Here is a 113,118-nt window from a genome sequence, read left to right as displayed (position 1 = left end):
ATGGAATCGCACGGCGAGCCGGGGCGGGTGCAGATCAGCGCCGAGACCAAGGCGCGGGTGGAGGACGATTTTGTCTGCCTGCCGCGCGGGTCGATCTATGTGAAGGGCAAGGGCGAGATGGAAACCTGGTGGCTGGCGGAGCGGCGTCAGGCTGCCGCCTAAAATATTTTCGCGGGCTTAACCCCTTTTCCCGCCCCCCGCGTTTACCCCTGTATCTTCCACCCCTCAGGATACAGACCATGACCGGAAAATCCCTCAAGCGCGCCGCTGTTGTCACTTTTTCGCTCAGCGCCCTCAGCCTGGCCGTCGCCCAGACCCGCCCCGATATTTCCGTGCTGCCAACCCCGACCGCGCCCGACGCGGCGCTGGTGAAATTCGCGCCGGAAACGCAGATCCTGCCGTCCAACCAGCCGCAACTGGTGGTGGCCGGGGCGCGCGAGCCGATTGTGCTGGAAAAGGTGCAGGTGCGCGGCGAAGTGGCCGGACACGCCGCCCGCACCCGCATCGAGATGACCTTCCGCAATCCCAATCCGCAGGTGCTGGAAGGCGAGTTGCAGTTCCCGCTGTACGATGGCCAGTCGGTGGCGGGCTTCGCACTGGACATCAACGGCGAACTGCGTGAGGCGGTGCCGGTGGACAAGGCCAAGGGCCGTCAGGTGTTCGAGGACACCATCCGCCGGCGCGTCGACCCGGCGCTGCTGGAAGTGACGCAAGGCAACAATTACAAGCTGCGGGTCTATCCCTTGCCCGCCAACGGCACGCGGCGGGTAGTGCTGGAGGTGGTCGAAACGCTGCCGGTGCAGGGCGGTCAGGCCTTGTACCGCCTGCCGTTGCAGTTCAGCGGCGTGTTGCCGGAACTGGACTTCATGCTGACCGTGGCGGGACGGACGGCGGCGCAGGTGCATGGCCGTGACGCGGCAGAAGGGCTGCGGTTCGGCACCTCCGACGGTTTGCTGAAGGCGGTGCTAATCCCCGGTAAGACCGTCGCGGACCGGGAGTTCATCGTCGCGCTGGATGAACCGGCGGAACGGCGGCCGGTGGTGGCGATGCAGGAGTTCAACCGCCAGACCTATTTCTATGCGGAAGTGCCGGTGGCGGACGGCGAGGCGCTGCTGCCGCGACCCGCGCCGCGCCGTATCGGGCTGGTCTGGGATGCCTCCGCTTCCGGTGAACGGCGTGATCACGCCAAGGAGCTGGCCTTGCTGGACCAGCTGTTCCGGCGCTGGGGCGATACCGAGGTGCAACTGGTGCTGGCTCGCGATACCGCGGAACCGGGCGGGGTGTTCACGGTGCGGGAGGGCGACTGGCGCGCGCTTCGCCAGGCTTTGGAGCGCGTGGTCTATGATGGCGCCACGGCGGCCTCGGCGTTTTCGGCGCCCTCCGGCACGGCGCTGAACCTGCTGGTGGGCGACGGGCTGGTGAATTACGGCGCGGGTGTCATGGCGGAGTCGCGCGCGCCGCTGTTTGCGGTCAGCGCAGCGCTCAGCAACAACAACGCCGCGCTGCGGCTGGCGGCGGAAAAGAGCGGCGGGGCGCTGCTCGACCTGACGCGCCTGCCGGTGGAGGAAGCGGTCTCGCAAATCGTCAACCGCCGCCTGCAACTGGCGGGCTGGTCGGGGGACGGGGTAGCGCAGGTCACGGCCCTGTCGCGGCAGCCGGAGAACGGCATGCTGACGCTGGCGGGCGTGCTGACCGGCGACACCGGCCGCCTGCAACTGCAATTGACGCAAGCCGACGGCCGCCTACGCACGGTGGATGTTCCCCTGAACCGGCAAGCGGCGGGCGCGCTGGCCGCGACCCGTTGGGCGTCGCTGCAACTGGCCGAACTGCAAGCCGATCCCGAAGGCAACCGGCAGGCGATCCGCGCATTGGGCCGCCGTTTCAACATGGTGACGCCGGAAACCTCGTTGATCGTGCTCGATCAGGTGCAGGATTATGTGAACAACGAGATCGAGCCGCCGGGACCGTTGCTGGCTGAATACCGGCAACTGATGGCGAACCGTATCAAGGGACAGCAGCAGGAACGCTTTGCCCATCTGGAAGCCGTGGCGGCGCGCTTCCAGGAAAAAGTGCGGTGGTGGGAGCAGGAGTTCTCCACCAAGCCCAAGCCCCTGTCGAAGCGCAAGGCGGAAATGGCGGTGGGTCTGGCTGCGCCCGCGATGGCGCGGATGGATGCGCCGATGGCCGAACGCGCGCAGGGCGGTTCCGCCGATCGGCGGATGCGGGCCGAGGGCAATATCGCGGCATCCCCGGCGGCGATGGCCGCCCCGGCAGAGGCGGATGAACTGAAATCCTTGCGCGACAACGGTGACACGTCCGCCGTGGCCGGTACCATCCGCCTGACGCCGTGGCAACCCGATGCCCCCTACACCCACACCCTGCGCGCCGCCCCGGCCGCCGAGGTCTACAGCCTCTACCTGCAAGCCCGTCCGCAATGGCGCGACAGCACCGCGTTCTATCTGGATGCGGCCGATATCCTGTTCGAGAAAAAGCAACCGCAATTGGCGCTGCGCGTGCTGTCGAACCTGGCGGAAATGAATCTGGAGAATCGCGCCATCCTGCGCGTGCTGGCCTACCGCCTGCAACAGGCCGGACAGCCGCTGCTGGCCATTCCGGTGCTGCAAAAAGTGCTGGCGCTGGCCCCGGACGAACCGCAGTCCTGGCGCGACCTGGGGCTGGCGCAGGCTGCCGCCGGACAGCCGCAGGCGGCGGTGGACAACCTGTGGCAGGTGGTGTCGCGGCCCTGGAACGGTCGCTTCCCGGATGTGGAGCAGATTGCGCTGGACGAGTTGAACGCCATTGTCGCCACCAGCCCGAAGCGCCTGAACACCGGCGGCATCGACCCGCGCCTGCTGCGCAACCTGCCGGTGGGCCTGCGCGTGACGCTGGCCTGGGACGCCGACAATACCGACATCGACCTGCACGTGACCGATGCGCTGGGCGAGGAGGCCTATTACGGCAATCCGCTGACCGGGCAGGGCGGGCGCATGTCGGCGGACTTCACCGGCGGCTACGGTCCGGAAGAGTTCATGCTGCGCAAACCTGCCGCAGGCAAGTACCGCGTGCATACCCGCTATTTCGGCGACCGCAGCCAGACCGTCAGCAACGGCACCACGCTGCAAGTGCGGCTCAGCACCAACTTCGGCACGCGGCAGCAAAAGGATGAATACCTGACCGTGCGTCTGACCCAACCCAGTGACCAGATAGAAATCGGGGAGATTACGATGGGAAAGTGATCAGGACATGGCGGCCGGGCCGGGATCGGGCTAAAATGCGCCCCGTTTGATTCCGGCCCGGGACGGCCCTACGCGCTGCCGCGCCAGTACACGATGGCCCCAGCCGGGCATCGTGTCGCGAGATCCTTGATTGATGAGCAAATCCTCTTACGTCCCGGCGCTGACCTGGCTTCGCGGCCTGGCCGCTTTCGTGGTGGTGGTATCGCACGCCATCCGCACGGTCGAAGGCCCGTGGTCGGTCAGCACCGAAGGCCTGCCTGCCTTTTTCACCCAGAAGTTGTGGTTTGCCCGCCTGTTCGATCTGGGCTCGTTCGGCGTCTGCCTGTTTTTCGCCCTCAGCGGCTTCACGCTGTATCTCAGCAACCGCAGCGCCCTGCAACGCTGGGCCGATGTCCCGGCCTTCTACCTTAAACGCGTGGCGCGCATCTGGCCCGCCTTCATGGTGTCGCTGCTGGTCTACACGGTGTTCGCCAAGGTGTTGTGGCCCTATTACTGGGTGGAGCCGGAAGGGTGGATGCAGGGCAATTTCCGCTTGCCGGAAACGGCGGGCGGGGTGATGAACTACGTGCTGCTGATGTTCGACATCAGCGGCCCGGCGGGCTACTTCGTCGGGCCTTACTGGAGCCTGCCGATCGAATTCCACTATTACCTGCTGATGGCCCCCGTGGTCATCCTGATGGCCCGCTGCGGTTCCTGGCGGTGGTTGTGCCCGGTGGCGGCGGGTTCGGCGTTGCTCTACGCCGGGATGACCTTGCCGGTGCCGATCGCCGATACCTCGCTGCTCACCATGTCGCTGTCGTTCTTTCTGGGCGTGGCGCTGGCCGACCTGCACCAGCGGCAATGGCTGCCGGTCCTGAAGAACCAGTTCGCCGTCTGGGGGCTGGTGCTGGCGGCGTTCGGGATGGTGACCGGCATCTGGCAGGGACTGCTGCCTTGGGAATGGATGACGCCGGCCTTTACCGGCTGCGCCATCGTGATGATCTACGCCTTCCTCAACATCCGCCAGAAGACCGAGTCGGGACCGCTGACGCGCCTGCTCGGCCGTTACGGCACTTATTCCTACAGCATCTACCTCTACCACATGCTGTCCTTCGGCGCGATTGCGCTGGGCGCCAGCCTGCTGGAAATCCAGCTGGATGAAAGCCTGTTCTGGCCGGTGTTCCTGCTGGGCGTCACCAGCAGCTATGGCCTGGCGTACCTGTCCTACCGCTGGGTGGAAGTGCCGTCGATCGACTTCGGCCGACGACTGGCGCAACGGGTGGCGCGCTGAGCCCTTACATCAATTCGTAGACCACCACGAAGCCCGAGAACACGATCAGCGTCAGTGACACCAGGAAGACCACGTCGATCAGCTTCATCATCCGCGCGGTGACGCTGGTGCGCGTCTGGCGCAGGGCAAAGAAAATCAGGTAACAGGCGAACAGGAAGCCGAGGGCGGACACCAGCAGGATGTCATCGGCCACCGTCGTTGTGCCGCCGCCCGCGCCGGACTTGATCATCCCGGCCAGACCGACGCCGATACCCGCCAGCGTGCCGCAGGTGGGCATCAGCGCCAGCAGGGTGTCCCGGGCTTCCTTGGGGTCTTTCACGTGTTTCAGCATGATCGGCTCATTCCGCCCGCAAGTGTTCCTTCAGCGCCGCCTTCAGCGGTTCCGGCAACGGCCCCGACTTCTGCTGCGAGAAATCAAAGTAGACGTGCACCACCGAGCCCTTCGCCACCAGTTGTCCGCGCTGGAACGCTTCGTGCCACACCACGAACGAGGAATTGCCGATCCGGGCGATGCCGGTATGGACGGTGACTTCGTGACCGTAATGTATCTGCGCGACATAGTCGACTTCAATGCGCGCAATGATGATATTCAGCGCCTTCAGGTCCATTTCCGGGGTGAAAATGCGGAAGATGGGTTCGCGCGCCGCCTCGAACCAGCAGGGGACCACGGTATTGTTGATGTGGCCGAAGGCGTCAGTCTCGTAGACGCGGGGAGAAAATCGGGCGGTAAACATGGGAGTCCGGCATGCAGGCTGGGGAGGCGTATTCTAGCAAGTCGGACCGTGGCGGTGGCGGCCGGTTTCAACCCTCCTGTCAGGATGGCCGGCAGCGTGTATGATCAATGGTTAGAGTTGTAGGGATCCGGGAGCAAACCAGTGGACGAAAGTGCTGACGACAGCCGTGGAACGATGGCGCAGGCGCTGCAGGCGGCGACCGGATTCATCACCGACCTGTTGAACTCCATGCAGGACGGCTTTGTCCTGCTGGACGAGCACGGCCGTTTCGCCCGCACCAACCCCGCCTTTTGCCGCATGGTCGACCTGACCGAGGCGGAGCTGATCGGCCAGACCGTGCCGTTTTCCTTCTGGCCGCCGGAAGAGCACGCCAATATTACCGCCGCCTTCCAGATGATGCTGGACGGCAAGAAGGCCACCTTTGACCTGATCTTCATGCGCCGCAACGGTGAGCGCTTCCCGGCGCTGATCGGCCCGTCCGAAGTGCGCGACGCTGCGGGCAATATCACCGGCTATGTCACCACGGTGAAAGACATTACCGAGCGCAAGCGCGCCGAGCGCTACGAACAGTTCCGCAGCCATACGCTGGAGTTGCTGGCGGGCGGCAGGCCGTTGCAAACCATTCTGGACGCCATCGTGCGCGGCATGGAAGCGCTGAACCCCACGGCCATCTGCAGCATCCTGCTGCTGGATGACACCGGTCGCCATTTCCGTCCGGGCGCGGGTCCCAGTCTGCCCGGCTTTTACACCGAAGCGCTGTACGCCCTGGAAATCGCCGCCGGGGCCGGTTCCTGCGGCACGGCCGCCGTGACCGGCAAACGCGTCGTGGTCAGCGATATCGCCCATCACCCCGATTGGGCGCCCTATGCCGATCTGGCCGGTCGCGCCGGTCTGGCGGCTTGCTGGTCGCAGCCGATCCTGTCATCCGCAGGGCAGGTGCTGGGTACCTTCGCCATCTATCATGCCCGGCCGCATGCGCCCACTGACGCCGATATCGCCGTGATCGAGCAGACCGCGCATCTGGCCAGCATCGCCATCGAGCGCACGCAGGCCGAACAGGCCATGCGCGCGCTGAATGAAACCCTGGAGCAGCGGGTGGCGCAGCGCACCGCCGAACTGCAGGAGCGCGAAGTCTGGCTGCGCGAGGCGCAACGGGTCGCCGGTCTGGGCAACTGGCGCTGGAACGCCGTCACCGACGCCATCTGGTGGTCCGATGAGCTGTTCCGCATTTATGACCGGCAGCCCGGCGGCAAGCCGCCCACGTACGAGGAAGACCAGCAAAACTATACGCCGGAAAGCGCCGCGCGGCTGACCGCCATCGCGCAGCAATGCCTGAAAACCGGCGAGCCTTATGAAATCGAGCTGGAGCTGAGCCTGGAAGCAACGCCCCGGCGCTGGGTGCGGGCCCGGGGTGAAGTCCTGCGCAATGCGGCGGGAGACATCATCGGCCTGCAGGGCACGTCACAGGACATTACCGTCCAGAAGCAGGCCGAACTGAAAATCCTCAGCCTCAACGCCTCGCTGGAGCAGCGTATCCGCGAGCGCACGGCCGATCTGGAAACCATCAACCAGTTGCTGGTGGAAGCCAAGCAGCATGCCGCCCTGGCCGAGTCCGCCACGCTGGCGAAGAGCGATTTCCTGGCGAACATGAGCCACGAAATCCGCACCCCGATGAACAGCGTCATCGGTATGGCCTATCTGGTGCTGGGCACGTCCCTCGACCGCCAGCAGCGTGACTATGTCGAGAAAATCCACCTCTCCGGACAGCACCTGCTGGCGTTGATCGATAACATCCTCGATTTTTCCAAGATCGAATCCGGCAAGCTGCTGCTGGAACATATCGATTTTTCGTTGGAGACCGTGATCCGGACCCTGGTCAGCCTGTCGGCGGACAATGCGGCGGAGCGCGGTCTGCGCCTGCAAGCGGAAATCGCGCCCGATGTGCCGCCGCAGTTGCGCGGCGACCCTTTGCGGCTGAACCAGATACTGCTGAATTTCCTCAATAACGCCATCAAGTTTTCCCGCGACGGCGTCATCGTCGTCCGGGTATCCCTCGCCGAGGAGCGGGCCGACGACTGCCTGCTCCGTTTTGAAGTCCAGGACCAGGGCATCGGCATGACCGCCGAGCAGCAGGCGAAAATCTTCCAGCCCTTCCAGCAGGCGGACAGTTCCACCACCCGCAAGTACGGCGGCACCGGACTGGGCCTCACCATCAGCCGCCAGCTGGTGCAGATGATGGGGGGCGAGGTCGGCCTTACCAGCGTGCCGGGCGAGGGCAGCACTTTCCGTTTTACCGCCCGCTTCGGCAAGGCCGTCGCGGCAGGCGGGCCGGGCCGCGATGCCCCGCCGGTCGGCAACGACTACAACCGGTTGCTGGGCGCACGCGTACTGCTGGTGGAAGACAACCTGATCAACCAGCAAGTCGCCGAAGCGCTGTTGCGGCGCATGGGCGTCAAGGTGCTGATTGCTGCCGACGGTCTGGAGGCGCTGGCCCTGCTTGAACAGCATCGGGTGGACGTGGTGCTGATGGACTTGCAGATGCCGGTCATGGACGGGCAGGAAACCGCCCGCCGCATGCGCGCTTCCCCGGCCATGCGGCACATCCCGATCATCGTCTTCTCCGCGAATGCGTGGGCGGATGTCCGCGAGCAGTGTTTTGCCGCCGGGATGAACGACTTTGTCAGCAAGCCGGTCAAGCCGACATTGCTCTATGAAACGCTGGTGCGTTGGCTGCGGACCGGTCAGGCGCGTCCGGCGGTATTGCCGGAGGCGGTTCCCGTCGCGGTTATCCCGGAAATGGCAGCCGGCCCGGTACAATCCGGCGCGGACGGCCTGTTCGATCCGGCGCTGTTGGCCGAATTGTTCGACGGCGACATGGCGAAGGCCGAGCAACTGGCCGCCCTGTTTTTCAGCGACACCCGCGCCGGGGTGGACGAGATGTCCCTGGCGCTGGCACGGGATGACCGGCAGACCCTGCGCCAGCTGGCCCACAAGTTCAAATCCTCGTCCCGATCGATGGGGGCCGCCGAGGTGGCCGACCTGCTGGTGGAGGTGGAGCGCTTGTCCGGCGACGGCGGTGTCGAGGCCATCCTGCCGCTGCTGGAACGGTTACGGGTCTTGCTGGGAAGGCGGTGACGCGGCGCCGGGACGGTCGGCAACAAATCTGCCTTGGCGCGGCAGCGCCGCCTCGCTTACAGTCGAGGCCATTTTTCCCGCACCCTTGTCTGCACCATGAACCGATTTCCGGCTGCTTTGCTACTGATGTTGTTCCTGTTGCCGCTGCCCGCGCTGGCCGCCGTTTACGGTATGAACGACTGGCAGAATCCCGCGCCGCACGGGCTGGACCCGTTCAAGGGCAACCCCGCCGCGCTGGCCGACCTGGCCGCCGACACCGTGATTCTTTACCCGCATCCGGCCCGTGACTTCACGCTGGAGGTCAAGGGCAAGCTGAAAAGCTATCGCAACCAGCAATTTGTCTCCGCCGCCGTGGTGTTGCCGGTTCCCGCCGCCGCCGTGGCGCAGACCGTGCGCAGCTACACCGGCTACGCCGCCTTCTTTCCCAAAACCACGCTGTCGCAACTGAAGCAGCAGTCCGGCCCGCACACCCTGATGCACTACCATGTGCGCATCGACCTGCCGATGCCGTTCCCCAACGTCTCGGAAGACATCCTGGCGCAGCACACCGTCGAGGCGGACGGCTCGGTCTCGGCGCGGCTGATTGAAGCGCCCGTGGATGTGGGCCTGGCCCGCTACGAATGGTTTCCGCTGGACGCCCGCCGCACGCTGCTGGTATTCACCACCTGGACCGACCTGAACAGCGCTTCCTTTCTGCTGAGGACCATCCTGCATGCCTTCCCGGACATCCGCATCGCCGTGCCCTACGTCGGCAACGGATTTCTGGCCGAAGCCTTCCGCAACCGGCTTGCCCCGTCGGCCGCGCCGGTGGCCGCCGCCATGCCGGCCATTCCGCCCTTGCAGGACTTGGCCTGGACGCCGGACCGCAAGCAACTGCTGTCCGGGTTGCTGGACCAGGGCGAAGTGGCGTTCATCCACCCGCCGGTATGGATTCGCGGCACGGCCGACAAGCCTACCGATTTGCGTTTCATCACCGCCATCGGCCGGGTGGCCGCGCCGGTGGACGTGACCCGGCAAATGACCACCGACTTCGCGCGCTACCCGAAGATTTTCCCGCAGGTGCGCAAGGTGAAAATCCATCCGACGCAGAATTCGGGGTTCGACATGGACATGAAGCTGGGCATCGGGCTGGGCTTCCTGTCGCTGCCGGTGAATATTTCGATTTCGCATAACTGGAGCAAGGACCGGTCGCTGCTCTTCAAGTCCTTTGGCGGCGATCTGGAACAGATCCAGGGCTATTGGCGTTGGGAAGAAGCCACGGTGAACAGCACCACCATGCTGCTGCACTCGGCGGGGAAGGTGGGCGAGCATCCGCCGCACTTCCTGAAGCTGGCCAAGTATCTGCCGTATAACGACTTTCTGCCGACGATGGGCGCACAGCTGATCAGCCTGCGCAAACTGGAACGCTGGGTGGCGGCCAAGCAACCGGGCGCGGTGCAGCCGGAAGAACCGTTGCCGGAATAACCCGCCTCAGCTCAATCCGCTCCACGCCAGCCGCAGGGCGAAGGCGATGAAGAGTATCCCCACCCCTGCCAGCCCGCAGGCCGACAGGCGGGGCCGCTGCCGGAATGTCCCGGCCAGGCGGCTGCCGCCGTAAATCAGCGCCAGCAGATAGACCATGCTGCAAACCTGCACTACCGTTCCCAGGATCAGGAAGGACAGCCACGGCCGGGGGTAATCCGGCGCCACGAACTGGATGAAGAAAGCGATGTAGAAAAAGATCGCCTTCGGGTTCATCAGGCTGATGGTCAGCGCGGTGCGGAACGGGCGGGGCGAGGCCTCCCCGGAAACGGCGGCGGGAATGGCTTCGCTGTGCCAGCGCTGCCGGGCGTTGCGCAGCAGATCCGCGCCCAGCCAGGCCAGATAGGCCGCCCCCACCACTTGCAGCACGGTAAACACCGCAGGCCAGCGGTGCAGCAGCGAGGCCGCGCCGGTGGCGGCCAGCGTCATCAGGATCAGGTCGCCGGTAAAGATGCCGGCGGCGGCGCGAAACCCGGCGCGGACGCCCGACCGGGAGGAAACCGTAGCCAGATACAGCGAGTTGGGGCCGGGCAGCAACACGATGAGGATGGTGCCCAGGATGAAGGCGGGCAGGTCGGTGATGCCGTAAAACATGGGGATCGAAAATTCCGGCGCGGGCGGATCAGAACGCGGTATCCGGAGCATGGCGATAGCGGATAGCCAGCCCTTTCAGGAAGTTGCGCAGGAACTGGTCGCCGCACTCCCGGTAATTGTGATGGCCTTGCTTGCGGAACAGCGCCGCCAGTTCCTGCTTGGTCACGTTCATGCCCGCCAGCTGGAACGTGTCCAGCATGTCTTCTTCGTGCAGTTCAAAGGCAATGCGGATCTTCTTGAGGGTGTCGTTGTTGGTGAGCCGTGTGCGGCCTTTGGGGGCTTCGTAGGGCTTGCCGTTCTGCTGGCCCCGGCGCTGAATGATCAGGCCGTCCAGAAAATGGGTCAGCACGGCGTGGTTGCACGCCAGGTAGCCATCCTCGTCTTCGGCTTTCAGCAAGGCTTCCAGTTCGTCCGTGGCAATCTCATAGCCGGTCAGGCGGAAGATGTCGGTCAGGTGGCGGTTGCTGAGGTCGAGGGTGTAGCGGAGGCTGCGCAGAACGTCGTTCGCGGTCATTGTCTGGTTTTCCGGGGGGTGAGGGTTTGGCGCGGGGGCAGGCCGGTATTGTACGGCGGGAGAGGGGGATTAGACAGGGGGGAGTTAGCCGCCACGACATGATACAGGCATATGCTTCTTGGGATATCCCTCACAAACCCATGTAACCGCGTTGTTTTTAACGATGGGTGAAAAATAAATAATAGCCCCCGGGTTCTCTGTCACCATTATTAATTTACCGGTTTTTGAAATATCAATCACGGCTATATTTTCATTGTCTGACGGCAGTATTTTTCGCTCCTCCGGAGTGCTTCCAGATATCAGTTGGCTAGCAATTTCCTCTTTGATTCCATCGGTGTGACCAATAGCTTCCATGACTCTGTATCGTGGCGTGAAAGGTTCAGCGTGCGGCACGAGAATGACCGTCACGACCGCTACCGGAAGCAAAGCAAACAAGTCATAGAAGATATGAATCGGGTAATACCACCAAACGCTCCTGGTTTGACATTTCAGGATGCTTGATTGTGTCCCCATTACGGAAAGTATTGAAATTGAAATAAAATAAAATGCAAAGGCGGTCATGCCCTTTGTCGGTTCAGAGGAAATATAGTAAGCAGAAATGCCGCTGGCAACCAAATAGCCATACCAACTCTTAAAGGGTGTCATAAAGATATTTGATATTTTAATGGTTGGCATGGGAGTCCGTGACCTGAATGTTGGAACGCCACGATTGCGTGACCTTCAAGAGCGTTATATCAGTAGCAGCCTTGACGGGCTTAAGTGACTGATCTGTGCCGAAGCCAAAAAAGTAACCGTTCACTGCCCAGAAAGCTACATTTATCGGAGGGCTGATTCCATCAATGGCTACTTTGAGGGATAGCAGCTTGATCTCGCCAGCCTTGCAGGGCAGTGGTGCAACTCCAACCCGTGAAGGACGGCCTTTAATCAGGCAATAGAAATTGATGCCGCGCCACTCCGCCACGCGCTGTGCCAAATTCAGTGCATTAATTTGTGCCGCTAAAGGCTGCTGAAAATCGGTTGGCATGTGATCAATGAAAGTCTGAAGCAGTTGCTGCTCAACTGGACTTAGCTTCACGCCACCTTTCAGTACGCGCAACCACCATGAGCCGAAGTTTGATTTCATGTGATGAGCCCTGATTTTAATTCAACCTGTAATTTCGTACATTGCTGTTTCCCGGAAGGGCATGCTTCCACGCCTGTATATGGGTTACGAGTCCTGTCGTACTTGAAGCCCGGATTTAATTTTACACAAGGCCAAGTTACCAAAGCTTATACCATGGCTTTTTTTCTGGATTGGGAGGCCGCCTCTCCGATTTTTCGCCAATTGGGTAAGGAACTGTTTTTGTTCCTTCCACCAGCCCATAAATGGCAACTCCCGCACCTTTACGAATATCTAGAACTTCCCGGCAGTCATGAATGAGCAAAGCCGTGGCAATTGCAGCCGCAAATGCGGCATCATGGTGAGACAGTTTCGCGGCTTCGCAATATTTCAAATAAAATGGAGCAAGACGGGCATGTGACTCTTTGAAACTTATCGGGATATATTTGGTTGAAGCATATTCGGTGTTAATGTTTGCCTCACCAATTTGATGTCCACATTGCTGTAATGTGCCAAACATCAAATTCATCAGTTTTGGTCCATAAAAATCAGCCTTATCCGAAAGTACGGCTTTTCCCGGCTCTAAAGAAGCAGGGTGACCAAAGCTTCTATACATCAAGGAACCAGACATTCTGGAAACAGAAGCAATCAGCGTTTCGGCATGAAGTCCTCGCTCGGTAACAAGCAACTTTCTTGCTGTCTGATCGAAGAAGTCAGCTGTTTCTAACAACGATTTGAACTTTTCATTATCCATATGCAGGCCACGTTTAATGCTAAACAAGGGTTTTCCCTATCAGCGATCAGCTCGACTGGTGCTTCGGTATCAGGCCATCAAGACGGTAGATCCATCAATCATATCCAAAGACCAGTATGGCGCATAGGGAGATTCTGGATACTTTCATTCCGCATCATGATTCTGTCCACGGATTGAATAAAGGCACATCTGTGGATACGAATTAGGCGACTTTGAGCGTGGCCACAGTCATGCCATGAGCCAGAGTCGTGGCGGCTATGAGGGCGTCTCGCTCCGAGCGCGGGTCCATGATGTGCAGGTTGGCGCAGTGTCGGGTTAATCGAGTCTGACCGCATTTTCACGCGGTTTTCGGGGGGGGATGGTTTGGCGCTGGGCGGGCCTTATTGTACGGCGGGAGGGGGAAAGGGCGGTGTTATCGCAGTTCCCCGCAAAGCCCAAAGCCGGTCTCTCCGCCGAAGGGAGTACACACGCCCGAAGCGCAATCCCCATCCTTCTTGCAACTGCCGGGTGATTTGCTTTCCGGCGTGCAGTACTCCATGGCGCGGATACTGTGTGACGCACGGTTGCCCGATGGCGAAATTTCCGTGATGTGTAAGGTGCGCGGACTAACCCAGTGGCGTCTCATGGGGACAATACAGCCGGATGGCGCGTCTTCAACCTGATAGGTGTAGCCGGGCAAGAGTTCGATTTCGAAACCGTAATTACGGTAATTACCGATGCCGGTCATGATGCCCGCACCCCAGGAATAATAGGCCTCAACCCAGTGACGGCCCGGCGAGGTAATGACCACCGGCGTGTTCTTTTGCAAACGGTCGTCCACCTGCAAGAACTGAAAGGTTGAATAGGCGGAAATGAAGCCCCTGCCACAACCAGCGTCCGTACAGTTCATCCAGCCGCGAAGCATGCTTTGGTCGTTCCGGGGCGAGGTGTTGCGGTCCCGTACAGGGGCGGATGAGCAGGCTGCGAGCAGGGTCGCGGCAACCAGCAGTAAGGCCGGGAGCATCCGGTATCCGGTTGGTGAGATTCGTATCATGGCAGCGTAATTTCCGCAGTGTGCCGAATCACGGCTGACGTTTCTGCATCGCGCAGTTGAATCCCTAATTTGTGATGGCGCAGACGGCCAGCCCCGCTCCCCGCTCCTCACGACTCAACGCGCCGCGCTCGCGCCCTGGCTGGATGCCTGGCATTTTCGCCACTGAAACCCGGCACCCAAGGTTCCTTCCGGATTGCCACAGATCACGCAGCCCTGACTCGATACGGGGGAAAAACCGCTTTCCAGGCATTGCCCGGTGTAGTAACCCATAAAATCCGCCGGAGGAAGTTCGGCAGGGTTGAAGCCCGGTGGCGTGTTATCGACGGCGGCGCGTGCGCCAGTTTTGGACTGTTGCTTGACAGCGTCAGCATCCCGCCGGGCCTTGTCATCACCGGCCATCAGTTGTTCAGGGGCGACAGGCTCACAGATTTCCGGACGGGACTGGAGTTGACGACAGGCCTGTTGCGCCGCCAGGAACGAAGACTCCAGACTCTCGGCGCGCTCCTTGTAACCCGCAGACCCTGAGCAATATCGCTGGATGATCCTGGCTTGCTGGAGCGTCGCCCACATCACGACCTGCAAGGACGGTGTTGGAGAGCCCTGAGCCTGCCCGGCGTTCGATGCCATGAAAGCGCCCACCCGGGTATCAATGTCCTGCAAGCTCTTGTTGACCAGCGTGCTCGCATCCTGAGAGCAATCCTTCACCGGGGCCGGAGTCGGCTTCGGCCCGGCGCTTCTTTCAGCAGCCACGTAATAGGGGCATGCCTTCATCCGGGCTACCCGCATAATGCGGGCCAGTGACTCCGCCGGATAGGAGTTGCGATACCGATCAACGTTAGCTTGCCCCTCTTGGATGAGTTGGTCACCGAACGCCTTCAAGTCCTCCGGGGTCATCAATTCGCCGTTTCCCCGGCGGGAGAAGGAAAAACGATAAATCCAGGGAAACTCGATCGATTGAGTGATCAGTTCCTCTGTGCTACCCCCCTCATAATCTCCGTTCGCCCTGATAGCGGCCTGCTCCGCCTGGCAGTCCGTGGGCAGCACCCAGGTCTGTTTGGCGGCGAGAGCTTTTCCGGAGAGCCCGGAGGCCAGTACGACGCCCGCGATGACTACGCCCACCCGTGTCCTCATGATTTTCCACCCTTCAAAAGCTGCTTGATCAGCGCATCGACATTCGGGCTTGCCACCGGCCGTTTGGACTGGTTGGCCTGGGTTAGCGCCTGTGTTCGTAGCGTCGCCGCTTCCGCCTCGCGCTTTGCTTTGGCCTCTGCCTGTTGGCGTTCGCGCTGCCTGGCGTCCTGGACACGCTTGGCCTGAAGTTTCTTCAGGAGGGGTTCCACGGATTTTTTGGCAGCCTCGACAGCCGGGGTGTCACGTTTTTCTGCGGCAGCGAACTCCGCCAAGAGGGGCGCTACCTTCTCGGCCCACACCGCCCCGCAATTGCCTTGGCAGGGAATATTGTGTGTATCGCCGCCGCCCAATACTTGTTCTTCCAGACAGCTATCGCCCGCGCCCTTGCAATGATCGTGATCCTGATCGGCCTGCAACAGGGTATAGATCACCTCGCGCTTGGCGGAACTCACCATAACCTTAGGCGGGTCGTAGAGCCAGTTGCGCGGCGTGGGCGCACCCAGCGCTGTGCGGCTGCGGGTGTAGGAGGCTCCGCCCCAGTCGAAGCCCTCCGTCACGCTTCCGGGTAAATTTCCCGATGATGAAGGGAGTCTTGTTTCGATACTTCTTCCGATCGGCCGGCCGTAGAGACGCCACCCGCTGACAATAGCCACCAAGGCGTTGTCCACCGTACTCCTGATCAGCAGCTTTCCCGGCCCCAGGGCCAGTCCGTTCACGCACTCGCCCAACCAGCTATGCCGCAGGTAGTCATCGATCAGAATATGCCGGTTACCGGCATGGCTGGCATAGGGGATGATCAAGCCGCAACCATCCCGGGTATGCACTAGCAATTCCTCGGGGCCGATTTTAAGATCCGGCGGATCTGCGGGAAACAAGGCCTTGCTTTCAACCAGGTGTTCGATCGCCAGAGCGGGATTATCTCGCGGAAGGTGATCCAGATACAGGCGCATTGCGGCGGGACCAACCGAGGGAACACGCTGGTCGGTCAGGCTCGAACCGGATTGAAGCAGTAATTCGGATGTTGTGATGATCTGTTCAGCTTTACCGTCGACCTGCCGATTTTCCAGCTTGAAGCCGGCGGCATCCGAGTCAGCATCCAAAAACCAGTAGGCATCATTGTCCCAGGCGATGCCTATGCTTCTAGAGAAGTGCCAGACCCATTTGCCTTCGCTGTCGAAGAACCACAAATTAATGCCGTTGCTCAGTACCTGCATCAGCTGGCCTGATGCGCGGCCATGGTCAAACCAGCCATAGACCTTATAGATCAAAGGGCCATCCTGCGTGCTATTGATACCTCGCATGATGAGTTCGGCCGGGCCCTCGATAAGACCATCCCTGCACGTCCCTTGGTAAGCGACTACATCTCCCTGGAGTGAAGTCACTTTGCAGGGGGGCTGAGGGGGCGGAGATTGTGACCATGCCAACAGCGGCAGCAACGCCAATCCCGCCAATATGAGACGCCATCCTCTAGTCATCGGTTTTTACTCTCCATGGTCTTCATCCGCCTGACGGGAAACAACACTTGCTGGAACAGTCGCAAATGATATGAATCTCACGCTAGCACACCCTCGATAGCGCCAACAATTCGGCGTGCGGAGGTCCATCAATTTAACTGTTACATCCCATGTCACTATGCCTCGCGGTTCAACGGTTTTTCATCTGTAGAGCCACACGTCTTTCATGCCAGCGGAACCATGCCATTGTTGAAAACGGGTGCGATGACTCTTACGGGCATTCACAATGAACCATGCGGCTATTGGCACAACTACCAGTAAGAGAAAGAACAGGCGTTTTGCGGATGGCATTACGATATCCCTTGAAAAGAGTTTTGGTTGAAAACCAAACTGGTTATGTCTCACAAAAGTTGGAATATGCAAGCTTGTCAAAATCATCAAAAACAGACCCATAATTGGCAGAGGTATTGTCGATGTTGATGCCGGGTTTAGGCCTTATTAACCGGTGCGGCATTAAAGAATTCATATGATTATATTTGATTGATAATTAATCATGCTCAGCCCTCCGACTAATTTTCTTGTGTACAGAACAGCGGGGGCATTCATTCCGCATCATGATTCTGTCCACGGATTGAATACCGGCACGCCGGTGGGGGTGAAATCGGCGATATTGCGCGTGGCCACGGTCATGCCATGCACCAGCGCCGTGGCGGCGATGAGGGCGTCGCGCTCCGAGCGCGGGTCCGGAATGTGCAGGGCGACGCAGCGTTGGGCCACGGCGGTATCCACCGGCAGGATGCGGCCTTCGAAGCGGGGCAGCACCAGCTGGTCCATCCATTGGCGCAACACGGCTCCTTGTCCGGCATCCTTGCGCGTGACGGACAGGATGCCCAGTTCCAGCTCCATGATGGTGATGGCGGACAGGTAGAAGCGGTTCAGGGGTTGGGCGGCTGCCCAGGCCTGTACGCGGTGGTCGGCCTTGTCGGGGCGTCTCAGTTCCGAGAGGACGTTGGTGTCGAGGATAAACATCAGCCCAGGTCCGCCGGGCGGGTGAGGCCTTCCACGCGCGGGGCTTCAAAGTCGAAGTCGGGGACGTGGTATTGGGCGACGGCTTCGCCCAGCGACATTTGTTCGCCGGTGAGTTTGCGGTAGTCGTCAATGCTCAGCAGGACGTGGGCGGGTTTGCCGCGGTCGGTGATGAAGACGGGGCCGTGGTTGGCGGCTTTTTTGGCTTCGCTGGCGTGCTGGTTGAATTCGCGGCTGGTGTAGGTGGTGATGGGCATGGCATGGCCCCGGAGTGGATTTATTGTAGGGATGTTACTACTTTTGGTGGGGTGGGGCAATTGGAGGATGGGTGTGAAGGATGGAGCGGGGGGATGGGAATATGGCTCCGTTCCTATTTTCCGATGGTTAGTTTTTTAGATTTGACTCAAGGCCCGGAAGGTAATCCCCGTGTGGAATAACTACTTCCTTCTCTCCCTCTTCTATCCCGGCCCGGCTAAGACTCATGCCGATCTTTCCTGGGTGTAGGCATGTGACTGCGTTAAGGATTTTATTTTCTTTAATGATATAAACCCCGGCCATTTCTTCAGTATTATTTTGGCCATAGGGTGGTAACTTGGCGATATCGTCATAAATCACATATTTGTAGCTGTTGTTCTGGAAACTTAAATGGGACATGATGCTCCCTGGTTGAACGATTGAGTTATAAAGGAATGAGTCTGTTGGATGAACTTTTTTGGTGGGGTAAAAAAGCTCAATCCTGTTCTTGTTGCCGAAGCGGTATTGAATATAACCGGCACTGGCGGATACTTTAATTGATGAGCAAACTGATATGATTTTTTGGGTTTTAGTATGGCACGAAAAAATCACGACCTCATTGTTTTGGCAAAGCGCGGCGCAGTATGATAACTCAGGGGTTGTTATTAATAAAAGCAGGGCCAGTGTTTTCATAGTAATTTTTCTCATTGGGGTGCGAAGGCTGGGGCGTGTGAAGAGTTAATTAATCACGCCCTGCCCCCGAGCTCTTCATCATTAAAAACTACCAAAATTTGTACCATGGTTTTTTAATAGGAGTTTCCGATATTGTATCGTATTCAGGGTAATATTTTCGCCATGCATCAAGTGCGATAGGCATTTGGAGGATATGCTTTATTATGGATTTTGATATGATTTCTATATCTGTGTCAGACCAATGATTTTTTATTAGTAGCGGCTTGGAGAAGTAAAATTGTTTGCTTGTTTCATCGTGGCTATATGGTAAGTAGAGATGTATTTTTGTCTTCGGGTCTTTTTGGTAGTTTATAGCCTCAAAAATGAGCGCATCCGTTTTCCCTTCATAGGGGTAAACATAGCCATCACAAACGCCACAAAGCCATTCCTTTTGCCGGGGGTTATTATCTAGGTGGTTTCGAAACTCTGAAGTGTCGTCGCTCATGAATTTGACTAATTTCATTCCGGGTCGCCCTTCTTCCGTTGATGGTGCGAGCAAAGTAATGCCAAAGTTAGTAGACGGAGCATGAGCGATGGTCGCAGCCAACAAAAGCCCCATACACTCAGATAAATTAACTAATGACTCGTTTTTTGAAACTAATTCATCTGATAGTGTTTCTTTCTCATTTTGAAAATTCAATTCAATATGCTCGGGCGGCTCATTCAAAAATTGCTCGGCATAATTAGCAAGACCTAAACCGGCGGGGTTTTTAAATAAAATGTCATTGACGGCAAATAATGGGAGTCTTATTGCGCTTTGAGCTATACAGACGAAATTTGTCTCGAAGCAATGTTCTGGAGCGGCGTTTGCAGGAACAATGGCTTTAAACTCTTCATAATCAAACCACTTAACGCTACATTGGCTAACTTTGGCCATGACAGACATGAAATAAAAAGCCAAAACCATTAGAAAGAGCTGGCCGGCTTGGGTTTGAATAAGGTTGTCATAGCTTGGCTTATATCGATTCCGGATATTTAACAATAGTGCATCAATATGGTTTAGGCTGTCCAACGAGAAATCCAGATCAATTTCCCTGAGTTGGTCGTTATACATACACGGAAAAGAAAAATCTTCCCCATTTTTAATGGCTTTAAGTACATGTGCAGCAAAGTCATTTACACTAAATTGCATGTTGGTGTTCCTTTATAAAAATAAATATTCGCTGTAAAACTTTAAAAATCAAAGCATTGAAAAATTTCTGTCCGTATATGTGAGATCCGAATCCTTAAAGAGTAACGCTCTCAGCCTACCATTCCCCGAAAACCCCGGCAATTTCGCCCTATAAATCCAATCGTTTGGATTGTAACCAACCATGACCAATCACCCCAACCGCTTCCTAAACCGATTCGGCGACACCCCCGCCCACCCCCGGAACGCCCGCGTAAACGCACTCTGCTCCGAATACCCCAGTAGAAACGCAATCTGATTCAAATCCAGCCTCACATCCCCCAGATAATGCTTCGCCAACCGAAACCGCGTCTCCCGCAACATCCCGTTAAAGTTCAACCCCCGATCCTCCAGCCGCCGATGCAGCGTCCGCGTCGACAGATTCAACCGCCGCGCCACTCCCTCCAGCGTCGGCACACCGCTATTCAGCATCTCCACGCAAATCGCCTGCACCGACTCCAGAAAACTGTCGCCCTTCGCCGATTCATCCAGCAACGCCTCGGCCTGCTTCTCCAGCAACTCCAGCAAAAAGGGATTCTGCCCGTTCACCGGCAAGGCCAGCAGCGGCAAGGCAATCTCGATCGCCACGCGCGGCTGGCCGAACAGCACCCGGCAGCCCATCAACGCCTCGAACATCGCCACCGGGTAGGGCGCGTCATGCGTGAAGTGGATCGCTTCCGGCCCGAAGGTCGCGTTCGCTTCCATCGACACGATCGAGCGCACGAAGGTGATCAACCCGCCCATGAACACTTCGTTCGACAGCTGCGTGGAAATGCCCTGATCCGCATCCCAGCTGATCTTCAATACCCGGCCGTCGCTGTCCAGATGCACGTCAGACATGTTGTGCAGCAGCTTCTGGTAACGCTGGAAACGCAGCAGCGCCTCGCCCAGCGTACCGCAATGCATGATCAGGTAGGCCATCACGCCGGTATGTTCCGGCTGCACGCAGGCGCCGATCTTCAGCCCCAGCGCCGGTTCGTGCAGCAGGGCTTGCAGGCTTTCCAGCAGGTCCCACCACATGGTCATCGGCATCTGTGCGTGCGCGGGCCAGGCCGACAGCCGGTGGCGGATCGACGGTGCGGCAATGCCGTGTTGGTCCAGATAGGCCAGCACCAGCCCGCCCAGGTCGCTGGCGACGTAAATGCCTTGCATCAAGCAATCCTCAGAATGGCGAAAACCGTCAAAAACACGGCGAACTATGTCAATACGGTATGCAAAGCATACGGCAGAATGACCTCATCGAACAACGACAAAGTGACGAGGGTTTCCACCATGAATGACATCCTGCACGCGCTGCTCTTCATCGGCTTGGCCGGGGCGGTATTCCTGGGCGTGATCGCCGCCGAGGCGTACTACTGGCATCGCAAGGGCCGTCCGGAGATGTATTCCTTCAAGGAAACGCTGACCAACCTGACGATGGGCGCGAACTACAAGATCGTCGACGGTATCGCTGTGGCGCTGTTCATCCGCGTGTTCTTCGACTGGGTCTACCAGTTCGGTTTCCAGTACCAGCCGGTGCACGGCATCTGGAGCATCCTGCTCATCTTCCTGGTGGTGGACGCCAGCTTTTACCTCTGCCACTTCATGATGCACAAGGTGCGCTGGTTCTGGACTTCGCATGTGACGCACCATTCCGCCGAGCGCATGAACTATTCCACGGCGCTGCGCCAGAACTTCACCATGGTGTTCAACGGGGCGTGGCTGTTCTGGTGGGTGCCGGTGGCGCTGGTCGGTTTCGACAAGAACTGGGTGACGCTGGCCATCGAGCTGAACCTGGCTTACCAGTTCTTCCTGCACACCGAAACCTACAGCCCGCTGGACAAGTTCGGCGCGGTGCTGAATACCCCGTCGCACCATCGCGTCCACCACGGCAGCAATCCGGCGCAGATCGACACCAACTTCGGCGGCGTGCTGATCATCTGGGACAAGATTTTCGGAACCTTCGTGCCGGAAGAAAAGGCGGGTGTGATCAAGTACGGCCTGGTGGACCGCCAACCGCATTCGCTGAACCCGATCTACCTGCAAGTGCATGAATGGGGCGAGATGTTCCGTGACTTCCGCAACAGCGGCTACGATTTCCGGGTGTTCTGGAAAGCGCCGGGCTGGAAGAGCGACAAGATGCAGCAGCTGGAAGCGCGGCAGGTTCGTCAGGCCGGTTGAGGCGGGGAAGGGGATTCGCGGAAGGGCGCACGGGTTGCGCCCTTTGCTATTGGTGATTCCGTGAGCATCGTTTGCCCGAACTGTTAGCTGTTTCCTTGACTTCAAGCTTTGTTGGGGGGAAGGTGTAGCCTCCTGATTTTGCATTGATGCATGGTATGACCATCCAGATCCAATTGACGTTGCCGGACTGGCTTTCCGCCTTTATGGAACAAGGCCCCCGACACTATGAAACCCCGGCCGCGCGTATGTCGCTGGCCATTGAACTGGCCGCCCGCAACGTACTGGGCAAGACTGGCGGTCCCTTTGGCGCGGCGGTTTTCGACAAGCAGTCCGGGTTGCTGCTGGGGGTTGGGGTCAATCTGGTGATGAATTCGGGGCTGTCGATGGCGCACGCCGAGATGGTGGCGATTTCGGTGGCGCAAAAGCATCTGGGGCAACTCAGCCTGACCGGTCCTGGCGGGCGCTGGCAGCTGGCCACCAGTTGCGAGCCGTGCAGCATGTGCCTGGGCGGCATTCACTGGTCGGGGTTGAAGTCGGTGCTGATCGGCGCTCGCGATGAAGATGCCCGCGCCATCGGTTTCCACGAGGGCCACAAGCCGCACGACTGGGAAGCGGCCTGGCGCGTCGACGGCATTGAAGTCCAGCGCGACCTGCTGCGCGCCGAGTCCTGCGCGGTGCTGCAGGCCTATATCCGGCAGGGCGGGGTCATCTACTGACGGGCGGAAATGCGCCGTCCGCGTGTGTAGTGTTCTCGTTCGGGAAACAAGGTATCCGGGGTTTGCCGTATTGTCGGGGTCAGGGGCCGGGCGTATTGTCCGTCTCACACCCGGTTCCGTCATCCATTCAGGTTACACGGACCGTATTTGACCCTGACGGAGAAAAACCATGTCCCGCTTCCTCGCTACTTCCCTGATGGCCTTGTCCCTGCTGGCCGCCCCGATGGTCCACGCCGCGCCGGATATCGATCCCGCCAAGATGCCCGCCGGCAAGTACCTGGTCGACAAGACCCACGCCAGCATTACCGCTCGCGTGCTGCACCAGGGCTTTTCCTTCTACACCTTCCGCTTCGACAAGTTCGACGCCAGCTATACCTACGATCCGAAGAGCCCTGAAGCCGCCAAGGTGGAAGTGACCATCGACACCAACTCGCTGAATACCGGCTATGAAAAAGCCAACAAGGAATTCCCCGCCGAGTTCCTGATGGCCGACAAGTTCCCCAAGGCCACCTTTGTCTCTACCGGCATCAAGAACCTGGGTAACGGCAAGGGCACCATGACCGGCAACCTGACGCTGGCCGGTGTCACCAAGCCGGTGACGCTGGACGTGACCTTCATGGGCTTCGCCAAGGATATGTTCGGTCTGAACCGTTCCGGTTTCTCCGCCAAGACGGTGATTACCCGCTCGCAGTTCGGTTCCACCAAGTATGTGCCGGTAATTGGTGATAATGTTGAGCTGAACATTGAAGTCGAGTTCGTGAAGCAATAACCCGTCAAGGAGAACAACATGGCGGCTTCGCATAATCGCTACACCACGGTAGCCATCATCCTGCACTGGCTGATTGCAGCCGCCATTCTCTTCCAGCTGGCCTTGGGCTGGCGCATGGGCGACCTGCCGAAAGGGCCGGGCGCTTTTGCGCTGTTCCAGCTGCACAAATCCATCGGATTCACCATCCTGCTGCTGGTGGCGGCCCGCATCGCCTGGCGGCTGATGAATCCGCCTCCCGCCTTGCCCGCCACCATGGCGTCCTGGGAAAAAGCCCTGTCGAAACTGGTGCATCTGGCGTTCTACGGCATCATGATCGGTTTGCCGCTGACGGGATGGATTGCCGTGTCGACCAGCCGCACCCAGATTCCCACCCTGCTGTTCGGAACCGTTCCGTGGCCGCACCTGCCGTTCCTGCCGGAACTCACCCCGGCGGTAAAGGAGGTCTGGAACAACGGCAGCAAGGAAATTCATGAATTACTGGCCGCCGTGACGATGTTGTTGCTGGCGGCGCATGTCGGCGGTCTGCTGAAGCATCAGTTGATCGTCAAGGACAAGGTGCTGGCGCACATGGCCCCTGGCGCGCGCCCCGGTTGGGCGGAGCCGCGCCTGTGGCTGATTCTGGCGCTGGCCGCCGGTCTGATGGCGGCCGGGTTTGTCCTGCCGCGCCTGCCGGAGCCGAAGGGCGGGACTACCCCGAATCCGCAGGCCCAAGTGGTGGAAGCGGCGCCGGCAGCCTTGCCGCCCGAACCGGTGGCGGTGGAAACTCACGATGCCGTAACGGCGGCCAAGGACCAGCCGTCAGGCGTTCCGGCCGCGCCGGTCAAGTGGAAGGTGCAATCCGGCTCCACGCTGGAGTTCGGCACCAGCTGGTCGGGCGACCCGGTGACGGGCCGCTTCAAGACCTGGACGGCGGATATCGCCTTCAGTCCGGAGGCGCTGGCGGCCTCGTCGGTGACGGTGAAGGTGGATTTGTCGTCGGTGGCGTCCGGTGACGAGCAGCGTGACGGCGCCTTGCCGGGGGATGACTGGTTCGACGCCGGGCATTTCCCGCAGGCCGTGTTCAAGTCCACCGAGTTCCGTGAAACCGGCAAGCAGCGCTATGCCGCCAAGGGTACGCTGTCGCTGCGCGGCAAAACCCTGCCTGTGACGCTGGATTTCCGGCTCAGCGAACGTAACGGCCTGACGGTGGCGGAAGGCTCGACAACCCTGAACCGCACCCTGTTCGGCGTGGGGCAGGGCGAGTACGCCGCGACCGACTCCATTCCCGCCGAAGTCCGGGTCCGCTTCACGGTGCTGGCGAAAAAGTCCTGATATCCACGATCACGCCCGTACGGATGTTCAGGGCCTGCCCAGCGCCTTCTTGGCCTCAATGTGACCCGGCACCCGGTTCAACACACCCTGCCAACTGATCGCCGCTTCGTTTTTCCAGCCCAGCGCGTTTTGCGCCCGCGCCAGATAGACCAGGATGGTGGCGTCGGAGGGAAAGCGTTCGGCCATGTCTACGCCCACCTTCGCCAGCGCTTTCCAGTCCTTTTGCGCTTCCAGCGCCGCCATCAGCCGGATGGCGGCGGTGTAGTTCCACGGCGCCAGTTCCAACGCCTTGCGGGCTTGCGTTTCGGCCTCCTTCCAGCGGCGGGTGGCCAGCAAGGGCAGGGTTTCCCCCAGCAACGCCTCCACGGAGCGGGGGTAGCGCGCCGCCGCCGTGGTGTAAGCCTTCAGCGATTCATCATGCCGACCCAGCTGATAGTTCAGCCAGCCCTTACGCAGCCACTGCAGGTGGTCGTCATCGTCCTTGCCCAGGCTGTCCAGGGTGGTCAGGGCGTCCTGGATCTTGCCTTGCGATTCCAGTTGATAGGATTTGGCCCAGTCGGCTTCACCCGCCACGGCGGTAACGGCCATCAGGCCGCCAAGCAGGCAGGCGGGGAGGATGCGGGACAATTTCATAGTCAGGTACTCCGGGTTTACCAGTGGGTGGAAAGGTTGAGGTAGAGGAAACGGGAATCCAGGGTGTCGGCCAGCGACGGGCTGTGGCTGCGGGTGGCCCCGGCCAGCAGCAGGAAGTCCAGGTTCGGTTGCGGCCGCCAGCCGGCTCCGGCCCATGCGGCGGCGGTCTGGATATAGGGCTGCGTGTAAAGCTCCAGCGTGTCGGTGTCCACGCTGTAAAGCCGCTTTCCGCCCGAGACCATGGCTTGCAGGGTGCGGGGCTTCAGGACGGGGCCGGGTTGCAGCCATTGGGTCAGCTTCAGTTCGGCGGCGGCGGCCCGGTCCAGGTTTTCCGAGGTCTGGCTGAAGCGCTGCAGGTAGCCCCGCAGCTGCACCCAGGTATAGCGGTCATTGAAGCTGCCGCCGATCATCGGGGTCAGCTGGTCGACGGTTGTTCCGCTGTCCAGCCGGGTGCGGCAGAAGCCGGTGTCCAGCAGCAGGTCGGGGGTGCGCCACCAGCCCAGTCCGGCCAGCACGGTGCGGCTCGTCAGGTCCGGCGCGCCGGTTTGACGGTCTTCCACGCGAATTCCGCCTAACCGCCAGGCCCAGTCACGGTCGGGCGACAGACCTTCGGCGGCCAGCGCGAGCGTGCGTTCCTCCAGGACGCCGCCCTGACGGTAGTCGACCCGGCTTTCGCCAAGACCGGCGGTCAGTCCGAGGGCCGGGGAGGCCTGCAGGCCCAGATCCAGCTTGCGTTGGTTGAGGCGGTCCCGCAGCCCGGAGCCCTGATAGTCCAGCCGGGTCAGCTCCAGCGCCGCGCTGCCGGGCCAGTCTGCGGCGGCGGCGATACCGGCGGTGAGCAGCAGGGGCAACGTAATCCATCGGGTGTTCAAGGGCATGTGGGGTCTCCCCGGGTGTCAAATTCCAGTGAAAAGGCGGGAATGCCGGTGTCGCCCTGTTGGGCGGCGCGAATCAGGTGGTAATGCCAGCCGCGTTGTCCCATGCGCGCTTCCAGCCGCATCAGCCCCAGTTCCGGTGAAATCCAGGCGGTGGTTTCCAGCCGTGCGCGGCCGAAAAGACGGTGCTCGCCCGCTTGCCGCCATTGCCGGTTGACGGGCTCCCATTCGCGGCGATAGCGGCTGTCGAGGCTGACCAGGCCGGGGCAGATCCAGGCCAGGGCGCGCCACAGCGACGCGGGCAGCAGCCGGATGGGCGGGCGGTCATGCCAGTGCGTCACCCGTTCCGAGGCCGGGGTGAAACCGGCCGCCAGCAGCCACAGGTCCAGAAACCGGTCGGAACCGCCTTCGCGCTCATAGCAGGCCAGCACGGTGGGCGTGTTGTCGGTCAGGGCGGCGGCGGAGCCACGGCCGCTGATGCGGAACCGACCGTCGAGGGTGGCATCCACGGTCAGCTCGGTCTGATGTCCGCCGCCATCGCCGTAGCGTAGTTGTCGTCCCGGCAGCAAGGGCAGCGGCAGCACGGGCCCCGCCCAGACATTTTCCAGCCGGTCGCCGGTCTGCGGCACATGGTTCAGCCGGAAGGCCCGGCGGTCGCCTTCCAGGCGGTTCAGTCCGCACAGGTGAAAGGGCAGGGTCGGCGCGGCCGGATGGGCGTATTCGACGACGGACAGATGCAGGTGCGGTTGCGGGGAGCGCCCGGAGTTGCCGCAGCGCCCGACCGGATCGCCGGGTTTCAGCCAATCGCCGATCGCGACGCCAAGGCTGCCTTGTTGCAGGTGCGCCAGCAGCACGCACGCACCCCCGGCCAGCCTTATCAGCAGGTAGTTGCCCCAGTTCTGTTCCAGGTTCATGGCGCCGGGCTCGTTGTCGGGAATTTCCGCAACCAGACCGACGACCTGACCGTGACAGGGTGAAAGCACGGGAAGGCCGAAGGCGTAGTAGTGATCGATCCGGCTGCCGTCCTGATGAAAGCTCAATCCGCCTTCGGTGACGATCAGGTCGATGGCATAGCGCCACGGTCCCTGATGGGTGTGCTCGCCGTCAAAGCCCTGATAGACATCCCAGTCCCCGTTGACCGGCAGCATCAGCGGCAGGGTGCCGCTGCGGCCCACGCGCGCGGCTTCCAGGTTGCGGCTTTCCAGCGAGCGTTCGGGAATGCGCGGATGTTCGGGCTGCACGCGCGGTTGCCCGGCCTGACGGGCGGCGTGCAGCCCCAGCGCGGTGGTCAGCACGAAGGGCAGCGACAGCGGCAGCAACCCCGCCAGACCGGTCAGCCGGCTGAGGGCGGCATCCAGCAGCACGGTCAGCAGGCTGCCGGAGACGGCCAGCAGCAGGCTGCCGGGGCCGGGCGTGACAAACAGGCCGCCCAGCGCCATGGCGGTCAGCATAGCGTTGAAAGCGGCGGAATGGCTGAGGCCGGGGAAACCGGGCAGCAGGGCGGGCAACGCTGACACTAGATACCCCAGCAGCGCCATCAGCGCCAGCCAGCGGGAGACGACAGTGATGCACAGCAGGAACATCAGCCCCGCCAGCGGTTGCGGCTGCATCAGGATGGAGCCCAGCGTGGTCAGGAACCGGTCCATCGTTCCGCCGAACAAGGACGGCACCGCCGTGACGGTTGCCGCGGATTGAGCGTGCAGCGCCAGCATCATCAACCAGCCCGCCGCCACGAACGGCAGGCTCAGCACCGGCACCCGCAGCAGCGGCCAGGTTGCCGCGCCAATCAGCTGCGTCAGCAGCGAGGCCAACAGCCCGCCCATCACCGAACAGGCCGCCAGCGTGGCCCCGGCCAGCGACAGGCCGCCCAGCAGCAACCCGGTCAGCAGCCCGTTGAAGCCGTGCACCGGCAGCAGGCTGTCATCCTGCCGCTGCCAGCGGGCGCAACCCAGGGCGCTGAGACAGCCCAGCAGGCCCGCCAGTCCCTGCACCGGATTCAGCAGCGTCACCAGCAGGAACAGGCCGCCGGCTGCGGCGGACGGAGTCAGCAGCGTCCAGCCGTAGCTCATGCCCAGCGCGCGCAGCAACGGGGAAGGGAAGGGCATGGCGTCAGTCCCGGAAGTCGGGTTGCAGCCCGTCGGGCAGGCTTTCCAGATCGGTCATGTCCTGCAGCTTTTCCCGACGTCGCAACACATCGACGCTGCCGTTCTCGCGCACCATCACCACGGCAGGGCGATAGGCGATGAACTGCATCCACTGCGTGTTGTTGTAGGCGCCCACCGGCCAGAAGGCCAGCACCTCGCCCGGCGACAGCGGCGGCAGTTTCAGCGACTGGCGCAGCACGTCGATGTTCATGCACATCGGGCCGTAGATCACGGTTTCTTCCGGCAGGCCCTCGGCGGGCTTGGTCAGGCGCACGTCGTGGTTGTACCAGAAGGCGGTGAACAGCACGTTGACCCCGGCATCCACCACCAGTCCGCGCCGTCCGTCCGCCAGCCGCTTGTTGGCGACCACGGAACTGAGCAGCCAGGCCGATTCATCCACCACCGCGCGCCCGGATTCCAGGATCAGTTCCGGCAGCGGTTTGCCCTGCGCCTCGCGGTCGCGGAAGCACTCATGCAGCGTGTTGCAGAGCGCGTCGGCATACTGCTCGATCGACGGCACCACCTGTTCCGGCGGCAGGTAGACGCCTTGCAGGGAATTGCGAGAGGCAAAGCCGCCGCCGGTGTCGAGGAAACGGATGGTGCAGCCGGTCGCCGCTTCCACCGCCGTGACAAAGCCGGCCATGATCCGCACCTGTGCGCTATAGGCGCGCGGGTCGGTAATGTAGGTGCCGATGTGGTTGTGCAGTCCCACCAGTTGCAGCCACGGGCTGTTGGCGATGCGGCGGGCGGCGTCCATGGCCTGGCCGGTTTCCAGGTTGAAGCCGAAGCGGCTCCACGGTTCGCTGTAACCGGTATCGAAGTTGAGGCGGATGGCGACCGGGAAGTCGCGCAGCCCGGCGTCGCGCACCACCGCTTCCAGCAGGTAGAGCTCGTCGAGGTGATCGATGTGGATCTGGGCGCGTTCGCTGACCGCGCGTTCCAGATCCTCGCGGGTCTTCAGCGGGCCGTTGAAGATGATGCGGTGACCGGGAACCCCCAGCATCCGCGCCTTCTCGTATTCGAAGCCCGACACCACTTCCGCCTCGAAGCCTTCCTGATGCAGGAGGCCGCACACTGCGTTCAGGTAGTTGGTCTTGTACGACCAGCCGAAACGCACCTTCGGATAGCGCGAGGTGAAGGCGCGGCGCATGCGGCGGGCGGTCTCGCGCAGGCGGGCTTCCGACATCACGAACAGCGGCGAACCGAAGCGTTCGATCAGCTGGCTGACCGGCACCCCGTCGATGGCGTCCAGGTAAAGGGACTGGCGGACGCCGCCGAATTTGTTGAGTCCCGCGCCGCCGTGGCGGACGATGGTGGGGGTGATCCAGTGTTTCAGGGTAGTCATGACTGTCTCCGGGCGTGCATGGTGACGGCTTCGAATTGTGCGAGCGGCACCATGACTTCCATGGCGTAGCGGATGAACATCATGCCCGCCTCGGCGGGCGGCAGCGGCGGCGCTTTCTGGTCCAGCGCCAGTTTCACCAGTTGTTCCGGCAGGTTGCGGCCCACCCCGGCGGAGAAGTAGATCCACGCCGGAAAGCGCGGGTTGATCTCGATCAGGTGATGGCGGCCTTCCGCATCACACAGCATTTCCAGCTCGAAACCGCCTTGCCAGTGCGTGGCCTCGCAGAGCGTCCGGGCGGCGGCCAGCAGTTCCGGGTCATCAATGGACACCCCGGCCCAGGCCTTGCCCTTGTCGGTCAGGGCGCGTTTCTTCATCATCACCGCACCGGCCAGACCGCCCTTGCCGTCGCCCACCCCGGCCAGGTTCACTTCCTCGCCGGTCAGGAACTGCTGCACCAGCACCGGCATGCCCCAGTCGTGGGCGATATGGTGAAAGGCGGCAATGGCGTCCACGGCGTTGTGGACTACCTTGGCGTCGTAGAACAGGCCTTTCACCACCAGTGGGAAGCGGAATCCGGCGGATTCGGCCTGATAGAAGAAGTCGGGGCTGTAGATGGCCTTGGTGGCCGGCGCCATCAGGCCGGTACGTTCAGCCAGCGCCGGCAGCTGGTCCTTGCCGCGCAACAGCAGCTGGTCGCGGCCGGGCAGGAAGTGGCGGATGCCCAGGTCGGACAGCGCCGGGGCGATGCGCACGAATACCGGCAGTTCGGCATCCAGGCAGGGAATGATGACGTCGATCTGCTCTTCGGCATGAATGGCGGTCAGTCGCGCCAGAAAGGCTTCCTCGCCGTGCGAGGGATAGGGCAGCAGCCAGGCGGCGTCGACCAGGTCGTCCAGGTACAGGCCGGGGTCCAGCGCCTCGTAACCCAGACCGACAATGCGCACCTCGAATCCGGCGGCTTCCTTCAGGCAGCGTGCGACGGCGATGCCGGGACCGGGGTTGTCGGCGCGACCGTTCATGCCGGTGACGGCAATGGTCAGTTTCATTTGATCAGCTCCTTCAATCGGGCGGCAAAGTCCTGCAGGTCGCGTTCGATCTGGCCGCGCGGGGCGTCGTATTCCCCGGTCAGGCAGTCGATGACTTCATCCAGCCATGCCAGGTTCCGCGCCAGTTTCAGCACCGCCACGCCGGTTTCGCCGGTGGAAAAACTCTGGCCGCTGACCGGGTCGAAGATGAAACCGGTTTCGCTGACGGCCAACCGTTGCAGCACGGCGGGATCAGGGAACCAGTCGCGGGTGGCCAGACGTTCGCGGGCGGTCATGGCTGCGGCTCCGGGTTGGCGTCCGGCAGGGGGCGGTCGCCTCGCGAGGCGGGCGGCTCGCCGTGATCCGGGCGGGGCGGGCGATGACTGCGCTGCCACTCTTCCAGGGTTTTCAGCTGGGCGGGATTCAGGACGGTGGCCAGTTCCTGATGCTGGGCGGTGTCGATGGCTTCCATTTCCCGGCGGGCGGCGTCACGGGCCTGCTCATGCTTGCCGCGCAGGGCTTCGTGCCGGCTGCGGTATTTCTGAAGGATGGTGTCCAGCTTGGCGCTCTGGTCCGGATTCAGTTGCAGTTGCTTTTCCAGCTCGGGAGGGGCGCCGCAGGCCAGGACGGCGCTTGGCAGGAGGATGGCCAGACTCAGGCCCAGGGTGATGAGAGGCTTCTTCATGATGCGTGCTCCACGTGGCTCTTTCGATGAACCCAGTGTCGCGTGCAAAATGGCAGTAATTGAGGAAGAAATGAGGATTGTGGTACGGAGGGATAACCGCGCGTGTTTCGGGGATAAGCGGCGGCTCAGCTGCCTTTGCCATGGCGGATGTGACCCAGGAAGCGGCCGCTTTCCCGGAACAGCTGCCGCCCGATTTCCCCGCGCACGATGCCATGCCGGTGGAACGCCACCTCCCGGTATCGCTTGGTTGCCGAGCCCAGCCGCCGGTAAATTTCGCGTCCGCCGCGCACATCCACCTTCGGGTCGGCGTCGGCGTGCATCACCAGTGCCGGAATGCGGATGCCGGGCAGTCCCCGCCGCACCGCGCGCATCAGCCGCCTTATCTGCACAATGCTGTGCACCGGGCAGCGCCGGTAATTGATTTGCGGATTGTCGGCGTCATTGTGCACAAAATCCTGCCGCCAGGCGTTGATGCCCAGCCGATCCAGCAACCGGTTCCAGAGATCGACGGGCTCGGCAACCGAGGCCTTCCAGGATTTGAAGCGCAGCGGCGCGCTGATGCTGATGAGGGCGGCATAGGCCTCCGGCTGCCGGATGACGCTGGCCAGCGCCACCGCGCCGCCGGTGGAAAAGCCGGCGATGGCGATGCGTCCGCAGCCCGCGCTGTGCAGGATGCGCCGCCCCCGTTCCACCGAGTCCATCCATTCTTCCGCCGTGCGCGAGGCCAGATCGTCCGCCGAGGTGCCGTGCCCGGCCAAACGCGGTGCGTAGACGGTATACCCCTGCCGGTGCAGGTCTTCCGCCCATTCGCGCACTTCTTCCGGTGCGGCCATCAGCCCATGCACCAGCAGCACGCCCCAGCCGTTGTCGCCGTTCAGGAAATAGGGCTCGCCGATCGTAGCGGGCTTGGTTTCGCCAGCCCGGAAATGGTGTTCCCGGTCTTGGCCAAAGCGCAGGTTTTCCTCCGTCAGCTGTTGCGCCAGCCGGGCGGGGTCGGCGGCGGTCATGACGCTCCCGGCAGCATCGCCAGCGCGTTGTAGATCATGGCGTAATGGCAGCCCGCACCAATCAGCACCATCACGTGGAACAGTTCGTGGAAGCTGAAGACGCCGGGCAGCATCAGCGGCTTTTTCAGGGCGTAGAACAGCGCGCCCAGCGTGAAGGCCGCGCCGCCCAGGAACAGCAGGTGTTGTTGCACCGGCGTCATGGCGTGCAGCATCGCGTTCAGCGGCAGCACCACCAGCCAGCCCATCGTCAGGTAGATCAGCGCGAACAGCACGCGCGGCGCGCGCGGAAAGAAGATCTGCGTCAGCACGCCGAAGCCCACCAGCCCCCACTGCACCGCAATCATCGGTACGCGCCACTGTTCCGGCAGGAACAGGTAGCAAACCGGCGTGTACGAACCGGCAATCATCACGAAGATGGCGAAGCGATCCATGCGCCGCCAGAACGAGACCTCGTTTTCCTGCTGCTTGAAGGCGTGATACAGCGAGCTGGCCAGGAACAGGAAGACGGTGGACAGGCCGTAGACCAGCGCCGGGATCAGCAGCGAGTGCGAATCGGCGGCGCGCATCACCAGAAACAGCGTGCCGACGGCCGCCGCCGCCATGCCCGCCAGATGGGAGTAAAAATTGAAGGTTTCCTGAGACCGCATGAAAAATCGCCTCGCCGGATGACAGATGGGGAAAGGCGGTATTGGGCGACAAAAAGAGGACAGGTGTCCTTGATGCCGGTCAGGTCCGGCGGCGCTTCAGTCGGCCGCGTCGGCTTCGGCCAGCAGGCGCTCGCATTCATCGAGCAGGGCGCGGGCGTGGTCGGAGTGGTAACGCGGGTCCAGCGCTTCCATCATTTCATGGGCGGTGTACAGCCCGGCCTCTCGGGACAGTGTGGCGGCCAGATGACGAGCAAACTCGTCGCTGAGGCGCGCCAGCAGGCGGCCGTCTTCCGGCGGCAGGCGTATTTTCGCGCGTGACAGCCACGAGGCGGCCAGGCTGGCGCCCTGGCGGTCGTTCATCCAGACGCCGTGGTCATAAAAGGCCGACAGCCGTTCGGCGACCAGCGCGAACAGCACCGCCTGGCGGGTGGCGAAATCAAGGACCGGCTGCTGTTTTTCGGGGGGAGGCATAAGGTTCCGTCGGGTCAGGGTTTCTTGGTCAGCGCCACGATCCGCCGATCATAGGCGATGTGCGCGGCCTTGTCCGGTTTCAGCAGGATGCGTTTGTCGCCCGGCAGGCGGCGGATGCTGTCCTGCGCCTACCATTCATACTTGTAGCCTACACTATAGACGGCATGGATCAGCTCGCGATCCGGCAATACGGCGGCCATCTTGCGACGGATTTTCTTGATGTGGCTGTCAATGGTGCGGTCGGCAACAATGCGATTGTCGGCGTACATCGAGTCCATCAGCTGCTCGCGGTTGAAGATGCGCCCCGGTCGCGCCGCCAGTGTTTTCAGCAGGTGAAACTCCACGGCGGTCAGGTCCAGGTTGTGTCCCTGGAGGCGGGCTTGATAGCGCTCTTCGTCCAGCACCAGGCCATCGCCGGCGTGCACCGGCGGCTGGCTGCGCCGCAGCACGGTCTTGACCCTGGCCACGACTTCCCGGGGGCTGAAGGGCTTGCAGATATAGTCATCCGCGCCCAGTTCCAGCCCCAGCAGCCGGTCGATTTCCTCCACCCGCGCCGTGACCATGATGATCGGCAGCGAAGAGTTGCGCCGCACGTCCTTGCAGATCTCCAGCCCGGACCGCCCCGGCAGCATCAGGTCCAGCAGCATCAGATCCGGACGGCGGGCGGCGATGGCGGCGTCTACCGCATTCCCGTGGTGCGCCAGCGCAGTGCTGAAGCCGTGATTTTCCAGGTAGTCACGCAGCAATTCCGCAATCTTGACTTCATCTTCAACGATCAGGATATGTTCAGGCATGTCCGGCATCCGTATTCAACAGCGGGAAGACCAGTTCCCAGCAAAGACCGCCCAGCGCTCCGGCGCGCGGCCGCATGGCGACATCGTGGGCGTCGGCAATCGCCTTGGCGATGGACAGGCCCAGTCCGGACCCGCCGGTCGCCCGGCTCCGGGAGGACTCCACGCGGAACAACCGTTCGGTCAGGTGCGGCAGGTCCTTTTCCGGAACACCGGGGCTGGAGTCCTCCCAGTCCAGCTCTGCACGGTTATAAACCCGTCGCAGGGAGATGCGCAATGTGCCGGGCGCATCGGTATAGCGAAGGGTGTTCTGCATCAGGTTGGCCAGCAACTGCATCAGTCGGGCTTGATCTCCCCACACGGTCATGCCGGTTGCCAGGTCCGTCTCCACGCGGATACCGGCGGCCTCCAGCCGGCGGTGATGCTGGCTGATGACCTCCGTCACCAGTTCCCCCAGATCCAGCGCTTCCTTGCGGTAGCTCAATGCGCCCTGATCGGATTGGGAGAGGGTGTGCAAGTCGTCGACCAGCCGCGCCAGGCGCTGTACTTCCTGTCCCAGGGATTGCAGGTTTGCCGCGGTGGGCTGGCGGACCCCGTCCTGCAAGGCCTCGATCTCGCCGCGCAACACGGCCAGCGGCGTGCGAAGTTCATGGGCGATATCGGCGATCCAGCGCTGGCGCGCGTCCAGATTGGCAGCCAACGCTGCGGCCAGCGTATTGAAATCCGCGGCCAGTTGCGACAGTTCGTCATTCCCCGGAATGGCAATCCGGGTGTCGTAACGGCCGGCGCTCAGGGCGCGGGTGCCCCGCGTCAGCTCTTTCAGGGGACGGCTCAGCCACCAGGCGATCCCGAAGGACATGAGAATGGAGCCAAAACCCAGACCGATCGCCACCCTCGTAAAGATGCGCTGTTGCTGTTCCGCGAAAATCTGCTCGCCGCTGCTGACGATCTCCCGTTGCGGGATATAAGCCAGGTATCCGGCGGTTTTTCCGTTAACGGTGACGGGCGCCATCACCGCGACGGCAGGCAGCCGTTGCGGGCCGACAATGGTGGAGTGGTCCGAGTCCAGCAGGGCCAGATGTTGCGGGACAGGCCGGGGCGCGGGCTGCAAATAGGCCGGGGGACCGTCCGGGTCTCCGGGAGGGCGGGGCGGCGGACCGCCCGGGAAAAAGGGCCTGCCCGGCCCGGCGGCATCATCCTGACCATTCATGGGACCGGGGGGCGGCGGATTCGCACCATCCTCGGGCCGGGGATTGTAGTCGTTGACCAGTTGATGAAATCGTCGTGGCGACTGCCGGAACCGTTCCCACGAGCCGCTCTTCCGGAATTCCCCGGCCAGCGCCCCCATCAACGGAATCTGTCGCGCCAGCTCCTGCTGGCCCAGATAGGTGGTGAAGTGTTTTTCAAAACTGACCGAATTGAACACATACGCCCCCGTCACCAGGCAGGCATTCAGGGCGCTCATGGCCAGGAACAGCTTGTAGCGGATGCGGAACATGCGCACGGCAGTGCCCTCGTTCGGGGTCGATCGGTTCAAGCGCTCAGTATGCGGGCCGATTTCGCAACAATTATGGATGCGGAAGACTTATTTCAGCCAGCTCAGGCAGGCCTGCACCAGCAAGGTATTGGCGAAGTCAATGAAGAAGGCCCCCACCAGCGGCACCGCGATGAACGCCTGCGGGGCAGGTCCGTAGCGGCGGGTCAGCGCATCCATGTTGGCCATGGCGTTGGCGGTGGTGCCCATCATGAAGCCGCAATAGCCGCCGCTCATCACCGCGCTTTCATAGTTGCGGCCGGTCAGCGGGTAAACCAGCGCCACGCACATCACCGCCACCAGCAGCGCCTGCGCCAGCAGCATCACCAGCAGCGGCAGGGCCACCGCCGCCAGTTTCCATAATTCCAGCGACATCAGCGACAGCACCAGGAAATAGCTGAGGGCGATGCCGCCCAACGCTTCCACCGCCGGTTCGGACAGCCTGAGCCACTGCAGCCGGTCGTCCAGGTTGCGGATAATGGCGGCGGCCAGCATCGCGCCGATATAGGCGGGCAGGGTCAGGCCCAGCGATTGCAAGCCGGCGCTGATTCCGCCGCCCAGCCACATCGCCAGCCAGATTACGCCCAGCGCCTTCAGCAGGTCTTCGGCAGTCAGTGCGCGGTAATCCAGCGCCTGCTGCGCGCTGTTCTTCAACAAGCCGGCGGCGGCTTCGGCCAGACCCGGCGTGCGGGCGTGGAGATGACGGATCAGCCAGGTGCCGACCGGCGTACCGACCAGTCCGCCCAGGATGATGCCGCCCATCGCCACAGCGACGGCAATGGCTTCGGCGCCGCTAATGCCGGCCTGCTCAAATTGCGGGGCGAAGGCCAGCCCGGTTGCCGGGCCGCCGGTCAGCGTCACCGAACCGGCCAGCACGCCCAGCAACGGCTTTTCCCCCATGGCGACCGCCAGCAACGCGCCGGCGGCGTTTTGCAGGATGGCCCCCGCGACCGCAATCCCGAGGAATATCAGCACCAGCCGACCGCCCCGCTTCAGGAGGGTCAGGCTGGCGCCCAGCCCGATGCTGGTGAAGAAGGCAATCATCAGCGGCGTCTTGGCGCTCAGGTCGAAGGCGGGAGCGTTCATGCCCGCTTGCCGTCCGGCCAGCACCAGCAGCGATACGGCCAGTCCGCCCAGCACCGGACCCGGCAGGTTATAGCGATGGCAGAAGGGAATGCGTTGCTGCAACTGTTCGCCCAGCCACAAGACCAGGGTGGCCAGGGCGAAGGTGGCGGTCAGGCTCAGGGTAGTCATGGCGGCTCCGGGGGGGGCTAGGTGGCGGCGCAAACAAAAACTCCCGCGCGGGGCGGGAGTTTTGCCAGGGCGGCGGGGCTCAGGGGGTCGGAGCCTTGCCGCTCTTTTCGAGGGTGTCCAGATAGGCCTGGGCGTTCTTGTCGCCCTGACCGGCGGACAGGCGCAGCAGGCGCATGCCTTCCTCGGTATTCTGGGCGACGCCGCGTCCGGCAAGGTACATCATGCCCAGATTCAGCTGGGCGTTGGCCTTGCCCTGGTCGGCGGACAGCTTGAACCAGCGCGCGGCTTCGGCCTGATTCTTGCCGATACCGTAGCCGTTGGCGTACATCATGCCCAGATTGAACTGGCCGCTGGGGTCGCCCAGTTGGGCCGATTTGTGGAACCATTTCAGGGCTTCGGTGTAATCCTGCGGCACATTGTTGATGCCCTTGAAGTAGTACCAGCCCATGATGTTCTGCGCTTGCGCCAGCGGATTGCCCAAGGGCTTGGCCGGAGCGGCGGGCGCTTCCGCGACGGCAGCGGCGGCCGGTTTGTCGGCGGGCTTTTCCGGAGCAGCGGCGGGCGCGGCTTCGGCCGGGGCGGGAGCCGCTTCAGCCGGGGCGGCCTGCGCGGTCGCTGTTTCAGCCGGGGCGGCTTCGGTGGCCGCGTCCTTCGGGGCTGTGGCGGTCTTGGCCGGTTTCACCTTGGCCGGACGGGCGGCGGTGACGGGCGCGTGGCTTTGCAGCAGGGAGTCGAGCGCCGTGGTGTCGGCGGGCATGCTGGTCGGGGCTTCCGGCTCCACCGGGGCGGCTTCGGGCAGACCCGGCTCCTCGGCGGGAGCGGCTTCGGTAACTTCCGGCGCCGGAGCCGGTGCGGCTGCCGGCAACGTGTTGGTGTTGTCGCTGTGATGCAGAACCGAGAAATAGAAGAACAGCAGCAACAGCAACAGCACCACGACGATGACAATCCGGTTGTCCAGTTCCAGATGCCCGTCAGTCGCGGCGGCCGTGCCATCCGCGGACAGGGCGGCGGCGACCGGCTCTTCCTCATGAACAGTGCGGGCGGCCAGCGGCAGTTCCGCTGCAGCGGCGGCGGGTGCGGAAGCAACCGTTTCGCTCATGACAGCGGCTTCGGCGGCGACCGCAACAACAGGGGCCGCCACTGCGATCACGACTTCTTCAGCCACAACCGCAGGCGCTTCAACCGGGGCCGGCCCGGCTTGAGGAGCCGCTGCGGCAACGTCGGCCTCCGGGGCGGTTTCGATGGCGGCCGGAGCGGGAGCCGCTTCTTCCACGATGTCTGCAACCGCTGCAACCGGCGCATCTTCAGCCGGAGCTTCGGCGGTTTCCTGAACCGCGAAAGCGGCTTCGGCCACGGTCGCCGCCGCGGCGATGCCGGTGCTTTCCGCCATGACTTCGGCGGCGACAGCCTCCGGTTCCGGAGCGTCGGTCTCTTCAATGTCGTCGTCGATCCTGTTCAGCGGCTTCGGGGCCATGAACTTGTCGTACCAGATCTTGAAGACACTGGAACCGACGCCGATCAGAACCGCCAGCAGCATCGACGGCACCACATCCAGCTTCATGTTCTCGCCGTGCTCGTAGATGACGGAGCAGATCTGGCCGGTCAGCAGCAGGGCCACGATGACATAGGCGTTGACGGTAATGTATTCATCATCACGCAGCGGGGTCTGGGCAAAGCCTCCCTGACCATAGCCGCCGCCGGGCAAATCATCGTCGCCTTCCACGTATTTCAGCAGCTGGTCGCGCGGCACCGCGACCAGCGCCACCACCAGCACGCCGACCGCGATGGCCAGCATCAGCAGCAGCGAGGGCACCACATCCAGGCCCATCTTGCCGCCTTCCGAATACAGGAAATGCATGCCCTGCACCAGCAGCAGCAGTCCCACCACCATCCATTTGCTGATTTCCAGATAGGATCGCAGTCCGCTCGCGGCGGCTTCCGGAGCGTGAGCGGTCATTTCAGGCGTGTCGGCGCTGGCGGTCACCAGCAGTGGATCGGCGGGCAGGGTGCCGGAAACAGGTTCATCGGCGGGTTGGTGGGGTGTCGCCACGGGTAAGGTTTCCTCTTCCGGCGCTTCCGGATCCAGCACCTGGGCGGGATCCAGCAGCAGCATGTCATGGTCATCGTTATCCACATGCGGATCCAGGGTCAGCATGTTGTCGATCCGCTTGATATAGATGTCGTGCGGCATGGTGGAACCGTACTTTTCCGCCAGCGCCTCGGGGATGCCGTCATCGTAACCCAGCAGTTCGTGGATCAGGTTGTAGATGGTCATTTCCATCTGGGATTGCATGTTGCCCGGATAGATCAGCCCGCGCTGGAAGATGTCTTCCAGCACATGGCCCAGGGCATACAGGTCAACACTGTAGTCAATTTCCTGGATCGCTTCCGCGCGCTGCAGGGCGGCGTCCGTTTCCAGGGCGTTCCGCAGCAGGGCGGAATGGGCGGACGGCGGCGCCAGCGGGGTGATGGCCATCGGGCGGTACAGGCGCAGGGTGCTGCTGACCGCGAACATGAAATCAATCAGGCAGACATTGGCGAAGTCGGGACGGATGCCGGTATCGAAGCGGAACGGGAACGGCGCATAGGGCAGGCAGATGTTCGTGCCATCCAGATGCGCGTGGATCACGCCTTCGCGGTGGATGGACTTCAGGGCGGTCAGCAGACCGCGCGCCAGGCGCAGGAAGGCGCCGACATGGGCGAAGGGATGCTCCAGCGTGCGTCCGCTGGCGATATGCTGCGGCTTCATTTTCAGCCAGGCATCCAGCGTGACGCCAGCATCGCGGGTGCGGACGGTGTGGTAACTGCTGTCGCTGTTATCGTCGTCCTTGCGCAGGTGCACCACTTGCGGCAGCTTTTTCAGCAGCAGCAACAGATTCTTTTCGCGGGCGACCCAGTATTCGTTTTGCAGTTGCCCGGGTTCGACGCTCTTGATCCAGGTGCAGGCGGTTTCCTCGTCTTCCGCCGGCATCTTCTCCACATGCACGAAATGCCTGTCGACCGGGGCGACTTTCCCCAGCACCACATGGTCGTTGGCGAACAGGTCAGCGACTGTCTTCATCGGGATGCATCCTTGAAAGCGGTTGTTTTACTAATAATCAGTGGTCAGACGATGGCTGCATTTTAACCGAAATCCGGATAGCGTCTTCCAGATTGTCGGGCTGTTCTACTTTTTCGCGCACGTGGGGTGTCTGATCGCGTCAAGTCTACCAAATAATTAACAGTCGTGAATCAACTAGACAATGCTACCGGTCAGAGAGTCGGGATATCTTTGCAGGACAGGACGTCCGGGACGGGAAGGACGGAAAAAAGACGGCCCGGAGGGGGATCCGGGCCGGTAAAGGTCAGATCATGAAGGGAAACATCATCAAGCCTTCCTCGGCGGGCAGGGCCGGGGTGTCATTGGCGGCGATCGCCATGGCGGGGGGCATCTCGCCCGATTGATCCATGTGTTGCAGCATGGCAATGACATGCTTGGGCCGCAAGGGCTTGGGAAGCGTGAAGCCTGCGCCGTCACACGAGATGCCGTCCCTGGAGCAGGCAATCACGTGCTTGCCGTGCAGATAGCCGCGCGCCGCGTCGCGCACGGCCAGCAGGTTGTCGCAGTCAACCAGGACCAGGTCGGCGGAGGTTCCGTCGGCGTATGTCCAGATCGAGTTGTCCAGGTCGCCAAAGGCCAGCAGCACCGACTTGACCAGAATCTGGTCGCGGTCGTTGAATCCGTGGCAATGCAGAGTAGCTTGCGTTTTCATGTTTTTCCCCCGGAAGGGCCATCACTGGCGGGTTAATAAGTTCCGCTTCAGGCCAGTATGGGCTTTTGCCGGGAGCGGACAAGCCGGGTTTAGCGAAGCATTTCACGAAACCCGCGACTATTTTCCGGTTTTGTGATCGGAGGTGCATTTTGCCTGAAAAGCTTGCGGGGCAAGGATTTGAACCCCATCACACATTTGATGTCCGCGCAGGGCGCGGCGTCATGTCAGTAGCGGGTAAGCGTCGCTGCTGTTCGGCCGGGTTCCGGGAGCGTCGTCCAGCGAAGTCAGCAGGGTGACCAGTTCGCGCGGGCGCAGCGGCTTGCGCAGCAGGTCGCGCGCGCCGGGACAGCGATACTGCCGGGACGAACAGGCGACCAGGAAGCGTGTGTTCAGCATGCCGTCGGCCAGGTCCTGCACGGCCTGGGGATTGTCACAGTCAATCAGCACCACATCGGCGGATTCATGTTCGCCGTAGCGCCATTGCGTGTTCGGCAGTTCACCGAAGGTTTGCAGCAGGGACTTGATAATGGTGCGTTCATGGTCGCTGAAGCCGTAGCAATGCAGGGTGGCTTGGGTTTTCATGTTCTGTTCCCTCAGAAATGAAGATGGAGCGAAATACGCCCCGCGGCGCTTTCCTTGAAAAAGTATGGTTCGATCGGGCCAAACCGCAAGGGCGTCGGCCGCTTTTTTCGGTCCGCAGCGCTCAGTTGGTGATGCGCAGACCGTCCGCCGTGCAGGACAGGGTTTCCACCCGCGTCTGGTCGTTCCAGCTTTCCAGGTGCACGTCGAATTTCCACAGCCGGTGCAGGTGCCGCACTACTTCGGCGGCGCTGTCGGCCAAGGGACGGTTCTGGTGACGCTGGTGACGCAGCGTCAGCGCGCGGTCGCCGCGCAGGTTGACGTTCCACACCTGGATGTTCGGTTCGTTCATGCTCAGGTTGTACTGGTTCGACAGCGCTTGCCGCAGCCGCCGGAAACCGCCGTCGTCGTGGATGGCGCCGATTTCCAGATGGTCGCGGTGTTCGTCATCCACCACATCAAACAGGTGGAAGTCGCGCATGACCTTCGGGCTGAGGAACTGCTGCACGAAGCTTTCGTCCTTGAAGTTCTGCATCGCGAATTTCACGGTTTTCAGCCAGTCGCCGCCCGCGAAGTCGGGAAACCATAGCCGGTCTTCGTCGGTCGGCTGCTCGCAGATGCGCTTGATGTCCTGAAACATGGCGAAGCCCAGTGCATAGGGATTGATGCCCCGGTAATAGGGCGCGTCAAACGGCGGCTGGAACACCACGGCGGTATGCGACTGCAGAAACTCCAGCATGAATCCGTCGGTGACGAGTCCCTTGTCATAGAGCCGGTTCAGCAGGGTGTAGTGCCAGAAGGTCGCCCAGCCTTCGTTCATCACCTGCGTCTGCCGTTGCGGGTAGAAATACTGCGCCACCTTGCGGACGATGCGCACGATCTCGCGTTGCCAGGGCTCCAGCAACGGCGCGTTCTTCTCGAAGAAATAGAGCAGGTTTTCCTGCGGCTCCGCCGGAAAGCGTTCGCGTTCGTGGGTGTGGTGCTTGTGCTTTTGCGGAATGGTGCGCCACAGGTCGTTGACCTGCGCCTGCAAGGCCTGCTCGCGTTCTTCCTGCCGCAGTCGCTCCTCGTCGGCGGAAATGGGGTAGGGACGCTTGTAGCGGTCGACGCCGTAATTCATCAGCGCGTGGCAGGAGTCCAGCAGCAGTTCCACCTCGCGCACGCCGTGGCGCTCTTCGCACTTGCGGATGTAGTTCCGCGCGAACACCAGGTAGTCAATGATGCTGCCCGCATCCGTCCACGTCCGGAACAGGTAGTTGCCCTTGAAGAAGGAGTTGTGGCCGTAGCAGGCGTGCGCGATCACCAGCGCCTGCATGGTCATGGTGTTCTCTTCCATCAGGTAGGCGATGCACGGGTCGGAGTTGATGACAATCTCGTAGGCCAGCCCCATCTGCCCGCGCTGGTAGGCGTTCTCGGTATTGACGAAATGCTTGCCGAAGGACCAGTGGTGGTAGCCGATCGGCATGCCCACGGACGAATAGGCATCCATCATCTGCTCGGCGGTGATCACCTCGATCTGGTTGGGATAGGTGTCCAGCCCGAACTCGCCGTGGGCGATCGCCTTGATGGCGGCGTCGTACTCGGCGATCAGCGGGAAGGACCATTCCGAACCCGTGGAGATGGGCTTGCTCATGTCGGTTTCCTCGCAAACAGTTCCCGGAACACCGGATAGATGTCGCTCGGCTCGATGATCTGCTGCATGGCGAAGGCCTGCGGGAAGGCGGCCTCCACCTCCTCGTAGGATTGCCACAACGCCTGGTGCTGGCGCGGCGTGATCTCGATATACGCGAAATATTGCAGCGACGGCATGATGTGCTGCGTCAGGATTTCCTGGCACAACGGCGAGTCGTCGCTCCAGTTGTCGCCGTCCGAGGCCTGCGCGGCATAGATGTTCCATTGTTCCGGCGAATAGCGCTCGGCAATGATCTCGTCCATCAGCTTCAGCGCGCTGGAGACGATGGTGCCGCCGGTTTCGCGGGAATAGAAGAATTCCTGTTCATCCACCTCCTTGGCGCTGGTGTGATGGCGGATGAACACCAGTTCGATCTTGCGGTAATTGCGCTTCAGGAACAGGTACAGCAGCAGGAAGAAGCGCTTCGCCATGTCCTTGGTGGCCTGGCTCATCGAGCCGGACACATCCATGATGCAGAACATCACTGCCTGCGCCGTCGGCTTCGGCACCTTGATGTGGTGGTTGTAGCGCAGGTCGAAGGTGTCGATGAACGGGATCTTTTCCAGCCGCAGCTTCAATTTGCTGATTTCGGCCTTCAGCTCGCGGATGCGTTCGTTGCGTTCGGGCGAGGCCTCCATCTCCAGCAGGGCGGCCAGTTCGGCCTCATCTTCAGCGATCTGCCGCCGCTTGCCCGCGCCCAGGGCGATGCGCCGCGAGGTGGCGGCGCGCAGGCTGCGCACGATGTTGATCTTGGCCGGATTGCCTTCGGAGACGATGCCCGCGCTTTGCCATTCCCAGGTTTCCACCCCGGCCAGCCGCCGCTTCACCAGATTGGGCAGCGCCAGGTCTTCAAACAGGAAATTGAGGAACTCCTCCTGCGTCAGGGTAAAGCTGAAGTCATCCTCGCCTTCGCCGGAATTGCCCGCCTTGCCGCCGCCCTGACCGCCCGCGCCGCCTTGCGGACGCGGCACCTTGTCGCCGGTCACGAACTCCTTGTTGCCGGGATGCACCATCTCACGCGAGCCGCCCGGCCCGTGATGGAATACCGGCTCGGAAATGTCGCGCGTGGGCAGGGTCACGGACTCGCCGCGATCCATGTCGGTAATGCTGCGCTTGCCCGCCGCCTCCGACACCGACTCGCGGATCTGCGCCTTGTAGCGGTCCAGGAAGCGCTGGCGGTTGACCATGCTCTTGTGCCGGCCGTTCAGGCGACGGTCGATGATGTAGCTCATGCCACCTCCGGAACCGGATTACTGGGCTTTACGGAAGCGCAGGTACCATTCGCACAGCAAGCGCACCTGCTTCTCGGTATAGCCGCGGTCGGTCATGCGCCGCACGAAGTCCTGGTGCTTCTGCTGGTCGGCTTTCGACGCCTTCGGATTGAAGGAAATCACCGGCAGCAGGTCCTCGGTGTTGGAGAACATCTTCTTCTCGATCACCGTGCGCAGCTTCTCGTAGGACATCCAGGTCGGGTTCTTGCCGTTGTTGTTGGCGCGGGCGCGCAGCACGAAGTTGACCACCTCGTTGCGGAAATCCTTCGGGTTGGAAATGCCCGCTGGCTTCTCGATCTTCTCCAGTTCCTCGTTCAAGGCCTGACGGTTGAAGATTTCGCCGGTATCCGGGTCGCGGAATTCCTGGTCCTGGATCCAGAAGTCGGCGTACTGGACGTAGCGGTCGAAGATGTTCTGGCCGTATTCGGAATACGATTCCAGGTACGCGGTCTGGATTTCCTTGCCGATGAATTCGACATAGCGTGGCGCCATGTATTCCTTCAGGAAGCGCAGGTAGCGGGCGGCGGTGTCGTTGGCAAATTGCTCCTGCTCGATCTGCATTTCCAGAACGTGCAGCAAATGCACGGGATTGGCGGCGATCTCGCTGATATCGTAGTTGAACACCTTCGACAGGATCTTGAAGGCGAAGCGCGTCGACAGGCCGTTCATGCCTTCGTCCACCCCGGCAGCATCACGGTATTCCTGATAGGACTTGGCGCGCGGATCAGTATCCTTCAGGTTCTCGCCGTCATAGATGCGCATCTTCGAGAACAGGCTGGAGTTTTCCGGCTCCTTCAGCCGGGACAGCACGGTGAACTGCGCCAGCATCTTCAGCGTGTCCGGCGCGCAGGGGCTTTCGCGCAGCGAGGAATTGTCCAGCAGCTTCTGATAGATCTGGATTTCCTCGGTGACGCGCAGGCAGTAAGGCACCTTGACGATGAAGATCCGGTCGATGAAGGCTTCGTTGTTCTTGTTGTTGCGGAAGTTCAGCCACTCCGACTCGTTGGAGTGCGCCAGCACCACGCCGTCAAAGGGAATCGGGCCGATGGCCTCGGTGCCGTTGTAGTTGCCTTCCTGCGTCGCGGTCAGCAGCGGGTGCAGCACCTTGATCGGCGCCTTGAACATTTCCACGAATTCCATCAGTCCGCGATTGGCCTTGCACAGCCCGCCGGAGAAGGAATAGGCGTCGGCGTCGTTCTGCGGGAAGTCTTCCAGCTTGCGGATATCCACCTTGCCGACCAGCGCGGAAATGTCCTGGTTGTTCTCGTCGCCCGGTTCGGTCTTCGAGACGGCCAGCTGGTGCAGGATGCTCGGGTACAGCTTCACCACGCGGAATTTGCTGATGTCGCCGCCAAACTCCTGCAGCCGCTTCACCGCCCACGGCGACATGATGCCGCGCAGGTAGCGCTTGGGAATGCCGTAGTCCTGTTCCAAGATGTCGCCGTCTTCCTCGACATTGAACAGCCCCAGCGGCGATTCATTCACCGGCGAATCCTTGATGGCGTAGAAGGGCGTCTTCTCGATCAGCGCCTTCAGCCGTTCCGCCAGCGAGCTCTTACCGCCGCCCACCGGTCCCAGCAGGTAGAGTATCTGTTTCTTTTCCTCCAGCCCCTGTGCGGCGTGGCGGAAGTAGGCCACGATCTGCTCGATGGCGTCTTCCATGCCGTAGAACTCGCTGAAGGCGGGATAGCGGCGGATGATCTTGTTGGAAAAAATGCGGGACAGGCGCGCGTCGCGGCTGGTGTCGATCTGCTCCGGTTCGCCGATAGCGAGCAGCATCCGTTCGGGCGCGGTGGCGTAAACCGCCGGGTTCTGCTTGCACAGGTTCAGGTATTCCTCCAGCGAGAACTCCTCCGGCCGGCTTTGATCGAAGCGTGACTGGTAATGACGAAACAGGCTCATGGCATGACCTCGCGTTGTCGTTCTGCACCCGAAAAGGGCTTCCTGATTCTCAGCTTAGACGCCTTTTTTGAAGTCGGCTCGTGTTCCGGGGCTGAACACGCGTTACTGTTTTGCAACCACGGACGGGCGGTGGCGTCGGGATGACGGATGGTCTCGTCAGGAAATGAACATGCAGGGGGTGTGCCAAGGGCCGGGGAGGGGGATTAAGAACAGGATGGACAGCCGGGGGCGCGGTCAGGGGATCACCCCAGCCCGCAATCCTCGCAGCCCTCGCCGGTGCTGAAAAAGACGCCGTCGTCCAGTCGGTAAGCCAGCAGCTTACCGCCCCAGACACAGCCGCCGTCCAGCGCAATCACCGGATGCTGCGGGCCGTTGCCTTCCAGCGCCGCCCAGTGACCAAACAAGACCCGGACATTTTTCAACGAGGGATTCGGTATGGTGAACCACGGATAGAAACCGTCCGGCAGGTCGCTGCCCAGATCTTCCTTGAAGCTGAATTCCAGCTCCCCGGCCAGGCTGACCAGCCGCATCCGCGTCAGGTAGTTGGTGATCACGCGCCAGCGGCGGGTGCCGGTCAGCTGTTCGTGCCACAGATTGGGGCTGTTGCCGTACATGCCGCCCAGGAACTGCTTGACCAAATCTTCATGCTGCAGGATGGCGGACACTTCCGCCGCCAGCACGCGCGCCTGCGGCAGGCTCCAGCAGGGAGGAATGCCCGCATGCGTCAACACCGCCTGATGCTCGGGAATATCCAGAAACAACGGCTGCATGCGCAGCCAATCCATCAGTGCCTTGCCGTCTTTGGCTTCAATCACGGCGGCGGTGCGGTCTTTCTTTTTGACCGGACTGAAGCCGTACCAGCCCGCCAGCAGGTGCAAATCATGGTTGCCCAGCACCACGCGCACGTTGTCGCCCATGGCCTTGACCTGACGTAGCACGCTCAGCGAGTCCGGCCCGCGCGCGACCAGATCACCGGCCAGGAACAGGCGGTCGGCGTCGGGGTTGAAACGGATTTCTTTGAGCAACGCGTTGAACGACTCCGCGCAGCCCTGAATGTCGCCAATGGCGTAATCAGCCATACCGGCTCCTTAATGCACCATGCGCGGAACGGCCAGCCGGAAAACCGGGATCGGTGCTTCAAAGCGCTCGCCCAACTCGTCGATCATGCCGTACGAGCCCTGCATGCTGCCCACCGGCGTCTTCAGGATGGCGCCGCTGCTGTATTCATAGGTCTCGCCGGGCGCGATGGAGGGTTGTTGACCGACAACGCCGTCGCCGCGCACTTCTTCCACCTTGGCTTCACCGTCGGTGATGATCCAGTGCCGGGTCAGCAGGCGGGCGGGGATCGCGCCTTCATTGGTGATGGCGATGTGGTAAGCAAAGACAAAGCGCGATTCGCCGGGATTGGACTGTTCGGGTACGAACTCCGAGGTGACGTTGACGCGGATCGGGTGTTCAGGACGGGACATGGGAATTCAGCCGGTTGGTCAGACGGACGTATTGTTCTACGCTGAGGACTTCGCCGCGCAGGCCGGAGTCAATGCCGACGGCCGCAAAGTCCTCTTCGGTGGCGAGCGCCTTCAGGGCGTTGCGCAGGGTCTTGCGCCGCTGGTTGAAGGCGGCCGCGACGACTTGCGCCAGCAAGGGTTCATTATCGCACGGCCAGGGCAGCGCGGCATGGGGCGTCAGGCGCACCACGGCGGATTGCACTTTCGGCGGCGGATTGAACGCCCCTGGCGGCACGGCCAGCAGCCAGTCGACGCGGCAGCGGTACTGCACCATGACGCCCAGACGGCCATAGTCGGGCGTGCCGGGCTCGGCGGCCAGCCGGTCCACCACTTCCTTTTGCAGCATGAAACACATATCGCCGACCCGGTTGCTGAAAGTCAGCAGGTGGAAGATCAGCGGCGTCGAGATGTTGTAGGGCAGGTTGCCGATGATGCGCAGCGGGGCTTCCGGCTTCGCCAGGGTGGCGAAATCGAACTCCAGGGCGTCGGCCTGATGGATATGCAGCGTGCCTTGCCCGGCAAAGGTGACGGGCAGGCGGGCGGCCAGGTCGCGGTCCAGTTCCACCACGTGCATCTCGCCCAGGAAGGCCAGCAGGTGGCGGGTCAGCGCGCCCAGGCCGGGGCCGATCTCGACAACCTGCTGGCCCGGCACTGGGGCGAACATCTGCACAATGCGTCGGATGATGTTCTCGTCATGGAGAAAATTCTGGCCAAAGCGCTTGCGGGCGGTATGGCCTTGCAGGTCATGGGACATGTCGGCTGGATTCAATGAAGTCTGAGGGCGAATTCTAGGGCAATTCACCGGCTTTGTCGTGCGGGTGTTGGCAAAGTCTTGTTGCCGGGGGGCGGAAACGGTCATCATGCCGCTTTCAAACACCCGGATCGCGCCGCATGACCGATTATTTTCCGCAGCGGATTGTCTGCCTGACCGAAGAAACCACCGAGATGCTTTACCTGCTGGGGCAACAGCATCGCATCGTCGGCATTTCCGGTTTTACCGTGCGCCCGCCGCAGGCGCGCAAGGAGAAACCGCGCGTTTCGGCCTTCACCTCGGCAAAGATCGACCGCATCCTGGAACTGAAGCCCGATCTGGTGCTGGGTTTCTCGGACCTGCAGGCCGACATCGCGGCGGCGCTGATCCGTCAGGGCGTCAATGTCCATGTCTTCAACCAGCGTTCCGTCGATGAAATTCTGGCGATGCTGGTGCAGCTCGGCGCGATGGTCGGGGCGCAGGACAGGGCGCTAGCCTGGGTGCGGGAACGGGAGGCGCATCTGGCTGCCCTGCGGGAACGCAATGCGCAACGCGCGCGGCGGCCGCGGGTCTATTTCGAAGAGTGGTATGACCCGATCATCACCAGCATCCAGTGGGTTGCGGAACTGGTGGAACTGGCGGGCGGGGAGAATGTCTTTCCCGAGCATGCGCGGGAGTCGCTGGGCAAGAACCGCATCCTGGCCGATCCGCTGGAAGTGGCGCGTCGGCAGCCGGACATCATCATCGGTTCCTGGTGCGGCCGCAAATTCCGGCCGGAACAGGTGGCGGCGCGGCAGGGCTGGCAGGACATCCCGGCGGTGTGTCACGGCCGCATTTACGAAATCAAGTCGGCGGATATTTTGCAACCCGGTCCGGCGGCACTGACCGACGGGCTGGATCAGCTCTGCGCGCTGGTGGATGCCTGGCGGCCGTAAGCCATCCCGGCCGCCATTTGCAAGGCGGCCAGCAGGCTGCCGCTGTCGGCCAGCCCGGTTCCCGCCAGCGACAGCGCCGTGCCGTGATCCACCGAGGTGCGGATGATTGGCAGGCCCAGCGTCACATTCACCGCTTCGCCAAAGCCGCGCGCCTTCAGCACCGGCAGTCCCTGATCGTGGAACATCGCCAGCACCGCATCGGCGTCGGCCAGGTTCTTCTCGGTGAACAGGGTATCGGCGGGCAGGGCGTCGCTCAGGCGCAGGCCTTCGGCGCGCAGCTCCGCCAGCACCGGGTTGATCACGGTGATTTCCTCGTGTCCCAGATGGCCGCCTTCCCCGGCATGCGGGTTCAGGCCGCAGACCAGGATGCGCGGGTCGGGAATCGCGAAGTTCTCGCGGAGGTCGTGGTGCAGGATGCGGATCACCTGCCGCAGTGTCTCCGGCGTGATGGCGTCCGGCACCGCGCGCAGCGGCAGGTGCGTGGTGGCCAGGGCGACGCGCAGGCCGGGGCAGGCCAGCATCATCACCACTTTCGGTACTTCGCAGAGCTCTTGCAGGAATTCGGTATGGCCGCTGAAAGGAATCCCGGCATCATTGATGATGGATTTCTGCACGGGGGCCGTCACCATGCCCGCCGCTTCGCCGTCGAGGCAGGCCTGGGCGGCGCGCTCCAGCATTTCCAGCACGTAGGGGCTGTTGGTCTTGTCCAGTTTGCCAGCCGTGACCGGAGCGCGCAGGGCGACCGGCCATACCCGTAATTGTCCGGGCGGCAGCGGCGAGGCGTCATCACCGCTGGCCCAGTGATGCAGCGCCACGGTCAGTCCCAGCTGCCGGGCGCGTTGCCGCAGCAATTCCGGATCGGCCAGCGCCACCCACGGCAGGGGCAGTCCCTGCCCGGCCAGCATCAGACACAGGTCCGGGCCGATACCCGCCGGTTCGCCGGAGGTCAGCAGCAACGGCAGCACCATGTCAGGGGGCCTCGACCGGCTTGATTTCCACATAGGCGTCGGCGCGGATCTCGCGCTGCCACAGTTCCAGCTCTTCATCAAACTTGCGGTTGTACAGAGCCTGGCGCGCCAGGTTGCGCCGGTACTCCCGGGTCATGTCCTGATCGCGCTCGCCCAGTACCTGCAGGATGTGCCAGCCGAACTGACTTTCAAAAACCGGACTGATGCCGTTGATGGGCGTCTTCTTCATCATCTCTTCAAACGACGGCACCATTTCGCCGGGGGAAACCCAACCGAGGTCGCCGCCGTTACGGGCCGATCCCGGGTCATCGGAGTTGGTGCGGGCCAGTGTGGGGAAGTCTTCCGGATGCTGTTCCAGCTTGGAGCGCAGGTCTGCCGCCTTTTGCTGGGCATCCTCGCTGCTCAGCACTTCCGAGGGCTTCACCAGAATATGGCGGACCTGACGCTGGTGGATCACCATTTGTTCCGCGCCGCGACGATCCAGCAGGGCCAGGATATGGAAGCCGGCGGGAGTCTGGATCGGTCCGGCATATTCCCCGGTTTTCAGGCCGCGGATCTGGTCCGCGAAGACCGCAGGCAGCTGGGCTTCCTTGCGCCAGCCCAGGTCGCCGCCTTTCAGGGCGTCGTCACCGGTCGAGTAGCGGGCGGCCACCTGTTCCAGGGACTGGCCGCCGCGCAGCGCGACCAGGGCTTCCTCGGCACGCTTGCGGGCCTTGTCCAGCTGTGCCGGGGTCGCGGCTTCGGGGACGCTGACAAGAATATGGGCCAGGCGGTACTCGGTCGCCAGCGCTTCTGCGCCTTGGGGGGAAGCCAGGAAGCTGTCGATGTCCTGGTCGGTAATCCGGATTCTTTCCTGAAGTCGCCGGTTGCGGTAACGGCTGATGATCATTTCCGTCCGCACCTGTTCACGCACCTGGTTATAGCTGCCGGGGTGTTCAGTCTCCAGCCGTTGCCGGAATTCATCCAGCGTCAGGCCGTTCTGGCGGGCGATATCGGTCATCGACGCATTAAGAGTATTGTCATCAATCCGCACACCGGCCTTTTGCGCTTGTCCGCGTTGCAGGTTTTGCAGGATCAGTTGCTCCAGCACCTGGTTTCGCAGGTCGGCCGGATCCGGCAAAGTCTGATGGCGGGTCTGGAACTGGTTCTCCACATCGGCGATCCGTTGCTTCACCTCGCTTTCCAGAATCACATCCTCGTCCACGACGGCAGCAATGCGGTCCAGGGGGATGCCGGCCATGACCGGAGCGGTTAACAGCAGGAACAGCAAGGGTGCAACGGATAAACGCATTAGCGGTTCTCCCGGAAAGAGGGGCGGAAGGATTCCTGGATCTGGCGATAACCAAAGACTTTGTTGGACAGCAGGTCATTCACACCGGACGAGATGCCGGCCAGCCCCTTGAGGGTAATCTCAATGAAAAATGCCGTGCGCCGCTGGTTGGCGGCGCTGATGTTGTCAGGATCAGCCAGAAACTGCCGGCGATACAGTGACACACGCCAGCAGCAGGCATCGTAGCGCAGCCCGGCCAGACTGTCCTGTGTCACATTGTTGTTGAGGTCGTACTGCATCAGGCCCATGAAATGCCAGCTTCCGCCCAGCGGATGAATCAGCGAGGCGCTGGCCTGGCTCAGGGCCTTCTGGTTCAGGGACAGGATTTCGCGTCGATAGCTGTAGCCGATATTGAACAGCCGGTCGGCGGTATCGGGCAGGTAGTGTAATTGCACTCCGACCTGCGCGGCTTGCGCGGCCGGGGTCCACAGGCTGTCCGCGGAACCGGACCAATCACGGTTCAGTTGCAGCGCCAACTCGCCGGCAACGCCCGAGGTGCCGTCACTGGCGACAGGGTCGGTGGCATTGAGGCGCACCTTGCGGTCGCGGAGATAGAAAACCTCGCCCACGGATGCGCGCAGCCGTTCATGGCCGTCATCCTTGTCCAGCCAGCGGCTGGTCACGCCCAGGGAGACCTGATTGGCGTCATCAATACGGTCGCCGCCGGAAAAGCGGCTGCTCCGGAACAGCTGGGCAAAGCTGAAGGTGGAGGTGGCGGTATCGAAGTTGGGCAGGGACGACTGGTCCTTGTACGGGGAATAGATGTAGAACATGCGCGGCTCCAGCGTCTGGGTGAAGCGTCCGCTGTCGCGCTCGAAGGTCAGGCCGCTGTCCAGGCTCAGGACCGGATTGTTGATCATGTCGGGTTGGGAGCCGGGAGAATTTTCCAGCCGGTACGCCAGCTGTCGCAATGACAGTTCGGGAGCCACAAACCCCCAGGGGCGCTGGAGGCGATAGCCCAGTCGGGGCTCAAAGCGCCAGCGCTCACCATTGACCTCGGTCCCGCTGCCGTCATTGACCGTGCGGTTGAAGCGGGTCATTTCACTCAGGACGCGCATGCTCAGGTCATGACCCAGGGGCTGCTCGCCGCGAAACAGGACCTGCGGCAGACGGGCATACGGCTTGCTGATGTCCGTCAGCAGCGGGTCAATGGTCTGGAAGCCCTGCACCCGGCCCAGCACGCTCCAGCCCGAGCCATAGTACTCGACTTCGCCCGTGCGCTCCTGGTGTGTAGCGCTGCTCTGGCTCAGGTCTGTGCCCAAATCGGTGAAATAAGCGCTGTCGGAAACATAATTCACCAGCGTGGCCGCCCGAACATGGCCGTCCTGGTAGCGGTGGCGCCAGCTGGCTTGCTGCCGGTCGTTGTTCTGGTAAAGCTTGTCTGACGGCAGCATCGCCAGTTGCAGCTCCCCGGAGCCATGCTCGCCCGTCAGATAGCGGAATTCACTTTCAGCCATGAGCCCCCGGCGCGACAGCAATCGCGGCGTCAGGGTCATGTCATAGTTCGGCGCCAGATTGAAATAGATCGGTTGGGCGAAATCAAAACCGCCATCATTGGTCGAGCCAAAGCGGGGCACCAGCAATCCCGTCATGCGCCGGGCGTCAATCGGGAAGTTGAAATAGGGGATATTGACCAGCGGCACCCCGCCGACATGCAGGCGGGCCTGTCGCACGGTGCCCCGGCCGGTAGTGGGGTCCAGCCTCAGCTTCCGTGCGGAAAAGTACCACACCCGGTGATCGGGCTCGCACGTGGAGTATTCAACCCGGTCGAAACGCAGTTCTCCGTTTTCCTTGCGATCGATGGTCGTCGCCTTGCCGTGCGCATTCAGTAGCGTGGACACAAATTCGACGCTGTCCAGATGGGCGGTCTTGCCGGCCAGGTTCATGTCCGCCTGTTTGCCGGCCAGGACCAGTCCGGGCTCGGCCAGCAGGATGTTGCCCGTGAAGCGGCCATTGTCCCGGCCCGTGGAAATTTCCGCGTCATCGGCCTGAATGGTCCGGCCGGGCTGGGATATGCGGACATCACCGCGCAGCTTGGAGGCGCCCTCCGGATCAAAATACACCCAGGCGGCTTCGCCTTCGACCGGACTTTCATCGATTTTACCCGGGCGGACCGACATGGGGATGGGCGTTACCCAAGTGCCCCGGCAGCCGGGGTTTACCCGCGGTCGGCTGTTGGCGGGCCTGGCCGCGATCGCGGCTTCATCCATCCATCCCAAACGCGCGTAGTTGATGGCTTCGCCGGCGCCGGCCAGGGCGGGAAGTAGGGACGACAGCAAGAAAATCGGAGTCCGGCGCATTATGCAACTTGGGTTCAGGGCAAAGCTCGGGGATAATAGAAAACTTCGTCCCTTTCAGCCATGAGTTTTTGTAATGGAAGATTGCGCCATCGCTGTCGATCAACGCCGCGACGCCCTTTGTGCGTGGTCGGCCGGCTGGGTCCGCGCCCATACCCCGTTCACGCCCGCCGAAGCCCTGGACATCGTGTCCGGCGACGCCAGCTTCCGCCGCTACTTCCGCCTGCAGCACGGGCAGGGCAGCCTGATCTGCGTCGACGCGCCGCCCGACAAGGAAAACTCCCGCCCCTTCGTCGCCATTGCCCGTGCGCTGTTCGCGCATCAGGTGCATGTGCCGGAAGTCCTCGCCGTCGATTTCGAGCAGGGCTTCATGCTGCTGAGCGACCTGGGCGACACCTTGCTGCGTCCCTGTCTGAATGATGATTCGGTGGACGAACTCTATGGTCAGGCCATGGACGAACTGCTGCACCTGCTGTCCAGCCCGCAGCCGGACGACTACCCGCTGCCGCCCTACGACCATGCCCGGCTGATGACCGAGATGTCGCTGTTCCGCGACTGGTTCCTTGGCCGTTACTTGACGCTGGATCTGACGGCGGAGGAGACCGCGCTGGTGGACGGCGTCTGCGACCGCATCGCCCAGGCCGTTCTGGCGCAGCCGATCGTCTTTGTCCATCGCGATTATCATTCCCGCAACCTGATGGTGCTGCCTACCGGCCGTCTCGGCGTCATCGACTTCCAGGATGCGGTGACCGGCCCCATCACCTACGACCTGGTGTCGCTGTTGCGCGATGCCTATGTCGAATGGCCCGCCGACCGGGTTAACGGCTGGGTGGAAATCTTCCGGCAGAAGCTGCTGGCCGCCGGACAAATTGCTGCGGATGTCGATAGCGCGGCTTTCCAGGCCTGGTTCGACTGGATGGGCGCGCAGCGTCACCTCAAGGTGCTTGGTATCTTCGCGCGTCTCAGCCTGCGCGACGGCAAGCACGGCTACCTCAATGACATCCCGCTGGTCTTCAAGTATCTGGTGGATGAAATCGGAGCTTATCCGGAGCTGGCTGCATTCCGCGATTGGGTGCTGGTGCGGGTGGTTCCCGCCTATCTGGCGAAGAATCCCGCCGCGCAACCGTGGCTGGCGCATGTGGCGGGGAGCGTCGCATGAAAGCGATGATCCTTGCCGCCGGTCTGGGTAACCGCATGCGGCCGCTGACGCTGACCACGCCCAAGCCGCTGCTGGCGGTGGGCGGCAAGCCCCTGATCGTCTGGCACATCGAGGCGTTGAAGGCGGTTGGTGTCACCGATCTCGTCATCAATACCGCTTGGCTGGGTGAGCGTCTGCACGAGGCGCTGGGTGACGGTTCGGCGCTGGGTGTGAATATCGCCTGGTCGGATGAAGGCGAACCGCTGGAAACGGCGGGCGGCATCGTTCAAGCCCTGCCGTTGCTGGGTCAAGATCCCTTCCTGCTGGTCAACGGCGACATCTGGTTGCGCTACGACTTCACCCGCCTGCGCGCCCGCGTGCTGGCGGACCGGCTGGCGCACCTGCTGCTGGTCGACAATCCGCCCCAGCATCCGGGCGGCGATTTTGCGTTTGAACGGACTTCAGACGCCGGGCTGATCCGGCCGCAAGGGGAGGAGAAGTACACCTTTGCCGGGATCAGCCTCATGTCGCCCCGATTGTTTGACGGTCTGTCGCCGGGCAAGGCTCCTCTGGCGCCGCTGCTGCGTCAGGCCATTGCCGCCGGACGCGTCAGTGGCGAATATCATCCCGGCCCCTGGGTCGATGTGGGAACCCCCGAACGCCTCCAGGCGCTGGATGACGCCATCCGCGCCAGCCAACTCTGATTCAGGAATCTAGATATGCGTGACTACCTGCTGGCTCCGTCCATCCTCTCCGCCGACTTTGCCCGTCTCGGGGCGGAAGTCGATGCCGTGCTCGAAGCCGGAACCGACATCGTCCACTTCGATGTCATGGACAACCACTATGTGCCGAACCTGACCGTCGGCCCGATGGTCTGCAAGGCGCTGCGCAAGTATGGCGTCACCGCGCCGATCGACGTGCACCTGATGGTGTCGCCGGTCGACCGCATCATCGGCGACTTCATCGAAGCCGGAGCCACCTACATCACCTTCCATCCGGAAGCCTCCGATCACATTGACCGTTCGCTGCAACTGATCCGCAGCGGCGGCTGCGAGGCCGGGCTGGTCTTCAATCCCGCCACGCCGCTGCACTATCTGGATTATGTGCTCGACAAGGTCGACATGGTGCTGCTGATGAGCGTCAACCCCGGCTTTGGCGGCCAGCAGTTCATCCCCAAGACGCTCGACAAGCTGATGGAAGCGCGCCGGTTGATCGATGCCAGCGGTTTGCCCATCCGGCTGGAAGTGGATGGCGGAGTTACCGCGAAGAACATCCGCCAGATCGCCGAGGCGGGCGCGGATACCTTTGTCGCCGGTTCCGCCATTTTCGGGGCCGGGGATTATCGCGCCGCCGTCAGCGCGATGCGCGCGGAGCTGGCGCTGGTTGGCGCTCTGCAGGCCTGACCATGTTCAGCCTGATCGGATTCACCCCGAAACTGGTGATGTGCGACCTCGACGGCACCCTCGTCGATTCGGCCGCCGACATTCATCATTGCCTGAATCTGGCGCTGGACGATCTGGGCCTCGCCAGGGTCAGCCAGTTGCAGGTGCGCAACTGGGTCGGACGCGGCGCCTCGCGGCTGGTCTATTGCGTACTGGAAGCCGGGCAGCATCCGGCGGGACTTCATGACGGATTGCTGGCCGGGTTCATGCGGCATTATCAGCAGGCGGTCTGTCAGTTCAGCCGCTTTTACGAAGGCGTGCCCGAATTCCTCAAGGCCTGCCGTCAGGCGGGCATCCCGCTGGCCTGCGTGACCAATAAACCGTACGCGCCCGCCAAGGGCTTGCTCGAAGCCCTGGATTGTCTGGACGATTTCCAGTTGCTGGTCGGCGGCGACACCTTGCCGCACAAAAAGCCCCATCCGGAACCGCTGCAACACTGCCTGCGCCATTTCGGCACCCGGCCCGGCGAAGCCTTGATGCTGGGCGACTCCCGCAACGATGTCGAGGCCGCGCGTGCGGCGGGGGTTCCCTGTGTCGCGCTGCCATACGGTTACAATCACGGCGAGCCGATCGAGGCCTGTGAGCCAACCTGGATCGTGCCGCATCTCGGTGTCCTGCTTGACCGCGCCCCGGCTTGATTCCCGGGGCAAGTTCCATTAACGTAAATCCTTTATATAGGCAGAAGTGGCAATGACCCCTGTTTTCCGCTGGCGATGGTGATTTCCCCGTACGTGTTGCGCGCCTAACCCCTGTCCGCCATTATGTTGCAAAGGTCATTGCCATGATTTCCCACGAGCAGTTTGCCGAATTCGCCCGTCAGGGCTACAACCGTATTCCCGTCGCCCTGGAGTTGCTGGCGGATCTGGATACGCCGTTGTCCGTTTACCTCAAGGTCGCCAACCAGCCTTACAGCTATCTCTTCGAGTCCGTTCACGGCGGAGAGCGGTGGGGGCGTTATTCCATCATCGGTTTACCGTCCCGTCGACGATTGTCCGTGACCGGTCACAGCGTCCAGCTCTATGAAGGCGATATCCTGCAGGACGATGTCCGCACCGAAGACCCCTTGTCATTCATCGAGGAATACCAGGCCCAGTTCAAAGTGCCGGTGGTCGAGAACATGCCCCGGTTTACCGGTGGCCTGGTCGGGTATTTCGGTTATGACTGCGTGCGGTATGTTGAAAAGAAGCTCGCCTCGGTCAGCAAACCCGATCCGATCGGCATGCCTGACATCCAGTTGATGCTGTCAGAGGAAGTCATCGTTTTTGACAACCTCAAGGAAAGCATTTACCTGATCACGCACGCCGATCCCGCCGAGGCCAATGCCTATGCCCGGGCGCTGGAACGCCTGGAGCAGTTGTCTCACCGCTTGCGGACTGCCGCCGGTCTCAGCGGGCCGATGACGGATGCTCCGCCGACCCGTGAAAGTGATTTCCGGTCCGGATTCGGTGAGGAGGCGTTCAAGGCGGGGGTCAACCACATCAAGGAATACATACTCGCCGGGGATGTCATGCAGGTGGTGCCTTCCCAACGTCTGACGGCGCCCTATGGGCATTCGCCGATGGCGCTATACCGCGCGCTCAGGCATCTCAATCCTTCCCCGTACATGTATTTCGTCAATTTCGGCAATGCCCACATTGTCGGTTCAAGTCCGGAAATCCTCGCCAGGGTTCAGGGAGGCCGGGTAACCGTGCGTCCCATCGCCGGAACCCGGCCGCGCGGGCGGACGCCGGAACATGATCATGCCCTGGCGGCCGAATTACTGGCGGATCCCAAGGAGATTGCCGAGCACCTGATGCTGATCGATCTTGGACGCAACGATGCCGGACGCGTCAGTCAGGTCGGTCAGGTCACGGTCACGGAAAAAATGGTGATTGAGCGTTATTCGCACGTCATGCACATCGTCTCCAATGTCGAGGGGGTCCTGAAGGAAGGGGTCTCCTCGATGGATGTGCTCCGTGCCACGCTCCCTGCCGGAACATTGTCCGGTGCGCCCAAGGTCAGGGCCATGGAAATTATTGATGAACTGGAGCCGGTCAAGCGCGGAGTCTATGGCGGGGCTGTCGGCTATCTGGGTTGGAACGGTGAAATGGATACGGCCATCGCGATCCGCACGGCTGTTCTCAAGGACGGATTGATGCACGTTCAGGCCGGGGCGGGGGTTGTGGCGGATTCAATACCCGAAATGGAATGGCTGGAAACCATGAACAAGGCGCGCGCCTGTATTCGTGCAGCGGAATTGGCGTCCAATCACTTAAAAATTAAGCAGTAAGCCATTGAATGCGCGTGCCGAACACGTATAATGCGGCACGTTTTTCGTTTAAGCCGGTATAGCTCAGTTGGTAGAGCAACTGACTTGTAATCAGTAGGTCGTGAGTTCGAGTCCCACTGCCGGCACCACGAAAAACAGGTGGAAAATCTCTTGACAAGCTTCGGTGAAATCCAGAGAATATCCAGCCTCGCGTTGGTGGGGTTCCCGAGCGGTCAAAGGGATCAGACTGTAAATCTGACGGCTCAGCCTTCGAAGGTTCGAATCCTTCCCCCACCACCACTTTATGCGCGGGTGTAGTTTAGTGGTAGAACTTCAGCCTTCCAAGCTGATAGTGCGGGTTCGATTCCCGCCACCCGCTCCAGGTTGGTTGAAAAAGAGTAGCGCTCATATAGCTCAGTCGGTAGAGCACTTCCTTGGTAAGGAAGAGGTCACCGGTTCAAATCCGGTTATGAGCTCCATATTCCAGGCAGACGGCGAACGCCGCTTCTGCCTTTGTTGTTAATAGAAATGTTTGGCTAGATCACCCACGAGGGAGAGTTGTCATGGCAAAGGCTAAGTTTGAACGCGATAAGCCGCACGTAAACGTCGGCACCATTGGTCACGTTGACCACGGCAAGACCACCCTGACGGCTGCCATCACCACCATTTGCGCGAAAGTGTATGGCGGTGAAGCCAAGGCGTACGACCAGATCGACGCTGCTCCCGAAGAACGCGCCCGCGGTATTACGATTAACACCGCGCACGTGGAATACCTGTCGCCGATCCGTCACTACGCGCACGTTGACTGCCCGGGTCACGCTGACTATGTGAAGAACATGATCACCGGTGCCGCCCAGATGGACGGTGCTATCCTGGTTTGCTCCGCTGCTGACGGCCCCATGCCGCAGACCCGCGAACACATCCTCCTGTCCCGTCAGGTTGGTGTGCCGTACATCGTCGTGTTCCTGAACAAGTGCGACATGGTCGATGACGAAGAGCTGCTGGAACTGGTGGAAATGGAAGTTCGCGACCTGCTGAACAAGTACAACTTCCCTGGTGACGACACCCCGATCATTCGTGGTTCCGCCCTGGAAGCCCTGAATGGTTCCGATGGCAAGTTTGGCGTTCCCGCCATCCTGAAGCTGGTCGAGACTCTGGATTCCTACATTCCTGAGCCGACCCGCGCCATTGACCAGCCGTTCCTGCTGCCGATCGAAGACGTGTTCTCGATTTCCGGCCGCGGCACCGTGGTGACCGGTCGCGTCGAGCGCGGCATCATCAAGGTTGGTGAAGAAGTGGAAATCGTCGGTATCAAGGATACCGTCAAGTCCACCTGTACCGGTGTTGAAATGTTCCGCAAGCTGCTGGACGAAGGCCGCGCCGGTGAAAACGTCGGCGTGCTGCTGCGCGGCATCAAGCGCGAAGACATTCAGCGCGGTCAGGTTCTGGCCAAGCCGAACAGCATCAAGCCGCACACCAACTTCGTTTCCGAAGTGTATGTGCTGAGCAAGGAAGAAGGCGGTCGTCATACTCCGTTCTTCAAGGGCTATCGTCCTCAGTTCTACTTCCGTACCACGGACGTGACTGGCTCCATCGAACTGCCGGAAGGTGTTGAGATGGTGATGCCGGGCGACAACATCCAGATGACGGTGGAGCTGATCCACCCGATCGCGATGGATGAAGGCCTGCGCTTCGCTATCCGTGAAGGCGGTCGCACCGTCGGCGCGGGTGTTGTGGCCAAGATCATCAAGTAAGTTGTGCGGGCGCCGCCCAAGGGCGGCGCTGCATATCAGTTTAGGCCAGTAGTTCAATTGGTAGAGCACCGGTCTCCAAAACCGGGTGTTGGGGGTTCGAGTCCCTCCTGGCCTGCCATCATACCCAAGTCAAGCTGACGGTTTATGACCACACAAGCTGAAATCACCAATGCCAGCGGCGGCGCGAATGTCCTGAAGTGGATCTCCGCGATCGTGCTGTTGATCGTGGCGACTCTGGGTAATCGCTATGCTCCCGAAGTGTTGCCTCAGGTTCCTGTCTGGGTGCGTATCGCACTTTTGGTTGTGGCGGGTATTGCGGCTGCATTCGTGCTGCTGACTACCTCCCAGGGGCGTGGATTCGTCAAGTTGCTCAAGGAAGCTCAGGTTGAGGCCAAGCGTGTAACGTGGCCGAAGCCGGAAGAAACCTGGCAGACAACGCTGATCGTCTTGGCGGTCGTGGTTGTTATGTCCTTGGTTCTTTGGGGGCTTGATACCCTGTTTGGCTGGATGATTTCCGCCATTATCGGCTAGGTAAAGCATAAATGAGCAAGCGCTGGTACATTGTCCACGCCTATTCGGGCTTCGAAAAGCAGGTTATGCGTTCCTTGCAGGAGCGCATTCGTCGTTCCGGCATGGAGCATTTCTTTGGTGAGGTTCTCGTTCCCACGGAAGAAGTCGTGGAAATGAAGAACGGCGTCAAGCGGAAAAGTGAGCGTAAGTTCTTTCCGGGTTATGTGCTGGTTCATATGGAGATGAACGATGACACTTGGCACATGGTCAAGGATTGTCCCAAAGTGATGGGATTCATCGGTGGCAAGGCGGATAAGCCGGCTCCGATTACCGATCGTGAGGCTGATGCCATTCTCAGTCGCTTGCGCCAAAACGCTGATGCACCTCGTCCGAAGACTTTGTTTGAGCCGGGCGAAGTGGTTCGCGTGGTTGATGGTCCGTTCGCGGACTTCAATGGTGTTGTGGAAGAAGTGAATTATGAAAAGAATCGCCTGCGTGTAGCGGTGATGATTTTCGGTCGCGCCACTCCTGTTGATCTGGAATTCAATCAGGTCGAAAAGGCAGTTTGATGTGGTGCTTGTACGGGTCGGCTAAGGGTCGGCCCGTTTTTGTTCGTTAACGGGGAGCCTAACGGCGCTTGTACCCACGGAGTCTGAAATGGCCAAGAAGATTGACGCTTACGTCAAGCTGCAAATCCCGGCTGGCAAAGCCAATCCCTCTCCCCCCATTGGTCCTGCCTTGGGCCAGCGTGGTGTGAACATCATGGCGTTCTGTAAGGAATTTAACGCCGCTACCCAAAAGCTGGAACCCGGCATGCCGATTCCGGTCGTGATTACTGTTTACAGCGATCGCTCCTTCACCTTCATCATGAAGACGCCTCCTGCAACCTTCCTGCTGAAGAAGGCTGCCGGTATCAAGAGTGGTTCGCCGCGCCCGAATACCCAAAAGGTTGGCAAGGTGACCCGTGCCCAGCTGGAAGAAATCGCTGCCCTGAAGAAGCCTGACCTGACGGCTGCTGATGTGGATGCTGCGGTTCGTACGATTGCCGGTTCGGCTCGTTCCATTGGTCTGGATGTGGAGGGCGTATAAGATGGCCAAGCTGAGCAAGCGTCAACAAGCTATTCGCGCCCAGATCCAACCGGGCAAGGCATACAGCATTGAAGAAGCGGTTAATCTGCTGAACACGCTGCCTGCTGCAAAATTCAAGGAATCCATCGACGTCGCCGTGAACCTCGGTGTTGATCCGCGTAAGTCTGACCAGGTTGTCCGTGGCGCATCCGTGCTGCCGGCCGGTACGGGTAAGACGGTTCGCGTCGCCGTGTTCGCTCAAGGCGCCAACGCTGAAGCGGCCAAGGCTGCCGGTGCTGATATCGTCGGTTTTGACGATCTGGCGACCGCCATCCAGGGCGGTGAGATGAATTTCGATGTCGTGATTGCGACCCCGGATGCCATGCGCGTTGTCGGTAAGCTGGGTACCATCCTCGGCCCCCGCGGCCTGATGCCCAATCCGAAGGTTGGCACGGTGACTGCTGATGTCGCCACTGCCGTGAAGAATGCCAAGTCCGGTCAGGTGCGTTATCGCGTCGACAAGGGCGGCATCATTCATGCTCCGGTCGGTCAAGTGGGTTTCTCCGCTGAAGCCATCAAGCAGAACGTTGAGGCGCTGGTGGCTGACCTGAAGAAGGCCAAGCCCGCCACGTCCAAGGGTGTTTATGTCAAGAAAGTGACCTTGTCCACCACCATGGGCCCGGGTCTCGCGATTGATCAGGCATCCCTGACCGCCTGATAGGGCGGTTGTAGAATTTCGGGATATTCCCGACCCAGGACTTTGTTACGCATTAGGCGTCAAAGACCTCAGGTGCACGAAAGTGCGTAATTGCGCAAGCAGCCTGCGTAGACGCGGTGTGGTTCAGTTAACGCTAACCCCCGCGTGAACGCCGATATTCTGTCGGCATTCAATAGTTAGGAGGTTACTGTGACTCTGAAGTTAGAGGACAAGAAAGAGATCGTTGCCGAGGTGAATAAAGTCGCCTCCGGTGCTTTCTCTGCAGTGGTAGCCAATTATCGTGGTTTGACGGTTGGTCAGTTGACCAAGCTGCGCGAAAAGGCCCGTGAACAGCAAGTGTACGTGCGTGTGGTTCGTAACACGCTCGCACGCCGCGCTGTGGAAGGCACTTCCTTCGCCTGCCTGAACGACGACCTCGTTGGCCCCACCATTATTGGCCTGTCCCTGTCGGAAAACGACATGGGCGCGGCAGCCCGCCTGTTCAAGGACTTTGCCAAAGACAACCAGAAGATGGAAGTCACGGCTCTGGCCCTGAATGGTCAGCGTTACGACGCGAAGCAGATTGACGTTATCGCCAGCCTGCCGAACCGCGAAGGTGCACTGACCATGCTGGCATCCGTGCTGCAAGCGCCTGTTTCGAAGTTTGGCCGTCTGTTTACAGCTCTCAAAGAGAAGCTGGAAGCTGCCGCCTGATTTCCGCCCGATTTTGAACCATACCCTAGTGGAGAATTACCATGGCTCTGTCCAATGAAGAAATCCTGAATGCCGTTGCCGAAAAGTCGGTGATGGAACTGGTCGAACTGATCAAGGCTTTTGAAGAAAAGTTCGGCGTGTCGGCTGCTGCCGTCGCTGCTGGTCCGGCCGCTGCCGGCCCGGCTGCTGTGGTTGAAGAGCAGACCGAATTCAACGTCATCCTGACCAGCTTCGGCGCCAACAAGGTCAACGTGATTAAGGCTATCCGCGAAATTACCGGCCTGGGCCTGAAGGAGGCCAAGGATCTGGTTGAAGGCGCACCGCAGACCGTTAAGGAAGGCGTGAGCAAGGACGAAGCTGCTTCTGTCAAGAAGAAGCTGGAAGAAGCTGGCGCTACTGCCGACGTCAAGTAATCTGCCGATACCGGTGGTTACTTGCGGCTGAAGACAGCGCAAAAAATGGCTGGCGACTAAACAAGAGTCGTCGGCCTTTTTCTGTTTTCAGCAAATGATGCAAGGCAGACTGTTTGACAACAGGGCAGTAGAAAGCAGTAAGCATGACTGGCTTGTTGCGAACAGTTTGAAGTGCGGATGGCTTCGGCAGCCCGCACGCATGGCACCCAGACACCGGCCCACGTCGGTGACCCGATAGAGTTAAGTCTAGCTGAGGACTCCAGATGGCATACTCATATACCGAGAAAAAACGCATCCGAAAGAATTTCGGCAAGCTGCCCACGCTGATGGATGTGCCTTACCTGCTGGCGATACAGGTAGACTCCTACCGCGCCTTCCTGCAGGACGGCAAGAAGCCGCGTAACCGTGAAGATCTCGGACTTCAGGCGGCCTTCAAGTCGGTTTTCCCGATCGTCAGCTACTCCGGCAATGCTGCCCTGGAGTTTGTGGAATACCATCTTGGGCATCCCGGCTTTGATGTGCGTGAGTGCATCCTGCGCGGTCTGACCTATGCGGCTCCGCTGCGGGTCAAGATCCGTCTGATCATTTATGATCGTGAAACCTCGGTGAAAACCATCAAGGACATCCGCGAGCAGGAAGTCTACATGGGTGAAATCCCATTGATGACGGATAACGGTACCTTCATCATCAACGGTACCGAGCGCGTGATCGTCTCCCAGCTGCACCGCAGCCCTGGCGTGTTCTTTGACCACGACAAGGGCAAGACGCACTCGTCCGGCAAGCTGTTGTACAACGCCCGTATCATCCCTTATCGCGGCTCCTGGCTGGACTTCGAGTTCGACGCCAAGGACCTCGTTTATGTTCGTATTGACCGCCGTCGCAAGCTGGCCGCCACCATCCTGTTGCGCGCACTGGGCTTCAGCTCTGATGAAGTGCTGGGCATGTTCTTCGAGACCACCAAGGTCACGCATGATGAATCAGGCTACAAGTTTGACCTGATTCCCGAGCGTCTGCGCGGTGAGACCGCCGCCTTGGAAATCCGAAGCAAGGACAAGGTCATTGTCGAGTTGGGCCGCCGTATTACCGCCAAGCACATCCGCGAGATCGAGAAGGCCGGCATTACCCATCTGGATATTCCGGCGGACTACCTGCACGGCAAGGTGGTTGCCAAGACCTTGCTGCATCCGGCAACGGGTGAACTGGTGTGTGAATGCAACACCGTCATTACGGCAGAAGTGCTGACCCGCCTGCAAAAGGCCGGCATCCAGGCTTTTGAGGTGCTGTATACCAATGATCTGGATCGCGGTCCGTTCATTGCCGACACCCTGCGCGTGGATCCGACCCGCACCGAACTGGATGCATTGGTCGAAATCTACCGCATGATGCGTCCCGGCGAGCCGCCCACGAAGGATGCGGCGGAGAACCTGTTCAAGAACCTGTTCTTTACCGCCGAGCGTTACGACCTGTCGGCTGTCGGCCGCATGAAGTTCAACCGCCGTCTTGGCCGTGGCGATGACAAGGGTGAGGGCACGCTGTCCCGCGCGGACATCGTTGATGTGCTGAAGACGCTGATTGATATCCGTAACGGCAAGGGCGAGGTGGATGATATTGACCACCTTGGCAACCGTCGCGTCCGTTGTGTCGGTGAAATGACCGAGAACCAGTTCCGTGTAGGCTTGGTGCGTGTTGAACGCGCCGTCAAGGAACGCCTCAGCCTGGCTGAGAGTGAAAACCTGATGCCGCAGGATCTGATCAACGCCAAACCGGTGTCCGCCGCGATCAAGGAATTCTTCGGTTCCAGCCAGCTGTCGCAGTTCATGGACCAGAACAACCCGCTGTCGGAAATCACGCACAAGCGTCGTGTTTCCGCCCTCGGCCCGGGTGGTTTGACCCGTGAGCGCGCCGGCTTTGAAGTGCGTGACGTGCACCCGACCCACTACGGTCGCGTCTGCCCCATTGAAACGCCGGAAGGCCCGAACATCGGCCTGATCAATTCACTGGCTGTTTACGCCAAGGCCAATGACTACGGTTTCCTGGAGTCGCCCTACCGCAAGGTGGTGAATGGTCAGGTAACGGATGAGTCCGAGTACCTGTCCGCCATTGAAGAAAGCCAGTGTGTGATTGCACAGGCTGACTCGCGCGTGGATGCCGAGAACCGGTTGCTGGATGATCTGGTGGCCGTGCGTTACAAGAACGAATTTACGGTGATGGCGCCGGAAAAAGTGACCCACATGGACATCTCGCCGCGTCAGGTGGTGTCTGCGGCGGCTTCGCTGATTCCGTTCCTCGAACATGATGACGCGAACCGCGCCTTGATGGGTTCGAACATGCAACGTCAGGCGGTTCCCACCCTGCGCGCTGACAAGCCGTTGGTCGGTACCGGCATGGAGCGCTATGTCGCCCGTGACTCCGGCGTCTGCGTGACCGCCACCCGTGGCGGTACCATTGATTACGTCGATGCCGCCCGTATCGTCATTCGTGTCAACGACGATGAAATGACTCCGGGCGAAGCTGGCGTCGATATCTACAACCTGACGAAGTACACCCGCTCCAACCAGAACACCTGCATCAACCAGAAGCCGATCGTGAATCGTGGTGACCTGGTGGCGCGTGGTGACATCCTGGCTGACGGCCCGTCCGTTGACCTGGGTGAACTGGCGCTGGGCCAGAACATGCGCGTCGCGTTCATGCCCTGGAACGGTTACAACTTCGAAGACTCGATCCTGCTGTCGGAGCGCGTCGTCCAGGAAGACCGTTTCACCTCGATCCACATTCAGGAACTGTCCTGTATTGCCCGTGACACCAAGCTGGGTCCCGAGGAAATCACCGCCGACATTCCGAATGTGGGTGAAGCGGCGCTGAGCAAGCTCGACGAGTCCGGCATCATCTACATCGGCGCCGAAGTGAACGCTGGCGACATTCTGGTGGGCAAGGTAACGCCGAAGGGCGAAACCCAACTGTCCCCGGAAGAGAAGCTGCTGCGCGCCATCTTTGGTGAAAAGGCTTCCGACGTGAAGGACAGCTCCCTGCGTGTGCCGTCAGGGACTAAGGGTACGGTCATTGACGTACAAGTCTTCACCCGCGACGGTGTCGAGAAGGACAGCCGTGCGCTGGCGATCGAAAAGGAACAGCTGAATGCCTATCGCAAGGACTTGAAGGAAGAGTTCCGCATTTTCGAAGAAGCGGCCCGTTCGCGTCTGCTGCCCCTGCTGAAGGGCCAGACCGTTAACGGCGGCGCCGGCTTCAAGAAGGGCGACGTCCTGACGGAAGAGGGCTTGAATGCCCTGACCTTCGACAAGTGGTTCGAGTTGCGTCCGACCGAAGAAGCCATTGGCGAACAGCTGGAGCGTGTTCAGACTTATCTGAAGGAACGGGAAGAAGAAATTGAAGCCCGTTTCGAAGACAAGAAGCGCAAGATCACTACGGGTGACGACCTGACGCATGGCGTCCTCAAGGTCGTGAAGGTTTACCTGGCCGTGAAGCGCCGCATCCAGCCGGGCGACAAGATGGCCGGTCGTCACGGTAACAAGGGTGTGGTCTCGGTCATCATGCCGGTGGAAGACATGCCGTACGATGAGAACGGTGATCCGGTCGATATCGTACTGAACCCGCTGGGCGTGCCGTCGCGTATGAACGTCGGTCAGATCCTGGAAACCCACTTGGGCTGGGCCGCCAAGGGTCTGGGCAGGAAGATCGGCAGGATGCTCGATGAGCATCGTCAGGCCGCTGAGCTGCGTGAGTTCCTCGACCAGATCTACAACAAGATCGGCGGTGAACAGGAAAGCCTCGACGAGCTGTCTGATGATGAAATCATGCGCATGTCCGGCAACCTGCGCGGTGGCGTGCCTATCGCGACGCCAGTGTTCGACGGCGCGCATGAAAGCGAAATCAAGGGCCTGCTGAAGTTGGCCGATCAGTCGGAAACCGGCCAGCAGTGGCTGTACGACGGCCGTACCGGCGAGCGCTTTGACCGTCCCGTGACTGTTGGCTACATGTACATGCTGAAGCTGAACCACTTGGTGGACGACAAGATGCACGCCCGTTCGACAGGTTCGTACTCCCTGGTCACTCAGCAGCCGCTGGGTGGTAAGGCGCAGTTCGGTGGCCAGCGCTTCGGGGAAATGGAAGTGTGGGCGCTGGAAGCCTACGGCGCGACCTACACCCTGCAGGAAATGCTGACCGTGAAGTCGGACGATGTGAACGGCCGTACCCGCATCTACAAGAATATTGTCGATGGCGATCACCGCATGGAGCCGGGCATGCCCGAATCCTTCAACGTGCTGATCAAGGAAATCCGGTCGCTCGGTATCAATATCGAGCTGGACAACGACTAAGCGCATAACGGCGCCGGGGAGGCGGCAACGCCTCCCTCCGTTCACCTGATTTGCTGGAAAGAATGCCATGAAAGATTTGCTGAACCTGTTGAAGAAAGACGGTCCGGAAGCCGAATTCGACCGCATCCGCATCGGCCTGGCCTCGCCGGACATGATCCGCTCCTGGTCCTTCGGCGAAGTGAAGAAGCCGGAAACCATCAATTACCGGACTTTCAAGCCCGAGCGTGACGGTTTGTTCTGCGCCAAGATCTTTGGCCCGATCAAGGATTACGAGTGCCTGTGCGGTAAGTACAAGCGCATGAAGTTCCGCGGCATCATCTGCGAAAAGTGCGGCGTCGAAGTGACGCTGACCAAGGTTCGCCGTGAGCGTATGGGCCACATCGAGCTGGCTTCGCCGACCGCGCACATCTGGTTCCTGAAGTCGCTGCCATCCCGTATCGGCCTGATGCTGGACATGACGCTGCGTGATATCGAACGCGTGCTCTATTTCGAAAGCTTCGTCGTTATCGAGCCGGGCATGACCCCGCTGGAAAAGGGTCAGCTGCTGTCTGACGAAGACTATTACACCGCCCTGGAAGAATACGGGGATGAATTCGACGCCAAGATGGGCGCCGAAGCCATTCAGGCCCTGTTGAAGGAAATCGACCTGGAAGCCGAAGTGACCCGCCTGCGTGAAGAAATTCCGCAGACCACCTCGGAAACCAAGCTGAAGAAGCTGTCCAAGCGCCTGAAGCTGATGGAGTCCTTCCTGGGTTCCGGCAACAAGCCGGAGTGGATGGTCATGACCGTGCTGCCGGTGCTGCCGCCGGATCTGCGCCCGCTGGTGCCGCTGGACGGCGGTCGTTTCGCGACCTCCGACCTGAACGATCTGTACCGCCGCGTCATCAACCGTAACAACCGTCTGAAGCGTCTGCTTGAGCTGAGCGCGCCGGATATCATCGTGCGCAATGAAAAGCGCATGCTGCAGGAAGCGGTTGACGCCCTGCTGGACAACGGCCGTCGCGGTCGCGCCATCACCGGTTCGAACAAGCGTCCGCTGAAGTCGCTGGCTGACATGATCAAGGGTAAGCAAGGCCGCTTCCGTCAGAACCTGCTCGGTAAACGCGTCGACTACTCCGGCCGCTCCGTGATCGTGGTCGGTCCGACGCTGCGCCTGCATCAGTGCGGCCTGCCGAAGAAGATGGCGCTGGAACTGTTCAAGCCCTTTATCTTCGCCAAACTGGAAAGCAAGGGTCTGGCTACCACCATCAAGGCGGCCAAGAAGATGGTTGAGCGCGAAACCGCCGAGGTGTGGGATATCCTCGCCGAAGTGATCCGCGAACATCCCGTCATGCTGAACCGCGCCCCGACCCTGCACCGTTTGGGCCTGCAAGCTTTCGAGCCGGTGCTGATTGAAGGCAAGGCCATTCAGCTGCATCCGCTGGTCTGTACCGCCTTCAACGCCGACTTCGACGGTGACCAGATGGCCGTGCACGTGCCGCTGACGCTGGAAGCCCAGCTGGAAGCGCGCGCGCTGATGATGTCGACCAACAACATCCTGTCGCCCGCCAACGGTGATCCGATCATCGTGCCGTCCCAGGACGTGGTGTTGGGGTTGTACTACATCAGCCGTGACCGCGTGAACGCCAAGGGCGAAGGCATGGTCTTCGCTGACTTCGCGGAAGTGACCCGCGCCTTGGGCAACAAGGCAGTGGCCTTGCACGCCCGCGTCAAGGTCCGCATTCGTGAAGTGACCATCGATGACGAAGGCCAGCGTAACGAGCGCACGTTCATCGCTGATACCACCCCCGGTCGTTGCATGTTGTGGGACATCGTGCCGGAAGGCCTGCCGTTTAGCATCATCAACCAGCCGATGACCAAGAAGAACATCTCGAAGCTCATCAACACCAGCTATCGCACGCTGGGGCTGAAGGACACCGTGATTTTTGCCGACCAGCTGATGTATCTCGGTTTCCGTCAAGCGACGTATTCCGGCGTCTCCGTCGGTATGGAAGACATGGTCATCCCGCCCCAGAAGGGCACCCTGATCGGCGCGGCGGAAGACGAAGTCCGTGAAATCGAATCCCAATTCGGTTCCGGTCTGGTCACCGCCGGCGAACGCTATAACAAGGTCGTCGATATCTGGTCCCGCGCCAACGAACTGGTGGCGAAGGCGATGATGGACAACCTGTCCACCGAGAAGGTGATCAACAAGCAGGGTGAAGAAGAAAGCCAGAAGTCGTTCAACTCGATCTTCATCATGGCCGACTCCGGCGCCCGGGGTAGCGCGGCACAGATTCGTCAGCTGGCCGGTATGCGCGGCCTGATGGCCAAGCCCGACGGCTCCATCATTGAAACGCCCATCAAGGCGAACTTCCGTGAAGGTCTGACCGTTCTGCAGTACTTCATCTCGACCCACGGCGCCCGTAAGGGTCTGGCCGATACCGCGTTGAAGACCGCAAACTCGGGTTACCTGACCCGTCGTCTCGTCGATGTGGCCCAGGATCTGGTGATTACCCAGGTCGATTGCGGCACGACGAACGGCCTGCTGATCTCCCCGCTGATTCAGGGCGGTGATGTTGTGGAGCCGCTGCGCGAGCGCGTGCTGGGTCGTGTGACCGCCGTGGACGTGATCATCCCTGGCTCCGATGACGAAGTCATTGCTCCCGCAGGAACCTTGCTGGATGAAAAGTGGGTGGAAAAGCTGGAACTGGCCGGTGTCGATGAGGTCATCGCCCGTTCCGTGATTACCTGTGATACCCGTTTTGGCGTGTGCGCCAAGTGCTACGGCCGTGACCTGGCACGTGGCCATCAGGTCAACATCGGTGAGTCCATCGGTGTCATGGCGGCCCAGTCCATTGGTGAACCGGGTACCCAGCTCACCATGCGTACGTTCCACATCGGTGGTGCGGCGAGCCGGGCTTCCGCCATTTCGAGCGTACAGGTCCGTAACGATGGCACGGTTCGCTTCCACAACATCAAGACGGTGCAGCACGCCAACGGTAACCTGGTGGCCGTGTCCCGTTCCGGTGAAGTCGGTGTGGCCGATAGTCGTGGTCGCGAGCGTGAGCGCTATAAGCTGCCTTACGGTGCCGTGATCACCGTCAAGGACGGCCAGGAAGTGAAGGGAGGCCAGATCGTCGCCAACTGGGATCCGCACACCCACCCGATCGTCACCGAAGTGGCGGGTCGCGTGAAGTTCGCGCACATGGATGAAGGCATCACGGTACGTCATCAGACCGACGAACTGACCGGCCTGACCAACATCGAAATTATCGATCCGAAGGATCGTCCGGCGGCGGGTAAGGATCTGCGCCCGGCTATCGCTTTGACGGATGAGCACGGCAACCAATTGCGCCTGGAAGGCTCTGACCAGCCGGTCATGTACTTCCTGCCTGCGTTGGCCATTACCAGCCTGCAGGATGGTGCGATTGTCGGCATTGGTGATGTTATCGGTCGTATTCCGCAAGAATCGTCGAAGACCCGTGACATCACCGGCGGTCTGCCGCGTGTGGCCGACCTGTTCGAAGCCCGTAAGCCGAAGGAACATGCGATCCTGGCTGAAAAGAGCGGCATCATCAGCTTTGGTAAGGAAACTAAGGGTAAGCACCGCCTGATCATTACGCCGGATGACGGCTCGGATATCTACGAAGAGCTGATTCCGAAGTGGCGTCAGATCAACGTGTTCGAAGGTGAGCGCGTGCAGCGTGGCGAAGTGATCTCCGATGGCCCGCAAAACCCGCATGACATCCTGCGCCTGAAGGGTGAAACCGCGCTGGCTTCGTACATCGTCAACGAAGTTCAGGATGTGTACCGTCTGCAAGGCGTGCGGATCAATGACAAGCACATTGAAGTCATTATCCGTCAGATGCTGCGCAAGGCTGACATTCTGGATGGCGGTGATACCTCCTTCATCAAGGGCGAGCAAGTGGAATACTCGCGCATGCTGGAAGAGAACGAGGAGGCTCTGTCGGAAGGCAAGTTCCCCGCACGCTACGAGCGTGTACTGATGGGGATCACCAAGGCCTCGCTGGCTACCGACTCCTTCATCTCGGCGGCGTCCTTCCAGGAAACCACCCGCGTCCTCACGGAAGCGGCGGTTACCGGCAAGGAAGACGACCTGCGTGGTTTGAAGGAAAACGTGGTGGTGGGTCGTCTGATCCCGGCCGGCACCGGCTTTGCTTACCATGCGGAACGTCGTCGTCTGCGCATGGAAGAGCAGATGCCCGAAGCCGCACCGGCAGCGCCCAGCATGAGCGATGTCGAGCAAGCGCTTTCCGAGGCGTTGAACCAAGGCGAGTAACATCGCCAGGGTTAGTAAAAAGGGCGCATTCAATGCGCCCTTTTTACTGCTGTCTTTTGTGCAAAATTTGCGTCAGCAATTTTAAGATTGACGGCTTGTTGATCAGCCTCTATCATCTGTACCCCTCAAAAAGGCTATCTCCTTTTTGAGGGTTTTGTTTTTTAACGGGAGAAACTGCCGACATGGCAACTACTAACCAGCTGATTCGTAAGGGCCGTGAAAGCCTGGTCGAAAAATCCAAGGTGCCGGCCCTCAAGGCCTGCCCGCAGCGTCGCGGTGTTTGCACGCGCGTTTACACCACCACCCCCAAGAAGCCGAACTCCGCTCTCCGTAAGGTTTGCCGTGTCCGTCTGACCTCGGGCTTTGAAGTCACCTCCTATATCGGCGGTGAAGGCCACAACCTGCAAGAGCACAGCGTCGTCCTGATTCGCGGCGGTCGTGTGAAGGACTTGCCGGGTGTGCGCTATCACACCGTTCGTGGTTCGCTCGACTGTGCCGGTGTCAAAAACCGCAATCAGAGCCGTTCCAAGTACGGTGCAAAACGTCCCAAGAAGTAATTCGCGGACGTAGTAAGGCCGGGCGAGCGGGCTGGGTAGATCAAAATCCCGGCATGTGTCCCGGACAACCCTGAAGTTTCATTAAAGGTTCATAGAGAAATGCCAAGAAGACGTGTAGTCGCCAAGCGCGAAATCCTGCCTGATCCGAAATTCGGAAGCCAGACCGTTGCCAAGTTCATCAACCACGTGATGGATAGCGGTAAGAAGTCGGTTGCCGAAGGGATTGTTTACGGTGCTCTGGAGCGTGTTGCCCAAAAAGGCAAGCCCGATCCGGTTCAGTTCTTTGAGGACACCCTGGAGAAGGTGCGTCCGATGGTCGAAGTCAAGGCTCGCCGTGTCGGCGGCGCCACCTACCAGGTTCCCATGGAAGTACGCCCCTCCCGTCGTACGGCCTTGGCGATGCGCTGGCTGGTTGACGCGGCCATGAAGCGCAGCGAAAAGACCATGGCTCTCCGTCTGGCCGGCGAACTGCTGGATGCGGCTGAAGGCAAGGGCGCGGCGATCAAGAAGCGTGAAGACGTTCACCGCATGGCCGAGGCCAACAAGGCCTTCTCCCACTATCGTTTCTAAAACGATCCAGAGGTTTATTTCATGGCTAGAACTACGCCATTGGAGCGCTACCGTAACATCGGCATCAGCGCTCACATCGACGCCGGCAAGACCACGACCACCGAGCGCATCCTGTATTACACGGGTGTGAATCACAAGATCGGTGAAGTGCATGATGGCGCCGCCACCATGGACTGGATGGAACAGGAGCAGGAGCGGGGTATTACCATTACCTCCGCCGCAACAACCTGCTTCTGGTCCGGTATGGCTCACCAGTTCCCCGAGCATCGCATCAACATCATCGACACCCCGGGTCACGTGGACTTCACCATTGAAGTCGAGCGTTCCATGCGTGTTCTTGATGGCGCCTGCATGGTCTACTGTGCGGTCGGTGGCGTGCAGCCGCAGTCCGAAACCGTGTGGCGTCAGGCCAACAAGTACAAAGTGCCCCGTCTGGCTTTCGTGAACAAGATGGACCGTACCGGTGCCAACTTCTTCCGTGCCGTCGAGCAGATGAAGATTCGTCTGGGCGCCAATCCGGTTCCCATGGTTGTGCCGATCGGCGCCGAAGAAAATTTCGAAGGCGTTGTGGATCTCGTGACCATGAAGGCCATCTATTGGGATGAAGCCTCTCAGGGCATGAAGTTTGACCTGCGTGATATTCCTGCCGATCTGGTCGACGTGTGCAACAAGTGGCGCGCCAATCTGGTTGAAAGTGCAGCCGAAGCCAACGAAGAGCTGATGAACAAGTACCTGGAAGAGGGCGACCTTTCCGAGGACGAAATTCATTCGGCGATTCGCCAGCGTACACTGGCCAGTGAAATCCAGCCGGTGATGTGCGGTTCTGCGTTCAAGAACAAGGGCGTTCAGGCCATGCTGGATGCGGTCATCCGCTACCTGCCGGCTCCGAATGACGTTGCTGCCATCAAGGGTACACTGGACGACAAGGCTGAAACTCCGGCAGAACGTCATGCGTCTGATGACGAGCCGTTCGCCGCTCTGGCGTTCAAGATCATGAACGACAAGTTTGTGGGCTCGCTGACCTTCATTCGCGTTTACTCCGGCGTGATCAAGTCGGGTGACGCTGTCTGGAACCCGATCAAGCAGCGCAAGGAGCGTGTGGGTCGTATCCTGCAAATGCACGCAAACCAGCGTGAAGAACTGACCGAAGTCCGCGCCGGCGATATCGCTGCGTTCGTGGGTCTGAAGGATGTGATCACCGGCGAAACCCTGTGTGATGAAAACAATATCATCACCCTGGAGCGCATGGAATTCCCCGAGCCTGTGATCTCTCTGGCCGTTGAGCCGAAGACCAAGGCTGACCAGGAAAAGATGTCGACCGCTCTCGGTCGTCTGGCGAAGGAAGATCCGTCGTTCCGCGTCAAGACCGACGAAGAGTCCGGCCAGACCATTATTTCCGGTATGGGTGAACTGCACCTGGAAATTCTGGTTGATCGCATGAAGCGCGAATTTGGCGTTGAAGCCAACATCGGCAAGCCGCAGGTTGCTTATCGTGAAACTATCCGCAAGACGGTGGAGTCCGAAGGCAAGTTTGTGCGTCAAACCGGTGGTCGCGGTAAGTATGGTCACGTCTATGTGCGTCTGGAGCCGATGGGTGAAGACCGCGAGAAGGACTACGAGTACGCGGTCGAAGTCGTTGGCGGTACGGTTCCGAAGGAGTTCTTCGGTGCGGTCGATAAGGGCATTCAGGAGCGTATGACCACGGGCGTTCTCGCTGGTTATCCGATTGTGGGTATTAAGGCCATTCTGTTCGATGGTTCTTACCACGACGTCGACTCCGATGAACTGTCCTTCAAGATGGCGGGCTCCATTGCCTTCCGTCAGGGCTTCATGAAGGCCGATCCCGTGTTGCTTGAGCCGATCATGAAGGTCGAGGTGGAAACGCCGGAAGACTACATGGGCGACATCATGGGTGACCTTAACCGTCGCCGCGGCATGGTGCAGGGTATGGACGATCTGGTTGGCGGCGGCAAGGCCATCAAGGCTGAAGTGCCGTTGTCCGAAATGTTCGGCTACGCCACCGACATGCGCTCCATGTCGCAAGGTCGCGCCACGTTCACCATGGAGTTCTCGCGCTACGCCGAAACTCCGCGCAACGTTGCGGACGCCATCATTGCCAAGTTTGCCGGCAAGGGTAAGGCTGAAGACGAATAATCACTGGGTGGAGGGGGTAGCTCCCCTCCATGACTTTTATTGAGAGGATGTAATCATGGCAAAGGCCAAGTTTGAACGCGATAAGCCGCACGTAAACGTCGGCACCATTGGTCACGTTGACCACGGCAAGACCACCCTGACGGCTGCCATCACCACCATTTGCGCGAAAGTGTATGGCGGTGAAGCCAAGGCGTACGACCAGATCGACGCTGCTCCCGAAGAACGCGCCCGCGGTATTACCATTAACACCGCGCACGTGGAATACCTGTCGCCGATCCGTCACTACGCTCACGTTGACTGCCCGGGTCACGCTGACTATGTGAAGAACATGATCACCGGTGCTGCCCAGATGGACGGTGCGATCCTGGTTTGCTCCGCTGCTGACGGCCCCATGCCGCAGACCCGCGAACACATCCTCCTGTCTCGTCAGGTTGGTGTGCCGTACATCGTCGTGTTCCTGAACAAGTGCGACATGGTCGATGACGAAGAGTTGCTGGAACTGGTGGAAATGGAAGTTCGCGACCTGCTGAACAAGTACAACTTCCCTGGTGACGACACCCCGATCATTCGTGGTTCCGCCCTGGAAGCCCTGAATGGTTCCGATGGCAAGTTTGGCGTTCCCGCCATCCTGAAGCTGGTCGAGACTCTGGATTCCTACATTCCTGAGCCGACCCGCGCCATTGACCAGCCGTTCCTGCTGCCGATCGAAGACGTGTTCTCGATTTCCGGCCGCGGCACCGTGGTGACCGGTCGCGTCGAGCGCGGCATCATCAAGGTTGGTGAAGAAGTGGAAATCGTCGGTATCAAGGATACCGTCAAGTCCACCTGTACCGGTGTTGAAATGTTCCGCAAGCTGCTGGACGAAGGCCGCGCCGGTGAAAACGTCGGTGTGCTGCTGCGCGGCATCAAGCGTGAAGACATTCAGCGCGGTCAGGTTCTGGCCAAGCCGAACAGCATCAAGCCGCACACCAACTTCGTTTCCGAAGTGTATGTGCTGAGCAAGGAAGAAGGCGGTCGTCATACTCCGTTCTTCAAGGGCTATCGTCCCCAGTTCTACTTCCGTACCACGGACGTGACTGGTTCCATCGAGCTGCCGGAAGGCGTGGAGATGGTGATGCCGGGCGACAACATCCAGATGACGGTGGAACTGATCCACCCGATCGCGATGGATGAAGGCCTGCGCTTCGCTATCCGTGAAGGCGGTCGCACCGTCGGCGCGGGTGTCGTGGCCAAGATCATCAAGTAATTCACTTGGTGGTTGGAAAAGGGGGAGGGCGTTGTCCCTCCTCTTTTTTTGCACCGGTAAATTGCAGAAAAAATGTCCCGCTGTATTGCATTTGATCTGGATACAGGGAATAATGCGCCTCCCGCGATATGCGGGGTGTGACTTACAGTCGGGGCATTGATCTCGACACTGGTTTTTAGATGCTTTTCGCTTCCTTGATGGGACAGTGAAAGGGCAATTTTTATTTTTTGGTTTGGAGTTGCTGGAATGGCTAACCAGAGAATCCGTATCCGCCTGAAGGCCTTTGATCATCGCCTGATTGATCAGTCGGCCCAGGAGATCGTTGAGACCGCGAAGCGCACAGGCGCACAGGTCTGCGGTCCGATTCCGCTGCCCACCCGCATCGAACGCTTTAATGTGCTGACATCGCCGCACGTCAACAAGGACGCCCGCGACCAGTACGAAATCCGCACCCATAAGAGACTGGTTGACATCGTGCAGCCCACTGACAAGACGGTGGACGCGTTGATGAAGCTGGATCTGGCTGCAGGCGTAGATGTGCAGATCAGCTTGGGATAATCGTTATTCGTGTTGCGTTGCTGAAAGGCGGCGCTGAGAAGAGGTTAGAGGAAATGGCTATTGGTTTGGTCGGACGTAAGTGCGGCATGACCCGGATCTTCACGGAGGCAGGTGTATCTGTTCCTGTGACGGTTATCGAGGTCGATCCGAACCGCATCACCCAGGTTAAGACCCTTGAGTCTGATGGTTATCAGGCTGTTCAGGTTACAACGGGTGAGCGTCGTGCATCTCGTGTTACCAAGGCTATGGCAGGGCATTTCGGCAAAGCTGAAGTTGCTGCTGGTCGTGGCGTGTGGGAATTCCGTGTTGGTGCCGATGAGTTGGCATCCTATCAGGTGGGCGGTCAGATCGGTGTCGATCTCTTTGCTGCCGGCCAGAAGGTTGATGTTATTGGTACCAGCAAAGGTAAGGGCTTCCAGGGTGGCGTCAAGCGCTGGAACTTCCGTACCCAGGATGCGACGCACGGTAACTCCGTATCGCATCGCGTTCATGGTTCTACTGGTCAGAATCAGAGTCCGGGCCGAGTCTTCAAGGGTAAGAAGATGGCGGGTCATATGGGCGATGTCCGTGTAACCGTGCAGGGTCTGGAAGTGGTCTCCGTTGATGCCGAAAAGTCTGTGCTGGTGGTTATGGGTGCAGTGCCTGGGGCAATTGGCTACGACGTGATCGTGCGTCCGTCGGTTAAGGCCTAAGGGGGAATTGAACGTGAATCTGAAGACCGTTTCCGGTGCAGCTGTTGAGCTGTCCGAAGTTGCCTTCGGCAAGGACTTTAACGAAGCGCTCGTTCATCAGGTGGTTACGGCCTACCTGGCTGGCGCTCGTCAGGGCACTCGTGCTCAGAAAAACCGTGCTGAAGTGAGTGGTGGTGGCAAGAAGCCCTGGCGTCAAAAGGGTACTGGCCGCGCCCGTGCTGGTTCTATCCGTAGCCCGATCTGGCGTGGCGGCGGCAAGGCTCATGCTGCTGTTCCCCAGAACTGGGAGCAAAAAGTCAATCGTAAGATGTATCGTGGCGCCATGCAGTGCATTCTGGCTGAGTTGGTTCGCCAGGAGCGCTTGGTGTTGATTGAAGACATTACGGTTTCCAGTCCGAAGACCAAAGAGTTGGTGGAAAAGCTGAAGGGTCTGGGTATTGATAATGCCCTGATCGTGACGGATGCGGTTGATGAAAACCTGTATCTGGCTGCTCGCAATCTGCCGAATGTTGCTGTCATTGATACCGCAGCGATTGACCCCGTCAGCCTTATCGGCTACGACCGGGTGCTGATGTCGGTGCCTGCTGCGAAGAAACTTGAGGTGGAATTGGGATGAACAACGAACGTTTATACCAAGTTTTGCTTGGCCCGCACATCTCTGAGAAGGCAAACATTGCTGCCGAAACCCGCAATCAGCAGGTTTTTCGTGTAAGTCTGGATGCCAACAAGCTTGAGATCAAGAAGGCTGTTGAGAAGCTGTTCGGCGTAGAAGTCGAAGCGGTCAATACCGTGGTCATCAAGGGTAAGAGCAAACGCTTCGGTCGTACGCCTGGTCGTCGCTCGGATATCAAGAAGGCCTATGTCACCCTGAAGGCTGGTGCTGAAATCCAGCTGGCTGACGCGGCTGAGTAAGGGTAGGAGTGCATTATGCCAATCGTAAAATGTAAGCCGACCTCGCCGGGTCGTCGTTTTGTAGAAAAGGTTGTCAATCCTGATCTGCACAAGGGCCGTCCTTTTGCTGCACTTGTTGAAAGCAAGAAGCGCACGGGCGGTCGTAATAATAATGGTCACATCACCACGCGTCATGTTGGTGGTGGCCACAAGCAACTGTATCGTCTGGTGGATTTCAAGCGTAACAAGGACGGCGTGCCTGCTGTTGTTGAGCGTCTTGAGTATGATCCTAACCGCACCGCATACATTGCGCTGCTGAAGTATGCTGATGGTGAGCGTCGTTACATTATTGCTCCCAAGGGCTTGAAGGCTGGTGATCCAGTACAGTCTGGTGATGATGCGCCGATCAAGGTGGGTAATACCCTGCCGCTGCGCAACATGCCGATTGGTGCCACGATTCACTGCGTGGAATTGAAGATTGGCAAGGGGGCTCAAGTGGCTCGCTCGGCCGGTACTTCGGTGCAGTTGTTGGGTCGTGATGGTGCTTACGCCATTGTTCGTCTCCGTTCGGGTGAAATGCGCAAGATCCACGTGGATTGCCGCGCGACGCTGGGCGAAGTTTGCAACTCTGAGCATAACCTGCGCGTTCTCGGTAAAGCTGGTGCCAGTCGCTGGCGCGGCATCCGTCCGACGGTTCGCGGTATGGCTATGAACCCGGTCGATCACCCGATGGGTGGCGGCGAGGGTCGTAACAAGGGCTGTCATCCGGTGTCGCCGTGGGGTCAGAAGTCCAAGGGCTTCAAGACTCGCAGCAACAAGCGTACGACTAATATGATCGTTCGCGATCGTCGCAAGTAATGGGATGAAGGAGAGTAACTGTGCCTCGTTCACTTAAAAAAGGCCCGTTTGTAGATACGCATCTTTTTGCGAAGGTGGAAGCCGCTTTGGCTGCCAACTCCAAGAAGCCCATCAAGACCTGGTCGCGTCGTTCGATGATTTTGCCGGATATGGTTGGTCTGACCATCGCCGTGCACAATGGACGCCAGCATGTTCCGGTTTTTGTGACCGAGCATATGGTGGGACATAAACTCGGTGAGTTCGCACCCACCCGCACCTATCGCGGTCATGGTGTTGACAAGAAAGCCAAACGCTAAGGGGTGAGTAATGGAAGTTGTGGCTAAACTTCGCGGCGCGCCAATCTCCGCCCAGAAAGCTCGCTTAGTGGCGGATCTGGTGCGTGGCAAGCCGGTTGATCAAGCGCTGAACATCCTGGCGTTCAGCAACAAGAAGGCGGCAGCCATTGTGAAGAAGGTGCTCGAGTCGGCGATTGCCAATGCCGAGCACAACAATGGCGCTGATGTGGATGAACTGAAAGTCTCCACGATTTTTGTCGATGAAGGGATCAGCTTGAAGCGGATCATGCCCCGTGCAAAAGGGCGTGCTGACCGTATCACCAAGCGGACCTGCCACATCACCGTCAAAGTCGCGGAATAAGGGGATCTATCATGGGTCAGAAAGTTCATCCGATTGGTATCCGTCTCGGCGTTGTCAAAAAGCACAATGCCAACTGGTATGCCAGCCCGAAAAATTATGCTGATTTTCTGCTGACGGATCTTCAGGTTCGTGAGTTTCTGTACAAGAAACTGAAGAGCGCAGCGGTGAGTCGTATCCTGATTGAGCGTCCGTCTGATACGGCGCGCATCACGATCAGCACAGCACGTCCCGGTATCATCATCGGTAAGAAAGGTGAAGATGTCGAGCGTCTGGGTCGTGAAGTCGCCAAGTTGATGAAGACACCTGTCCAGATCAATATTGACGAAATTCGCAAGCCTGATCTGGATGCGCGTCTGGTTGCCGAGAGCATTGCCTCCCAGCTGGAAAAGCGTGTGATGTTCCGTCGTGCCATGAAGCGTGCGGTGCAAAACACCATGCGCGCTGGCGCCAAGGGCATTAAGGTGGAAGTGTCCGGTCGTCTGGGTGGTGCGGAAATCGCCCGCTCCGAGTGGTATCGCGAAGGTCGTGTGCCTCTGCATACCCTGCGCGCCGATATTGACTACTCCATTATGCGTGCCGAAACCACCTACGGGTGTATCGGCGTCAAAGTCTGGATCTTCAAGGGTGAAATCCTGGGTGGTATGGACCAAGTCCAACAACCTGCACCGGTTGAAGAGGCCAAGCCAGCCAAGCGTCGCGGTGGACGCGATGACCGCGGTGAGCGCGGCGATCGCGGCGGACGTCGTGACTCGGAAGCAAAGGGGCAATAAGAGATGTTACAGCCTAAGCGCACCAAGTTCCGTAAGGTTCATAAGGGTCGTAATACCGGTCTCGCTCATCGTGGCAGCACCGTTGCCTTTGGCAGCGTGGCGTTGAAGTCCATTGAGCGTGGCCGTATCACAGCCCGTCAAATTGAAGCTGCCCGTCGTACGATTTCGCGTCGTGTAAAACGTGGTGGCAAGATCTGGATCCGTGTGTTCCCGGATAAGCCGATTACCGAAAAGCCTCTCGAAGTTCGTATGGGTAACGGTAAGGGTAATGTCGAGTATTGGGTCGCCGAGATTCAGCCTGGCAAGATCCTCTATGAGATCGAAGGGGTCTCCGAAGAGCTTGCACGTGAAGCCTTCACGCTGGCAGCTGCGAAGCTGCCGGTTAAGACAACCATCGTGTCCCGGACGGTAATGTAATGAACGCCACAGAATTGCGTCAGAAGACTGCGGATGAGCTCCGCACCGAGTTGGACAGCCTCCAGCTCCAGCAATTTAAACTGCGCATGGCGAAAGCCACTGGTCAACTCGCCAAGTCGCACCAGGTTGGGCAGGTACGTAAAGACATTGCCCGGATTAAAACCGTCTTGACTGAAAAACAGGGTGGCTGAAATGACCGAGCAAAATACAACCCAGCGTACGCTGACCGGTAAGGTCATCAGCAACAAGATGGACAAGTCCATTACTGTTCTGATTGAGCGCCGCGTGCAGCACCCGGTTTACGGCAAATTTATTCGCCGCTCCACCAAACTCCATGCCCATGATGAAAATAATGTGTGCAAGGAAGGTGATGTGGTGACGATTGCCGAGTGCAGGCCGCTTTCCAAGACTAAGGCTTGGACCTTGGTTGAAGTGATCGAATCCGCGCAATAAGCTGATTTCTACTTGTTTCCCTGCGCAAGATTGGGTAGCATGGCTGCCCTTTCGCGCAGGGTTTATTCCTGGTTTGGAGTTGAAAAATGATTCAGACCGAAACGATGCTCGATGTGGCTGACAACAGCGGCGCGAGACGTGTTCAGTGCATCAAGGTGCTGGGCGGTTCGCATCGCCGTTACGCCTCGGTGGGCGATATCATCAAGGTCACGGTAAAGGAAGCAATTCCGCGTGGCAAGGTCAAAAAAGGCGATGTGATGAATGCCGTGGTGGTTCGTACCAAGTTTGGTATTCGCCGTCCCGATGGTTCATTGATCCGTTTTGATGACAATGCCGCTGTTTTGCTGAATAACCAGCGCGCGCCCATTGCTACTCGTATCTTCGGGCCGGTGACGCGTGAACTGCGTACTGAGCAGTTCATGAAGATCATCTCGCTGGCGCCTGAAGTGCTGTAAGGGTGAGTTAAATGGCAAAGATCAAGACTAATGACGAAATTATCGTCATTGCTGGTAAGGACAAAGGTAAGCGCGGCAAAGTGCTCGCGGTTGCTGATGGTCGTGTAACGGTTGCTGGTATCAATCTGGTCAAAAAGCATGTGAAGCCGAACCCGGCTCGCGGCACCCAGGGCGGTATCGAAGAGCGTGAAGCTGCAATGGATATCTCCAACGTGGCGATTTTCAACGCGGCAACACAAAAGGCTGATCGCGTAGGCTACAAGATTGAAGGCGAGACCAAGGTCCGTGTCTTCAAATCGAGTGGCGACACGATTGCAGACGCTAAGTAACAGGTTGGTTGGAAATGGCCAGACTAAGACAAGTGTACAATGACGAGCTCGTTGCCAAGCTGAAGGCAGAGCTCGCTCTCGAAAACGTGATGCAAGTTCCGCGCATCACCAAGATTACTCTGAATATGGGAGTGGGCGGCGCCGCGCAAGACAAGAAGATGCTTGATGGCGCCGTGGCCGATATGCAGCTGATTTCTGGCCAGAAACCCGTTGTTACTCTCGCTCGCAAGTCCATCGCAGGCTTCAAGATTCGTGAAGGCTGGCCGATTGGCTGTAAGGTTACGCTGCGCGGTGAGCGCATGTATGAATTCCTGGAGCGGTTGATTTACATCACCATCCCCCGTATTCGTGACTTCCGCGGTTTCAGCGCCAAGGCGTTTGATGGTCGTGGCAATTACAGCATGGGACTCAAGGAACAAATCGTTTTCCCTGAAATCGACTTCGACAAGATCGACAAGATTCGCGGGATGGATATCACGATTACGACGACGGCTGCCAATGATGACCAAGGTCGTGCATTGCTGCGTGCTTTTGGCTTCCCCTTCAAGTGAGTATTTGTCATGGCTAAGAAGAGCATGATTAATCGCGAAGCAAAGCGCGAAAAAACCGTTGCTAAGTACGCAGTTTTGCGTGCCCAGTTAAAGGCAACCATCAGCAGTGTGACGGCGAGCGATGAAGATCGTTGGGCCGCGATGTTGAAGCTGCAGTCGTTGCCTCGTGATGCGTCTCCTGTTCGTCTGCGCAATCGTTGTGGTCTGACAGGTCGTCCCCACGGCTTCTTCCGCAAGTTCGGCCTGGGTCGTAACAAGCTGCGTGAAGCTGTCATGCAGGGCGATGTCCCTGGTGTCGTCAAGGCTAGCTGGTAAGAGGACTGTCTAATGAGCATGCAAGATACCGTTGCGGATATGCTTACCCGCATTCGCAATGCACAACAGGCCCGCAAGCAAAGCGTGGCGATGCCGACGTCCAAGCTGAAGGTGGCTCTGGCGAAGGTCTTGATGGATGAAGGTTATATTTCGACGACTGAGGTCGATGGCCTTACTCTGACCTTGGGCCTCAAATACTTTGAAGGCAAGCCTGTCATTGAGCAGATCAAGCGCGTTAGTCGTCCTGGTCTGCGTGTTTACAAGGGGTCTGATGAGCTGGCCCCTGTGAAAAATGGTCTGGGCGTTCTGATTGTTTCCACCAATAAAGGCATTATGACTGATCGCGCTGCCCGTGCTGCGGGCGTGGGCGGTGAAGTGATTGCCCTTGTATCGTGATAGGTGAAGCATAATGTCTCGCGTGGCTAAATCCCCGGTCGCTCTCCCTAAAGGGGTTGAAGTGACGATTAACGGCCAGGAGTTGCAGGTTAAGGGTGGAAAGGGTGCTCTTTCCCTCTCCCTGAACTCGCTGGTTGAGGCCAAGGTTGAAAACGAGCAGCTGGTGTTCGCTCCCCGTGAGTTGAGCCAGGCTGGATGGATGCAAACCGGCACCGCTCGTGCCTTGGCCAATAACATGGTCAAAGGCGTTAGCGCTGGCTTTGAGCGTAAGCTCCAGTTGATTGGCGTGGGCTACAAGGCAGCCGCCAAAGGCAAGGTTCTGAACCTTGCGCTGGGTTTTTCGCATCCGATTGACTTTGACTTGCCGGAAGGTGTGACGGCTGAAACGCCCACTCCGACTGAAATCATTCTCAAGTCGATCAACAAGCATCTGCTCGGCCAAGTGGCCGCCAATGTTCGTGCTTTCCGTCCGCCTGAGCCCTACAAGGGCAAGGGAATTCGGTATTCGGATGAAAATGTCATCCGTAAGGAAGCCAAGAAGAAATAACGCGTGAGGTCGCCATGAACGAAAAGAAAGAAGCTCGCTTGCGGCGCGCCAAGGCCACTCGGCTCAAGATCCGTGAGTTGGGTGCTGTCCGTCTGTGTGTCAACCGCACGCCGCGCCATATCTATGCGCAAGTCATCTCCGCCTGTGGCGGTGTTGTTCTTGCTCAGGCTTCCACCCTCGACACCGGGCTGCGCCAAGCGCAAACCGGCAACGTGGATGCAGCCAAAAAAGTCGGAGCCTTGATTGCTGAACGCGCCAAGGCAGCAGGAATCAGTCGTGTTGCATTCGACCGTTCCGGGTTCAAATATCATGGCCGTATTCAGGCCTTGGCGGATGCCGCTCGTGAAGGCGGTCTGGAATTCTAAGGTGCATCATGGCTAAAGTTGAACAAAACGAAGGCTTTGTCGAAAAGCTGGTTGCCGTAAACCGCGTGGCCAAAGTTGTGAAGGGTGGTCGCATTTTCTCCTTCACCGCTCTGACCGTGGTCGGTGATGGTAAGGGGCGTGTCGGTTTTGGTCGCGGCAAGGCGCGTGAAGTGCCGGCTGCGATCCAGAAGGCGCTTGAGGCGGCCCGTCGTAACATGATTTCTGTTGATCTGAACGGAACCACGTTGCAGCACGCTATCAATGCCCAGCATGGCGCTTCCCGCATTTATATGCAGCCTGCGTCGGAAGGTACCGGTGTTATTGCGGGCGGTGCAATGCGCGCTGTTCTCGAAGTTGCCGGTGTTCATAACGTATTGGCCAAGTGCTATGGCTCCACCAATGCCAATAATGTTGTTTACGCAACATTCAAAGGCTTGGCTTCCATGACTTCGCCTGAACAGGTTGCCGCCAAGCGTGGCAAGTCTGTTGAAGAAATTTTGGGGTAATGTCATGTCCCAGGCAACCATTAAGGTCACTCAGATCAAGTCCAGTGCGCACAAGCTCAAGAATCACAAGCTGTGCCTGAAGGGCTTGGGTCTGCGCCGTATCGGCCACACTGTTGAAGTTCTGGATACTCCGGATAACCGTGGAATGATCAACAAGGTGTATTACCTTGTGAAAGTTGAGGCGTAATTATGCAACTGAATGATCTGAGCCCTGCTGAAGGCTCCAAGAAGGTAGCTCGTCGCCACGGTCGCGGTATCGGTTCCGGCCTTGGCAAGACCGGCGGCTCCGGCGTCAAGGGTCAAACCTCGCGTGGCAAGGGCAAAGTGCGCCCTGGCTTCGAAGGCGGCCAGATGCCCATTTATCGTCGTCTGCCGAAGTTCGGCTTCACGTCGCTGCGCGCATTGGATACGGCTGAAGTTCGTTTGTCTGAACTGGTGTTTGTCGAGGGTGCTGAAGTCACCTTGGATACGCTGAAGGCCGCCAATGTTGTCCGTAAAGACAAGCTGCGCGCTCGCATCATCCTCTCCGGCGCTATTGATCGTGCAATCACCGTCAAGGGTGTTGCCGTGACCAAGGGTGCTCGTGCGGCGATTGAAGCAGCTGGTGGTAAGGTCGAGGAATAAATCGATGGCGAATGCGCGTAGTGAGGCTGCCAAAGCGGCAATGCAGTCACCCGCCTTGCGGCAAGGTATGAATGAACTTTGGCGTCGGATAAGCTTCTTGTTTATCGCGCTCATTGTCTTCCGCCTTGGCGCGCATGTGCCTGTTCCCGGCATCAACCCCGAAAAGCTGGCACAGCTGTTTGAGCAGAATAAGGATACTATCCTTAGCCTGTTCAATATGTTTTCCGGTGGTGCCCTTGAGCGGATGTCCATTCTCGCCTTGGGTATCATGCCGTATATCTCTGCATCAATTATCATGCAGTTGATGACAACGGTGAGTCCCCAACTTGAAGCCATCAAGAAAGAAGGGGAGTCTGGTCGGCGAAAGATCAACCAGTATACGCGTTATGGAACCGTGATTCTGGGTCTTGTCCAGGCTGTTGGCATGTGTGCCGGCCTTCAGGGTCAGGGAATCACGCTCAGCGTCGGGTTGTCTTTCTATATTCCGGCGGTTGTCAGTCTGGTTGCCGGTACAGTGTTTCTGATGTGGCTCGGCGAGCAGATCACGGAGCGCGGCGTCGGTAACGGGATTTCGATGCTGATTTTTGCGGGCATCGTTGCAGGTATACCTTCCGCGATCGGTCGCTCTCTGGAGTCCGCCCGTCAAGGTGAGATGAGCATTATCGGCTTGCTGATCTTGTTCTTCTTGGCGATGGCCGTGGTTGGTGCCGTTGTTTTCATGGAAAGAGGGCAGCGCCGCATTACGGTGAATTATGCGCAAAAGCAACAGGGGCGTCGCCTGTATGCTGCCCAGCAAAGTCATCTGCCTTTGAAAATCAATATGGCGGGTGTGATACCGGCAATTTTTGCCAGTTCTTTGCTGCTTTTCCCGGCCAGTTTGGGTCAGTGGTTTGCCCAATCGCCTAATCCGAATGTTGCTCAACGTTTGCTTCAGGATATGGCTTTGACTCTTTCCCCGGGTCAGCCTCTCTATTTGCTGCTTTTTGCGTTGTTGATTATTTTCTTCTGCTACTTTTATACGGCGTTAATGTTTAACCCGAAGGAAGTGGCAGACAATTTGAAGCGGTCTGGTGCTTATATTCCGGGGATTCGTCCGGGTGAGCAGACCGCTAAGTATATTGACAGTGTTCTTACTCGCTTGACGCTGGTTGGCGCAATCTATATCTCGATTGTATGTTTGCTGCCGATGTTGCTTCAGGTTGCGTTTCATGTGCCCTTCTATCTGGGCGGCACATCACTGTTGATTGTGGTGGTTGTAGTCATGGACTTTATGGCCCAGGTTCAAGCCCACCTCATGTCACACCAGTACGAATCCTTAATGAAGAAAGCCAATCTTAAGGGTGTTGGTACTGGCTCCGGCCTCATTCGTTGAACTGTAAACAGACAGGTGTATTTCCATGAAAGTTCGTGCCTCTGTGAAAAAGATTTGCGGAAGCTGCAAGGTTGTTCGCCGTAATGGCACAATTCGCGTCATTTGCAGTGCAGAGCCGCGCCATAAACAGCGTCAGGGCTAACCTGCCTGTTGATTTTTTCAGGTTCGGGCGATAAAATCGCCCACTTTTCGCGGCATGCCTCCAGGCATGCCGTATTGTGTGGAGAAAGGTGAATGGCCCGTATAGCCGGCGTTAACATTCCGGATAACAAACACGCGGTGATCTCGCTGACCTACATTTTCGGTATTGGTCGTACTACTTCCGCCAAAATCTTGGCGGCGGTTGGTATTCAGACCACAACGAAGATCAAGGATCTGTCAGACAGCCAACTGGATGCTATCCGTGCAGAAGTGGCAAAGATTCCTACTGAAGGGGATCTGCGCCGCCAAGTTTCAATGAACATCAAGCGGTTGATGGATCTCGGTTGCTACCGTGGTATTCGTCACCGTCGTGGATTGCCTGTCCGTGGACAGCGTACGAAGACCAATGCGCGTACGCGTAAGGGTCCTCGCAAGGCAATCAAGAAGTAAACATTTCCTCGGAAGCTAAAAGATGGCAAAAGACAATCAGCGCGGTCGGAAGAAGGTCACTCGCACCGTCTCCGAAGGCATCGCGCACATTCACGCTTCTTTTAATAACACCATTGTGACGATTACCGATCGACAAGGTAACGCACTGGCCTGGGCCACCAGCGGTGGCCAGGGCTTCCGTGGTTCGCGTAAGTCCACCCCCTTCGCCGCCCAGGTGGCTGCTGAAGTGGCAGGCAAGGCTGCACTGGATTATGGTTTGAAGAATCTTGACGTTCTTGTCAAGGGTCCTGGCCCCGGTCGCGAATCCGCGGTGCGTGCTCTGAATTCTGTTGGCTACAAGATCAACAGCATTACGGACGTCACGCCAATCCCACACAATGGCTGTCGTCCCGCCAAGAAGCGCCGCGTGTAATCCAGGAGACTTGAAAGATGGCTCGTTATATTGGTCCGAAGTGCAAGCTCTCGCGTCGTGAAGGCACTGACCTGATGCTCAAGTCCGGTGTTCGCGCCCTGGACTCTAAGTGCAAGATTGATACTCCTCCCGGTGTCCATGGCGCTTCCCGTAAGGGCAAGACCTCTGACTACGGCACACAGCTGCGTGAAAAGCAAAAAGTTCGCCGTATTTATGGCGTTCTTGAGCGTCAGTTCAGCAATTATTATAAGGAAGCCGCCCGCCTCAAGGGAGCTACCGGTGAGAACCTGCTGCAGCTGCTGGAAAGCCGCCTGGATAACGTTGTTTATCGTATGGGTTTCGGTGCCACTCGTTCCGAGGCCCGCCAGCTGGTTAGCCACCGTTCGGTGACCCTGAATGGTCGTCGTGTAAACATCGCCTCCATGCAAGTGAAGCCTGGCGATGTCGTTGCGATCTATGAAAAGGCCAAGACTCAGCTCCGCGTGAAGAGTGCAATCGAGCTGGCTGGCCAGCGCGGCACGCCTGCGTGGCTGGAAGTTGATTATGCCAAGATGGAAGGTACGTTCAAGGCTTTGCCTGAGCGTTCGGACCTGCCCTCGGAAATCAACGAAAGCTTGATTGTTGAATTGTATTCCAAGTAAGGCTTGGTTCTAGTTTTGAGGTCGCATTCATGACGCGTACCAATGAGTTTCTGACACCGCGTTCGATAGCCGTTCAGGCTATCAGCGCGACTCATGCGAAGGTGACGCTGGAGCCTCTGGAAAGAGGTTTCGGCCACACCTTGGGCAACGCCCTGCGTCGCATTCTGCTGTCCTCGCTGCCTGGTGCAGCCGTGGTTGAAGCGGAAGTCGAAGGCGTTGAGCATGAGTACAGCACGCTGGAAGGCTTGCAGGAAGACATTATTGAGCTGTTGCTCAACTTGAAGGGTCTGTCCATCAAGCTGTTTGAACAAAGCGAAGCTGTCTTGACCCTGGACAAGAAGGGCCCGTGCTCGATTACAGCGGCAGATCTCGGTCTGCCTCACAATGTCGAGATCGTGAACAATGATCACCACATCGCCACTCTCGGGGCGAATGGTCACCTGAAGATGAAACTGAAGGTGACGCGGGGTCGTGGTTATGAGCCCGTTGATGCGCGGTATGCTGAAGGTGAGGGGCGTCCTATTGGTCGTCTCCAGCTGGATGCCAGCTACAGCCCGGTAAAGCGTGTTTCGTACGTGGTTGAAAATGCCCGTGTCGAACAGCGTACGGATCTGGACAAGCTGGTTATCGACCTGGAAACCAATGGCACCATCGAGCCTGAAGAGGCTATCCGCCGTGCTGCCACTATTCTGCAACAACAGATCGCTGTGTTTGTTGATCTGCAGAAGGACAAGCTGCCGGAGCCGGTTGGCAAGGTCGAGGAGGTCGATCCGATTCTCCTCCGTCCGGTTGATGACTTGGAACTGACGGTTCGCTCGGCTAACTGCCTCAAAGCTGAAAACATTTACTACATCGGTGATCTGGTTCAACGTACAGAGGTGGAGTTGCTTAAGACTCCGAATCTGGGCAAGAAGTCGCTCACCGAAATCAAAGATGTGCTGGCATCCAAAGGCTTGTCACTCGGTATGCGTCTGGATAACTGGCCTCCCGCCAGCCTGCGCGCCGATGACCGTTTCGCCTATCGTAGCCGCTAATCGCTGAATCTGATTTGAGGAAGTTACGCCATGCGTCATCGTAATAGTGGTGTCAAGCTGGGTCGAAACAGCAGTCACCGTAAAGCCATGTTTACCAACATGGCAATTTCCCTGTTCGAGCACGAACTGATTAAAACCACTCTGCCCAAGGCGAAGGAACTGCGCCGCGTGGCTGAACCCCTGATTACGCTGGCAAAGGTGGATTCCGTTGCCAATCGTCGTCTGGCGTTCGCCCGCACCCGTAGCAAGGAAGCGGTTGCCAAACTCTTCAATGAGTTGGGTCCGCGCTACAAAGCCCGTAACGGCGGTTACTTGCGTGTGCTGAAGGCCGGCTTCCGTGCCGGTGATGCGGCACCGATGGCCTATGTGGAACTGGTGGATCGTCCGCTGGTTGCTGTTGCGCCTGCTACAGAGTAATCCTGTGTTAGATAAAAAAAGCCGACAAATATGTCGGCTTTTTTTATGCTCGTCATCTTGTGGGCAGATGTTCAGGTGATACTGTTACACGCTGAATTCCGGTCGACACTTTTTTAATTCTCTACCTTGATCGAGGCTTTGGTGCCTTGTGAGGGGCATGGTTCATGAAATATTACACTCCCCTATTCCTGTCGCTATTCTGCCTGGCGCCCGTCACTGGACTTGCGGCGGATAAACCACGGCCTCCCCCTGTGGTTGAGGTTGTACAGGTTGCAGCGCCTATGGCTGTGGCTCCGACGCTACAGGCTATCGGATCCATACGTCCCTCGGAAAGCATCATGCTCAAACCCGAAGTATCGGGGCGTGTTGTGAGCCTGGGTTTCCGGGAAGGCCAGTTGGTTCGTAAGGGTGACATGCTGGTAAAGCTGGATGATTCTCTGCTGAAGGCGGAATTGCCCGCTAAAGAGGCGGCAGTAGTGCTCGCGGAAGCGGAGTACAAGCGATTGCAGTTGCTCGCTCAATCGCAGCAGGTCGCCGATATTGATGTCGAAAGGAAGCGCGTCGATGTGGCTTTGGCCAAGGCGGCCTCCCAACTATTGAATGCCAGAATCAAGCAAACGGAATTGCGCGCACCCTTTGATGGCGTTATCGGGATTCGGCAGTTCAGTATCGGTGACGTTGTTCAATCAGGTCAGGCCTTGGTGAGTCTCTCAAATTTCAAGCCCGTAAAGATGGATGTGAAACTCCCGGAGGGGCGTGCGGATGTAGTCCGGCTGAATCAGCGAGTCGATGTTCGCGTTGATGCCTTGCCGGGTTTGCTATTGAAGGGCAGGGTGGCTGTTATTGAACCTCAGCTTGATGCCGGAACCCGCGCCTTGTGGGCTCGCGTGGAGTTGAATGCCGGAGACCCTCGCATTCGCAGTGGTATGAGCGCCACCGTATCCATTCCGCTGCCGGGGGGGGAGTCCGGTTCATGGCTGCCTGAGCAGGCCTTGGTGGCTCAGGGCGGCAAGCAAGTGGTTTTTAAGGTGGTAGATGGCAAGGCACTGGCTGCGCCTGTGCGCGTTGGCCAGCGTCAGCCAGGTAAAGTAGAAATCCTGGCCGGCGTAAAAGCGGGTGATACTGTCGTGGTATCAGGACAGAACAAGCTTTCAAAGCCGGAGATGCCGATCAAGGCAGTGCCGATGGCGGGTGGCTGGTAATGCAACTGCCCCAACTTTGTATTCGCCGGCCCGTCCTGACGATCGTGATGAATCTGCTGATCGTGCTGGCGGGGCTATTGGCCTTTGATCGGCTGACGGTTCGGGAATACCCGAATATTGATATTCCGACGGTGACAGTCGACACCACGTATACCGGCGCCAGCGCCGCCATTATTGAAACAACGGTGACCAAACTGCTGGAGGACTCGCTATCCGGCATCGAAGGCATTGATTACCTGTCCTCCAGCAGTCGTTCCGGCCGCTCGCAGATCACACTTGCCTTCAAGCCGGATCGCGAGATTGAGAGCGCCACCAGTGATGTTCGCGACCGGGTATCTCGGATTCGCGGCAAACTGCCCCAGGATATCAATGAGCCGGTTATCACCAAGACGGAAGCCGATGCCCAGCCGATTATCTGGCTGGCTTTCTCCTCGGACCGGCATACGCCGATGGAAATCAATATCTTCGCCGACAAGCAGGTCAAAAGCCGGTTACAGACCTTGGTGGGGGTGTCCGATGTGCGGATCTTCGGCGAGCGTCGTCCTTCGATGCGTGTCTGGATCGACGCCGGGAAAATGGCGGCGCTGGGGTTGACGCCACAGGATATCGAGTCGGCGTTGCGTAACCAGAATGTCGAGATTCCCTCGGGACGCATTGAAAGCCAGAAACGTGAATTTGATGTGTTGGCGCAAACGGACCTGAATACACCCGAGCAGTTCTCCGCGCTGGTGCTGCGCGCCCAGGACGGTTTGCTGGTGCGATTGGGGGATGTGGCCAAGGTGGTGATTGCGCCCGAGGATGAGCGCCGTATTGCCCGTTTCAACGGTGAGCCGGCGGTGGCGCTGGGTGTGATCAAACTGTCCACCGCCAATCCACTGGATGTCTCGAAGGCGGTCCGTGCCGAGTTGCCGCGCATTGAGCAAAGCTTGCCGCCGGGCATGAAAGTCCGGCTGGCGTATGACTCCTCCATCTTTATCGAACGCTCAATTCAGGCGGTCGAGCATACGATTCTGGAAGCGGTCGGTCTGGTTGTTCTGGTGATCTTTTTCTTCCTGCGTAATTTGCGTGCGACACTGATTCCCTTGGTCACAATTCCGGTATCGTTGGTCGGGGCGTTGATCTTCATGCAGGTCTTGGGATTTTCCATCAATACCCTGACACTGCTGGCGATGGTGCTGGCGGTGGGTCTGGTGGTCGATGACGCCATTGTGGTGCTGGAGAATATCTATCGCCATATTGAGGAGGGTAAGACACCCCGTGAGGCGGCTATACAGGGCTCCCGGGAAATCGGCTTTGCTGTGCTGGCGATGACGTTCACCTTGGCAGCCGTCTTTGCGCCAATTGCATTTACCGAAGGGCGTACCGGCAAATTGTTCGCCGAGTTTGCGCTGACGCTGGCCTCGGCGGTGGTTGTTTCCGGTTTCTGCGCCCTGACCTTGTCGCCCATGATGAGTTCGCGCTTGTTGCAGCCACATATGGGGGAGGGGAATGCGCTATACCGGCTGATCGAACGGTTCCTGAATGCGTTGACCGCAGGCTATGCCCGTTTGTTGCGGCGTCTGCTGGCATGGCGCTGGACAGTGTTGGCGCTGGCTTTGGGGTTGTGCGGCGTGATGTTCGTGCTCTTCAAAGGCTTGCCCAGCGAGTTATCGCCCGTGGAGGACCGCGGCGTGATCCTGTCGGTCGGTATCGGGCCGGAGGGGGCGTCTCCCGCCTATTTTGACCATTACGGCCTGCAGGTGGAGCAAGTCTATCGCCAGGTGCCCGAACGCGCCTCCACCTTTCTGATCACGGGTTTTCCGGATGATACCAAATTCATCAGCTTCAACCGTTTCACGCCGTGGGAGGAGCGCACGCGCAGCACCCAAATGATTGCGGATGACGTGCGGCCGAAGCTGTGGCAGGTGCCCGGTGTGATGGCGATGGTGTCGCTGCCGCCATCGCTGGGGCAGGGTAACTCCAGCTCGCCGCTGGAGTTCGTTATCCAGACTACCGGCAGTTATGATGATCTTGGGCGGGTGATCCGCGAGGTGATGGCCAAGGTCAGTCAGAATCCGGGCCTCGTGAACGCGGTGCCGGATCTGAAACTGAACAAGCCGCAGCTGTCGCTGACGCTGGATCGCAACAAGGCGGCATTGGTGGGGGTGGAGGTGGCGGAAGTCGGGCGCGCACTGGAAAGCCTGCTGGGCGGCCGCAAGGTGACTACGTTCAAGCTGAACGGTGAGCAGTACGACGTTATCGTGCAACTGGCGCCCGATGAGCGTCAGGTGCCCGAGCAACTGCAGCAGATCCATGTGCGTAACAAGCTGGGCGAAATTATGCCGCTCAGCGCCTTGCTGAGCCAGCAGGAAACCATTACGCCTTCTGACCTGAGTCATTTCAACAAACTCCGTTCGGCCAAGATCACAGCCAACCTCGCTCCGGGCTATTCGCTGGGTGAGGCGGTGGCGTTCATGCAGGACGTGATGAAGCAGGTTCGCGAACCGTCCGTCAGTTATGACTGGGCCGGACAGTCGCGCGAGTTCCTGGCATCCGGTAACGCGTTGGCGCTGGCATTCGCGCTGGCGGTGGTCTTTATCTACCTGGTGCTGGCGGCGCAGTTCGAGAGCTTCCGCGATCCGTTCATCATCCTGTTTTCCGTGCCACTGGCCTTGCTGGGGGCGGTGACGGCGTTGAAGCTGACGCAAGGGACGCTGAATGTATACAGCCAGATCGGCCTGATCACGCTGGTCGGGCTGATCAGCAAGCACGGCATTCTGCTGGTGGAGTTCGCCAACCAGTTGCAGGAAACCGGCAAGGACAAGTTGGAGGCCATTCTGGAGTCCGCGTCGCTGCGGCTGCGGCCGATCCTGATGACCACGGCGGCGATGGTGCTGGGAGCCTTGCCCTTGGCCGTGGCCAGCGGCGCCGGGGCGGAAGTGCGCCATCCCATCGGCTGGGTGATCGTCGGCGGGATGACGCTGGGAACGCTGTTTACCTTGTTTGTGGTGCCGGCCGTCTACATGCTGGTGGCGCGCAAGCGGTCCGTAGCCGAGTCCGGTACGGAGGATGCCCGGCATGCCTAAAACCTTTGTGCTGCCGACGCGGACCGTGACGCGGGAGCTGTTGCAGAAACCGATCTTCGAGCAGGATCCGGGAGCGGATCATTACAACGGCCGCCGTTTCTTCAACCCGTGGATTCGTGACAGCCGCGACTTCGCCAAACTGTTCAACTGGCTGATGACCCGCGAGCGCGACACCTGGCCCAAGCAACTGCGCAATGAGTCCTTCGCCAAGCCGGAAGCGCATTTCAGCGACAACATTGCTGACTGGAAGGTCTGGTTTGTGGGACATGCCACGTTGTTGATCCAGATCGGGCCGTGGAACTTCCTGACTGATCCGGTCTGGGCGGAGCGCTGCAGTCCGTTTGCCGCGATGGGGCCGAAGCGGGTGCGCCCGGCCGGCATTGCCTTGGAGGACCTGCCGCCGATCCATGCCGTGCTGCTCAGCCATAATCATTACGATCATCTTGATACCGCCAGCCTGCTGTGGCTGCAGGAGCGTTTCCAGCCCGCCATCGTCACCGGGCTGGGCAATGGGACGTATCTGCGCCCGTACGGGTTGTCCGTGGTGGAGCTGGATTGGTGGGAGTCTTTCCCCTTTTCCGAGGATGTTGCGCTGCATTATGTCCCGGCCCGGCATTTCTCCGGGCGTGGTATGCGCGACCGCAATGCCGCGTTGTGGGGCGGCCTGTCGGTGGTGACGCCGCACGGTCACGCCCTGTTTGCCGGCGATACCGGTTATTCGCCGCATTTCACTGAAATCCGTAAGCGACTGGGAAGCCCGCGCGTGGCCTTGCTGCCGATCGGGGCCTATGAGCCGCGCGAGCTGATGAAGGAAGTGCACATGAATCCGGCGGATGCGGCTCAGGCGCATGTCGACCTGTCGCCCGGCTTGTCGCTGGGCATGCATTTCAACACCTTTCAGCTGACCGATGAACCGATTCACGCCCCGGTGCGCGACCTCGGCGAGGCGATGACCCGGCTGGGTATCTCACCCGAGTCGTTCCGCGTGCTGCGCGAAGGCGAAGGGCTGGTGATTCCCCGCTGACCGTCGGTCGGACCTGACTCGGACTTCATCACCGAGGCTGATTTTGTTTAGCAGAAATATTGATTTCCGGGGGCGCCGGTACTACTATCGCCGCCGCGAAACCGCACAACCCACGATTAACGGAGGCACCTGAAAGATGACCCATTCAGCCGGAAACCCGATGTTGTACTGCTGAACCTTTCAGGTCCTCTTGGCCTGGAGGCGTTCAGCCTTCAGGCCAGACCAAAAGCCCTGGCTCATGATGCCGGGGCTTTTTCTTTGGGCGGTCGTTCACGGTTCACAAGACCGGTCGGCTGCATGGATTGAACCCGAAAACGAGGTGTGACATGCCAATCCAGTTGGTATTGAACGCAAATGAAAAGAACGGCCACAAGCCGGTAAAAATCTTTACGTCAGATGTGGACCCGCAAGCGCTGCAACAGCTGAAGAACATGGCGGCGCTGCCGTTTGTCTACCCGCATATCGCGGTGATGCCCGACGTGCATGTCGGCATCGGCGCGACGGTGGGCTCGGTTATTCCCAGTCGCGGCGCGATTGTCCCGGCGGCGGTGGGGGTGGACATCGGCTGCGGCATGAACGCCGTGCGCCTGTCGCTGAATGCCCGGCAGCTGCCGGATAACCCCAAGGCGCTGCGCACGGCGATCGAGCGGGCCGTGCCTGTCGGTTTCGACCAGCACGCGCGTGAAACGGTGAAGGCATCTAGCCTGAGCGCGCTCGATGCCGGCATTGACCGGATCGTCGCCAAGCATCCCGGGTTGCTGAAAATGCTGCGTCAGTTCCGCCTGACCTGGGCGCGGCAGTTGGGCACCTTGGGTGGCGGCAACCATTTCATCGAGATCTGTCTGGATGAAACGGAGGCGGTATGGGTCATGCTGCATTCAGGCAGCCGGGGCATCGGCAATTGCATCGGGCGCTATTTCATTGAACTGGCGCGCAAGGATATGAGCCGCGAATACGGCCATCTGCCGGACAAGGACCTGTCGTATCTGGTGGAGGGCACGCAGCACTTTGCCGACTACATCGAGGCGGTGAGCTGGGCGCAGGATTACGCCATGCTCAACCGCCGCGAAATGATGCGGTTGGTGGTGGAGTCGCTGAAGCCGGTATTGCCGCCTTTCGAGCTGACCCGCGAAGCCATCAACTGCCATCACAATTATGTGGAGCGAGAGAGTCATTTCGGCGAAGAGGTCTATATCACCCGCAAGGGGGCGATCAGCGCGCAGGAAGGGCAATTGGGCATCATTCCCGGCAGCATGGGGGCGAAATCGTTCATTGTGCGCGGCAAGGGCAATGCCGAGTCGTTCTGTTCCTGTTCACATGGGGCGGGGCGACGGATGAGCCGCATGGAGGCAAAACGCCGTTTCTCCACGCAGGACATGGTGGAGCAGACGGAAGGCGTCGAATGCCGCAAGGACAAGGGCGTGGTGGATGAGATTCCGGCCGCCTACAAGGATATCGACGCGGTGATGGCCCACCAGAGCGATCTGGTGGAAGTAGTGCATACCCTGCGGCAGATTGTCTGCGTCAAAGGGTGATTTTCTCGAAAACGGAGGCCGATCATGGCTAAACGAAGTGGAGTAAAACTCTTGGAGCGTCCGCGCAACCGGTTGACGCTGGTTGCGGTCACATTGAAGGGCGGCGCGCACGGGAAGACCGAAAAAGCGGAGCGTCGCGCTGATCATCAACAAACCCAACGTGCTTCCCGGGAGGCCTGGTCCTCCCGGGGGGACGGTTTCCACTTTTGTCTGTGCTGAAAGGTTTAACAATCCCGTTTGTTTATCCATCAAAAGCCATAATAATAGTAAGTCTATAAATTCCCGTGGAGCGCCGCGTATGAACCGTAACTGCCGCATGATTTCGACGCTGATGGTTGGCATGAGTTGCCTGTCGCCTGCCTTGGCGGATGACGGTTACTTTTTAACGGGCCAGCAGAAGCAGGAGCTGATCCTGCGCGGCCAGATGCATGACGAGGAGCATCGCCTCTATGACATCTGGATTGTGCCCGGTTATGTGGTGCCGGCGGAGACGGCGCAAAAGGGCTGGCGCAAGGCTGATGAATCCCTGCAAACCTACCGGAAGCCGGAATTTTTTCCAAACCTGCATAAATATGCGGACAAAACCTGGCGTTTTGGCACCCGGTACACGCTGCGGGAATACACCTTCCGTGGCACGCGTGAGGCGTGGAGCAAGGACATGAAGGTTGCCAGCGGACGTACGCAGAAGCGCGTTTTCGGCTGGTGGCTCGCCTATCCTTGGGGCGTGTTGGAAGCGACGACCGAGTCGCTCTTCCGCATAGGGACGGGTATTCCGACCGGGATTCTGGTGGCGGGGTCGGCATATACCGTTTTCCCGGCTGCCTATGTTGTGACCCCTTCTGTGGTTTCGCTGGGACATGCCGCAGGGGAAGGAACCGTGTTTCCGTTGGCGGCAGCCACCTGGAATACCATGATTGCGCCGCCGCTGGCGTTCCTGGGGCAGCGTCCGGCGCCGCAACGCGCGGACGGTTTCTGGATGAAGCAGGTGGATGATCCGCAACTGAAGGTGCTGATTGGCGAGCTGGCCTCCTGGCGGGACACCTTGTCGAAAACACAGCCGACGGCGGAGAGGGATGCTGCCATCAAGCGCCTGGAAGATGACAAGAGCGCTCAGACCCGTGATCTCTATGCCCGGATCAAGGTGATTGAGCAAGCCTCGGGGGAAAAGATCGCGGCGGTGCGCGCCGGCTGGATGACCGGCGTGATGGCGCAAGCGCGGACGCAGCGTCAGGACATGGTTTCCCGGCTCGACAAGGCGGATGTGCCGTTGACGATGCTGGCAGCGCAGCGGCAACAAGTCGTGACGGCGCTGGCGGTTCAGGGCTGGACAACCCAGGATGCGGAAGCCCTGGTGGCCATCCTGCTGGGTGACACCCCGGATATAGTGTCGCCGCAGCGGGCAGCGGATGACAAAACCGATCCGGTGAAGCGGGTGATCGAGGTGATGGGCAAGCCGGGATCGTAATCCCGGCTTGCGCGATGATCAGCCGCGTTTGGGGATGACCCGGTCGGCGGCTTCCCTGGCGTTGGCGCGGGCGGCATCGGTATCGCCGGCGCGGCAGACGGCGACGCCCATGCGACGCTTGGGAAAGCTTTCCGGTTTGCCGAACAGGCGGATGTCGCTGTCCGGCACCTTCAGGGCGTCGGCCACGCCTTCAAAAACAATCCCTTGTGCATCCATGCCGCCATAGATGACCGCGCTGGCGGCCGGGCTGAGCAGCGCCGTATTGACCGGCAGGCCGAGAATGGCCTTGGCATGGATTTCAAATTCCGACTGCAACTGACTGGCCAAGGTTACCAGACCGGTGTCATGCGGGCGCGGGCTGACTTCCGAGAACCAGACCATGTCGCCCTTGACGAACAACTCGACCCCGAAAATGCCGCGTCCGCCAAGACTGTCGGTCACCGCCTTCGAAATCTCGCGGGCGCGTTGCAGCGCCGTCGCGGACATCGCCTGCGGCTGCCAGCTTTCCACATAATCTCCCGCCACCTGACGGTGTCCTATCGGGTCGCAGAAAAAGGTTTCCACCTGACCGGAAGCGCCGACGGCGCGCACCGTCAGCTGCGTGATTTCAAAATCAAAGTCGATCATGCCTTCGACAATCACCGTGCCCTGATTTACCCGTCCGCCGCTGGCGGCGTAGTCCCAGGCGGCGGGAATATCCTCGCTGCGATCCACCTTCGACTGGCCCTTGCCCGAGGAGGACATCACCGGCTTGATGAAACAGGGATAACCAATACGGTCGGCAGCTTCCTGTAAGGCATCGAGACTGTCCGCGAAAGCGTAGGGTGAGGTTGGCAGCCCCAGTTCTTCCGCGGCCAGACGGCGGATGCCGGCGCGGTTCATGGTCAGGTTGACGGCGCGGGCGGTGGGAATGACTTCGGCGATGCCTTCCCGTTCGATCTCCAACAGCACCGCCGTGGCGATGGCTTCGATTTCCGGCACCACGAAATGCGGCTTTTCCGCCTCGATCAAGGTCCGCAGGGCCACCGGATCGCTCATGTTGATGACATGGGCGCGGTGGGCGACCTGATGACCCGGCGCATGTGCGTAACGGTCAACGGCGATCACTTCCACACCCAGTCGCTGTAGCGAGATGATCACTTCCTTGCCCAGCTCGCCCGCGCCCAGGAACATGACCTTGGTGGCGGAGGAACTGAGCGGGGTGCCGATGACGGTGGGGATAGCCATGGTGAGTGTCTCCGGTGAGCGATGCGTAATGATAGCGGCGTGAAGCGGGGAGGGCTATGGCGGCGAGCGCGCAAAGAAAAAGCCCCGGGGCAAATGCCGCCGGGGCTTTTCAGAATCTCGTGGTGCCTGGAGCCGGAATCGAACCGGCACGCCCTCGCGGGCGGTGGATTTTGAGTCCACTGCGTCTACCAGTTCCGCCACCCAGGCACGAGGAAGGCTGATTATAAGCAGCGACCGGACAGCGTCAAGCGTTTTCGCGAAAAGTTGCTATAATGCCGCCCCCTGTTGGATACGCCTTATGCAACTGACCGATTTTTCCTACGAATTACCCGATGAACTGATCGCCCGCTTTCCCTTGGCGGAGCGCTCGGCCTCGCGTTTGCTGCATCTCGCGGCGGACGGCCTGCAACACCGCATGGTGCGCGATCTGGCATCCCTGCTGCAGCCCGGCGACCTGCTGGTTTTCAATGATACCCGCGTGCTGGCCGCCCGCCTGTTCGGGCAGAAGTCCTCCGGCGGTAAGGTGGAAGTGCTGGTCGAGCGCATTGTCGCCGACGACACGGCGCTGGTGCATCTGCGCGCCAGCAAGTCGCCGAAGCCGGGCGCGCGGCTGACCTTTGCCGAGGGCAAGGTGCGGGCGGACATGCTGGAACGGGTGGACGATCTGTTCAAGTTGAAGTTCTCCCGCCCGGTGCGCGAGGTGCTGGCCGAGCATGGCGAAATGCCGCTGCCGCCCTATCTGGGCCGCACGGTCGAAGCCTCTGACAGCGAACGCTACCAGACCGTCTACAGCAAGCCGGAAAAGACCGCCTCGGTGGCGGCGCCCACGGCGGGCCTGCATTTTGACGAAGCCTTGCTGGCCTCGCTGCGTGAACGCGGCTGCGACTTCGCCTATGTCACGCTGCATGTCGGCGCGGGCACCTTCCAGCCGGTGCGGGCGGCGGATATCCGGGAGCACCGCATGCATGCCGAATGGCTGAGCGTGCCGCCGGAAACCGTGGAGGCGATCCGCCGCACCCGTGAACGGGGAGGGCGGGTGGTCGCTGTCGGCACCACCAGCGTGCGTGCGCTGGAGTCAGCGGCGCAGGCTCACGGCGGGGAGTTGCAGGCCTGGTCCGGCGATACCCAGATCTTCATTTATCCCGGTTACGACTGGCGGGTGGTGGACGTGCTGTTCACCAATTTCCACCTGCCGGAATCGACGCTGCTGATGCTGGTCAGCGCCTTTGCCGGGCGCGACCGCGTCATGGCGGCCTATCAGGCGGCGGTTGAAAACCGCTACCGTTTCTTCAGTTATGGCGATGCGATGCTGCTCGAACGCCCCGGAGTGAATCATGCAGTTTAAATTGATGGCCACCGATGGCGCGGCGCGGCGCGGCGAGCTGACCCTGCAGCACGGCAAGGTCCAGACCCCGGCCTTCATGCCGGTGGGCACTTACGGTACGGTCAAGGGCATGCTGCCGCGCGACATCCATGACATCGGCGCCGACATCATCCTTGGCAACACCTTCCACCTCTGGCTGCGTCCCGGCACGGACGTGGTCAGCCAGTTCGGCGGTTTGCACGGCTTCATCAACTGGGAAAAGCCGATCCTGACCGACTCCGGCGGCTTTCAGGTGTTTAGCCTGGGCGCGCTGCGCAAGATCAGCGAGGAGGGCGTTAAATTCCAGTCGCCGATCGATGGCTCCAAGGTGTTCCTGACGCCGGAAATCTCGATGCAGATCCAGCGCGCGCTCAATTCCGATATCGTCATGATCTTTGACGAATGCACACCGTATCCCGCCACCGAAAAGCAGGCGCGCGAGTCGATGGAGCTGAGCCTGCGCTGGGCCGCCCGCTGCAAGACCGCCCATGAAGGCAACCCGAATGCCCTGTTCGGCATCGTGCAGGGCGGCATGTATGAGAACCTGCGTGATGTCTCGCTGGCCGGGTTGATGGACATCGGCTTTGACGGTTATGCCATCGGCGGGCTGTCGGTGGGGGAACCGAAGGAAGAGATGATCAAGGTGCTGGACCATGTGCCGCAGCGCCTGCCCGCCGACAAGCCGCGCTACCTGATGGGTGTCGGCAAGCCGGAGGATATTGTCGAAGCGGTGCGTCGCGGCGTCGACATGTTCGACTGCGTGATGCCCACCCGCAACGCCCGCAACGGTCATTATTTCGTGACTGACGGCATCGTCCGCATCCGCAACACCCAGTACAAGACCGACAACCTGCCGGTCGACCCGCATTGCGACTGCTATGCGTGCCGCAACTTCTCGCGCGCCTACTTACATCATTTAGACAAATGCGGGGAGATGCTCGGAGCGATGCTCGGTACAATCCACAACCTGCGTTACTACCAGCGATTGATGGCCGGTTTGCGGACCGCCATTGAAACCGGTACATTGCACGACTTTGTGCACGATTTTTATGCCCGTCGCGACTTGCCCGTGCCCGCCCTTTAGGAGAGATCCCCAATGAGCTTTTTCATTGCCGAAGCCCATGCCAACGCGCCCGCCGCCGCCGGCCCCGATGCCGGAATGGCCAATCTGGTCATGCTCGGCCTGTTTTTTGTGGTGTTCTATTTCCTGTTGTGGCGTCCGCAGGCCAAGCGCGCCAAGGAGCACAAGGAACTGATGGGTGGCCTTAAGGTCGGCGACGAAATCGTGTTCGCCGGCGGTCTGCTGGGACGCATCCAGAAGATTGATGATGAATACGCGGTGGTTGACCTTGGCGACAAGGTGACCCTTCGCATCCAGAAGGGTTCCGTTGTCGCCTCGCTGCCCGCCGGCACCCTCAAAAACATTGGCCAGAATAAAGAATAACGAACATGCGCTTCCCCCTTTGGAAATACATCGTGATCGTGCTGGTGGGTATAGTCAGCACGCTCTATTCCCTGCCCAACATTTATCCTGACGAACCGGCGCTGCAGGTTTCGGGTGCCAATGCCGGTGTGGTGGTCGACCAGGCCGTGCTGAGCCGGGCGGAAGACGGCCTGAAGGCGGCGGGAATTCGCTTTCACGGTTCCCAAGTCCAGGCCAAGGGGGTGCTGCTGCGCGTGGATACGTCTGACGCCCAGCTCAAGGCCCAGGATGTGCTGAAACGTGTACTGGGTGATGGCTACGTGGTGGCGCTGAACCTGGCCCCGACCACTCCGTCGTGGCTGCTGGCGATAGGCGCGCACCCGATGAAGCTGGGTCTGGACCTGCGCGGTGGCGTGCACTTCCTGCTGGAAGTCGATATGGCCAAGGCGCTGGAACAGCGTCAGGAAACCTATACCACCGAAATCAAGGCCAAGTTGCGTGAGGCCAAACTGGCGTATCGCGCGGTGACCGATATTCCGAATGGCCTGTCGGTTCGCTTCGAAACCGAGGATGACCGTAACAAGGCGGCGGCCTTGTTGAAAGGCGAGTATCGCGAGTTCATTTTCGCCGATGCCGTACGTGAAGGCGCCTTGTTCCTGGACATGGGCTTCAGCCCGGCCAAGCTCAAGGAAGTCTCGGATTACGCTGTCGAACAGAACCTGACCACCATCCGTAACCGGGTCAATGAGTTGGGAGTGGCGGAAGCGCTGGTGCAGCGCCAAGGCGCCAACCGGATCGTGGTGCAACTGCCGGGCGTGCAGGATACCGCTGAGGCGAAGCGGGTGCTGGGCCGGACCGCAACCCTTGAATTCCGCTTTGTGGATTGGGAAAACGGCGCGGTGCCGCCGGAGTCGGGTATTGCCCCGCCCGGCACCGAAATTTTCCCGTTCCACAAACAGGGCGGCGATCTGGTCATGCTGCAGAAGCGCAAGATCGTCACCGGTGAGCGTGTTGTCGGCGCGCAGTCAGGCTTTGACGAATACTCCAATCCGCAGGTCAATATCACGCTCGACAGTCGTGGCGGCAAGATGATGGCCGAAGCAACCCGGGACAATGTCGGCAAGCAAATGGCCGTGCTCTTTGTCGAGCACAAGCAGCGCATGCGTCAGGTAACAGGTGCTGACGGCAAGGTGACCGAAGTCCGCGAGCCCTATGTCGAAAAAGTGGTGATCAACCGCGCAACCGTCCAGTCGATGCTGGGCTCCCAGTTCCGTATTACCGGTCTGGACTCGCCGGGCGAGGCGCAGGAACTGGCCTTGCTGCTGCGCGCCGGTGCTCTGGCTGCGCCGATGTACTTTGTGGAAGAGCGCACCATCGGCCCCAGCCTGGGTCAGGAAAACATTGACAAAGGCCTGATGTCGACGCTGGTCGGCTTTACGCTGGTCGCCGTATTCATGGTGGTGTTCTACCGGGTCTTCGGTCTGGTTGCCAATATCGGCCTGATCTTCAACGTGGCCATGCTGGTGGCGGTGATGTCCGCCATCGGGGCGGCGCTGACCTTGCCGGGTATTGCCGGTATTGTGTTGACGGTGGGTATGGCGGTGGATGCAAACGTGCTGATCTACGAACGGATCCGGGAAGAGTTGCGGGCTGGCGCTTCCCCGCACCATGCCATTATTGCCGGCTATGATCGCGCTTTTGTCACCATTATCGATGCGCACGTCACCACCCTGATTGTGGCCATCATTCTGTTCGCGGTCGGCACCGGCCCCATCAAGGGCTTTGCCGTGACGCTGTCGATCGGCATCCTCTGCTCGCTGTTCTCGGCGCTGACCGTGACTCGTGCCGTGGTGCAGGTCATTTATGGCGGCCGTCGCGTCGCCCGCCTGAGCATTTAAGGAGAACGGCCATGATGTTTGAAAACAGAATCATCCGTTTCATGCGTTTCCGTAAGCCGATGGCGATTTTTTCGCTGTTGGTGGTGCTGGCGGGCGTGGTTTCCCTGGTGACCCGTGGTCTGAACCTTGGTCAGGACTTCACCGGCGGTACTTCCGTGGAGCTGTCCTTCGCCAAACCGGTTGAGCAGATGGCGGTGCAGAATTCGCTGGAGGAGGCCGGCTTCAAGGAGGCTATTGTCCAGCATCTCGGGCGCACCACGGATGTCCTGATCCGGATGCCGCCGCAGAACAAGGCCACCAACAGCGCTGACATCGGCCGCAATGTGGTCAAGGCGGTGGAGAAAGACGGCAATACCGCGACCCTGCGCCAAGTGGATTCGGTCGGTTCGCAGGTGGGTGAGGAGCTGTACCTGAATTCTCTGATGGCGGTCGGCCTGTCGCTGGGTCTGATGATGTTGTATGTCGCCTTCCGCTACCGCTTCAAGTTCTCGGTCGGCGCGGTGTCTTCGCTGTTGCACGATACCCTCTTTACCGTCGGGATTTTTTCGATCATGGGCTGGCCTTTCGATCTGTCCGTGCTGGCGGCGGTATTGGCGTTGATTGGTTACTCGCTGAATGACACGATTGTGGTATTTGACCGGATTCGTGAAAACTTCCGTCGTTTACGTACAGCGGATGCCACTGAAATTATTGACGTTTCCCTGACCGAAACCCTGCGCCGCACCATCATGACCGTAGCCACAGTGGTGCTGGTGGTCGTGGCGCTGCTGCTGCTGGGCGGTCCGGCGCTGAAGTGGTTCTCCGTGGCGATGCTGGTCGGCCTGTTTGCGGGGACATATTCCTCCATTTACATTGCAACCAGTTATGCCTTGGCAATGGGGTTGAGCAAGGAAGATTTCCTGATTGTCCCGAAAAGTGAAGTGGTGGAAGAAGGCGAGATCTCCTGATCCTGCTTTCTTGAGACTGACGACAAGGGCGCATTCATGCGCCCTTGTCGTTTATGATGTCCGCATGGTTTAGGTCTTATCGTTCAGGAGAGGCGCATGAGAGGCGCGGGTGGTACGCAAGGGGGGACCGGTGAGTTCCTGTTGGGACTGTTGATGATGTGCGGCGGTTTTTACCTGCTGCTGAAGAGCATCGTCGTCACATCCAATTTCGGCATGGGTTATGCCCTGTACGGATTTTCCGCTTGGGGCGGCGCCTACGCGATCACGACCGGCATGATCATGATTCCCTTCATGTTCGGGATCGGCATGGTCTTTTACAATGCCAAGAACTGGCTGGGCTGGATATTGGCGGCCGGGTCGTTGTCGGCAATGATCATGGGGGTGATTGCCTCCATTCAGTTCAGCTTCCGCGCCATGACGGCGTTTGATCTGATCGTGATTCTGGTGCTGGCGATTGGCGGCCTTGGGTTATTCCTGCGTTCCCTCCGCGCAGGCGGTTAGCGTTTTATTCCGGGGCAACTTCAGGAGGCGAGGGGCGGAAGGAGATCATGACGACGCCTGCCAGCACGAAAATCCCTCCGGCAATTTGGACGCCAGTCAGCTTTTCATCCAGAAAAACAGCCCCCATCATCAGGGTGAAGACCGGCCCGACCGCGCCGATCAGCGCCGCCGATGCGGCGCCAATGTGACGAATGCCTTGGGTAATCAGGCTGGCGGGCAGGAAGGTGCAAAAGAAACCCAGTGCTGCACAAAGCCCCCATAGCGGCGCAGGCAGGCTTGCCAACGCCCGCCAGGAGCCTTGGATTGAAAAGTGCAGGAGCGCGCAGGCAGTCGCGACGGTCAGGGCCAAGGCCGTGAATCGGGCGGCCCCGACGGTTTTCATCAGCTCTCCGCTGGCGACCAGATACCCCGCGTAAGCCAGCGCTCCGCCAAAGACCAGCAGGCTGCCCAGCCACAGTTGCGGGGAATGTGCGGAGCGGTCTCCCGAAAATACCAGCAGCATACCCGTATAGCTCACCAGAATGGCCAGCCAGACCCTGCCGGTAATCCGCGTCTTCAGGAACAGGGCCGAGAGGAAGACCGTCAGCGTGGGATACATGAACAGCAGCAGTCGTTCCAGGCTGGCGCTGATGTAGGCCAGCCCCATGAAGTCGAGAATTCCCGCACCGTAATAACCGGCGCCGCCGGCCAGTATCACGCCTAGCCACTCCTTGCGGTTCAGGCGTTTGCCAGGCTCATGGGCCAGCCACAACATGCCCAGGAAAAAGGGCAATGAAAACAGCATGCGCAGCACCAGCAGCGTTTCCGCATCAATAGCGTACTGATAGGCCAGTTTCACCAGCACCGACTTGGCGGAAAAGAGGATGGCCGAGAGTAAAACGCAAAGAACGCCCAGCGTGTGGTTGCGGGTCATGACAGGTGGTATAAGACGGGAAAGCGCGATTACGCCAGTCTTTTGGGCCAATTACAACCCGATCTTGACAGGGGATACTGGTAAAAAGTTAAGAAATAGGGGTATTCACGCTAAAAATGTGGGGAGAGGTGGAGTACAATCGCCCGCCTTTTATCTTTTTGTTGGGGGTTGCGCGGCCACAAGCTGCTCAACCGGTGAAGTTAAACTCAATACTGAGGGTTGACCATGCAAATCGGGATTCCAGCGGAAATCGTCGCTGGCGAAACGCGGGTAGCCGCCACTCCGGAAACGGTGAAGAAGTTCATCGCCGCCGGAAATACCGTGGTGGTGCAGGCGGGAGCCGGCGTCAAGGCCAGTGTGCCGGATGCTGATTATGTGGCTGCAGGCGCTACCATCGCTGCGGATGCCGCCGCTACCTTGGCGGGTAGTGATATTGTGCTGAAGGTGCGCTCACCCCAGCCGGAAGAAGTCGCCCTGATCAAGGAAGGCGCCACCGTGGTGGGCATGTTTGATCCCTACCGCAACCCCAACCTGGACATCTATGCCGGTCGCAAGCTGAACAGCTTCGCCATGGAACTGCTGCCGCGCACCCTGTCGCGCGCGCAGAACATGGACGTCCTGTCCTCGCAGGCCAACCTCGCCGGTTACAAGTCCGTGCTGCTGGCCGCCTGCGAATACCAGCGCATGTTCCCGATGCTGATGACCGCCGCCGGCACCGTCAAGCCCGCCCGGGTCGTGATCATGGGCGTCGGCGTCGCTGGCCTGCAGGCTATCGCCACCGCCAAGCGCCTGGGCGCGGTGGTGGAAGCCACCGACCTTCGTCCGACCGCCAAGGAGCAGGTCGAGTCGCTGGGCGGCAAGTGGCTGGATGTGCCGATGTCGGATGAAGAGAAGGCCAAGGCCCTCGGTACCGGCGGCTATGCGTGGATTCCCTCCGAGCAGTACGTCAAGGATCAGGCTGTCATCGTCGACAAGGCGGTGTCCAATGCCGATATCGTCATCACTACCGCGCTGATTCCCGGTCGTAACGCACCGCGCCTGATCAAGGCCGAAACCGTCGCCAAGATGCGTGCCGGTTCGGTAATCCTGGACATGGCGGTGGAAAGCGGTGGCAATGTCGAAGGCTCTGTCTGCGGCGAAACCGTGAACACCGCCAACGGCGTCAAGATCCTCGGTATCCCGAACATTCCCGGCACCGTGGCAGCGGAGGCTTCAGCCCTCTATGCCCGCAACCTGCTGAACTTCGTCGTTACCCTGTTCGACCAGAGCGGGGCGTTCGCCATCAACCGCGACGACGAAATCCAGAAAGCGCTGCTGGTGACGTTCGGCGGCGACGTGCTGCTACAGAAGAAGTGAGGAGCTGAGTCATGAATCCTGAAATCGTCCAGGCCGCCACCCAAGCGGCTGAACATGCCTCCGGCGTGCCGTTCATCAGTGTCTTCACGGTGTTCGTGCTGGCCATCTTTGTCGGTTACTACGTGGTCTGGGGCGTTACCCCGGCGCTGCACACGCCGTTGATGGCGGTGACCAACGCCCTGTCCGGCATCATTGTGGTCGGCGCCATGCTGCAAGCCGTGTCTTCCGGCGCGGATCCCGCAGCGCTGCAAGCCATTACCCCGACCAGCCTGCTCGGCGCCTTCGCCGTCTTTTTGGCCAGTATCAACATCTTCGGCGGCTTCGCGGTCACCGAGCGCATGCTTGATATGTTCAAGAAGAAAAAGAAGTAAGGAGCCACGACCATGCAAGATTTCGCACAATATGCTGACTGGTTTTACCTGATTGGCGCGGTCCTCTTCATCCTGACGCTGCGCGGCCTCTCCGGCCCCAAAACCGCGATCATGGGTAACCGTTACGGCATGATCGGCATGACGCTGGCCGTCGTGACCACCTTCTTTGTGGCCCCGAATCCGGTTTACGGCCTGATCATTGGCGCAATGGTGGCCGGCGCCGCCATCGGCCTGTATCGCGCCCGCACCGTACCGATGACACAGATGCCCGAAACCGTGGCGATGATGCACTCGCTGGTGGGCCTGTCCGCTGTCTGTATCGCCATTGCCGCCGTGCTGCATGAAGGTGTGCATCATGACGGCGTGCACCGCTTCGAGTTGTTTATCGGCTGCTTTGTCGGTGCCATCACGTTCACGGCTTCGGTGTTTGCCTACGGCAAGCTGGCCGCCAAGAAGTGGGCCAAGTCCGTCAAGGGCGGCTGGGTCAAGCCGGTGCAGGCGACGCTGGCCCTGGCCATGCTGGCCTGCGGCATCATTTACTTTACCAGTGAAAACCTGAACGCCTTCTACGCCATGACCGCGCTGGCCCTGGCGCTGGGTTTCATCTGGATCGCCCCGATCGGCGGCGGCGACATGCCGGTGGTGGTGTCGCTGTTGAACTCGTTCTCGGGGTGGGCGGCGGCCGGTATCGGCTTCACGCTGAACAACTCCATGCTGATCATTGCCGGTTCGCTGGTGGGTTCCTCTGGCGCCATTCTGTCTTACGTGATGTGCAAGGCCATGAACCGCTCGCTGATGAACGTGCTGTTCGGCGGCTTTGGCGCGGCGGCGGCCGGTCCGGCGGTGGAAGGCGAGCAGAAGCAGAAGAACTACAAGTCCGGTTCGCCGGATGATGCGGGCTTCCTGATGTCCAACGCCGACAGCGTCATTATCGTGCCCGGTTACGGCATGGCTCAGGCCCGCGCCCAGAACGCGGTGAAGGAACTGGCGATCAGCCTGAAGGAAAAGGGTGTCAACGTCCGTTACGCCATTCATCCGGTGGCGGGCCGCATGCCCGGTCACATGAATGTGCTGCTGGCTGAAGCCGATGTGCCGTATGAAGACGTCAAGGAAATGGACGAAATCAACAGTGACTTCGCGTCCACCGACGTGGTGCTGGTGATCGGCGCCAACGACGTGGTCAATCCGGCCGCCAAGGACGATCCCAGTTCGCCCATTTACGGCATGCCGATCCTGGAAGCCCATCGCGCCCGCACGGTCATGGTGATCAAGCGTTCGATGGCCACGGGTTATGCCGGTCTCGACAACGACCTGTTCTACCTCGACAAGACCATGATGATCTTCGGCGACGGCAAGAAGGTGGTGGAAGACATGGTGAAGAGCATCAACGGCTCCGGCCACTGATCGCTCATCTCCGGAAAAGGCCCCGCATTTTTGCGGGGTTTTTTTTGGCCAATGGAAGGCCAATTACGGATTTCCCCGTGGATAAAATGCCCAAAGTCAGGGCGCTTGGGCTACAATCGGGGGTTTGAACCGCTCTAGCTGCCAGGGTTGCCCCATGTTGTTGATGATTGATAACTACGACTCCTTTACCTATAACCTCGTCCAGTATTTCGGCGAGCTGGGTCAGGATGTCCGCGTCTATCGCAACGACGAAATCACGTTGGCGCAGATTGAGGCGTTGAAGCCGGACCATATTGTCATTTCCCCCGGGCCTTGTTCGCCGAATGAGGCCGGGGTATCGATGGATGTGATCCGTCACTTCGCCGGCAAGATTCCGGTGCTGGGCGTTTGCCTGGGACATCAAAGCCTGGGACAGGTTTTTGGCGGTCATGTGATCCGCGCGCGCCAGGTGATGCACGGCAAGACTTCGCCGATTTTTCATGAAGGCAAGGGCGTGTTTCACGGCTTGCCGAACCCTGTCACGGCCACCCGTTATCACTCCCTGATCGTCGAGAAGGACAGCCTGCCCGATTGCCTGGAAATCACGGCCTGGACGCAGCATGCCGATGGCTCGATGGATGAAATCATGGGCCTTCGCCATAAGACACTGGCGGTCGAGGGCGTGCAATTCCACCCTGAATCGATCCTGACCGATTGCGGCCACGACCTGTTGAAGAACTTCCTGGAGGCGAACTGAGATGGATATCCGCGCCGCCATTGCCCGTATAACTCAGCGCCAATCGCTGGAGTTGGCTGAAATGGAAGCGGTCATGCGTGCGGTCATGACCGGCGAATGCACTCCGGCCCAGATCGCGGGCTTGCTGGTCGCCTTGCGCATGAAGGGTGAAACCCTGGATGAAATTGAAGGCGCGGTGCGGGTCATGCGCGCCCTCTGCAGTCCGGTCAACCTCACGACCCTGGAGAAAACGGTTGATATCGTTGGTACAGGGGGTGACGGAGCCAACCTGTTCAATGTTTCGACCGCGGCATCGCTGGTGGCCGCGGCTGCCGGGGTGCGTGTCGCCAAGCATGGTAATCGCGGAGTGTCCTCTTCCAGCGGCAGCGCGGATGTTCTGGAAGCCGCCGGGATTCATCTGGGGCTTGATACCGAGCAGACGGCGCGTTGCATTGAAGAAGTCGGCGTGGGCTTCATGTTCGCCATCAATCATCATGCCGCGATGAAGCATGCGGTGGGTCCGCGCCGTGAACTGGGTGTACGCACGATTTTCAATGTCCTGGGGCCGATGACCAATCCGGCGGGCGTACGCCGCCAGGTTCTTGGCGTATATGCGCGCGAGTGGTGTCGTCCCCTGGCCGAGGTGCTGCGGCGATTGGGTTCTGAGCATGTGATGGTGGTTCACTCGGACGAGGGCCTGGACGAGCTCAGTCTGGCGGGGAAAACCCGTGTGGTCGAATTAAATAATGGCGAAATCCGCGAATATGACCTAAAACCTGAGGATGCCGGCCTGCAAATGCAGTCGTTGGATGGGTTGATCGTCAACAGTTCCGCAGCTTCTCTGGCCCTGATTGAAGAGGCTTTGGGAAGTCGTAAGACGGCGGCCGGGCGCAAAGCGGCTGATATGATTGCGCTGAATGCGGGTGCGGCCATTTACGTGGCCGGAGCGGCAGGACAGTTGAAGCATGGCGTGGCGATGGCGGAAGACGCTATCCATAGTGGACTGGCGTTGGAAAAGCTGGGCATCTTGCGTGAATTTACCCGCACTCTTGCGGGGGCAGCATAAATAAAGTGACAAGATAAAGACATGACATCACATATTCTCGGAACCATTCTCCAGCGCAAGGCCGAAGAGGTCGAGGTTCGGCAGCGCCAGTTTTCGCTGGCCACGCTGGAAACCCGCGCCAAGGTCGCCGATCCGGTTCGCGGGTTTTATCAGGCCTTGCGCAAGAAAATCGATGCCGGGGACCCTGGTGTCATTGCCGAGATCAAAAAGGCGTCTCCTTCCAAGGGAGTGATTCGGGAAAATTTCATTCCTTCCCAGATCGCCCGCAGTTATGAGCGCGCCGGGGCGGCCTGTCTTTCGGTGCTGACTGATATAGATTTCTTTCAGGGCGCCGACAGTCACCTCCAGGCGGCGCGCTATTCCTGCAGCCTGCCGGTCATTCGCAAGGACTTCGTGATTGATCCTTATCAGATCGTCGAGGCGCGGGCTTTGGGGGCGGATTGCGTCTTGTTGATTGTGGCGGCGTTGTCGGATGGCCAGTTATCCGAGTTCTATTCCCTGGCGCGTGATTACAAGCTGGATGTGCTGGTGGAAGTGCACAGCTATGCGGAGCTGGAGCGGGCATTGCGCTTGCCGGGATTGCCGATGATCGGCATCAACAACCGTAACCTCAAGACCTTCCAGGTCAGCCTCAATACCACGCTGGCCTTGATGCGCGCAGTGCCGAAAGACAAACTGATTGTGACCGAGAGTGGTATCTTGCAGCCTGCCGATGTCAT

At 59.9% G+C, this 113,118-nt stretch carries 114 protein-coding genes, 6 tRNA genes and 1 pseudogene (2 of these 121 cut by a window edge); 78 read left to right on the top strand and 43 right to left on the bottom strand.

The features are described 5' to 3' along the window. The 3 genes from EV700_RS01840 to EV700_RS01830 form a co-directional block, all read left to right on the top strand. On the top strand, positions 1-162 hold the 3' end of the coding sequence (locus EV700_RS01840; protein ID WP_130410656.1) for an adenylate/guanylate cyclase domain-containing protein. 1,137 nt of this gene lie to the left of the window's left edge; 162 of the gene's 1,299 nt are visible here — the last part of the coding sequence; its start codon lies off the left edge, out of view; the stop codon is at positions 160-162. 77 nt (positions 163-239) lie between these two features. Then, on the top strand, positions 240-3,236 hold the full coding sequence (locus EV700_RS01835) for a VIT domain-containing protein (protein WP_130410655.1): 2,997 nt from the start codon (positions 240-242) through the stop codon (positions 3,234-3,236). A 133-nt stretch (positions 3,237-3,369) separates the two neighbouring features. Further along, positions 3,370-4,506: an acyltransferase family protein gene (locus EV700_RS01830; protein ID WP_130410654.1), complete on the top strand. Its 1,137-nt coding sequence runs from the start codon at positions 3,370-3,372 to the stop codon at positions 4,504-4,506. 4 nt (positions 4,507-4,510) lie between these two features. On the opposite strand, the gene EV700_RS01825 is transcribed toward EV700_RS01830, so the two are convergent. Together EV700_RS01825 and EV700_RS01820 are read right to left on the bottom strand one after the other, a co-directional pair. Further along, entirely contained in the window at positions 4,511-4,837 is a 327-nt protein-coding gene (locus EV700_RS01825) for a hypothetical protein (RefSeq protein ID WP_130410653.1), read from the bottom strand. 7 nt (positions 4,838-4,844) lie between these two features. Continuing rightward, entirely contained in the window at positions 4,845-5,240 is a 396-nt protein-coding gene (locus tag EV700_RS01820) for an acyl-CoA thioesterase (protein WP_130410652.1), read from the bottom strand. A gap of 141 nt (positions 5,241-5,381) precedes the next feature. On the opposite strand from EV700_RS01820, the gene EV700_RS01815 reads away from it, so the two are divergent. Next, positions 5,382-8,375 carry an ATP-binding protein gene (locus tag EV700_RS01815; protein WP_130410651.1) on the top strand — a complete coding sequence of 998 codons (2,994 nt, stop codon included), beginning with the start codon at positions 5,382-5,384 and terminating at the stop codon, positions 8,373-8,375. 96 nt (positions 8,376-8,471) lie between these two features. After that, complete coding sequence (locus tag EV700_RS01810; protein WP_130410650.1) at positions 8,472-9,839, top strand: SRPBCC family protein; 1,368 nt, start codon at positions 8,472-8,474, stop codon at positions 9,837-9,839. A gap of 6 nt (positions 9,840-9,845) precedes the next feature. On the opposite strand, the gene leuE is transcribed toward EV700_RS01810, so the two are convergent. The 13 genes from leuE to EV700_RS01740 form a co-directional block, all read right to left on the bottom strand. Then, complete coding sequence (leuE, locus tag EV700_RS01805; RefSeq protein WP_130410649.1) at positions 9,846-10,490, bottom strand: leucine efflux protein LeuE; 645 nt, start codon at positions 10,488-10,490, stop codon at positions 9,846-9,848. Positions 10,491-10,518: 28 nt separating this feature from the next. After that, entirely contained in the window at positions 10,519-11,004 is a 486-nt protein-coding gene (locus EV700_RS01800) for a YehS family protein (RefSeq protein ID WP_130410648.1), read from the bottom strand. 84 nt (positions 11,005-11,088) lie between these two features. Further along, complete coding sequence (locus tag EV700_RS01795) at positions 11,089-11,679, bottom strand: pilin (RefSeq protein WP_130410647.1); 591 nt, start codon at positions 11,677-11,679, stop codon at positions 11,089-11,091. Further along, the gene (locus EV700_RS01790; protein WP_130410646.1) at positions 11,666-12,127 is read right to left on the bottom strand and encodes a hypothetical protein; all 462 of its coding nucleotides are present in this window, start codon (positions 12,125-12,127) and stop codon (positions 11,666-11,668) included. Before EV700_RS01790 ends, EV700_RS01795 begins: the two co-directional genes overlap by 14 nt. 136 nt (positions 12,128-12,263) lie before the next feature. Then, positions 12,264-12,884, bottom strand: coding sequence for a hypothetical protein (locus tag EV700_RS01785; protein WP_207224543.1), 621 nt, complete (start codon positions 12,882-12,884; stop codon positions 12,264-12,266). A 385-nt stretch (positions 12,885-13,269) separates the two neighbouring features. Then, positions 13,270-13,860, bottom strand: a complete 591-nt coding sequence (locus EV700_RS01775; protein WP_130410644.1) for a hypothetical protein — start codon at positions 13,858-13,860, stop codon at positions 13,270-13,272. 144 nt (positions 13,861-14,004) lie between these two features. Beyond that, positions 14,005-15,009, bottom strand: a complete 1,005-nt coding sequence (locus EV700_RS01770) for a hypothetical protein (protein WP_130410643.1) — start codon at positions 15,007-15,009, stop codon at positions 14,005-14,007. 8 nt (positions 15,010-15,017) lie between these two features. Further along, on the bottom strand, positions 15,018-16,322 hold the full coding sequence (locus EV700_RS01765) for a hypothetical protein (RefSeq protein ID WP_130410642.1): 1,305 nt from the start codon (positions 16,320-16,322) through the stop codon (positions 15,018-15,020). 765 nt (positions 16,323-17,087) lie between these two features. Beyond that, positions 17,088-17,504 carry a type II toxin-antitoxin system VapC family toxin gene (locus EV700_RS01760; protein ID WP_130410641.1) on the bottom strand — a complete coding sequence of 139 codons (417 nt, stop codon included), beginning with the start codon at positions 17,502-17,504 and terminating at the stop codon, positions 17,088-17,090. Then, positions 17,504-17,758: a type II toxin-antitoxin system Phd/YefM family antitoxin gene (locus EV700_RS01755; protein ID WP_130410640.1), complete on the bottom strand. Its 255-nt coding sequence runs from the start codon at positions 17,756-17,758 to the stop codon at positions 17,504-17,506. The genes EV700_RS01760 and EV700_RS01755 overlap by 1 nt, the downstream gene beginning before the upstream one ends. 127 nt (positions 17,759-17,885) lie before the next feature. Next, on the bottom strand, positions 17,886-18,428 hold the full coding sequence (locus EV700_RS01750; RefSeq protein ID WP_130410639.1) for a hypothetical protein: 543 nt from the start codon (positions 18,426-18,428) through the stop codon (positions 17,886-17,888). Between the two features lie 88 nt (positions 18,429-18,516). Next, positions 18,517-19,599 carry a hypothetical protein gene (locus tag EV700_RS01745; RefSeq protein ID WP_130410638.1) on the bottom strand — a complete coding sequence of 361 codons (1,083 nt, stop codon included), beginning with the start codon at positions 19,597-19,599 and terminating at the stop codon, positions 18,517-18,519. 189 nt (positions 19,600-19,788) lie between these two features. Continuing rightward, positions 19,789-20,787 (bottom strand): AraC family transcriptional regulator, encoded by a 999-nt coding sequence (locus tag EV700_RS01740; RefSeq protein WP_130410637.1) that lies wholly within the window; start codon positions 20,785-20,787, stop codon positions 19,789-19,791. Between the two features lie 78 nt (positions 20,788-20,865). Between EV700_RS01740 and EV700_RS01735 the strand changes: the two genes are divergently transcribed. The 4 genes from EV700_RS01735 to EV700_RS01720 all read left to right on the top strand — a co-directional run bounded on the left by EV700_RS01735 (position 20,866) and on the right by EV700_RS01720 (position 24,591). Continuing rightward, positions 20,866-21,795, top strand: coding sequence for a sterol desaturase family protein (locus EV700_RS01735; RefSeq protein ID WP_207224542.1), 930 nt, complete (start codon positions 20,866-20,868; stop codon positions 21,793-21,795). Positions 21,796-21,950: 155 nt separating this feature from the next. Further along, the gene (locus EV700_RS01730) at positions 21,951-22,511 is read left to right on the top strand and encodes a nucleoside deaminase (protein WP_130410636.1); all 561 of its coding nucleotides are present in this window, start codon (positions 21,951-21,953) and stop codon (positions 22,509-22,511) included. A gap of 169 nt (positions 22,512-22,680) precedes the next feature. Beyond that, entirely contained in the window at positions 22,681-23,280 is a 600-nt protein-coding gene (locus tag EV700_RS01725) for a YceI family protein (RefSeq protein ID WP_130410635.1), read from the top strand. An 18-nt stretch (positions 23,281-23,298) separates the two neighbouring features. Beyond that, on the top strand, positions 23,299-24,591 hold the full coding sequence (locus EV700_RS01720) for a YceI family protein (protein WP_130410634.1): 1,293 nt from the start codon (positions 23,299-23,301) through the stop codon (positions 24,589-24,591). Positions 24,592-24,618: 27 nt separating this feature from the next. On the opposite strand, the gene EV700_RS01715 is transcribed toward EV700_RS01720, so the two are convergent. The 22 genes from EV700_RS01715 to rsmA form a co-directional block, all read right to left on the bottom strand. Then, positions 24,619-25,224, bottom strand: a complete 606-nt coding sequence (locus tag EV700_RS01715; RefSeq protein ID WP_165391290.1) for a tetratricopeptide repeat protein — start codon at positions 25,222-25,224, stop codon at positions 24,619-24,621. Positions 25,225-25,241: 17 nt separating this feature from the next. Then, a complete protein-coding gene (locus EV700_RS16760) occupies positions 25,242-26,102 on the bottom strand; it encodes a hypothetical protein (protein WP_165391289.1) in 861 nt (286 codons plus the stop codon). Then, complete coding sequence (locus tag EV700_RS01710; protein ID WP_130410632.1) at positions 26,093-28,204, bottom strand: urea transporter; 2,112 nt, start codon at positions 28,202-28,204, stop codon at positions 26,093-26,095. Before EV700_RS01710 ends, EV700_RS16760 begins: the two co-directional genes overlap by 10 nt. A gap of 4 nt (positions 28,205-28,208) precedes the next feature. Next, a complete protein-coding gene (locus EV700_RS01705) occupies positions 28,209-29,588 on the bottom strand; it encodes an alanine racemase (protein ID WP_130410631.1) in 1,380 nt (459 codons plus the stop codon). After that, complete coding sequence (locus EV700_RS01700; RefSeq protein WP_130410630.1) at positions 29,585-30,634, bottom strand: ATP-grasp domain-containing protein; 1,050 nt, start codon at positions 30,632-30,634, stop codon at positions 29,585-29,587. The genes EV700_RS01705 and EV700_RS01700 overlap by 4 nt, the downstream gene beginning before the upstream one ends. Continuing rightward, positions 30,631-30,909: a PqqD family protein gene (locus EV700_RS01695; protein ID WP_130410629.1), complete on the bottom strand. Its 279-nt coding sequence runs from the start codon at positions 30,907-30,909 to the stop codon at positions 30,631-30,633. The genes EV700_RS01700 and EV700_RS01695 overlap by 4 nt, the downstream gene beginning before the upstream one ends. After that, positions 30,906-31,298, bottom strand: a complete 393-nt coding sequence (locus EV700_RS01690; protein ID WP_130410628.1) for a hypothetical protein — start codon at positions 31,296-31,298, stop codon at positions 30,906-30,908. Before EV700_RS01690 ends, EV700_RS01695 begins: the two co-directional genes overlap by 4 nt. Before the next feature lie 125 nt (positions 31,299-31,423). After that, entirely contained in the window at positions 31,424-32,305 is an 882-nt protein-coding gene (locus EV700_RS01685; RefSeq protein WP_130410627.1) for an alpha/beta hydrolase, read from the bottom strand. Further along, on the bottom strand, positions 32,302-32,952 hold the full coding sequence (trhA, locus tag EV700_RS01680; protein ID WP_130410626.1) for a PAQR family membrane homeostasis protein TrhA: 651 nt from the start codon (positions 32,950-32,952) through the stop codon (positions 32,302-32,304). The genes EV700_RS01685 and trhA overlap by 4 nt, the downstream gene beginning before the upstream one ends. A 96-nt stretch (positions 32,953-33,048) precedes the next feature. Beyond that, on the bottom strand, positions 33,049-33,423 hold the full coding sequence (locus EV700_RS01675) for a hypothetical protein (RefSeq protein WP_130410625.1): 375 nt from the start codon (positions 33,421-33,423) through the stop codon (positions 33,049-33,051). A gap of 128 nt (positions 33,424-33,551) precedes the next feature. Beyond that, positions 33,552-34,217 carry a response regulator gene (locus EV700_RS01670; RefSeq protein ID WP_130410624.1) on the bottom strand — a complete coding sequence of 222 codons (666 nt, stop codon included), beginning with the start codon at positions 34,215-34,217 and terminating at the stop codon, positions 33,552-33,554. After that, entirely contained in the window at positions 34,210-35,751 is a 1,542-nt protein-coding gene (locus EV700_RS01665; RefSeq protein WP_130410623.1) for an ATP-binding protein, read from the bottom strand. The genes EV700_RS01670 and EV700_RS01665 overlap by 8 nt, the downstream gene beginning before the upstream one ends. Before the next feature lie 48 nt (positions 35,752-35,799). Beyond that, entirely contained in the window at positions 35,800-37,002 is a 1,203-nt protein-coding gene (gene gltS, locus EV700_RS01660) for a sodium/glutamate symporter (RefSeq protein ID WP_130410622.1), read from the bottom strand. 79 nt (positions 37,003-37,081) lie between these two features. Further along, positions 37,082-40,063, bottom strand: a complete 2,982-nt coding sequence (locus EV700_RS01655; protein WP_130410621.1) for a tetratricopeptide repeat protein — start codon at positions 40,061-40,063, stop codon at positions 37,082-37,084. A gap of 283 nt (positions 40,064-40,346) precedes the next feature. Further along, positions 40,347-40,754: a hypothetical protein gene (locus tag EV700_RS01650; RefSeq protein WP_130410620.1), complete on the bottom strand. Its 408-nt coding sequence runs from the start codon at positions 40,752-40,754 to the stop codon at positions 40,347-40,349. Between the two features lie 219 nt (positions 40,755-40,973). Next, positions 40,974-41,336, bottom strand: a complete 363-nt coding sequence (locus EV700_RS01645; protein WP_130410619.1) for a hypothetical protein — start codon at positions 41,334-41,336, stop codon at positions 40,974-40,976. Between the two features lie 121 nt (positions 41,337-41,457). Beyond that, positions 41,458-42,966 (bottom strand): SpoVR family protein, encoded by a 1,509-nt coding sequence (locus tag EV700_RS01640; protein ID WP_130410618.1) that lies wholly within the window; start codon positions 42,964-42,966, stop codon positions 41,458-41,460. Beyond that, entirely contained in the window at positions 42,963-44,237 is a 1,275-nt protein-coding gene (locus tag EV700_RS01635) for a YeaH/YhbH family protein (RefSeq protein WP_130410617.1), read from the bottom strand. The genes EV700_RS01640 and EV700_RS01635 overlap by 4 nt, the downstream gene beginning before the upstream one ends. An 18-nt stretch (positions 44,238-44,255) precedes the next feature. Beyond that, on the bottom strand, positions 44,256-46,178 hold the full coding sequence (locus EV700_RS01630) for a PrkA family serine protein kinase (protein WP_130410616.1): 1,923 nt from the start codon (positions 46,176-46,178) through the stop codon (positions 44,256-44,258). A 242-nt stretch (positions 46,179-46,420) separates the two neighbouring features. After that, a complete protein-coding gene (locus EV700_RS01625) occupies positions 46,421-47,257 on the bottom strand; it encodes a symmetrical bis(5'-nucleosyl)-tetraphosphatase (protein ID WP_130410615.1) in 837 nt (278 codons plus the stop codon). A 9-nt stretch (positions 47,258-47,266) separates the two neighbouring features. Continuing rightward, positions 47,267-47,647 (bottom strand): Co2+/Mg2+ efflux protein ApaG, encoded by a 381-nt coding sequence (gene apaG, locus EV700_RS01620; RefSeq protein WP_130410614.1) that lies wholly within the window; start codon positions 47,645-47,647, stop codon positions 47,267-47,269. Further along, positions 47,634-48,440: a 16S rRNA (adenine(1518)-N(6)/adenine(1519)-N(6))-dimethyltransferase RsmA gene (gene rsmA / locus EV700_RS01615; RefSeq protein WP_130410613.1), complete on the bottom strand. Its 807-nt coding sequence runs from the start codon at positions 48,438-48,440 to the stop codon at positions 47,634-47,636. Before rsmA ends, apaG begins: the two co-directional genes overlap by 14 nt. A gap of 137 nt (positions 48,441-48,577) precedes the next feature. Between rsmA and EV700_RS01610 the strand changes: the two genes are divergently transcribed. Next, the gene (locus EV700_RS01610) at positions 48,578-49,372 is read left to right on the top strand and encodes a cobalamin-binding protein (RefSeq protein ID WP_130410612.1); all 795 of its coding nucleotides are present in this window, start codon (positions 48,578-48,580) and stop codon (positions 49,370-49,372) included. Here the strand turns inward: EV700_RS01610 and pdxA are convergent. From pdxA to EV700_RS01595, 3 genes are read right to left on the bottom strand one after another with little or no spacing between them, the layout of a single operon-like run. Then, positions 49,336-50,337, bottom strand: coding sequence for a 4-hydroxythreonine-4-phosphate dehydrogenase PdxA (pdxA, locus tag EV700_RS01605; RefSeq protein ID WP_242610187.1), 1,002 nt, complete (start codon positions 50,335-50,337; stop codon positions 49,336-49,338). The genes EV700_RS01610 and pdxA overlap by 37 nt on opposite strands. A 4-nt stretch (positions 50,338-50,341) precedes the next feature. Beyond that, positions 50,342-51,631, bottom strand: coding sequence for a peptidylprolyl isomerase (locus tag EV700_RS01600; protein WP_130410610.1), 1,290 nt, complete (start codon positions 51,629-51,631; stop codon positions 50,342-50,344). Beyond that, positions 51,631-53,790 carry an LPS-assembly protein LptD gene (locus EV700_RS01595; protein WP_165391288.1) on the bottom strand — a complete coding sequence of 720 codons (2,160 nt, stop codon included), beginning with the start codon at positions 53,788-53,790 and terminating at the stop codon, positions 51,631-51,633. Before EV700_RS01595 ends, EV700_RS01600 begins: the two co-directional genes overlap by 1 nt. 253 nt (positions 53,791-54,043) lie before the next feature. On the opposite strand from EV700_RS01595, the gene EV700_RS01590 reads away from it, so the two are divergent. The 56 genes and pseudogenes from EV700_RS01590 (at position 54,044) to EV700_RS01315 (ending at position 99,215) form a co-directional block, all read left to right on the top strand. After that, the gene (locus tag EV700_RS01590; protein WP_130410608.1) at positions 54,044-55,126 is read left to right on the top strand and encodes an aminoglycoside phosphotransferase family protein; all 1,083 of its coding nucleotides are present in this window, start codon (positions 54,044-54,046) and stop codon (positions 55,124-55,126) included. Then, entirely contained in the window at positions 55,123-55,809 is a 687-nt protein-coding gene (gene murU / locus EV700_RS01585) for an N-acetylmuramate alpha-1-phosphate uridylyltransferase MurU (RefSeq protein WP_130410607.1), read from the top strand. Before EV700_RS01590 ends, murU begins: the two co-directional genes overlap by 4 nt. A gap of 15 nt (positions 55,810-55,824) precedes the next feature. Continuing rightward, positions 55,825-56,508 carry a ribulose-phosphate 3-epimerase gene (gene rpe, locus EV700_RS01580; protein ID WP_130410606.1) on the top strand — a complete coding sequence of 228 codons (684 nt, stop codon included), beginning with the start codon at positions 55,825-55,827 and terminating at the stop codon, positions 56,506-56,508. A 2-nt stretch (positions 56,509-56,510) separates the two neighbouring features. Next, positions 56,511-57,185 carry a phosphoglycolate phosphatase gene (locus EV700_RS01575; RefSeq protein ID WP_130410605.1) on the top strand — a complete coding sequence of 225 codons (675 nt, stop codon included), beginning with the start codon at positions 56,511-56,513 and terminating at the stop codon, positions 57,183-57,185. Between the two features lie 143 nt (positions 57,186-57,328). Then, on the top strand, positions 57,329-58,816 hold the full coding sequence (trpE, locus tag EV700_RS01570) for an anthranilate synthase component I (RefSeq protein WP_242610162.1): 1,488 nt from the start codon (positions 57,329-57,331) through the stop codon (positions 58,814-58,816). A 52-nt stretch (positions 58,817-58,868) separates the two neighbouring features. Beyond that, positions 58,869-58,944: transfer RNA gene (locus EV700_RS01565), tRNA-Thr, on the top strand. A 66-nt stretch (positions 58,945-59,010) separates the two neighbouring features. Then, positions 59,011-59,095 (top strand) — tRNA-Tyr (locus tag EV700_RS01560). Positions 59,096-59,103: 8 nt separating this feature from the next. Further along, positions 59,104-59,177, top strand: a tRNA-Gly gene (locus EV700_RS01555). A gap of 21 nt (positions 59,178-59,198) precedes the next feature. After that, a tRNA-Thr gene (locus EV700_RS01550) sits at positions 59,199-59,274 on the top strand. A gap of 84 nt (positions 59,275-59,358) precedes the next feature. Further along, the gene (gene tuf / locus EV700_RS01545) at positions 59,359-60,549 is read left to right on the top strand and encodes an elongation factor Tu (protein WP_130410593.1); all 1,191 of its coding nucleotides are present in this window, start codon (positions 59,359-59,361) and stop codon (positions 60,547-60,549) included. Positions 60,550-60,591: 42 nt separating this feature from the next. Next, positions 60,592-60,667: transfer RNA gene (locus EV700_RS01540), tRNA-Trp, on the top strand. A gap of 26 nt (positions 60,668-60,693) precedes the next feature. Beyond that, the gene (gene secE, locus EV700_RS01535; protein ID WP_130410604.1) at positions 60,694-61,080 is read left to right on the top strand and encodes a preprotein translocase subunit SecE; all 387 of its coding nucleotides are present in this window, start codon (positions 60,694-60,696) and stop codon (positions 61,078-61,080) included. An 11-nt stretch (positions 61,081-61,091) separates the two neighbouring features. Then, positions 61,092-61,628 carry a transcription termination/antitermination protein NusG gene (nusG, locus tag EV700_RS01530; RefSeq protein ID WP_130410603.1) on the top strand — a complete coding sequence of 179 codons (537 nt, stop codon included), beginning with the start codon at positions 61,092-61,094 and terminating at the stop codon, positions 61,626-61,628. A gap of 88 nt (positions 61,629-61,716) precedes the next feature. Further along, positions 61,717-62,148 (top strand): 50S ribosomal protein L11, encoded by a 432-nt coding sequence (gene rplK, locus EV700_RS01525; RefSeq protein ID WP_130410602.1) that lies wholly within the window; start codon positions 61,717-61,719, stop codon positions 62,146-62,148. A 1-nt stretch (position 62,149) separates the two neighbouring features. Further along, positions 62,150-62,845, top strand: a complete 696-nt coding sequence (gene rplA, locus EV700_RS01520) for a 50S ribosomal protein L1 (RefSeq protein WP_130410601.1) — start codon at positions 62,150-62,152, stop codon at positions 62,843-62,845. Between the two features lie 189 nt (positions 62,846-63,034). After that, complete coding sequence (gene rplJ / locus EV700_RS01515; RefSeq protein ID WP_130410600.1) at positions 63,035-63,538, top strand: 50S ribosomal protein L10; 504 nt, start codon at positions 63,035-63,037, stop codon at positions 63,536-63,538. 41 nt (positions 63,539-63,579) lie between these two features. Then, positions 63,580-63,951, top strand: coding sequence for a 50S ribosomal protein L7/L12 (rplL, locus tag EV700_RS01510; protein ID WP_130410599.1), 372 nt, complete (start codon positions 63,580-63,582; stop codon positions 63,949-63,951). A 263-nt stretch (positions 63,952-64,214) separates the two neighbouring features. Beyond that, entirely contained in the window at positions 64,215-68,285 is a 4,071-nt protein-coding gene (gene rpoB / locus EV700_RS01505) for a DNA-directed RNA polymerase subunit beta (RefSeq protein WP_130410598.1), read from the top strand. 67 nt (positions 68,286-68,352) lie between these two features. Then, entirely contained in the window at positions 68,353-72,567 is a 4,215-nt protein-coding gene (rpoC, locus tag EV700_RS01500) for a DNA-directed RNA polymerase subunit beta' (RefSeq protein ID WP_130410597.1), read from the top strand. 182 nt (positions 72,568-72,749) lie between these two features. Next, positions 72,750-73,124 carry a 30S ribosomal protein S12 gene (gene rpsL / locus EV700_RS01495; protein ID WP_130410596.1) on the top strand — a complete coding sequence of 125 codons (375 nt, stop codon included), beginning with the start codon at positions 72,750-72,752 and terminating at the stop codon, positions 73,122-73,124. Positions 73,125-73,223: 99 nt separating this feature from the next. Then, positions 73,224-73,694, top strand: coding sequence for a 30S ribosomal protein S7 (rpsG, locus tag EV700_RS01490; RefSeq protein WP_130410595.1), 471 nt, complete (start codon positions 73,224-73,226; stop codon positions 73,692-73,694). A 21-nt stretch (positions 73,695-73,715) separates the two neighbouring features. Next, positions 73,716-75,848 carry an elongation factor G gene (gene fusA, locus EV700_RS01485; protein WP_130410594.1) on the top strand — a complete coding sequence of 711 codons (2,133 nt, stop codon included), beginning with the start codon at positions 73,716-73,718 and terminating at the stop codon, positions 75,846-75,848. Positions 75,849-75,903: 55 nt separating this feature from the next. Further along, complete coding sequence (gene tuf / locus EV700_RS01480) at positions 75,904-77,094, top strand: elongation factor Tu (RefSeq protein ID WP_130410593.1); 1,191 nt, start codon at positions 75,904-75,906, stop codon at positions 77,092-77,094. A 246-nt stretch (positions 77,095-77,340) separates the two neighbouring features. After that, a complete protein-coding gene (gene rpsJ / locus EV700_RS01475; RefSeq protein ID WP_130410592.1) occupies positions 77,341-77,652 on the top strand; it encodes a 30S ribosomal protein S10 in 312 nt (103 codons plus the stop codon). 53 nt (positions 77,653-77,705) lie between these two features. Next, on the top strand, positions 77,706-78,344 hold the full coding sequence (gene rplC / locus EV700_RS01470; RefSeq protein ID WP_130410591.1) for a 50S ribosomal protein L3: 639 nt from the start codon (positions 77,706-77,708) through the stop codon (positions 78,342-78,344). A 13-nt stretch (positions 78,345-78,357) separates the two neighbouring features. Beyond that, on the top strand, positions 78,358-78,960 hold the full coding sequence (gene rplD / locus EV700_RS01465) for a 50S ribosomal protein L4 (protein WP_130410590.1): 603 nt from the start codon (positions 78,358-78,360) through the stop codon (positions 78,958-78,960). Then, a complete protein-coding gene (rplW, locus tag EV700_RS01460; protein WP_207224540.1) occupies positions 78,957-79,256 on the top strand; it encodes a 50S ribosomal protein L23 in 300 nt (99 codons plus the stop codon). Before rplD ends, rplW begins: the two co-directional genes overlap by 4 nt. 15 nt (positions 79,257-79,271) lie before the next feature. Further along, on the top strand, positions 79,272-80,093 hold the full coding sequence (gene rplB, locus EV700_RS01455) for a 50S ribosomal protein L2 (RefSeq protein ID WP_130410588.1): 822 nt from the start codon (positions 79,272-79,274) through the stop codon (positions 80,091-80,093). Positions 80,094-80,113: 20 nt separating this feature from the next. Beyond that, complete coding sequence (gene rpsS / locus EV700_RS01450) at positions 80,114-80,389, top strand: 30S ribosomal protein S19 (RefSeq protein WP_130410587.1); 276 nt, start codon at positions 80,114-80,116, stop codon at positions 80,387-80,389. Positions 80,390-80,399: 10 nt separating this feature from the next. Next, the gene (gene rplV, locus EV700_RS01445) at positions 80,400-80,729 is read left to right on the top strand and encodes a 50S ribosomal protein L22 (protein WP_130410586.1); all 330 of its coding nucleotides are present in this window, start codon (positions 80,400-80,402) and stop codon (positions 80,727-80,729) included. An 11-nt stretch (positions 80,730-80,740) separates the two neighbouring features. After that, positions 80,741-81,605, top strand: a pseudogene (gene rpsC / locus EV700_RS01440) (30S ribosomal protein S3). After that, the gene (rplP, locus tag EV700_RS01435) at positions 81,503-81,916 is read left to right on the top strand and encodes a 50S ribosomal protein L16 (RefSeq protein ID WP_130410584.1); all 414 of its coding nucleotides are present in this window, start codon (positions 81,503-81,505) and stop codon (positions 81,914-81,916) included. Before rpsC ends, rplP begins: the two are co-directional and overlap by 103 nt. Then, positions 81,916-82,107 (top strand): 50S ribosomal protein L29, encoded by a 192-nt coding sequence (gene rpmC / locus EV700_RS01430; RefSeq protein ID WP_130410583.1) that lies wholly within the window; start codon positions 81,916-81,918, stop codon positions 82,105-82,107. The genes rplP and rpmC overlap by 1 nt, the downstream gene beginning before the upstream one ends. A 1-nt stretch (position 82,108) precedes the next feature. After that, on the top strand, positions 82,109-82,369 hold the full coding sequence (rpsQ, locus tag EV700_RS01425) for a 30S ribosomal protein S17 (protein WP_130410582.1): 261 nt from the start codon (positions 82,109-82,111) through the stop codon (positions 82,367-82,369). Positions 82,370-82,455: 86 nt separating this feature from the next. Beyond that, a complete protein-coding gene (rplN, locus tag EV700_RS01420) occupies positions 82,456-82,824 on the top strand; it encodes a 50S ribosomal protein L14 (RefSeq protein ID WP_130410581.1) in 369 nt (122 codons plus the stop codon). A gap of 11 nt (positions 82,825-82,835) precedes the next feature. Further along, positions 82,836-83,153 (top strand): 50S ribosomal protein L24, encoded by a 318-nt coding sequence (gene rplX / locus EV700_RS01415; protein ID WP_130410580.1) that lies wholly within the window; start codon positions 82,836-82,838, stop codon positions 83,151-83,153. 14 nt (positions 83,154-83,167) lie between these two features. Next, the gene (gene rplE / locus EV700_RS01410) at positions 83,168-83,704 is read left to right on the top strand and encodes a 50S ribosomal protein L5 (protein ID WP_130410579.1); all 537 of its coding nucleotides are present in this window, start codon (positions 83,168-83,170) and stop codon (positions 83,702-83,704) included. 9 nt (positions 83,705-83,713) lie between these two features. After that, positions 83,714-84,019: a 30S ribosomal protein S14 gene (gene rpsN, locus EV700_RS01405; protein WP_130410578.1), complete on the top strand. Its 306-nt coding sequence runs from the start codon at positions 83,714-83,716 to the stop codon at positions 84,017-84,019. A 12-nt stretch (positions 84,020-84,031) separates the two neighbouring features. Continuing rightward, the gene (gene rpsH / locus EV700_RS01400; protein WP_130410577.1) at positions 84,032-84,415 is read left to right on the top strand and encodes a 30S ribosomal protein S8; all 384 of its coding nucleotides are present in this window, start codon (positions 84,032-84,034) and stop codon (positions 84,413-84,415) included. A gap of 13 nt (positions 84,416-84,428) precedes the next feature. Next, entirely contained in the window at positions 84,429-84,962 is a 534-nt protein-coding gene (gene rplF / locus EV700_RS01395; RefSeq protein ID WP_130410576.1) for a 50S ribosomal protein L6, read from the top strand. Positions 84,963-84,976: 14 nt separating this feature from the next. After that, a complete protein-coding gene (rplR, locus tag EV700_RS01390; RefSeq protein WP_130410575.1) occupies positions 84,977-85,327 on the top strand; it encodes a 50S ribosomal protein L18 in 351 nt (116 codons plus the stop codon). Between the two features lie 8 nt (positions 85,328-85,335). Continuing rightward, positions 85,336-85,833 (top strand): 30S ribosomal protein S5, encoded by a 498-nt coding sequence (gene rpsE, locus EV700_RS01385; RefSeq protein ID WP_130410574.1) that lies wholly within the window; start codon positions 85,336-85,338, stop codon positions 85,831-85,833. A 4-nt stretch (positions 85,834-85,837) separates the two neighbouring features. Further along, positions 85,838-86,020, top strand: a complete 183-nt coding sequence (gene rpmD, locus EV700_RS01380) for a 50S ribosomal protein L30 (RefSeq protein ID WP_130410573.1) — start codon at positions 85,838-85,840, stop codon at positions 86,018-86,020. A 2-nt stretch (positions 86,021-86,022) separates the two neighbouring features. After that, complete coding sequence (rplO, locus tag EV700_RS01375; protein WP_130410572.1) at positions 86,023-86,457, top strand: 50S ribosomal protein L15; 435 nt, start codon at positions 86,023-86,025, stop codon at positions 86,455-86,457. A gap of 40 nt (positions 86,458-86,497) precedes the next feature. Next, positions 86,498-87,829 carry a preprotein translocase subunit SecY gene (gene secY / locus EV700_RS01370; protein WP_130411445.1) on the top strand — a complete coding sequence of 444 codons (1,332 nt, stop codon included), beginning with the start codon at positions 86,498-86,500 and terminating at the stop codon, positions 87,827-87,829. Positions 87,830-87,854: 25 nt separating this feature from the next. Beyond that, positions 87,855-87,971 carry a 50S ribosomal protein L36 gene (rpmJ, locus tag EV700_RS01365; protein ID WP_107865087.1) on the top strand — a complete coding sequence of 39 codons (117 nt, stop codon included), beginning with the start codon at positions 87,855-87,857 and terminating at the stop codon, positions 87,969-87,971. 92 nt (positions 87,972-88,063) lie between these two features. Next, positions 88,064-88,420 (top strand): 30S ribosomal protein S13, encoded by a 357-nt coding sequence (gene rpsM, locus EV700_RS01360; protein WP_130410571.1) that lies wholly within the window; start codon positions 88,064-88,066, stop codon positions 88,418-88,420. A 22-nt stretch (positions 88,421-88,442) separates the two neighbouring features. Beyond that, positions 88,443-88,832 (top strand): 30S ribosomal protein S11, encoded by a 390-nt coding sequence (gene rpsK, locus EV700_RS01355; RefSeq protein WP_130410570.1) that lies wholly within the window; start codon positions 88,443-88,445, stop codon positions 88,830-88,832. Between the two features lie 17 nt (positions 88,833-88,849). Then, the gene (gene rpsD / locus EV700_RS01350; protein WP_130410569.1) at positions 88,850-89,473 is read left to right on the top strand and encodes a 30S ribosomal protein S4; all 624 of its coding nucleotides are present in this window, start codon (positions 88,850-88,852) and stop codon (positions 89,471-89,473) included. A 29-nt stretch (positions 89,474-89,502) separates the two neighbouring features. Further along, entirely contained in the window at positions 89,503-90,507 is a 1,005-nt protein-coding gene (locus EV700_RS01345) for a DNA-directed RNA polymerase subunit alpha (RefSeq protein WP_130410568.1), read from the top strand. 30 nt (positions 90,508-90,537) lie between these two features. Beyond that, positions 90,538-90,924, top strand: coding sequence for a 50S ribosomal protein L17 (gene rplQ, locus EV700_RS01340; RefSeq protein WP_130410567.1), 387 nt, complete (start codon positions 90,538-90,540; stop codon positions 90,922-90,924). 164 nt (positions 90,925-91,088) lie between these two features. Then, positions 91,089-92,126: an efflux RND transporter periplasmic adaptor subunit gene (locus tag EV700_RS01335; RefSeq protein ID WP_130410566.1), complete on the top strand. Its 1,038-nt coding sequence runs from the start codon at positions 91,089-91,091 to the stop codon at positions 92,124-92,126. Further along, entirely contained in the window at positions 92,126-95,191 is a 3,066-nt protein-coding gene (locus EV700_RS01330) for an efflux RND transporter permease subunit (RefSeq protein WP_130410565.1), read from the top strand. Before EV700_RS01335 ends, EV700_RS01330 begins: the two co-directional genes overlap by 1 nt. Further along, positions 95,184-96,215 carry an MBL fold metallo-hydrolase gene (locus EV700_RS01325; protein ID WP_242610160.1) on the top strand — a complete coding sequence of 344 codons (1,032 nt, stop codon included), beginning with the start codon at positions 95,184-95,186 and terminating at the stop codon, positions 96,213-96,215. Before EV700_RS01330 ends, EV700_RS01325 begins: the two co-directional genes overlap by 8 nt. A 326-nt stretch (positions 96,216-96,541) precedes the next feature. Next, positions 96,542-97,750: an RtcB family protein gene (locus EV700_RS01320; protein WP_130410563.1), complete on the top strand. Its 1,209-nt coding sequence runs from the start codon at positions 96,542-96,544 to the stop codon at positions 97,748-97,750. Positions 97,751-98,048: 298 nt separating this feature from the next. Further along, positions 98,049-99,215, top strand: coding sequence for a hypothetical protein (locus tag EV700_RS01315; protein WP_130410562.1), 1,167 nt, complete (start codon positions 98,049-98,051; stop codon positions 99,213-99,215). An 18-nt stretch (positions 99,216-99,233) separates the two neighbouring features. On the opposite strand, the gene purT is transcribed toward EV700_RS01315, so the two are convergent. Together purT and EV700_RS01305 are read right to left on the bottom strand one after the other, a co-directional pair. Beyond that, positions 99,234-100,436, bottom strand: a complete 1,203-nt coding sequence (purT, locus tag EV700_RS01310; protein WP_207224578.1) for a formate-dependent phosphoribosylglycinamide formyltransferase — start codon at positions 100,434-100,436, stop codon at positions 99,234-99,236. 126 nt (positions 100,437-100,562) lie between these two features. Beyond that, positions 100,563-100,649, bottom strand: a tRNA-Leu gene (locus EV700_RS01305). 91 nt (positions 100,650-100,740) lie between these two features. Between EV700_RS01305 and queA the strand changes: the two genes are divergently transcribed. The 6 genes from queA to EV700_RS01275 all read left to right on the top strand — a co-directional run bounded on the left by queA (position 100,741) and on the right by EV700_RS01275 (position 106,574). Next, positions 100,741-101,787 (top strand): tRNA preQ1(34) S-adenosylmethionine ribosyltransferase-isomerase QueA, encoded by a 1,047-nt coding sequence (queA, locus tag EV700_RS01300; protein ID WP_130410560.1) that lies wholly within the window; start codon positions 100,741-100,743, stop codon positions 101,785-101,787. Then, positions 101,777-102,889 carry a tRNA guanosine(34) transglycosylase Tgt gene (gene tgt / locus EV700_RS01295; protein WP_130410559.1) on the top strand — a complete coding sequence of 371 codons (1,113 nt, stop codon included), beginning with the start codon at positions 101,777-101,779 and terminating at the stop codon, positions 102,887-102,889. The genes queA and tgt overlap by 11 nt, the downstream gene beginning before the upstream one ends. A gap of 12 nt (positions 102,890-102,901) precedes the next feature. Next, the gene (gene yajC, locus EV700_RS01290) at positions 102,902-103,249 is read left to right on the top strand and encodes a preprotein translocase subunit YajC (protein ID WP_130410558.1); all 348 of its coding nucleotides are present in this window, start codon (positions 102,902-102,904) and stop codon (positions 103,247-103,249) included. A 5-nt stretch (positions 103,250-103,254) separates the two neighbouring features. Then, positions 103,255-105,126 (top strand): protein translocase subunit SecD, encoded by a 1,872-nt coding sequence (gene secD, locus EV700_RS01285; protein WP_130410557.1) that lies wholly within the window; start codon positions 103,255-103,257, stop codon positions 105,124-105,126. Between the two features lie 11 nt (positions 105,127-105,137). Continuing rightward, positions 105,138-106,073, top strand: coding sequence for a protein translocase subunit SecF (gene secF, locus EV700_RS01280; RefSeq protein ID WP_130410556.1), 936 nt, complete (start codon positions 105,138-105,140; stop codon positions 106,071-106,073). Between the two features lie 96 nt (positions 106,074-106,169). Then, positions 106,170-106,574, top strand: a complete 405-nt coding sequence (locus EV700_RS01275; protein WP_130410555.1) for a hypothetical protein — start codon at positions 106,170-106,172, stop codon at positions 106,572-106,574. A gap of 4 nt (positions 106,575-106,578) precedes the next feature. Here the strand turns inward: EV700_RS01275 and EV700_RS01270 are convergent, their stop codons facing one another. Further along, positions 106,579-107,487, bottom strand: a complete 909-nt coding sequence (locus EV700_RS01270) for a DMT family transporter (RefSeq protein ID WP_130410554.1) — start codon at positions 107,485-107,487, stop codon at positions 106,579-106,581. Positions 107,488-107,712: 225 nt separating this feature from the next. Here EV700_RS01270 and EV700_RS01265 point away from each other — a divergent pair, with 225 nt between their 5' ends. The 6 genes from EV700_RS01265 to trpC all read left to right on the top strand — a co-directional run. Continuing rightward, on the top strand, positions 107,713-108,843 hold the full coding sequence (locus tag EV700_RS01265) for a Re/Si-specific NAD(P)(+) transhydrogenase subunit alpha (RefSeq protein ID WP_130410553.1): 1,131 nt from the start codon (positions 107,713-107,715) through the stop codon (positions 108,841-108,843). 11 nt (positions 108,844-108,854) lie between these two features. After that, positions 108,855-109,214: a proton-translocating transhydrogenase family protein gene (locus EV700_RS01260; protein ID WP_130410552.1), complete on the top strand. Its 360-nt coding sequence runs from the start codon at positions 108,855-108,857 to the stop codon at positions 109,212-109,214. A 12-nt stretch (positions 109,215-109,226) separates the two neighbouring features. After that, positions 109,227-110,618, top strand: coding sequence for an NAD(P)(+) transhydrogenase (Re/Si-specific) subunit beta (locus EV700_RS01255; protein ID WP_130410551.1), 1,392 nt, complete (start codon positions 109,227-109,229; stop codon positions 110,616-110,618). A 154-nt stretch (positions 110,619-110,772) separates the two neighbouring features. Continuing rightward, positions 110,773-111,354, top strand: a complete 582-nt coding sequence (pabA, locus tag EV700_RS01250; protein ID WP_130410550.1) for an aminodeoxychorismate/anthranilate synthase component II — start codon at positions 110,773-110,775, stop codon at positions 111,352-111,354. 1 nt (position 111,355) lies between these two features. Next, a complete protein-coding gene (gene trpD / locus EV700_RS01245) occupies positions 111,356-112,399 on the top strand; it encodes an anthranilate phosphoribosyltransferase (RefSeq protein WP_130410549.1) in 1,044 nt (347 codons plus the stop codon). 21 nt (positions 112,400-112,420) lie between these two features. Beyond that, positions 112,421-113,118, top strand: the 5' portion of a protein-coding gene (trpC, locus tag EV700_RS01240; protein ID WP_130410548.1) for an indole-3-glycerol phosphate synthase TrpC. Its footprint extends 127 nt past the window's final position; only the first 698 of its 825 coding nucleotides appear in the window; its start codon is at positions 112,421-112,423; its stop codon lies beyond the right edge, outside the window.

The sequence above is a fragment of the Fluviicoccus keumensis genome, from assembly GCF_004217445.1.
GTDB lineage: Bacteria > Pseudomonadota > Gammaproteobacteria > Pseudomonadales > Moraxellaceae > Fluviicoccus > Fluviicoccus keumensis.
The sequence above is the reverse complement of the archived record's forward strand: the minus strand, read 5'-3'. Positions and strand labels throughout refer to the sequence as shown.

Bases quoted from the DNA above. Each gene is read 5' to 3' on its own strand.
- EV700_RS01835 (WP_130410655.1), top strand. From the start codon at position 240: ATGACCGGAAAATCCCTCAAGCGCGCCGCTGTTGTCACTTTTTCGCTC.
- EV700_RS01830 (WP_130410654.1), top strand. From the start codon at position 3,370: ATGAGCAAATCCTCTTACGTCCCGGCGCTGACCTGGCTTCGCGGCCTG.
- EV700_RS01825 (WP_130410653.1), bottom strand. From the start codon at position 4,837: ATGCTGAAACACGTGAAAGACCCCAAGGAAGCCCGGGACACCCTGCTG.
- EV700_RS01820 (WP_130410652.1), bottom strand. From the start codon at position 5,240: ATGTTTACCGCCCGATTTTCTCCCCGCGTCTACGAGACTGACGCCTTC.
- EV700_RS01810 (WP_130410650.1), top strand. From the start codon at position 8,472: ATGAACCGATTTCCGGCTGCTTTGCTACTGATGTTGTTCCTGTTGCCG.
- leuE (WP_130410649.1), bottom strand. From the start codon at position 10,490: ATGTTTTACGGCATCACCGACCTGCCCGCCTTCATCCTGGGCACCATC.
- EV700_RS01800 (WP_130410648.1), bottom strand. From the start codon at position 11,004: ATGACCGCGAACGACGTTCTGCGCAGCCTCCGCTACACCCTCGACCTC.
- EV700_RS01795 (WP_130410647.1), bottom strand. From the start codon at position 11,679: ATGCCAACCATTAAAATATCAAATATCTTTATGACACCCTTTAAGAGT.
- EV700_RS01790 (WP_130410646.1), bottom strand. From the start codon at position 12,127: ATGAAATCAAACTTCGGCTCATGGTGGTTGCGCGTACTGAAAGGTGGC.
- EV700_RS01775 (WP_130410644.1), bottom strand. From the start codon at position 13,860: ATGCTCCCGGCCTTACTGCTGGTTGCCGCGACCCTGCTCGCAGCCTGC.
- EV700_RS01765 (WP_130410642.1), bottom strand. From the start codon at position 16,322: ATGCGAGGTATCAATAGCACGCAGGATGGCCCTTTGATCTATAAGGTC.
- EV700_RS01760 (WP_130410641.1), bottom strand. From the start codon at position 17,504: ATGTTTATCCTCGACACCAACGTCCTCTCGGAACTGAGACGCCCCGAC.
- EV700_RS01755 (WP_130410640.1), bottom strand. From the start codon at position 17,758: ATGCCCATCACCACCTACACCAGCCGCGAATTCAACCAGCACGCCAGC.
- EV700_RS01750 (WP_130410639.1), bottom strand. From the start codon at position 18,428: ATGAAAACACTGGCCCTGCTTTTATTAATAACAACCCCTGAGTTATCA.
- EV700_RS01745 (WP_130410638.1), bottom strand. From the start codon at position 19,599: ATGCAATTTAGTGTAAATGACTTTGCTGCACATGTACTTAAAGCCATT.
- EV700_RS01740 (WP_130410637.1), bottom strand. From the start codon at position 20,787: ATGCAAGGCATTTACGTCGCCAGCGACCTGGGCGGGCTGGTGCTGGCC.
- EV700_RS01735 (WP_207224542.1), top strand. From the start codon at position 20,866: ATGACCTCATCGAACAACGACAAAGTGACGAGGGTTTCCACCATGAAT.
- EV700_RS01730 (WP_130410636.1), top strand. From the start codon at position 21,951: ATGACCATCCAGATCCAATTGACGTTGCCGGACTGGCTTTCCGCCTTT.
- EV700_RS01725 (WP_130410635.1), top strand. From the start codon at position 22,681: ATGTCCCGCTTCCTCGCTACTTCCCTGATGGCCTTGTCCCTGCTGGCC.
- EV700_RS01720 (WP_130410634.1), top strand. From the start codon at position 23,299: ATGGCGGCTTCGCATAATCGCTACACCACGGTAGCCATCATCCTGCAC.
- EV700_RS01715 (WP_165391290.1), bottom strand. From the start codon at position 25,224: ATGAAATTGTCCCGCATCCTCCCCGCCTGCCTGCTTGGCGGCCTGATG.
- EV700_RS16760 (WP_165391289.1), bottom strand. From the start codon at position 26,102: ATGCCCTTGAACACCCGATGGATTACGTTGCCCCTGCTGCTCACCGCC.
- EV700_RS01710 (WP_130410632.1), bottom strand. From the start codon at position 28,204: ATGCCCTTCCCTTCCCCGTTGCTGCGCGCGCTGGGCATGAGCTACGGC.
- EV700_RS01705 (WP_130410631.1), bottom strand. From the start codon at position 29,588: ATGACTACCCTGAAACACTGGATCACCCCCACCATCGTCCGCCACGGC.
- EV700_RS01700 (WP_130410630.1), bottom strand. From the start codon at position 30,634: ATGAAACTGACCATTGCCGTCACCGGCATGAACGGTCGCGCCGACAAC.
- EV700_RS01695 (WP_130410629.1), bottom strand. From the start codon at position 30,909: ATGACCGCCCGCGAACGTCTGGCCACCCGCGACTGGTTCCCTGATCCC.
- EV700_RS01690 (WP_130410628.1), bottom strand. From the start codon at position 31,298: ATGAAGAAGCCTCTCATCACCCTGGGCCTGAGTCTGGCCATCCTCCTG.
- EV700_RS01685 (WP_130410627.1), bottom strand. From the start codon at position 32,305: ATGACCGCCGCCGACCCCGCCCGGCTGGCGCAACAGCTGACGGAGGAA.
- trhA (WP_130410626.1), bottom strand. From the start codon at position 32,952: ATGCGGTCTCAGGAAACCTTCAATTTTTACTCCCATCTGGCGGGCATG.
- EV700_RS01675 (WP_130410625.1), bottom strand. From the start codon at position 33,423: ATGCCTCCCCCCGAAAAACAGCAGCCGGTCCTTGATTTCGCCACCCGC.
- EV700_RS01670 (WP_130410624.1), bottom strand. From the start codon at position 34,217: ATGCCTGAACATATCCTGATCGTTGAAGATGAAGTCAAGATTGCGGAA.
- gltS (WP_130410622.1), bottom strand. From the start codon at position 37,002: ATGACTACCCTGAGCCTGACCGCCACCTTCGCCCTGGCCACCCTGGTC.
- EV700_RS01655 (WP_130410621.1), bottom strand. From the start codon at position 40,063: ATGAAGACAGTCGCTGACCTGTTCGCCAACGACCATGTGGTGCTGGGG.
- EV700_RS01650 (WP_130410620.1), bottom strand. From the start codon at position 40,754: ATGAAAACGCAAGCTACTCTGCATTGCCACGGATTCAACGACCGCGAC.
- EV700_RS01645 (WP_130410619.1), bottom strand. From the start codon at position 41,336: ATGAAAACCCAAGCCACCCTGCATTGCTACGGCTTCAGCGACCATGAA.
- EV700_RS01640 (WP_130410618.1), bottom strand. From the start codon at position 42,966: ATGAGCAAGCCCATCTCCACGGGTTCGGAATGGTCCTTCCCGCTGATC.
- EV700_RS01635 (WP_130410617.1), bottom strand. From the start codon at position 44,237: ATGAGCTACATCATCGACCGTCGCCTGAACGGCCGGCACAAGAGCATG.
- EV700_RS01630 (WP_130410616.1), bottom strand. From the start codon at position 46,178: ATGAGCCTGTTTCGTCATTACCAGTCACGCTTCGATCAAAGCCGGCCG.
- EV700_RS01625 (WP_130410615.1), bottom strand. From the start codon at position 47,257: ATGGCTGATTACGCCATTGGCGACATTCAGGGCTGCGCGGAGTCGTTC.
- apaG (WP_130410614.1), bottom strand. From the start codon at position 47,647: ATGTCCCGTCCTGAACACCCGATCCGCGTCAACGTCACCTCGGAGTTC.
- rsmA (WP_130410613.1), bottom strand. From the start codon at position 48,440: ATGTCCCATGACCTGCAAGGCCATACCGCCCGCAAGCGCTTTGGCCAG.
- EV700_RS01610 (WP_130410612.1), top strand. From the start codon at position 48,578: ATGACCGATTATTTTCCGCAGCGGATTGTCTGCCTGACCGAAGAAACC.
- EV700_RS01600 (WP_130410610.1), bottom strand. From the start codon at position 51,631: ATGCGTTTATCCGTTGCACCCTTGCTGTTCCTGCTGTTAACCGCTCCG.
- EV700_RS01595 (WP_165391288.1), bottom strand. From the start codon at position 53,790: ATGTCGGTCCGCCCGGGTAAAATCGATGAAAGTCCGGTCGAAGGCGAA.
- EV700_RS01590 (WP_130410608.1), top strand. From the start codon at position 54,044: ATGGAAGATTGCGCCATCGCTGTCGATCAACGCCGCGACGCCCTTTGT.
- murU (WP_130410607.1), top strand. From the start codon at position 55,123: ATGAAAGCGATGATCCTTGCCGCCGGTCTGGGTAACCGCATGCGGCCG.
- rpe (WP_130410606.1), top strand. From the start codon at position 55,825: ATGCGTGACTACCTGCTGGCTCCGTCCATCCTCTCCGCCGACTTTGCC.
- EV700_RS01575 (WP_130410605.1), top strand. From the start codon at position 56,511: ATGTTCAGCCTGATCGGATTCACCCCGAAACTGGTGATGTGCGACCTC.
- trpE (WP_242610162.1), top strand. From the start codon at position 57,329: ATGATTTCCCACGAGCAGTTTGCCGAATTCGCCCGTCAGGGCTACAAC.
- tuf (WP_130410593.1), top strand. From the start codon at position 59,359: ATGGCAAAGGCTAAGTTTGAACGCGATAAGCCGCACGTAAACGTCGGC.
- secE (WP_130410604.1), top strand. From the start codon at position 60,694: ATGACCACACAAGCTGAAATCACCAATGCCAGCGGCGGCGCGAATGTC.
- nusG (WP_130410603.1), top strand. From the start codon at position 61,092: ATGAGCAAGCGCTGGTACATTGTCCACGCCTATTCGGGCTTCGAAAAG.
- rplK (WP_130410602.1), top strand. From the start codon at position 61,717: ATGGCCAAGAAGATTGACGCTTACGTCAAGCTGCAAATCCCGGCTGGC.
- rplA (WP_130410601.1), top strand. From the start codon at position 62,150: ATGGCCAAGCTGAGCAAGCGTCAACAAGCTATTCGCGCCCAGATCCAA.
- rplL (WP_130410599.1), top strand. From the start codon at position 63,580: ATGGCTCTGTCCAATGAAGAAATCCTGAATGCCGTTGCCGAAAAGTCG.
- rpoB (WP_130410598.1), top strand. From the start codon at position 64,215: ATGGCATACTCATATACCGAGAAAAAACGCATCCGAAAGAATTTCGGC.
- rpoC (WP_130410597.1), top strand. From the start codon at position 68,353: ATGAAAGATTTGCTGAACCTGTTGAAGAAAGACGGTCCGGAAGCCGAA.
- rpsL (WP_130410596.1), top strand. From the start codon at position 72,750: ATGGCAACTACTAACCAGCTGATTCGTAAGGGCCGTGAAAGCCTGGTC.
- rpsG (WP_130410595.1), top strand. From the start codon at position 73,224: ATGCCAAGAAGACGTGTAGTCGCCAAGCGCGAAATCCTGCCTGATCCG.
- fusA (WP_130410594.1), top strand. From the start codon at position 73,716: ATGGCTAGAACTACGCCATTGGAGCGCTACCGTAACATCGGCATCAGC.
- tuf (WP_130410593.1), top strand. From the start codon at position 75,904: ATGGCAAAGGCCAAGTTTGAACGCGATAAGCCGCACGTAAACGTCGGC.
- rpsJ (WP_130410592.1), top strand. From the start codon at position 77,341: ATGGCTAACCAGAGAATCCGTATCCGCCTGAAGGCCTTTGATCATCGC.
- rplC (WP_130410591.1), top strand. From the start codon at position 77,706: ATGGCTATTGGTTTGGTCGGACGTAAGTGCGGCATGACCCGGATCTTC.
- rplW (WP_207224540.1), top strand. From the start codon at position 78,957: ATGAACAACGAACGTTTATACCAAGTTTTGCTTGGCCCGCACATCTCT.
- rplB (WP_130410588.1), top strand. From the start codon at position 79,272: ATGCCAATCGTAAAATGTAAGCCGACCTCGCCGGGTCGTCGTTTTGTA.
- rplV (WP_130410586.1), top strand. From the start codon at position 80,400: ATGGAAGTTGTGGCTAAACTTCGCGGCGCGCCAATCTCCGCCCAGAAA.
- rplP (WP_130410584.1), top strand. From the start codon at position 81,503: ATGTTACAGCCTAAGCGCACCAAGTTCCGTAAGGTTCATAAGGGTCGT.
- rpmC (WP_130410583.1), top strand. From the start codon at position 81,916: ATGAACGCCACAGAATTGCGTCAGAAGACTGCGGATGAGCTCCGCACC.
- rpsQ (WP_130410582.1), top strand. From the start codon at position 82,109: ATGACCGAGCAAAATACAACCCAGCGTACGCTGACCGGTAAGGTCATC.
- rplN (WP_130410581.1), top strand. From the start codon at position 82,456: ATGATTCAGACCGAAACGATGCTCGATGTGGCTGACAACAGCGGCGCG.
- rplX (WP_130410580.1), top strand. From the start codon at position 82,836: ATGGCAAAGATCAAGACTAATGACGAAATTATCGTCATTGCTGGTAAG.
- rplE (WP_130410579.1), top strand. From the start codon at position 83,168: ATGGCCAGACTAAGACAAGTGTACAATGACGAGCTCGTTGCCAAGCTG.
- rpsN (WP_130410578.1), top strand. From the start codon at position 83,714: ATGGCTAAGAAGAGCATGATTAATCGCGAAGCAAAGCGCGAAAAAACC.
- rpsH (WP_130410577.1), top strand. From the start codon at position 84,032: ATGAGCATGCAAGATACCGTTGCGGATATGCTTACCCGCATTCGCAAT.
- rplF (WP_130410576.1), top strand. From the start codon at position 84,429: ATGTCTCGCGTGGCTAAATCCCCGGTCGCTCTCCCTAAAGGGGTTGAA.
- rplR (WP_130410575.1), top strand. From the start codon at position 84,977: ATGAACGAAAAGAAAGAAGCTCGCTTGCGGCGCGCCAAGGCCACTCGG.
- rpsE (WP_130410574.1), top strand. From the start codon at position 85,336: ATGGCTAAAGTTGAACAAAACGAAGGCTTTGTCGAAAAGCTGGTTGCC.
- rpmD (WP_130410573.1), top strand. From the start codon at position 85,838: ATGTCCCAGGCAACCATTAAGGTCACTCAGATCAAGTCCAGTGCGCAC.
- rplO (WP_130410572.1), top strand. From the start codon at position 86,023: ATGCAACTGAATGATCTGAGCCCTGCTGAAGGCTCCAAGAAGGTAGCT.
- secY (WP_130411445.1), top strand. From the start codon at position 86,498: ATGCAGTCACCCGCCTTGCGGCAAGGTATGAATGAACTTTGGCGTCGG.
- rpmJ (WP_107865087.1), top strand. From the start codon at position 87,855: ATGAAAGTTCGTGCCTCTGTGAAAAAGATTTGCGGAAGCTGCAAGGTT.
- rpsM (WP_130410571.1), top strand. From the start codon at position 88,064: ATGGCCCGTATAGCCGGCGTTAACATTCCGGATAACAAACACGCGGTG.
- rpsK (WP_130410570.1), top strand. From the start codon at position 88,443: ATGGCAAAAGACAATCAGCGCGGTCGGAAGAAGGTCACTCGCACCGTC.
- rpsD (WP_130410569.1), top strand. From the start codon at position 88,850: ATGGCTCGTTATATTGGTCCGAAGTGCAAGCTCTCGCGTCGTGAAGGC.
- EV700_RS01345 (WP_130410568.1), top strand. From the start codon at position 89,503: ATGACGCGTACCAATGAGTTTCTGACACCGCGTTCGATAGCCGTTCAG.
- rplQ (WP_130410567.1), top strand. From the start codon at position 90,538: ATGCGTCATCGTAATAGTGGTGTCAAGCTGGGTCGAAACAGCAGTCAC.
- EV700_RS01335 (WP_130410566.1), top strand. From the start codon at position 91,089: ATGAAATATTACACTCCCCTATTCCTGTCGCTATTCTGCCTGGCGCCC.
- EV700_RS01330 (WP_130410565.1), top strand. From the start codon at position 92,126: ATGCAACTGCCCCAACTTTGTATTCGCCGGCCCGTCCTGACGATCGTG.
- EV700_RS01325 (WP_242610160.1), top strand. From the start codon at position 95,184: ATGCCTAAAACCTTTGTGCTGCCGACGCGGACCGTGACGCGGGAGCTG.
- EV700_RS01320 (WP_130410563.1), top strand. From the start codon at position 96,542: ATGCCAATCCAGTTGGTATTGAACGCAAATGAAAAGAACGGCCACAAG.
- EV700_RS01315 (WP_130410562.1), top strand. From the start codon at position 98,049: ATGAACCGTAACTGCCGCATGATTTCGACGCTGATGGTTGGCATGAGT.
- queA (WP_130410560.1), top strand. From the start codon at position 100,741: ATGCAACTGACCGATTTTTCCTACGAATTACCCGATGAACTGATCGCC.
- tgt (WP_130410559.1), top strand. From the start codon at position 101,777: ATGCAGTTTAAATTGATGGCCACCGATGGCGCGGCGCGGCGCGGCGAG.
- yajC (WP_130410558.1), top strand. From the start codon at position 102,902: ATGAGCTTTTTCATTGCCGAAGCCCATGCCAACGCGCCCGCCGCCGCC.
- secD (WP_130410557.1), top strand. From the start codon at position 103,255: ATGCGCTTCCCCCTTTGGAAATACATCGTGATCGTGCTGGTGGGTATA.
- secF (WP_130410556.1), top strand. From the start codon at position 105,138: ATGATGTTTGAAAACAGAATCATCCGTTTCATGCGTTTCCGTAAGCCG.
- EV700_RS01275 (WP_130410555.1), top strand. From the start codon at position 106,170: ATGAGAGGCGCGGGTGGTACGCAAGGGGGGACCGGTGAGTTCCTGTTG.
- EV700_RS01270 (WP_130410554.1), bottom strand. From the start codon at position 107,487: ATGACCCGCAACCACACGCTGGGCGTTCTTTGCGTTTTACTCTCGGCC.
- EV700_RS01265 (WP_130410553.1), top strand. From the start codon at position 107,713: ATGCAAATCGGGATTCCAGCGGAAATCGTCGCTGGCGAAACGCGGGTA.
- EV700_RS01260 (WP_130410552.1), top strand. From the start codon at position 108,855: ATGAATCCTGAAATCGTCCAGGCCGCCACCCAAGCGGCTGAACATGCC.
- EV700_RS01255 (WP_130410551.1), top strand. From the start codon at position 109,227: ATGCAAGATTTCGCACAATATGCTGACTGGTTTTACCTGATTGGCGCG.
- pabA (WP_130410550.1), top strand. From the start codon at position 110,773: ATGTTGTTGATGATTGATAACTACGACTCCTTTACCTATAACCTCGTC.
- trpD (WP_130410549.1), top strand. From the start codon at position 111,356: ATGGATATCCGCGCCGCCATTGCCCGTATAACTCAGCGCCAATCGCTG.